Source organism: Sphingobacterium sp. FBM7-1, from assembly GCF_020687765.1.
Taxonomy (GTDB): domain Bacteria; phylum Bacteroidota; class Bacteroidia; order Sphingobacteriales; family Sphingobacteriaceae; genus Sphingobacterium.
This window is the reverse complement of record NZ_JAJEWJ010000001.1, coordinates 865072-980414: the sequence shown is the minus strand read 5'-3', so window position 1 is coordinate 980414 and position 115343 is coordinate 865072. Positions and strand designations below refer to the sequence as shown.

100 protein-coding genes and 2 tRNA genes (1 of these 102 running past the window's edge) are annotated in these 115343 nt (G+C 43.9%); 57 read left to right on the top strand and 45 right to left on the bottom strand.

What is annotated here, in order from left to right:
* A protein-coding gene (locus tag LKO28_RS04525; protein WP_227693501.1) for a hypothetical protein crosses the window boundary here: on the top strand, nt 1-175 show its 3' portion. Its footprint begins 116 nt before the window's first position; the window shows 175 of its 291 coding nt (coding positions 117-291); its start codon lies off the left edge, out of view; it ends in the stop codon at nt 173-175.
* Here LKO28_RS04525 and LKO28_RS15515 read toward each other — a convergent pair.
* Nucleotides 172-4536 carry a translocation/assembly module TamB domain-containing protein gene (locus tag LKO28_RS15515; RefSeq protein ID WP_317206609.1) on the bottom strand — a complete coding sequence of 1455 codons (4365 nt, stop codon included), beginning with the start codon at nt 4534-4536 and terminating at the stop codon, nt 172-174. The genes LKO28_RS04525 and LKO28_RS15515 overlap by 4 nt on opposite strands.
* 38 nt (nt 4537-4574) lie before the next feature.
* Here LKO28_RS15515 and tsaD point away from each other — a divergent pair, with 38 nt between their 5' ends.
* The 3 genes from tsaD to gldM all read left to right on the top strand — a co-directional run bounded on the left by tsaD (nt 4575) and on the right by gldM (nt 8113).
* Entirely contained in the window at nt 4575-5576 is a 1002-nt protein-coding gene (gene tsaD / locus LKO28_RS04515; RefSeq protein WP_227693500.1) for a tRNA (adenosine(37)-N6)-threonylcarbamoyltransferase complex transferase subunit TsaD, read from the top strand.
* A gap of 140 nt (nt 5577-5716) precedes the next feature.
* Nucleotides 5717-6532 (top strand): gliding motility protein GldL, encoded by an 816-nt coding sequence (gene gldL, locus LKO28_RS04510; RefSeq protein ID WP_227693499.1) that lies wholly within the window; start codon nt 5717-5719, stop codon nt 6530-6532.
* A 42-nt stretch (nt 6533-6574) separates the two neighbouring features.
* On the top strand, nt 6575-8113 hold the full coding sequence (gldM, locus tag LKO28_RS04505) for a gliding motility protein GldM (RefSeq protein WP_227693498.1): 1539 nt from the start codon (nt 6575-6577) through the stop codon (nt 8111-8113).
* Nucleotides 8114-8198: 85 nt separating this feature from the next.
* Here gldM and gldN read toward each other — a convergent pair whose 3' ends face one another.
* Genes gldN through LKO28_RS04490 form a run of 3 tightly spaced genes read right to left on the bottom strand, consistent with a single transcriptional unit; the run spans nt 8199 to nt 11356 of the window.
* Nucleotides 8199-9287 carry a gliding motility protein GldN gene (gene gldN / locus LKO28_RS04500; protein ID WP_227693497.1) on the bottom strand — a complete coding sequence of 363 codons (1089 nt, stop codon included), beginning with the start codon at nt 9285-9287 and terminating at the stop codon, nt 8199-8201.
* Nucleotides 9288-9328: 41 nt separating this feature from the next.
* Nucleotides 9329-10627 (bottom strand): SUMF1/EgtB/PvdO family nonheme iron enzyme, encoded by a 1299-nt coding sequence (locus LKO28_RS04495; protein ID WP_227693496.1) that lies wholly within the window; start codon nt 10625-10627, stop codon nt 9329-9331.
* Nucleotides 10628-10663: 36 nt separating this feature from the next.
* Complete coding sequence (locus LKO28_RS04490) at nt 10664-11356, bottom strand: hypothetical protein (RefSeq protein ID WP_227693495.1); 693 nt, start codon at nt 11354-11356, stop codon at nt 10664-10666.
* A 132-nt stretch (nt 11357-11488) separates the two neighbouring features.
* Between LKO28_RS04490 and LKO28_RS04485 the strand changes: the two genes are divergently transcribed.
* Nucleotides 11489-12487, top strand: a complete 999-nt coding sequence (locus LKO28_RS04485) for a 2-hydroxyacid dehydrogenase (protein ID WP_227693494.1) — start codon at nt 11489-11491, stop codon at nt 12485-12487.
* Between the two features lie 51 nt (nt 12488-12538).
* Here the strand turns inward: LKO28_RS04485 and LKO28_RS04480 are convergent, their stop codons facing one another.
* The gene (locus LKO28_RS04480) at nt 12539-13120 is read right to left on the bottom strand and encodes a L,D-transpeptidase (RefSeq protein WP_227693493.1); all 582 of its coding nucleotides are present in this window, start codon (nt 13118-13120) and stop codon (nt 12539-12541) included.
* Nucleotides 13121-13547: 427 nt separating this feature from the next.
* On the opposite strand from LKO28_RS04480, the gene LKO28_RS04475 reads away from it, so the two are divergent.
* Nucleotides 13548-13976, top strand: a complete 429-nt coding sequence (locus tag LKO28_RS04475) for a hypothetical protein (protein WP_227693492.1) — start codon at nt 13548-13550, stop codon at nt 13974-13976.
* A gap of 114 nt (nt 13977-14090) precedes the next feature.
* Complete coding sequence (locus tag LKO28_RS04470; protein WP_227693491.1) at nt 14091-14546, top strand: hypothetical protein; 456 nt, start codon at nt 14091-14093, stop codon at nt 14544-14546.
* A 439-nt stretch (nt 14547-14985) separates the two neighbouring features.
* Here LKO28_RS04470 and LKO28_RS04465 read toward each other — a convergent pair whose 3' ends face one another.
* Both LKO28_RS04465 and LKO28_RS04460 read right to left on the bottom strand, forming a co-directional pair.
* Nucleotides 14986-15132: a hypothetical protein gene (locus tag LKO28_RS04465; protein WP_227693490.1), complete on the bottom strand. Its 147-nt coding sequence runs from the start codon at nt 15130-15132 to the stop codon at nt 14986-14988.
* A 427-nt stretch (nt 15133-15559) separates the two neighbouring features.
* Complete coding sequence (locus LKO28_RS04460; RefSeq protein WP_227693489.1) at nt 15560-18271, bottom strand: DUF5695 domain-containing protein; 2712 nt, start codon at nt 18269-18271, stop codon at nt 15560-15562.
* 235 nt (nt 18272-18506) lie between these two features.
* On the opposite strand from LKO28_RS04460, the gene LKO28_RS04455 reads away from it, so the two are divergent.
* From LKO28_RS04455 to LKO28_RS04400, 12 genes are all read left to right on the top strand, one after another.
* Complete coding sequence (locus LKO28_RS04455) at nt 18507-19373, top strand: AraC family transcriptional regulator (protein ID WP_227693488.1); 867 nt, start codon at nt 18507-18509, stop codon at nt 19371-19373.
* A gap of 90 nt (nt 19374-19463) precedes the next feature.
* Nucleotides 19464-20363: a dihydrodipicolinate synthase family protein gene (locus tag LKO28_RS04450; protein ID WP_227693487.1), complete on the top strand. Its 900-nt coding sequence runs from the start codon at nt 19464-19466 to the stop codon at nt 20361-20363.
* Between the two features lie 6 nt (nt 20364-20369).
* Nucleotides 20370-21842: an aldehyde dehydrogenase (NADP(+)) gene (locus LKO28_RS04445; protein WP_227693486.1), complete on the top strand. Its 1473-nt coding sequence runs from the start codon at nt 20370-20372 to the stop codon at nt 21840-21842.
* Between the two features lie 17 nt (nt 21843-21859).
* Entirely contained in the window at nt 21860-22858 is a 999-nt protein-coding gene (locus LKO28_RS04440; protein ID WP_227693485.1) for a 4-hydroxyproline epimerase, read from the top strand.
* Between the two features lie 27 nt (nt 22859-22885).
* A complete protein-coding gene (locus LKO28_RS04435) occupies nt 22886-24148 on the top strand; it encodes an NAD(P)/FAD-dependent oxidoreductase (RefSeq protein WP_227693484.1) in 1263 nt (420 codons plus the stop codon).
* A gap of 20 nt (nt 24149-24168) precedes the next feature.
* A complete protein-coding gene (locus LKO28_RS04430; protein WP_227693483.1) occupies nt 24169-25914 on the top strand; it encodes a DUF885 family protein in 1746 nt (581 codons plus the stop codon).
* A gap of 8 nt (nt 25915-25922) precedes the next feature.
* Nucleotides 25923-27341: an APC family permease gene (locus LKO28_RS04425; protein ID WP_227693482.1), complete on the top strand. Its 1419-nt coding sequence runs from the start codon at nt 25923-25925 to the stop codon at nt 27339-27341.
* Nucleotides 27334-29574, top strand: a complete 2241-nt coding sequence (locus tag LKO28_RS04420; RefSeq protein ID WP_227693481.1) for a S9 family peptidase — start codon at nt 27334-27336, stop codon at nt 29572-29574. Before LKO28_RS04425 ends, LKO28_RS04420 begins: the two co-directional genes overlap by 8 nt.
* A gap of 45 nt (nt 29575-29619) precedes the next feature.
* Nucleotides 29620-30561 (top strand): ornithine cyclodeaminase family protein, encoded by a 942-nt coding sequence (locus LKO28_RS04415; RefSeq protein WP_227693480.1) that lies wholly within the window; start codon nt 29620-29622, stop codon nt 30559-30561.
* A gap of 39 nt (nt 30562-30600) precedes the next feature.
* Entirely contained in the window at nt 30601-31992 is a 1392-nt protein-coding gene (locus LKO28_RS04410) for an aminopeptidase P family protein (protein ID WP_227693479.1), read from the top strand.
* A 136-nt stretch (nt 31993-32128) separates the two neighbouring features.
* Nucleotides 32129-35074, top strand: a complete 2946-nt coding sequence (locus LKO28_RS04405; RefSeq protein ID WP_227693478.1) for a SusC/RagA family TonB-linked outer membrane protein — start codon at nt 32129-32131, stop codon at nt 35072-35074.
* An 11-nt stretch (nt 35075-35085) separates the two neighbouring features.
* The gene (locus LKO28_RS04400; RefSeq protein ID WP_227693477.1) at nt 35086-36717 is read left to right on the top strand and encodes a RagB/SusD family nutrient uptake outer membrane protein; all 1632 of its coding nucleotides are present in this window, start codon (nt 35086-35088) and stop codon (nt 36715-36717) included.
* A 75-nt stretch (nt 36718-36792) separates the two neighbouring features.
* Here the strand turns inward: LKO28_RS04400 and LKO28_RS04395 are convergent, their stop codons facing one another.
* The gene (locus LKO28_RS04395; protein ID WP_227693476.1) at nt 36793-39861 is read right to left on the bottom strand and encodes a beta-L-arabinofuranosidase domain-containing protein; all 3069 of its coding nucleotides are present in this window, start codon (nt 39859-39861) and stop codon (nt 36793-36795) included.
* A 171-nt stretch (nt 39862-40032) separates the two neighbouring features.
* On the opposite strand from LKO28_RS04395, the gene LKO28_RS04390 reads away from it, so the two are divergent.
* The 6 genes from LKO28_RS04390 to LKO28_RS04365 all read left to right on the top strand — a co-directional run bounded on the left by LKO28_RS04390 (nt 40033) and on the right by LKO28_RS04365 (nt 45250).
* Nucleotides 40033-40212, top strand: a complete 180-nt coding sequence (locus LKO28_RS04390) for a hypothetical protein (protein ID WP_227693475.1) — start codon at nt 40033-40035, stop codon at nt 40210-40212.
* Nucleotides 40213-40341: 129 nt separating this feature from the next.
* Nucleotides 40342-41199: a DUF1080 domain-containing protein gene (locus LKO28_RS04385; RefSeq protein ID WP_227693474.1), complete on the top strand. Its 858-nt coding sequence runs from the start codon at nt 40342-40344 to the stop codon at nt 41197-41199.
* Nucleotides 41200-41345: 146 nt separating this feature from the next.
* Nucleotides 41346-41879 (top strand): DUF1697 domain-containing protein, encoded by a 534-nt coding sequence (locus LKO28_RS04380; protein WP_227693473.1) that lies wholly within the window; start codon nt 41346-41348, stop codon nt 41877-41879.
* A gap of 127 nt (nt 41880-42006) precedes the next feature.
* Nucleotides 42007-43809, top strand: a complete 1803-nt coding sequence (locus LKO28_RS04375; RefSeq protein WP_227693472.1) for a DNA polymerase III subunit gamma/tau — start codon at nt 42007-42009, stop codon at nt 43807-43809.
* 50 nt (nt 43810-43859) lie between these two features.
* Nucleotides 43860-44633, top strand: coding sequence for a 23S rRNA (guanosine(2251)-2'-O)-methyltransferase RlmB (gene rlmB, locus LKO28_RS04370; RefSeq protein ID WP_227693471.1), 774 nt, complete (start codon nt 43860-43862; stop codon nt 44631-44633).
* An 8-nt stretch (nt 44634-44641) separates the two neighbouring features.
* The gene (locus tag LKO28_RS04365) at nt 44642-45250 is read left to right on the top strand and encodes an HPP family protein (protein ID WP_227693470.1); all 609 of its coding nucleotides are present in this window, start codon (nt 44642-44644) and stop codon (nt 45248-45250) included.
* A gap of 72 nt (nt 45251-45322) precedes the next feature.
* Here the strand turns inward: LKO28_RS04365 and LKO28_RS04360 are convergent, their stop codons facing one another.
* The 3 genes from LKO28_RS04360 to LKO28_RS04350 form a co-directional block, all read right to left on the bottom strand.
* Nucleotides 45323-47122, bottom strand: a complete 1800-nt coding sequence (locus LKO28_RS04360) for a DEAD/DEAH box helicase (protein WP_227693469.1) — start codon at nt 47120-47122, stop codon at nt 45323-45325.
* 150 nt (nt 47123-47272) lie between these two features.
* Nucleotides 47273-48130 (bottom strand): universal stress protein, encoded by an 858-nt coding sequence (locus LKO28_RS04355; RefSeq protein WP_227693468.1) that lies wholly within the window; start codon nt 48128-48130, stop codon nt 47273-47275.
* A gap of 13 nt (nt 48131-48143) precedes the next feature.
* Nucleotides 48144-48995, bottom strand: coding sequence for a universal stress protein (locus tag LKO28_RS04350; protein ID WP_227693467.1), 852 nt, complete (start codon nt 48993-48995; stop codon nt 48144-48146).
* 185 nt (nt 48996-49180) lie between these two features.
* On the opposite strand from LKO28_RS04350, the gene alaS reads away from it, so the two are divergent.
* The 3 genes from alaS (at nt 49181) to LKO28_RS04335 (ending at nt 53686) form a co-directional block, all read left to right on the top strand.
* On the top strand, nt 49181-51793 hold the full coding sequence (alaS, locus tag LKO28_RS04345; RefSeq protein ID WP_227693466.1) for an alanine--tRNA ligase: 2613 nt from the start codon (nt 49181-49183) through the stop codon (nt 51791-51793).
* 13 nt (nt 51794-51806) lie between these two features.
* Nucleotides 51807-52901 carry a TlpA family protein disulfide reductase gene (locus LKO28_RS04340; protein ID WP_227693465.1) on the top strand — a complete coding sequence of 365 codons (1095 nt, stop codon included), beginning with the start codon at nt 51807-51809 and terminating at the stop codon, nt 52899-52901.
* A gap of 95 nt (nt 52902-52996) precedes the next feature.
* Nucleotides 52997-53686 carry a response regulator transcription factor gene (locus tag LKO28_RS04335; RefSeq protein WP_262905986.1) on the top strand — a complete coding sequence of 230 codons (690 nt, stop codon included), beginning with the start codon at nt 52997-52999 and terminating at the stop codon, nt 53684-53686.
* 7 nt (nt 53687-53693) lie between these two features.
* Here the strand turns inward: LKO28_RS04335 and LKO28_RS04330 are convergent, their stop codons facing one another.
* The 3 genes from LKO28_RS04330 to LKO28_RS04320 all read right to left on the bottom strand — a co-directional run bounded on the left by LKO28_RS04330 (nt 53694) and on the right by LKO28_RS04320 (nt 58133).
* On the bottom strand, nt 53694-55505 hold the full coding sequence (locus LKO28_RS04330) for a glycoside hydrolase family 15 protein (RefSeq protein WP_227693464.1): 1812 nt from the start codon (nt 55503-55505) through the stop codon (nt 53694-53696).
* A 5-nt stretch (nt 55506-55510) separates the two neighbouring features.
* Complete coding sequence (locus LKO28_RS04325) at nt 55511-57739, bottom strand: bifunctional alpha,alpha-trehalose-phosphate synthase (UDP-forming)/trehalose-phosphatase (protein WP_227693463.1); 2229 nt, start codon at nt 57737-57739, stop codon at nt 55511-55513.
* Between the two features lie 312 nt (nt 57740-58051).
* Nucleotides 58052-58133, bottom strand: a tRNA-Leu gene (locus LKO28_RS04320).
* A 239-nt stretch (nt 58134-58372) separates the two neighbouring features.
* Between LKO28_RS04320 and LKO28_RS04315 the strand changes: the two genes are divergently transcribed.
* Nucleotides 58373-58846 (top strand): hypothetical protein, encoded by a 474-nt coding sequence (locus LKO28_RS04315; RefSeq protein ID WP_227693462.1) that lies wholly within the window; start codon nt 58373-58375, stop codon nt 58844-58846.
* An 84-nt stretch (nt 58847-58930) separates the two neighbouring features.
* Here LKO28_RS04315 and LKO28_RS04310 read toward each other — a convergent pair whose 3' ends face one another.
* Nucleotides 58931-59515: an NUDIX hydrolase gene (locus LKO28_RS04310; protein WP_227693461.1), complete on the bottom strand. Its 585-nt coding sequence runs from the start codon at nt 59513-59515 to the stop codon at nt 58931-58933.
* A 22-nt stretch (nt 59516-59537) separates the two neighbouring features.
* Between LKO28_RS04310 and pyrE the strand changes: the two genes are divergently transcribed.
* The 4 genes from pyrE to trxB all read left to right on the top strand — a co-directional run bounded on the left by pyrE (nt 59538) and on the right by trxB (nt 62643).
* Nucleotides 59538-60185, top strand: coding sequence for an orotate phosphoribosyltransferase (gene pyrE / locus LKO28_RS04305; RefSeq protein ID WP_227693460.1), 648 nt, complete (start codon nt 59538-59540; stop codon nt 60183-60185).
* Nucleotides 60186-60202: 17 nt separating this feature from the next.
* Entirely contained in the window at nt 60203-60601 is a 399-nt protein-coding gene (locus LKO28_RS04300) for an SRPBCC family protein (protein WP_227693459.1), read from the top strand.
* A 92-nt stretch (nt 60602-60693) separates the two neighbouring features.
* Nucleotides 60694-61623 (top strand): 3'-5' exonuclease, encoded by a 930-nt coding sequence (locus LKO28_RS04295; protein WP_227693458.1) that lies wholly within the window; start codon nt 60694-60696, stop codon nt 61621-61623.
* Nucleotides 61624-61677: 54 nt separating this feature from the next.
* Complete coding sequence (gene trxB, locus LKO28_RS04290; protein WP_227693457.1) at nt 61678-62643, top strand: thioredoxin-disulfide reductase; 966 nt, start codon at nt 61678-61680, stop codon at nt 62641-62643.
* 30 nt (nt 62644-62673) lie between these two features.
* Here the strand turns inward: trxB and LKO28_RS04285 are convergent, their stop codons facing one another.
* Entirely contained in the window at nt 62674-63462 is a 789-nt protein-coding gene (locus LKO28_RS04285; RefSeq protein ID WP_227693456.1) for a Cof-type HAD-IIB family hydrolase, read from the bottom strand.
* A 42-nt stretch (nt 63463-63504) separates the two neighbouring features.
* On the opposite strand from LKO28_RS04285, the gene LKO28_RS04280 reads away from it, so the two are divergent.
* Nucleotides 63505-64689, top strand: coding sequence for a class I SAM-dependent methyltransferase (locus LKO28_RS04280; protein ID WP_227693455.1), 1185 nt, complete (start codon nt 63505-63507; stop codon nt 64687-64689).
* An 8-nt stretch (nt 64690-64697) separates the two neighbouring features.
* Here LKO28_RS04280 and LKO28_RS04275 read toward each other — a convergent pair whose 3' ends face one another.
* From LKO28_RS04275 to LKO28_RS04265, 3 genes are read right to left on the bottom strand one after another with little or no spacing between them, the layout of a single operon-like run.
* Nucleotides 64698-66785, bottom strand: a complete 2088-nt coding sequence (locus LKO28_RS04275; RefSeq protein WP_227693454.1) for a TonB-dependent receptor — start codon at nt 66783-66785, stop codon at nt 64698-64700.
* An 11-nt stretch (nt 66786-66796) separates the two neighbouring features.
* Nucleotides 66797-68092 (bottom strand): BamA/TamA family outer membrane protein, encoded by a 1296-nt coding sequence (locus LKO28_RS04270; protein WP_227693453.1) that lies wholly within the window; start codon nt 68090-68092, stop codon nt 66797-66799.
* Between the two features lie 46 nt (nt 68093-68138).
* Entirely contained in the window at nt 68139-69914 is a 1776-nt protein-coding gene (locus tag LKO28_RS04265; RefSeq protein ID WP_227693452.1) for an ABC transporter ATP-binding protein, read from the bottom strand.
* Between the two features lie 232 nt (nt 69915-70146).
* Between LKO28_RS04265 and LKO28_RS04260 the strand changes: the two genes are divergently transcribed.
* The 7 genes from LKO28_RS04260 (at nt 70147) to LKO28_RS04230 (ending at nt 75612) form a co-directional block, all read left to right on the top strand.
* Complete coding sequence (locus LKO28_RS04260) at nt 70147-71217, top strand: Leu/Phe/Val dehydrogenase (protein ID WP_227693451.1); 1071 nt, start codon at nt 70147-70149, stop codon at nt 71215-71217.
* Between the two features lie 63 nt (nt 71218-71280).
* The gene (gene nusB, locus LKO28_RS04255) at nt 71281-72228 is read left to right on the top strand and encodes a transcription antitermination factor NusB (RefSeq protein WP_227693450.1); all 948 of its coding nucleotides are present in this window, start codon (nt 71281-71283) and stop codon (nt 72226-72228) included.
* Nucleotides 72229-72232: 4 nt separating this feature from the next.
* Nucleotides 72233-72667: a DUF1573 domain-containing protein gene (locus LKO28_RS04250; RefSeq protein ID WP_227693449.1), complete on the top strand. Its 435-nt coding sequence runs from the start codon at nt 72233-72235 to the stop codon at nt 72665-72667.
* Nucleotides 72668-72722: 55 nt separating this feature from the next.
* Nucleotides 72723-73043 carry a preprotein translocase subunit YajC gene (gene yajC / locus LKO28_RS04245; RefSeq protein WP_227693448.1) on the top strand — a complete coding sequence of 107 codons (321 nt, stop codon included), beginning with the start codon at nt 72723-72725 and terminating at the stop codon, nt 73041-73043.
* A 121-nt stretch (nt 73044-73164) separates the two neighbouring features.
* Nucleotides 73165-74061 (top strand): YbbR-like domain-containing protein, encoded by an 897-nt coding sequence (locus LKO28_RS04240; protein ID WP_227693447.1) that lies wholly within the window; start codon nt 73165-73167, stop codon nt 74059-74061.
* Nucleotide 74062: 1 nt separating this feature from the next.
* Nucleotides 74063-74659, top strand: a complete 597-nt coding sequence (coaE, locus tag LKO28_RS04235; protein ID WP_227693446.1) for a dephospho-CoA kinase — start codon at nt 74063-74065, stop codon at nt 74657-74659.
* A complete protein-coding gene (locus LKO28_RS04230) occupies nt 74656-75612 on the top strand; it encodes an MBL fold metallo-hydrolase (RefSeq protein ID WP_262905985.1) in 957 nt (318 codons plus the stop codon). The genes coaE and LKO28_RS04230 overlap by 4 nt, the downstream gene beginning before the upstream one ends.
* A 214-nt stretch (nt 75613-75826) precedes the next feature.
* Here the strand turns inward: LKO28_RS04230 and purH are convergent, their stop codons facing one another.
* From purH to LKO28_RS04200, 6 genes are all read right to left on the bottom strand, one after another.
* Nucleotides 75827-77353: a bifunctional phosphoribosylaminoimidazolecarboxamide formyltransferase/IMP cyclohydrolase gene (gene purH, locus LKO28_RS04225; RefSeq protein ID WP_227693445.1), complete on the bottom strand. Its 1527-nt coding sequence runs from the start codon at nt 77351-77353 to the stop codon at nt 75827-75829.
* 73 nt (nt 77354-77426) lie between these two features.
* On the bottom strand, nt 77427-78002 hold the full coding sequence (purN, locus tag LKO28_RS04220) for a phosphoribosylglycinamide formyltransferase (RefSeq protein WP_227693444.1): 576 nt from the start codon (nt 78000-78002) through the stop codon (nt 77427-77429).
* 57 nt (nt 78003-78059) lie between these two features.
* Nucleotides 78060-79385: a serine hydrolase domain-containing protein gene (locus LKO28_RS04215; protein ID WP_227693443.1), complete on the bottom strand. Its 1326-nt coding sequence runs from the start codon at nt 79383-79385 to the stop codon at nt 78060-78062.
* Between the two features lie 24 nt (nt 79386-79409).
* Nucleotides 79410-80147 carry a LytR/AlgR family response regulator transcription factor gene (locus LKO28_RS04210; RefSeq protein ID WP_227693442.1) on the bottom strand — a complete coding sequence of 246 codons (738 nt, stop codon included), beginning with the start codon at nt 80145-80147 and terminating at the stop codon, nt 79410-79412.
* Nucleotides 80140-81177: a sensor histidine kinase gene (locus LKO28_RS04205; protein WP_227693441.1), complete on the bottom strand. Its 1038-nt coding sequence runs from the start codon at nt 81175-81177 to the stop codon at nt 80140-80142. The genes LKO28_RS04210 and LKO28_RS04205 overlap by 8 nt, the downstream gene beginning before the upstream one ends.
* Before the next feature lie 7 nt (nt 81178-81184).
* Nucleotides 81185-82069 (bottom strand): cell wall-active antibiotics response protein, encoded by an 885-nt coding sequence (locus LKO28_RS04200; protein WP_227693440.1) that lies wholly within the window; start codon nt 82067-82069, stop codon nt 81185-81187.
* A 238-nt stretch (nt 82070-82307) separates the two neighbouring features.
* On the opposite strand from LKO28_RS04200, the gene LKO28_RS04195 reads away from it, so the two are divergent.
* From LKO28_RS04195 to LKO28_RS04155, 9 genes are all read left to right on the top strand, one after another.
* Entirely contained in the window at nt 82308-82631 is a 324-nt protein-coding gene (locus LKO28_RS04195) for a DUF3276 family protein (RefSeq protein ID WP_227693439.1), read from the top strand.
* A gap of 90 nt (nt 82632-82721) precedes the next feature.
* Nucleotides 82722-84848, top strand: a complete 2127-nt coding sequence (locus tag LKO28_RS04190) for a S9 family peptidase (protein WP_227693438.1) — start codon at nt 82722-82724, stop codon at nt 84846-84848.
* 125 nt (nt 84849-84973) lie between these two features.
* Nucleotides 84974-85765, top strand: coding sequence for a hypothetical protein (locus LKO28_RS04185; RefSeq protein ID WP_227693437.1), 792 nt, complete (start codon nt 84974-84976; stop codon nt 85763-85765).
* Nucleotides 85766-85773: 8 nt separating this feature from the next.
* On the top strand, nt 85774-86928 hold the full coding sequence (locus LKO28_RS04180; RefSeq protein WP_227693436.1) for a 1-deoxy-D-xylulose-5-phosphate reductoisomerase: 1155 nt from the start codon (nt 85774-85776) through the stop codon (nt 86926-86928).
* 15 nt (nt 86929-86943) lie between these two features.
* Nucleotides 86944-88263: an RIP metalloprotease RseP gene (gene rseP, locus LKO28_RS04175; RefSeq protein ID WP_227693435.1), complete on the top strand. Its 1320-nt coding sequence runs from the start codon at nt 86944-86946 to the stop codon at nt 88261-88263.
* A 70-nt stretch (nt 88264-88333) separates the two neighbouring features.
* Nucleotides 88334-88531 (top strand): YwbE family protein, encoded by a 198-nt coding sequence (locus LKO28_RS04170; protein WP_227693434.1) that lies wholly within the window; start codon nt 88334-88336, stop codon nt 88529-88531.
* A 205-nt stretch (nt 88532-88736) separates the two neighbouring features.
* Nucleotides 88737-89837 (top strand): glutamine-hydrolyzing carbamoyl-phosphate synthase small subunit, encoded by a 1101-nt coding sequence (gene carA, locus LKO28_RS04165; protein WP_227693433.1) that lies wholly within the window; start codon nt 88737-88739, stop codon nt 89835-89837.
* A 129-nt stretch (nt 89838-89966) separates the two neighbouring features.
* Nucleotides 89967-91262 carry a phosphopyruvate hydratase gene (eno, locus tag LKO28_RS04160; RefSeq protein ID WP_227693432.1) on the top strand — a complete coding sequence of 432 codons (1296 nt, stop codon included), beginning with the start codon at nt 89967-89969 and terminating at the stop codon, nt 91260-91262.
* Between the two features lie 196 nt (nt 91263-91458).
* Entirely contained in the window at nt 91459-91758 is a 300-nt protein-coding gene (locus LKO28_RS04155) for an FtsB family cell division protein (RefSeq protein WP_227693431.1), read from the top strand.
* Nucleotides 91759-91767: 9 nt separating this feature from the next.
* Here the strand turns inward: LKO28_RS04155 and LKO28_RS04150 are convergent, their stop codons facing one another.
* The 4 genes from LKO28_RS04150 to LKO28_RS04135 form a co-directional block, all read right to left on the bottom strand.
* Nucleotides 91768-92610, bottom strand: coding sequence for an AMP nucleosidase (locus LKO28_RS04150; protein WP_411028031.1), 843 nt, complete (start codon nt 92608-92610; stop codon nt 91768-91770).
* An 89-nt stretch (nt 92611-92699) separates the two neighbouring features.
* Nucleotides 92700-93950, bottom strand: coding sequence for an ATP-dependent Clp protease ATP-binding subunit ClpX (clpX, locus tag LKO28_RS04145; RefSeq protein WP_227693430.1), 1251 nt, complete (start codon nt 93948-93950; stop codon nt 92700-92702).
* A gap of 10 nt (nt 93951-93960) precedes the next feature.
* Complete coding sequence (gene clpP / locus LKO28_RS04140; RefSeq protein ID WP_227693429.1) at nt 93961-94656, bottom strand: ATP-dependent Clp endopeptidase proteolytic subunit ClpP; 696 nt, start codon at nt 94654-94656, stop codon at nt 93961-93963.
* 57 nt (nt 94657-94713) lie between these two features.
* Nucleotides 94714-95181: a type I restriction enzyme HsdR N-terminal domain-containing protein gene (locus LKO28_RS04135; protein ID WP_227693428.1), complete on the bottom strand. Its 468-nt coding sequence runs from the start codon at nt 95179-95181 to the stop codon at nt 94714-94716.
* 39 nt (nt 95182-95220) lie between these two features.
* On the opposite strand from LKO28_RS04135, the gene holA reads away from it, so the two are divergent.
* The gene (gene holA, locus LKO28_RS04130; protein WP_227693427.1) at nt 95221-96231 is read left to right on the top strand and encodes a DNA polymerase III subunit delta; all 1011 of its coding nucleotides are present in this window, start codon (nt 95221-95223) and stop codon (nt 96229-96231) included.
* On the opposite strand, the gene LKO28_RS04125 is transcribed toward holA, so the two are convergent.
* Genes LKO28_RS04125 through LKO28_RS04115 form a run of 3 tightly spaced genes read right to left on the bottom strand, consistent with a single transcriptional unit; the run spans nt 96215 to nt 99439 of the window.
* Nucleotides 96215-97477, bottom strand: coding sequence for an AI-2E family transporter (locus LKO28_RS04125; protein ID WP_227693426.1), 1263 nt, complete (start codon nt 97475-97477; stop codon nt 96215-96217). The two genes, holA and LKO28_RS04125, sit on opposite strands and share 17 nt — an antisense overlap.
* 29 nt (nt 97478-97506) lie before the next feature.
* Nucleotides 97507-98691 (bottom strand): MFS transporter, encoded by a 1185-nt coding sequence (locus tag LKO28_RS04120; protein WP_227693425.1) that lies wholly within the window; start codon nt 98689-98691, stop codon nt 97507-97509.
* Nucleotides 98684-99439, bottom strand: coding sequence for a TrmH family RNA methyltransferase (locus LKO28_RS04115; protein ID WP_227693424.1), 756 nt, complete (start codon nt 99437-99439; stop codon nt 98684-98686). The genes LKO28_RS04120 and LKO28_RS04115 overlap by 8 nt, the downstream gene beginning before the upstream one ends.
* A 6-nt stretch (nt 99440-99445) precedes the next feature.
* On the opposite strand from LKO28_RS04115, the gene LKO28_RS04110 reads away from it, so the two are divergent.
* On the top strand, nt 99446-101797 hold the full coding sequence (locus LKO28_RS04110) for a BamA/TamA family outer membrane protein (protein ID WP_227693423.1): 2352 nt from the start codon (nt 99446-99448) through the stop codon (nt 101795-101797).
* Here LKO28_RS04110 and LKO28_RS04105 read toward each other — a convergent pair.
* Both LKO28_RS04105 and LKO28_RS04100 read right to left on the bottom strand, forming a co-directional pair.
* Nucleotides 101794-102408: a hypothetical protein gene (locus LKO28_RS04105; RefSeq protein ID WP_227693422.1), complete on the bottom strand. Its 615-nt coding sequence runs from the start codon at nt 102406-102408 to the stop codon at nt 101794-101796. The genes LKO28_RS04110 and LKO28_RS04105 overlap by 4 nt on opposite strands.
* Nucleotides 102341-102535, bottom strand: a complete 195-nt coding sequence (locus LKO28_RS04100; protein ID WP_227693421.1) for a hypothetical protein — start codon at nt 102533-102535, stop codon at nt 102341-102343. Before LKO28_RS04100 ends, LKO28_RS04105 begins: the two co-directional genes overlap by 68 nt.
* A gap of 50 nt (nt 102536-102585) precedes the next feature.
* On the opposite strand from LKO28_RS04100, the gene LKO28_RS04095 reads away from it, so the two are divergent.
* Complete coding sequence (locus tag LKO28_RS04095) at nt 102586-102846, top strand: hypothetical protein (RefSeq protein WP_227693420.1); 261 nt, start codon at nt 102586-102588, stop codon at nt 102844-102846.
* A gap of 66 nt (nt 102847-102912) precedes the next feature.
* Here the strand turns inward: LKO28_RS04095 and LKO28_RS04090 are convergent, their stop codons facing one another.
* The 3 genes from LKO28_RS04090 to LKO28_RS04080 are packed head-to-tail and all read right to left on the bottom strand — an operon-like array spanning nt 102913 to nt 105712.
* Nucleotides 102913-103329: a hypothetical protein gene (locus LKO28_RS04090; RefSeq protein WP_227693419.1), complete on the bottom strand. Its 417-nt coding sequence runs from the start codon at nt 103327-103329 to the stop codon at nt 102913-102915.
* A gap of 47 nt (nt 103330-103376) precedes the next feature.
* Complete coding sequence (locus tag LKO28_RS04085) at nt 103377-105041, bottom strand: M28 family metallopeptidase (protein WP_227693418.1); 1665 nt, start codon at nt 105039-105041, stop codon at nt 103377-103379.
* 38 nt (nt 105042-105079) lie between these two features.
* Nucleotides 105080-105712 (bottom strand): SprT-like domain-containing protein, encoded by a 633-nt coding sequence (locus tag LKO28_RS04080; RefSeq protein ID WP_227693541.1) that lies wholly within the window; start codon nt 105710-105712, stop codon nt 105080-105082.
* Nucleotides 105713-106088: 376 nt separating this feature from the next.
* Between LKO28_RS04080 and recN the strand changes: the two genes are divergently transcribed.
* Complete coding sequence (gene recN / locus LKO28_RS04075) at nt 106089-107750, top strand: DNA repair protein RecN (protein WP_227693417.1); 1662 nt, start codon at nt 106089-106091, stop codon at nt 107748-107750.
* Between the two features lie 6 nt (nt 107751-107756).
* On the opposite strand, the gene LKO28_RS04070 is transcribed toward recN, so the two are convergent.
* Entirely contained in the window at nt 107757-108200 is a 444-nt protein-coding gene (locus tag LKO28_RS04070; protein WP_227693416.1) for a hypothetical protein, read from the bottom strand.
* 359 nt (nt 108201-108559) lie between these two features.
* The gene (locus LKO28_RS04065) at nt 108560-109120 is read right to left on the bottom strand and encodes a type 1 glutamine amidotransferase domain-containing protein (RefSeq protein WP_227693415.1); all 561 of its coding nucleotides are present in this window, start codon (nt 109118-109120) and stop codon (nt 108560-108562) included.
* 238 nt (nt 109121-109358) lie between these two features.
* Between LKO28_RS04065 and LKO28_RS04060 the strand changes: the two genes are divergently transcribed.
* On the top strand, nt 109359-109670 hold the full coding sequence (locus LKO28_RS04060; RefSeq protein WP_227693414.1) for a hypothetical protein: 312 nt from the start codon (nt 109359-109361) through the stop codon (nt 109668-109670).
* A 22-nt stretch (nt 109671-109692) separates the two neighbouring features.
* Here the strand turns inward: LKO28_RS04060 and LKO28_RS04055 are convergent, their stop codons facing one another.
* From LKO28_RS04055 to LKO28_RS04040, 4 genes are all read right to left on the bottom strand, one after another.
* On the bottom strand, nt 109693-110760 hold the full coding sequence (locus LKO28_RS04055; RefSeq protein WP_227693413.1) for an AI-2E family transporter: 1068 nt from the start codon (nt 110758-110760) through the stop codon (nt 109693-109695).
* A gap of 77 nt (nt 110761-110837) precedes the next feature.
* A complete protein-coding gene (locus LKO28_RS04050; RefSeq protein ID WP_227693412.1) occupies nt 110838-111443 on the bottom strand; it encodes a hypothetical protein in 606 nt (201 codons plus the stop codon).
* A gap of 76 nt (nt 111444-111519) precedes the next feature.
* The gene (locus tag LKO28_RS04045; protein WP_227693411.1) at nt 111520-111777 is read right to left on the bottom strand and encodes a SemiSWEET transporter; all 258 of its coding nucleotides are present in this window, start codon (nt 111775-111777) and stop codon (nt 111520-111522) included.
* 252 nt (nt 111778-112029) lie between these two features.
* Nucleotides 112030-112926, bottom strand: a complete 897-nt coding sequence (locus LKO28_RS04040; RefSeq protein ID WP_227693410.1) for a diacylglycerol/lipid kinase family protein — start codon at nt 112924-112926, stop codon at nt 112030-112032.
* A gap of 70 nt (nt 112927-112996) precedes the next feature.
* Between LKO28_RS04040 and surE the strand changes: the two genes are divergently transcribed.
* On the top strand, nt 112997-113722 hold the full coding sequence (gene surE, locus LKO28_RS04035) for a 5'/3'-nucleotidase SurE (protein ID WP_227693409.1): 726 nt from the start codon (nt 112997-112999) through the stop codon (nt 113720-113722).
* A gap of 82 nt (nt 113723-113804) precedes the next feature.
* Nucleotides 113805-114827, top strand: coding sequence for an aldo/keto reductase (locus LKO28_RS04030; RefSeq protein ID WP_227693408.1), 1023 nt, complete (start codon nt 113805-113807; stop codon nt 114825-114827).
* Between the two features lie 82 nt (nt 114828-114909).
* Here LKO28_RS04030 and LKO28_RS04025 read toward each other — a convergent pair whose 3' ends face one another.
* Both LKO28_RS04025 and LKO28_RS04020 read right to left on the bottom strand, forming a co-directional pair.
* Nucleotides 114910-115089, bottom strand: a complete 180-nt coding sequence (locus tag LKO28_RS04025; RefSeq protein WP_227693407.1) for a spore protein — start codon at nt 115087-115089, stop codon at nt 114910-114912.
* Nucleotides 115090-115115: 26 nt separating this feature from the next.
* A tRNA-Cys gene (locus tag LKO28_RS04020) sits at nt 115116-115186 on the bottom strand.
* Nucleotides 115187-115343 lie beyond the last annotated feature (157 nt).

The window sequence follows — 115343 nt, the reverse complement described above, 5'->3', positions numbered from 1 at the left end:
CTTGATTGATCATCTGGAAGATCGTACCTCGGCACATGTGCATGCTTACCTGCACCGTGTCGAAGGAGATTTATGGAATGCCGGGTATTGGTACAATCGTGCAAAACAGCCGGAATACCAAGGTACACTGCAAGCGGAGTGGGAGAGTTTGGTGCAGATGTTGTTGGAAGGTTAATCCTCTTCCCGCTTTTTACGTTCATTCCAGATCCAGAGCTTTCGCCAAAATTCGGACAGGGAGTTGAATTCCTGCCGGTAAACGAGGCCCACGGCGCTGATGTAGTCGCTATACGGTGTAAATAAGAAGTTTCGGGTATTGAGCCGGTTATAGGCTCTCAATACGAGATTGCCGTCTTGGCGTAGTCGAAACGTGACTTCGGCGTCCGTAGCGATCTGGTCGGAGAACAGCATCAGGTCGTTCAGTTGATTTTTACTGCGGTCGGTGACTCCTCCCGTAAAGATCAAACGGTCGTCGAAAAAGCGCAAGGAAGCAGAAGCATCGTTAAACGAACGGATATTGAGGTCTAAGAAGTGCATATTGAGCGATTGCGAGATAATGCTGTTCAGCTGGTTAAATGCGATCTCCGTCCCCGCAGACAGTAGGGTGTTATTCACTTCTCTTCCGAACTCCTGCGTCGATGCTGGCGTGAAGCTACGCCGGACGATTAAACTGATCGCCTGTTGGTTGACGTTGTTCACATCGCTCAAATAGCCTTGTAGTTCATCTTTGACATACGGCGTCTGCGGAAAGTTCAGGTCGAAAGAGACATCCGGCTGGGATAAGGTACCTTTCAATATCATGTCGGCCTGTGCTAAGATGCGGTCGTTATTTTCGGCGCGACCGGCGGCGTTGTAAAGGGGTGCAATGGATGTGCGTTGTTGATAGGTGGCACTCAGGTTCACGATCGCTTCGGCAGGATTCCCCGCCCAACGGATCGTTCCGCCTTCTTTCAGATCAAAGAACTTGTTGAAAAGGTCTTGCGCCGTAAAATGGAGTTTCCCCGAGATAACATGGTAATCACCGAACATCTCAAAGTCGCCTAGACTGGATATCCGCAAGGAAAGATCGCCCGTACCTAAGCCAGTTAACGAGCCGATATTGTTTTCCAGGTTAATTTCTGCATCAGGCGTCACATTGATGTCCATGTTCATGGTTAAGCCCTGAAAGAGCTTTTTCGAAACAGGTGTGGCTTGTTGAGCAGAATCGGGGTTGATAAAATAGAAGAAGTCGTTATCACTTACTTTTAACGAAGTGTTAAAAGGTAAGGTAATAACCGTGTTGGGGTTAGGCCGGACGTCAATATCCATCACCATCGCACTGGTGGGGCCGTTAAAACGGAACATGCCCGTCGCATATGCCGTACCGAAAAAAAGCTCGTTATCTTTCCTACTGGTGTTGAGTATCTGGAAGTTATTAGCGGTCACTTCGATAGCTAGCGAGGGATCACTCAGGGTATTGAGATTGATTTCTCCATGCGCACTGGCGGCAGTACCTCGGATATCATTGATCTGCAAATCCTTTAAGAAAATAGTGTTGTCCTGAATGCGGGCGTATTGATCAGCGATATGATACCGCGTCTGTAAATAATTGACCAAAAATGCGGCTTCCTTAATATGGGCTGTTCCGCTAATTCTGGGCCGAGAAATAGTGCCGCGTATTGTCACATCGCCACTCATTGTACCATATACATTGGAGACAAGTGTTCGGAGAAAAGGTTGGACGACCCCCAGATCCATCTGGCTGACGCTTCCTTTTAAATCGAGGGCATCATCTTCTGCGTGTAAATCATACGAGCCACTTAGCGTAATACCATCCCCGTCGACATCCAGCAATTTAGAGTTTAGTTGTACCAGTCCTGTCTGTGGGTCAAAATCTGCGTTCACTTCCAGGTTTCCGATCGGAAGACTGTTGTAAATGATCGGTGTGGTGGAGATATTTGCCGATAGCATAGGCGACCCGAACGCCGAATGAATTTGAACTTCTCCACTCAGTTGACCGAGTAAATCTATGCCCAGTGGTCGCGTAATGCCCGACAAGGAAGTAAGGCTGAAGTCTTTAAACGCGACATGGAGTTTATCATTTTCGTTGGAAAGGATGCCATTTAAGCTAACTTGTTGCCGATCTCGAGTAATATGGAGGTTGTGAAGGTATAGCTTACCTTTTGAAATCCGTAGGTCTGCTTCCTGATTTACTTCCCAGGCCTCTTTATTTAATACGATCTCCGATTGATCAAACCGAATGTTAGCCGGTTGATTGTGTGCGAAATGAATGTTGCCGTTTAATTTAAGATAGTTCGGTCGATTAGTTTCCGACAACGATATCTGGAAATTCAAGCTGTCGTTGGCCAGTACGTTCTTGATGGCGATTTGGTCTACGTAAGCCGAGTCTGAAAAGCTAAAACGATCCGCTCGGATGTCTAACGAAAATGCCCGATCGTCCGCATTTTCCGTGAGTACAAGGTTCGTGATTTTCATGCCCTTGTACGTCACTATCGGACTAAAAGCGTCGAAATTAGCCGTGTAGTTATCGGAAGAGAACCTTGCTCGTAGCCGTGCGCCATCATCTAAGGCTAAATTGGGGTCGAAAAGTGCTGACAAGGGAGCAAAAGACTTCACATCGATATGTAGATCAAAATTCTGCGGATTGTAGGGACTTTGCTCCAGATTGATTGCAGGGGCGTAGCGCATGGCAAGCGATCGGAAGTAAGCGCCTATGCTCGACAAATCGATCTGGCCCGACATAACACCGTCCAATACATCCGATTTTAAGGTTAATTGTTTGGACTGTTCGTCACCTTCCGACTCGAAATCCAAATAGTTCATCACAAACTCGCCGCGACTCGTTCGAAATTGCAGATGGTCTGACGTAAGCTGACCATTCAGCGAGTTGAGGGAGCTTCCGTGCATTTCTGCCTGCAGGTTCGATTGGCTGACCACCACACTATCCCTGTCGTAAAGGTTAAGTCTTTTTAGATCAAGATGATCCAAGGTCGCGTTCAAGCTGTATTTTGGAATCGTGTCTCGCCAATTTATTTCACCATTAAAGGCCAGTGCTGCATCTTTATCATCAATTTCGCCGCTAGCGAACAAAATATGGTCTACCATCTCGCCTTCAAAATCGACGTGGCGATAAGCATGATTTTTGAAAATTAAATGGGATAATTGGCCCTGCGTACTTAAATGTACGGATTTTGCGTCACCTCCCTGCCCATCGAATTGCAGATCAACGCCCGTTGTGCCTATTTCGTCCACGTGTATAAACGCTCCCAGATCAAAGGACGTGGACTGGACTTTGCCGGCATACTGTAAAGTGGGCTTTATGTGAATTTTACTTTCGGTGGACAGCGATCCCAGTACGGTGTTTATGGTGCCGTCCACATCAAAGAGATGATAGAAGCCATGAAGCTCCCCTTGATAGGATATCGTTTCTAGGCGATGAAGTTGATCGGGAAGTGAAAAGCTCACCTGATTCGATAAGGCGGGTACAAGCGCTTCCACATCTTTCGCGGAGGTTTGTAAATCCGTTAAGGAAAAATCGAACGTTGTTTGTTCAATCCTGGGTAAACCGTCTATGCTAAAATTACCCCGTAAACTGGTTTGTGTTGCGGTTTTCAGGTAGACGTCGCGCGCCTGGAGATGCTCAACGGTGCCCGTTACAGATGCCTGTATAATATCCGTTTTGAAACGTACGCCAGCCATCGCCGGAGCAAAAAACTCAATGTCGCGGGAGTCCACGTAAGCCTGATGAAGGTTACCTTCCAACCGTACTTTTTTTATAAAGTCGGAGAAGTCCGCAAAGCGATCGTAATGGAAAGCGAGATAATTCCCTACGCTTGACCGATTGGTATGCAGGACCAGATCGGTAAATTCCATGGTGGTATTGGATACATAAGATTTGGCGCTGAATTCCTGCAGGTAGAGACCGCTTTTTTCTTTGAACGTGAGGTGTCGTACATCGGCTTGCACCGTGCTGTCGCTGTAACGAATCGCTTTGAAATCGCCGGAAATCGCCGTCAAGTCTAAATCACTGAAATCCACGCCTCGGTTATGGTGTTTAAAGCGGTGATCGGTCAACCGGAAACCGTTGTTATGCAAGGTTACCCGTTGCAAGTCCAGTTGTAGGTTGGTTGTTTCCTCTTTTTTTTCTTCCTTCTTAGGGGAAAAGTAATCAAGCAGAAAACTGAAATTTGTACTGTCTTTGTATATTTCGTAATGAATCGTCGCACTGTCTAAGGTAAGCTGTTGAACAGCAATTTGCTTGTTCCATATTTTTATTAAGGAAATGCGGGCGGTGGCACTTTTAGCCGATAGCATGCGGTTACCCTGCCGATCGTTGATAAAAAAGTTATGTAACTCCAACGAACGGAACGGTTTAAAATATACTTTTTCTAACGAGATATCGGCCTGGAGTTCTTCACTTAGGTAGTTGGCCACTTTTTGACTGAGGTAGGTCTGTACCGTCGGATAACGCAACAAAAAAATACCCGCTACCGTTAGCAAGACGATGCTAAGCAGGGTAATCCACGTTATTTTAAGTATTTTTTTGATATTTTTGTATTCTATTTAAACATTGTGCAATGGCTATTATCCTCGCTATCGAGTCTTCCTGTGATGAAACTTCTGCCGCTATCTGTATAGACGGTGAAATTAAATCAAATATTATTGCTAGTCAAGCGATTCATGCAAAATATGGAGGGGTTGTACCCGAATTAGCATCGCGTGCGCATCAGCTGCATATTATTCCCACAGTGGATGAAGCCATTCAACAGGCAAAAATACATAAAAATGATGTGGAAGCGGTAGCTTTTACGCGCGGTCCAGGACTTTTAGGCGCTCTTTTGGTGGGTACCTCCTTTGCCAAATCTTTTGCCTTAGCCCGGCAGATTCCACTGATCGAAGTTAATCATATGCAAGCCCATATTCTTGCCCATTTTATAGAAGATCCAAAACCCAGTTTTCCATTCTTGTGTCTAACGGTATCGGGCGGACATACACAGATTGTGCTCGTAAAAGATTATTTCGATATGGAGTTGCTCGGCCAGACGCTGGATGACGCTGCTGGCGAAGCTTTTGATAAAACCGCTAAAATTCTTCACTTACCCTATCCTGGCGGGCCGTTAATTGATAAATATGCGCAGGAAGGGGATCCAAAAGCTTATACATTGCCAGAGCCACAGATTCCCGAATTGAACTTCAGTTTTTCTGGACTTAAGACGGCTATTTTATACTTAGTGCAAGCCGAAGAAAAGAAGAACCCAGATTTTTTGAAGGAGCATATGGCCGACATATGTGCTTCGGTGCAACAACGTATTGTTTCTATTCTCTTAAACAAACTCCAGAAAGCAGCTAAGCAAACCGGTGTACGGAATGTAGCAATTGCGGGCGGTGTATCGGCCAACTCGGGCTTACGACAAGGTTTATTAACGATGGGCAGTCAGTATGGTTGGAACGTGTTCATTCCCAAATTTGAATACTGTACCGATAACGCTGCTATGATTGCGATCGCTGGTTACCATAAATACTTGCGAAAAGAATTTGTCGGGCAAGATGTGGCTCCTTTGGCGCGGATGCACATGTAGTCAAAAGGCGCGTTACCTTCTTCCTATTGTTATCATTTTAACAACTACTTTCCCAATTGTGGTATTTTTATTGCTAGTACTTGCATCGTTTCAATAGATCAATATTGAATCAAACAAAGTGCTACTAAAATTAATATCATATGAACGTAAGTAAAAAAGACAATTCAAGATGGTTACACGTTGCTATCTCTTGGGGAGCTAGTATCGTTATTATTGGGGTCCTCTTTAAAATATTGTATATCGGAGGATCATTCGCCAACTATATGATCGGTATCGGTTTAGCCGTTGAAGCCTTTTTGTTTTTCTTAATGGGATTCAATCCCCCGCCTAAAGAGCCGGCTTGGGAGCGCGTATACCCCGAATTAGACGAAAACTATCGCGGCGAATTGCCCCAGCGATCGGTTGCGGTCAGTCCTCAACCTGTTAGTCCGTCGGCCACCGAAAAATTAGATAAGATGTTTGCGGATGCACAGATAGAGCCTGCATTGATTGAAAATCTGGGAAGAGGCCTACGGGATTTCGGCGACAAAGTTTCAGCGATCAACCAAATATCGGATGTCTCGTTTGCTGCTACGGAATTTACAGAAAAATTGAAACAGGCAAGCTCTAAGTTTGACAACCTGAGTCTCGCCTTTGAAAAAGCATCGGCAAATCTGGTCGCCATGTCCAATACCAACGCGGATACAGCGGGTTACCACCAGCAAGTAGAAAACCTAACCACTAACCTGAAATCATTGAATCAGATGTACGAACTCGAATTGCGAGATTCTGCTTCCCACCTACAGTCTATGAATCAATTCTACGAGAGCTTAAGTCATACCATGAAAAACTTCAATGAATCCCTCGATGATTCGAAGGCATTTAAGGAGGAAGTGAATAAGTTGGCGAAAAATCTGTCGGCCCTGAATACGGTATATGGCGGCATGTTGACGGCCATGAACCAGCCACGGGTGTAATTTATTCGGATGAACATCATTTTATAACTAAAAAGGAAAAGAATGGCTTACGGAAGAGAGACGCCAAGGCAACGCATGATCAATATCCTATATTTGGTATTGCTAGCCTTACTCGCATTGAATGTACCAAACTCCATATTAGATGCTTTTAAAAATATCAACGACAGTCTGGAAGCATCTAAAACCAATGTCGACAATTCTGTCGAACAGTTGTTTGCTGCATTTGAGCAGACAAAATTGAAAGAAGAACCAGAACGGGCCAAGCCCATCTACGAACAGGCCAAACAAGCAAGTGCAGTGGTGGAGGAATTGGAGACCTACATTAATGAATTGAAACAGGAGTTCGAGAAACAGGGTGGAGGATATGATGAAGATACTGGTGACTTGGTGCGCCGGGAAAATGCAGACATTGCTCCGCATCTGATGATTAATGGGAAAAGAGGTGCCGCATTAAAAGATAAAATAAACGACACCCGTGAGAAGTTATTGTCGTTGCTAAGTGAAGACGACCGTAAATCGGTTTCATTCTCTTTGGAAGCGAAAGATCCAGAGAAGGCCGCTAACGGCAAACGAAAATGGGAGGATATCAACTTCGGCAGTGGCACCCCCCTGACTGCTGCTATGACCACGCTTACGAAGATCCAAGTCGACGCGCAAAACGCCGAATCGGATGTCGTGAAGCTTATTTTAGGTAAGATGGATCAGGCGGTGGTGAACTTGGATAAATTTGCAGCGGTAGCGGTAGCCCCTACATCTTATCTTGTACAAGGGCAGCCATACACGGCAGAAGTGTTCTTAACAGCTTCAGATTCTAAGTCGGAACCCGTTATTAGTGTCAACGGGACGGCGCTGCAGGTCGTGGATGGAAAGGGAGTTTATACCGTCCCTACCAACCAAGAGGGGATTTTCACTTGGTCGGGAACCATTCAAGTAAAGCAAACGGACGGAACCATCAAGGAATACCGTACGCCGGAGCAGACCTATCAGGTGGCGCGTCCATCGGCGGTGGTTTCGCCGGACAAAATGAATGTGCTTTATATCGGGGTCAATAATCCGATTTCTGTTTCCGCACCGGGTACACCGACGAATAAGATCAACGTCAGTATGAACGGGGGAGGCGGACGCATTGCGGGATCGGGCGGAAAATATAACGTGACGGTAAGTTCTCCGGGAACGGCGCGTATATCCGTATCCGCAGAAGTAGCACCGGGCAAAACCCAGACATTGAGTACAACGGAATTTAGGGTGAAACGGATACCGGATCCGATTGCCAAATTCGCGGGAAAAACAGGTGGTACAATGGCAACCGTGGCGCTTAAAGCGCAGAATGCTTTATTTGCTACATTGGATAACTTTGACTTTGACGCCAAATTCAAGGTCACCAAATTCAGTATGATTATCGCCAAACCACGCGCGGATGCGATCGTGCTTTCTACGAATGGAGGTACGTTGAGTTCCAGTATGAAATCGGCGTTAAATGGTATAGGCCCAGGTACACGGGTGATATTTGATAATATTATAGCGGTCGGTCCGGATGGTTCGCCCAGACAGTTAAATGCGGTTGCACTAACCGCTAACTAATAAGTTGTCCGATCTATAAAAATAAAAATGCCACTCCTTTTTCGAGTGGCATTTTTTATAGGTATGCGTAAATGCATAGCTCCAATTATTCCAATTCTTCTGTTTCCGATGTCGGGTCTTCCTCCATCGTATCCGTTGTCGTGGAGGTGTCCTCTGTAGATGGCTGGTTATTTTGTTTTTGCGCGGACGGCTGATAATTCTCTAGCTCTTCGGGATTAACACCTTTTGGTGCTGACCAGAGGCGTTCTTTGTAGGCTTCCAGTTTATCCTCAATTTGTTGCGCTTCTTGTCTTTGTTCCAAGACATTCTCTGCATATTGGGCTTCTTGACGCATCGCGCTAGGGGAAGACTCGCGGATAATCGTGCTGGCGAACTTCCGTTGAACGAACAAGTCATCCATACTCATATCATACAGTCCTCTATCCGGGTCAGAAACGTCTACCTTAACCAGTGTGTAACGGAGTTGGGGAAAATACAACCAAAATGCCGGTGTTGAACCTACTGCCTCGGCTAATTCGGCCGACGTAGAGATGTCCATCAAGGGGGCTACGCCGATGATGCGTGTTTCCAAACGGCCCCGTTGTTTGTCAAAGAATATATCCTCTTTGATCCGAAACTTCGTCACGCGTTGTGGATTAAACTCATTTAAGGTCATCTGTGCATCAATCTGGTTTCCTTCTTCGTCAAAAATAGGGACCAACACACTGTCGGCAAACTGTGCCACACCTTGGCTAGCGGTCATTTTTGTTTTAAATGTATCATCTTCTGGGCTGTAGGGCGTTAATTTGCCTTCGTTTATCCCCTGCATAATGGCTTCTATGAGCGAAGCCCCCGGAATGGCGTAAATATAATTCTCTTCATTGGACAAATCGATGTCTCGCCATACCCGTTTGTAAAAACGGATATTTTTCATATTTACTTTTGGGTAGGCAAATGGAACGGCATCTTCCAAGTTGTTCGCCTGATAGAAACCGTCCGTTACCGGTATGGTATCGGTCAATATCTCTTGATTGCCCGTGTCGTACAATGCATTCTGCTGTCCGTTGTCCAGCAGAACATCTTGTGTAAGTGTATCAAACACGGTCGTGTCTTGTTGCGGTTGAATATCGACCAGTTGTTGTGCTATCGTATAGTTAAATCCACCGATTAAAGCGATGGTGATCAATGCTTTCATCTCTCCTAATTTTATATTTCTAAATCCTATTCACTCTTTGACTAATATCTCCTTGTTTTACTTTGGTCGGTAGGCATCTCAAAAGCAGACATGACGCAGCGGAAACCGATATAGGAGTGTGGTTCATACTCCACAACATAGTTTCGAGTTTCGCTGTTTAACTGCTCACCGTTGTCTTTCCAAGAACCACCGCGCACTACTTTACGTTTTAGCGCATCGCTATCGCTATCGCGCGCATCGTATAATAGAACGGGATTTAGGTCATTTACGAAAGCAATGGCGGAGGGGCTGTAAGCGTCAAGCGTCCATTCCGAGACGTTTCCCGCCATGTTATAAATACCGAAAGCATTAGGGGTATACGATTTCGCAGGGACCGTAAAGGTAGCGCCATCTTGTGAATAGGTACCTTCTCCTTGTTTGTAATTAACCGCCAGTTTCTTTTTACCTTCTTTGCCATCAATGGTTAGCCGTGTTCCAGAAATCGTATCCCGTGGATCTAGTTTTCCTTCCGCAGCATATTGCCATTGCGCTTCGGTCGGCAGGCTGAAGGTGAGGTGGTAGCCGCTCAAATAAGAATTTTTCATAATGTTGGCCATTAATTCTTTACCTCTCCAATCGGTGTATGCGCGGGCTTGTTTCCAAGTCACCCCCACTACGGGATAATAATCAAATGACTCATGCGTAAAGTAATTGGCATCCATAGAGGCTAGCTGTGCATTCGGGAAATCTTTTGACCAGATATCTGCTATAGGCATCACGGGGACAGTATCCGTAACATACTCCGTTTCCTCTTGTCCGTTCGCCCTCAAATACGAGAAACGATATTTTACAACCTCTTCGTTCAATGCTCGACGTGCTCCTTTCATCAAGACCATCGGTGCCAATCGTTCTTGAATGGATGGATCATTACTCCGCCAGAGGGGCGAGACACGCTTTACGCGTTTCCAATCTATCCGGCGTTGGCCATCTTCACCAACGATATCTAAAAAATATTGCTCATCGTTTAGGTAGTCGGTAACGGCAACGGAGTCTGCTACCCAGTTTACAAACTGCCGATATTGTTTATTCGTCACTTCCGTTTCATCGATAAAGAATGCGCTCAGGCTGATGTTTTTACCCACATTTCCACTGTCCAACGAACTTTTATACAGAATAGTTCCAGAAGGTACATATACCATGCCCGGAGGAGCGGGAAGTTTGCCGCCTTTGAACGCGGATACTTTCGGAGCATTATAAAAATGGTTTGATTTACACGCCGCGACGACTATCAATGAAGTTAGCAATCCGAAGATAATCGTTCTAGGTTTGGATAACTTGTGTCTCAAATTCTTCTTATTCATTATATTGTCATTTATAATCTGTGTGGATGTTTTCTGTTAATTACGGTTGAACAAAGCTAATTTTACGCCTAAAGAAAGGTAGGAATATTGGTCCATTTTGCTGTTAATTACCCCGTCAACGTTGTCTTTCGGAAGCAAGGACTGTTGGTAATTGATGTTGATAGCCCAACGTGGACCATAGAGTGTTCGTCCGATCGGTATGTCTAAGCCGATATGGAGCGGGATCGCCAGTTGGTAGCCGTTTAGGTCGTCGGAAATTTCTCCCCCCGCGCTCTCAATAGAGCCTTGATAAGTAGGGTCTATGCGGTGGTTAATGTTGTTTTTCAGGGCGCCAACACCGGCTCCTACGTAGATGTTTGCGAGTATCTTGCTAAAGGTGCCTGCTCCCAACGTATAATAGCTGTAGTTTTCGGGTAACGATAAGAACTGGCCGAGCCTGACTTTCGCATTAGCATGCAAGGCTAGGTAGCTGTTTTCGAAATCGCTATTCCATCCATAAGCACTAAGCATCCCTTTTTCACCTTTCACACCGACGGATATAAAGGGGGTTATTAATCCTTCGGCTTCTAGGTAACCTGCAAATCGCGTATCGGTATTTCCTAAATCAGCCCATACCATGGTACCACCTGCGCCGGCTCCTAAACTGATCGGACGAGAAAATTGTGCGAAAGTAGTCTGTAAAGAGAAAAAAGAGAATAAAATAAAAGCAAAAAAAATACTTCTTTTCATGTTGTGTATTGATTTATGAATGCATTAAATAAAAATCGATACTAGCGAAGCAATTATCTTGCCTTAATTTTTATATTGCTATTTTTCTCTTAATTTTAAGGCTATACAGAATATAAAACCCACTATATTGAGATGAAGATTGCTTTCTTTTCCACCCAGCCTTATGACCGCGTGTTTTTCAATCGTGAAAACCAAGATGAACGTTTCGAATATCAATTTTATGACACCCCTTTAGGTCCTCATATTGTACAAGCTGTAAACGACGTAGATGCGGTGTGCGTTTTTGTGAATGACCGGGTAAACCGTGAGGTACTGGAGGTCTTGGCCGAGCGGGGTATTAAGATAGTGGCTTTGCGCTGTGCTGGTTTTAATAACGTGGATGTAGATGCTGCACGGGAATTTGGCATTTCCGTTTGTCGGGTCCCGGCTTATTCGCCAGAAGCGGTTGCTGAACACGCTATGGCAATGCTGCTCACGCTGAATCGCAAAACGCATAAAGCCTATAACCGCGTGCGGGAACAAAATTTTTCGTTGAACGGTCTTTTAGGGTTTAACCTTCACGGTAAAACTATTGGGATCGTGGGAACTGGAAAAATCGGGAAGGCCTTTTGTCGTGTTGTGAACGGTTTTGGATGTAGAATAGTTGCTTTTGATCTCTACGAAGATAAAGAACTGATGGAAATGGGCGTGTCGTATGTAAGCATAGATACCTTGTATAAATCGTCTGATATTATATCGCTTCATTGTCCTTTAACGCCCGAAAACAGGCATATGATCAACCATACATCCCTACAGCACATGAAAGATGGAGTGGTGTTGTTAAATACCAGTCGAGGGGCGTTGATCGATACTACTGCTGTGATAGAGGCGCTCAAAACTGGTAAAATAGGGGGGCTTGCCTTAGATGTATACGAGCAGGAGGAACATGTGTTTTTTAGAGATCTTAGCGATACGATTATCCAAGACGATACCTTGCAACGTCTGATGAGCTTTCCTAACGTACTGATTACCGCACACCAAGCCTTCTTTACGCAGGAGGCATTGACGCAGATTGCTTCCACTACGCTAAGCAATATTGTAGAATTGCTCCAAGGACGTAAACCCGCTAATGAGCAAGCGATTGTTGTATAAGGCCCTTACAGCAATTCTACAGTACGATAAATGCGGTGTTTTTGCCCTTATTCATTCCACATTCGTCAGTGGTATACTCCGCGCTAATTCCACCGATTCCATCGACGTAGAGTCGCTTAACACACGATCAAACCATTCTTCGGGCTTGTTTGTGCCGCTTCGTTCCATTAAAAAACGAGCTAGTTCGATTACCTCCGTATTGGCCATGCGTACTGAACCGTGCGACTCTGCCTCACCTAACGATTCGAGATCAGTGGTGCCGTGGATCGTGTAGGGCATCTGGTAAATGATGCGTGCCCGTCCCATAGGATTTCCCGCTTCACCGGGTTTTTTGTATGTTTTATCTTTTGACCATTCGCTGTCCGGCGGTGTCCAGTCTGGATTCCAATCAATCTGATGTATTTTGAAATCACCCTGTGGAGTTGGATGTCCCTGTTTACCGACGGCTATCGCATACCGCTTGACCGTGTCATCGCCTTCTATTACAAAGAGCTGCCGTTGCGATATGCTGATCATCAATTTGATTTCGGCGGAATCGGATTCCGTATCGTTTTGTGTTGCAGGTGTTCTTTCCCTACATGAGAAGAAAGTGGATAGGATAGAAAATAGAAAAATGTAACGTATACTTCGCATAGCTTTTAATTTTATTAGGCTATCCTGCAAAAAATAAACCAAATTTAAACCGATGTAAAATATAAGTTGTACAACTTTACGGGTAGAAACGGATTTTGTGTCAGCTAAACGCCCAGCTCTTCGCCTAATTGAGTGGTGTTTTGTTAAAAAAATGAAACATTTTGTCGGAAAATTAAACGTCCGGCAATGTGTATCTACGTAATTTTGTATAGCTTAGCCTTAGTTAAGCGTACTTTTTTGAACGTTATAGATACGTTGGAATAGACTTAGATTAGTGAATTCTTAAATAACTTATTTCTTATATGAACGATAACATAGTGCTTAAATTTCTTTTTTTATTTCGCCCGTAATGGTATACCTTAACCACGCGGTAACACGGGAGCCATAGCCGAGGTGCGGCTGATGTTCAAGCTATAATGAACTAACTATGAAAAGAAAAATTGTTGTTAATTGCTTCTTGGCATTTGTAATTCTGCCAGTCCTATTCTTTATCCAATATTATAGAGGTGAAATTTCTAGAGGATACCCCAATACTTACACGCTATACGAAAACATAGGGCGTTTTTTTTATGTTTATGGTTATATGTTGCCATCGGCGCTATTTACCTTATTCATCCTATTGCCCTTTCAATCAATCAAGGATAATATGAACGATAATCATAAGCCTTTTTCGTTTGTAGGGAAATGGATGACTATTAGTGCACTAATTATGTTTTATTTGTTATTATGTGGGATGTTTTTAAATATATGGATGATTCCTTGGTGGCATAATTTCGCTTATCCTGTTTTTGCATTAGGTTTAGGAGGGTGCGCTAATATCCTACTTTATTTTATGGTCGATCGTCACGTTGAATAAAGTAATAAACCGGAAGTTATGCATGTTTTAGATCAGTTGAATTGATTGACAACAAAATAAACTTATTAGATGGAAAGCTACCGCTTAGTAAATTGAATTCTGATTGCAATGATTATGATAAGGAAGATTATTGGAAATATTCTAGTTGGTTTACTTTTGCCATTTCTATTTTTAGTTAGATGGTGGCCAAGCACTTACGATGCAATTTTTTACGGCGTTTATAAATATTATGATTTTCATATTACTTCTTTATCTGAATACCTATATGAGGTGTATGGGAGAGATTTTATGATAAGTTTCATATTCCCTTTATTATTTATGTTGCTTCCGTTTCAAATCATAAAGGATGGCTATTACTGGAAGAATAGACAAGCGTTGACATTGTGGAAAAAAATGCTCGTCTTTACAGGGATTGTCCTTTTGGAGGTGATGTTATTTGTTAGGGGGCCGATATACGATTATTACGCGTTATATTTAGGATCCGCGATAGGTATAGGCGTTCCCATTTCGGCACTCTTGTATTTATTGATAGATCGTTACGTCGAAAAAATAGCGAATGAAAAATTATGATTACAAATAAGTGATGGCATTGATGACGAAAATAATTTATTACATTTCCATTTTTATCTGTTCGATCCTTTTCTGCCCATCATCTTTCTGCTATTGATATTGCTTCCTTTTCAATTAATTAAAGATTATTTTAGTGAGAAGCGAAAACCTTTATCTCTGCTTGTAAAGAGTCTCGTTTTTACGGTCTTCTACACCGTTTGCTACGCATTCTTGGCTGGGGGATATATGGGTTATATGTTAAAGTCAAATCCTATGAGCTTCTGGGAGCCTATTATTATTGCGGGAATATTATATCCGATTCTGCTTTATTTTACAATTGACCGTTATGTCGAAAGGAAATGACAGACCAGAAGTTATGTAAATTCTTTTAAAAAATTGGACTTACCATAGACAATTGTCTTATCCGTGGCAATTCCAATATTATTTTTTGATTGATCGATTAAAAAGCAACAAAAAAAATGTTATTTTTCGTCGAACGCTGCTTCGGTAAACTTTTCACGTCGTCCACGTTAGGCCAGCTACTGCCGATTACATTACCAACTTTTTCGGTATAGGCTCCGTAGATGCCTTTTAAAAATTTTGCCATTTTTTCTGATTATTTAATTTGTTAAACCATTGCGGACAGGTACGACGTTTTTCTGATATCGGAAGCTAAACTATAGCTCCGCAGCATGCGAAAAGAATAATGGAACAAATTGAGACAACTTGATAGACGGCAGTATCATCACCGACCAAAAAAGACACGCAGCGTCCCAGCACAGCACGATGGTAAGGATGCTAACGGACCCTGAAAATTCAGCTGAAATGGAGGGTTTTTAGACCAGCGAACGGCTGGTATTTGGGAATTGTAGGGGAAAAATAGCGGATAAGTTCGAAACAGGCAGAGCTTTTCTTCGGCAGCACTTCGGGTGTTCTTCGACTAGCAGCCGAAGAAACCCGAAGCGGAGTCGAAGAACTGTCGAACAGCTGTCGAACAAGTGTCGAAGAACAGTCGAAGAAAACGACGTACGTCCTTATTTTTTTGGTACTAACTTTATCTTACCGGTCGTGTTCGGAATCGGGTATCGACCTTGTTCATCTTGTTGGATAGCCTCCGCGATGTAGTGGTTTTCCCCCTCAATATTCAGTAGTACGTAGGGGTTAATATCAACATCTTGGTTGCGCAAGGTAAGTTCAACTACTTTCGTACTGGGGTTATATAACAAAGACGAAATTTGGCCGGCATCTGTGGTTATCCAAAGTTTCTCTTCCGCTAAAAATACACGAGCTTTGGATGCAGTGGTCAGTTCTACCCGAATCCTATTATCGTTTTCCGTGAGATTTCCACTAAAGGCGAGCCAGCCAAATTCGGGATGACGGTGGATATAGGTGCCCGAATTCACGGCATAACCGTAGAAGCCACAGCCGTAATCGCCTGTTATACCGTCATTTGCTAATGTCGAAGGGTAGGAGTGAAACGCTGCCGGACCGAATCCATCTTCTGTAACATTGGCTAAAGCGCCCATTGTTCCGGCGTGTCCAATACGCAGTAAATAAAAATCATCTGGATCGCTTCGATATGCAGTCAAAACGGGAATAGCATTTAAGGCTGAGCCATAATGGTGGAGCTGTCGTTCGATTCGGGATAATTTACCCCCATAAACAAAGTCCCAATAGCGTCTGGCGCTGCCATTATACCCCCAATGCGGAACGGTAGGCATATAGGCCAAAATGGCGCGAAGGGTGGTTTGGGCTTTTGCATCAAACCCAAAGTATTGCGACCATAAGTACACTTCTTCTTGACCGGTGGAGTCCCAGGGCATTTCACTGCCAAATGGATAGTTTAGGCTTTTCCAGTGCAACGCTCGGTTTTTCATGACGGCTTCGAGTTTGGCAGCCGAGGTGTGCAAGCCTTCTTTTTGGAGTTCGGTTAAGATAATCAAGAATATGCTGCCTTCCATTTGTCCGAATTGGGCATAATGGGGGGCTTTTTCTACCATAGCAAGCGCGGTTTGGTAAGCGCGGTCCAAGTAGGTTTGCCAAGACTCATCCGACACGAGCCCGTTGTAATTTCGTGCCAAACGGTACAACACCCAATGTGCTGCAGCAACGTGCGGGTAGTTGTAGGATCGTCCGAGGTTGTCTGCTTCTTTTTTAGGCCATGCGGACCAAGCGTTCCAATTGATCGTATCGCTGTATGTGCCTGCTGGCATGGAATCCGGCTCATAATAAAACAAACTTTTTACCACGCCATATTTATCTTTTCCTTCGGCGTGTTGTATACGCCCGTAAAGGGTTTCGTTTGCAAATCGTTTTAGTTTATGGATTTCTTCGGCATTAGGCAGTAGTATTTGTTTCATCATTGCGGCGAGCCAACTGGCCGCACCGGCTTCGTCGCTCAGTCCCGCGTACCATGCGCGCTGTTCCTGCGTGACCGGCGATTGTGTTTCGTAGTCGTAGGTGATAATGGACGGCGAACGTTTGAAAGGGTCATTGGGGTTTTCGTACCATTGTTTGGTGGTTAGGAAATGCCCAAGGTCGCGTACCACTTCTTGCTCCGGCTTGATCACTTTGTATTGTATGGTCTGTGTTAATCCATCGGCATAGGTTACGGTGACACGTGCTCTGCCCCAGGTGTGACCGGTGACCATATAGCTCGCCCATTGGTTTGGCGTAGGAGTGAGCTGTTGGAATGACAACGCCTCCCTAGGATGAACTTCTATTTTCTCAACCTTTTTCGGGTATTTTAAAAAGAGCTTTGCCGGGCTATTTTGAGGAAGCACGTAACCGGGTGCTCCTATAGCCACCGGGCGCTGCTGACGAATGAGTTCCTCTTCGATTTGTTTAATACTGGGAGCTAAAACAAAACGCAGCGAAAAGCTTTTGGATGCTCCTGCTTCTAATACCGTAGATGTGGGCTCGTTCCATTGTTCGGCGTCTTTCCATTCCGTTTCCGCGTGTGCTTTGCTATGGATCATCCACTCATGAAAGCCTTCAAAGGTGATGCTACGTGGAGTAGGGTCGCTGTTTAGGGGATTGTAGGCCTCAAACGCTGCGTTTTCTTGCGGCAAGACCAATAAGCTCGGGCCATTTCCATGCAATCTGTTTACCTGTAAATAACCGGCCTCCATACCGATATAAGGGTCAAAAAAAACATTATCAGCGTGGGCGCTATCTAAGCTTTTCCCATCCAGATTATTATTGAATATCATGGGAATGCCCAGACTTCCGATTTCCACAGCTTGATCGGTGTTGTTTTTGATGACGAAACGTAAACTAAGATCGCCATGGACGTTCTCCCAGAAACGATGTACGGTTAATGGTATGTTGCCCAACGTGGCGGTTATGTCTGCGGCGGCCAATGTATTTTGGTTTGTGGGGAGTGAATTCACCGGCCGACGTTGTTCGGCAGAAGAAAAATGCGCCCATTCGGATGTGCCTACCTGCCGGATCGACAAATTGATGTCGCCGAGGTGGAAGAAGCCGTCGCGATCGCGTTTGCTCAAGAGTTCATCCGGCGTGTAATCGAAATGTGGGTCGTCGTTTAATTTTAGGGAGGATAGGGTTTGTGACGTTTGTAATATATCCAACTTGAATGGAGATACCGTGAACGTACTACTGCCTTGATCTATACCCAGTGTCATCGGTTGTTGCTGGATTTTATCCCAAATCGCATGTTGGGCATGAAGTAATCCGCTAGAAGCTTGCAAGAGCACGGATAATACAGACCATCTAAAAAGATACATACGTAGTTGTTTTGTTAGATTTTTTTTTGATTTGCGCATATCTAATAATGATAGGTGGATAATTTAAAGGTAATGCAGTTTTAAATTATAATGTTATTCAATTTTAACCAAAACCGACCTTATTTTCACCAATATGCGAGGCGATATTGTTAATATTAGGTTAATATCGTAACTTTCATTCGTAACTATACGCCGGTGTTATAGTTTAAATAGTGAACGATAAACCTATGTTGTCATGAGAATGATTCAGTTTAATGTGCCATTCCCCAAGGATAAATCTTTGCATGTTCAAGAAGATAAGCTTCAGGAGTTTTACCCCTATTTTCATAAGCATGAAGAGTATCAATTTATGTGGATTGTACGAGGGACAGGAACACTATTTGTCGCGGATAGTTTTCATCCCTTTCAAGAAAACGATATATTTTTATTGGGCTCCAACCAACCGCATGTATTTAAAAGCGATACGGACATGCTGGCGCCACACGGGGTCGAGTGTGTGTCTGTTTTCTTCCATATAAAAGGAATGCTCTCGCATTTGTCTCATATGCCCGAGTTGGAGGGATTAATCGAATTTGTGCAACGGAATTCAAATGGCTTTAAGGTGCCGGAAGGCTATAAAGGGCGGGTGAAACGACGGATTATGTTAATGAAGAAGTCCAGTATGTTAGAACGTTTAATCAGTTTTTTATTCTTGCTCAAGGAACTGAGTGCGGTATCTGATGAGCTTAAGCCGCTTTCTGCATCGGGTTTGCAGGATAAGGACGATGGTATGTTGCGTATCCACGAGATATGTCGTTACGTAAAAAGTAATTTTAAACGAAACATAACCTTAGAAGAGGCGGCTAGCCATGCTAGCCTCACACCACAGGCTTTCTGCCGATATTTTAAAAAACATACGGGGCTGACTTTTGTAAGTTATATCAATGAACTTCGTATTCAAGAAGCTTGCCGACTGATTACTTCGGAGCGGTATGAAAGTATCGGATTGGTGGCGTATAATTCGGGTTTTAATAGCATTACCAATTTCAATCGCGTATTTCGGACAGTTACCGGTTTTTCGCCGAAAGAATATCACGGACGTTATAAAAGTAATGTGCATTGAGGATGGTGTTAAAATCGGATAAGTTTTGATTAAAACTAGAGTAGCATTCCATTTAGATAGGTCATAGTTTTGAGTAAACAAATAATAGTTATGACAAATTTAAATTGGAGTGGGATTTTCCCTGCGATGTTAACACCATTTCACGAGAACGGTGACTTGGATTTGGAAATGCTGGCTATAAATATTGAAGCCCAATTAGCGGCGGGTAGCGAAGGTTTAATTCTAGCTGGAACGCTAGGGGAAGCCAGCGTATTGACCACGGACGAAAAATTTGAACTATTGACCTATACGTTGGGGGTAGTAAACGGGCGGTGTCCGGTGTTGCTTAACGTGGCGGAAAATACAACGCGGGATGCTGTTGCTTTCGCGCAAAAGGCTGAGAAATTGGGGGCTACAGGATTGATGGTGCTTCCACCGATGCGTTATCGCGCAGACGATGTCGAAGTTGTAACGTACTTCCGGACGGTTGCCCAGAGCACGAGTTTACCTATTCTTATCTACAATAATCCCGTAGATTACGGCATCTACATTACCTTAGATATGTTCGAAGAATTGCTTCAAGAACCGAATATACAAGCTGTGAAGGAATCGACTCGCGATTTGACAAATATTACACGATTACGGAATCGCTTTGGTGATCGTTTGAAAATTTTGGGTGGTGTGGACACCATTTTCTTGGAGAGTTTGGTAGTCGGGGCGGATGGTACGGTGGCCGGTTTGGTAGACGCTTTTCCGCGCGAAACATTTGCCATTTTTGATGCGTTTCGGAAAGGAGATATCAAAAAAGCAGTGGATATCTATCGATGGTTTATGCCTTTGTTGGAGCTCGATATACAGCCAAAGTTAGTGCAGTATATTAAATTGGCCGCGACTAAGGAAGGGCTGAGTACCCCATATACGCGTGCGCCAAGGCTTCCGTTGGAAGGAGAAGAAGAAAAACGAATTCATAAAATAATTGACGATGCAGTTGCATTGAGACCTCAAATTTGATTGTGTATGTTTATAGAAATATCCGACGAACAAATCGATGCCATTATTAACGGTTCCTTATCGGGGTACCGATACCTGCAGCATATTTCTTTAAAAGAGCGGTCGGTGTTGATGCATACTATTGCTGATGAAATAGAAGCGCTGGATGATGGGCTGCTAGAAATTGCACACACGGAATCGGCTTTACCCTTGGCTCGGTTAAGAGGAGAAAAGGCGCGTACGGTGAATCAATGGCGATCTTATGCCGATGCTGTGAAAACGGGAATTTACGCGGAAGCACGTATTGATAAAGGGGATGGAGCTGCCAAGGCGGATATTCGGAAATATAACAAAGGGATAGGACCCGTTGCGGTTTTTGGTGCGAGCAATTTTCCGTTTGCGTTTTCTACGGCAGGCGGCGATACCGCCAGTGCGATAGGAGCGGGATGTTCTGTGGTATTTAAAGAGCATCCGGGTCACCCCCAAACTTCGCAACTCATGGCACAAGCGATTGGTCGTGGTTTGGAAAAGTTCGGTGCACCGGCATCGGTTTTTAGCTATCTGCAAGGCGGGAGTCATGCCATTGGTCAATCGCTGGTGAGACATCCTGTCATCAAGGCCGTGGCCTTTACAGGCTCGCTGGGTGCAGGTAGATCCTTATTCGATATTGCTGCGCTTCGTGAAGAACCTATTCCGGTATTTGCCGAAATGGGCAGTGTGAACCCCGTGTTTGTGCTCCCACAATACCTGAAGGCTAATCAAACAGCGCTTGCCGCAGCATATGTGCAGTCACTGACCTTGGGCGTAGGGCAGTTTTGTACGAATCCCGGACTATTGTTTGTGTTGAAAGACGAATCGCTAGCGGGTTTTAAAAAAGAACTGCGAGCGGCGATACAGACGGTAGACGACGCAAAGATGCTGCATTGGGGAATTATGCGGGATTATAATTCGGCCAAATCTAAGTTATCGATGCAGGGTGGTGTCGAACTGCTGGGGGAAGGGCGCGTATCTGCGACAGATACGGGCGTTGCGGCACTCTATTCGACAACAGGAACGGCATTTTTGGAAAATAAAGCGCTTGCTGCGGAAGTTTTTGGCCCTACTGGATTATTGGTAGAATGTGATAGTTCCGCCGAACTGGGTAAGATCGTGGAATCGCTCGAAGGGCAGTTGACCATTACTTTTGCGGCGACGACGGAAGATATCCGAACAAATACTGCTTTACTGGATAAGGCGCAGGAAAAATGTGGTCGTATACTTTTCGGCGGGATGCCGACAGGGGTAGAGGTGGTATATGCCATGCAGCATGGTGGCCCTTATCCCGCAACGACCGATAGTCGTTTTACTTCTGTAGGGCCGGATGCTGTTAAACGTTTCCTTCGCCCGGTCAGCTTTCAGAATTGGCCCGATGAATTTTTGCCGCTAGAGCTGAAAGACGAGAATCCACTGCAGATTGAAAGGATAGTTGATAATCGTCGTGCGCTTGCATCCGATGAATAAGCATAGACGTTAAAAAAATGAAGAAGACATTTTTTTGTATAGACGCACATACTTGCGGTTGTCCTGTCCGTCTAATCGCGGGCGGAGCGCCTTTGCTGAACGGCAATTCGATGATGGAGCGGCGCTTGCATTTTATGCAATCTTATGATTGGATACGTAAAGGCCTCATGTTCGAGCCCCGCGGGCACGATATGATGAGTGGAAGCATTTTGTATCCAGCCATCGACCCGGCTAATGATATTGGTGTATTATATATCGAAACGAGTGGCTGTTTGCCCATGTGTGGACATGGCACGATAGGGACCGTGACGATTGCTATAGAGGAAGGGTTAGTGCAGCCGAAGGTGCCTGGCAAGTTACGGCTCGAAACACCCGCGGGACTGGTGTTGATTGATTACAAGCAAGTTGGGGAGAAGGTGGAATCGGTTAAATTAACGAATGTAAAATCTTTTCTGCATAGCGAGCGCCTAACGGCGGATTGTGCAGATCTAGGGACGTTAGTGGTCGACGTTGCTTACGGTGGGAATTTCTATGGTATTATCGATCCGCAGGAAAATTTCCCGGATATCAGTGCTTTTTCGGCACGGCAACTTATTCACTACGGTAAAATTATCCGGGGTCTATTAAATGAACGATATGAATTTATCCATCCAGAAGATCCCAATATCCGAGGCCTAAGTCATATTCAGTGGACAGGTGCGCCTATGCTCCCGAATTCTTCTGGGCGAAATGCGGTACTTGTGGGAGAAAATGCCTTGGATCGCTCTCCCTGTGGAACCGGCACTTCCGCACGTATGGCACAATGGTATGCAAAAGGTAAGCTCCGAGGAGGAGACGTGTTTGTCCATGAAAGCTACATCGGATCACAATTTATCGGGCGGATCGAAGAAGAAACGGAGGTGGCCGGGAAACCCGCTATCGTACCTTCTATAGAAGGTTGGGCGCGTATCACGGGATACAACACGATTTTTATTGATGATGAAGACCCTTATAAGGAAGGATTTCAAGTCATGTGATTTATAGAAATACGAGATATATTTAAGTTGAGAACAGCAAACAAAGGAACCGTAATTATAATCGGCGCTGGCATAGCGGGGCTGTCTTCTGCATTTTACTTGGTGCGGGACGGTTGGAAAGTCACGGTATTAGAGCAAGGTAGTTTAGCAGATAATTGTTCGTACGGAAATGCGGGGATGATTGTGCCGAGCCATTTCATCCCGTTGGCGGCACCAGGGATGGTGGAAAAAGGCTTGAGATGGATGTTCAATAAGAAGAGTCCTTTTTACATACGGCCTAGCTTGAACTGGAATTTACTGAACTGGGGAATAACTTTTATGAAATCGGCGAATAGGCGACACGTGGACAACCACGTGGAGGCCATACGCGATGCAAATTTATACAGCAGTGGTCTATATGATGCTATTGCCAAAATGCCCGGTTTTAATTTTGAGCTGGAGAAAAATGGTATTATGTTGCTTTATAAAACGCCTGAAGTAGAACGTGAAGAAATTGAAGTTGCCCAACGGGGACGGGATCTTGGACTGGATGTTGAGGTGTTGGATAGTGCGGGTATTCAGGAGCTGGAGCCTCATTTGAAAGTAGATGTACGAGGAGGTATACGCTATAAGTGCGACGGAAAACTCTGCCCACAGAAACTGATGCGACAGCTTATCGCGTATTTGAAAGAAGCGGGGGTAGATTTTCAGGAATACACCCATGTCACAAAATTCGTACAAGCGGCACAGCGGGTTAAACAGGTGCAGACTAACCGAGGAGACTTTACAGCCGACGAAGTGGTGTTGGCGACGGGAGCATCGTTGCCCGAACTGGCTTCGAAATTGGGTCTGAAGATTCCCGTTATGCCTGGTAAGGGTTATTCTTTTATGTATGCGCCTGAAGGTGAGCGCCAGTTGAAGCATGCTGCTCTTCTGGTGGAAGCTAGGGTAGCCGTTACACCCATGGATGGGCAAATTCGATTTAGCGGCACGATGGAGTTAGGTAGCGCGAATAATACCGTTTATCAAAGCCGTGTGAAAGGGATTGTCGAAGCTATTCCGCGCTATTTCCCATCGCTAAATGTCGATTATCCCCGGGATAAGGTGTGGTTGGGCTATCGCCCTTGTTCGCCCGATGGGATCCCCTATTTGGGCAGGGTAAATCGATTCGCTAATGTTACGGTTGCGGGTGGAGCCGGTATGATGGGCTTAAGCTTAGGGCCTGCTTTTGGAAAAACAATCGCCGATATTCTGGGGAACCGTTTTACCGAAATTGATATACAGAAATTTAAACCTGATCGATTTTCGTAATCGGCATGCATAAACCTTTAATGATGATAAAATATATTCTTCTACCTGCGTTATTTTTTTCTTCCATGTCACCAGCACAAGATCTAAACGACTATAGTCATACTACACCGATCGAACCCTTGATTGTCCAGTATGGCCATGACGTACAGGCTATAAATTATTTTTACGGACCCATGCCGAAAGGATGGGGACACCAGCCTGCTTACGAGTCGCCGGAGCAATTAGAGAGGCTATTATTATTGAATCGATCCTATCTGGATAAACTGGCGTCGTATCCTTATGATCAATTGGAAACCAATGGTCAGGTCGACTACATTTTGTTGAATAGGAAAATAAAGCAGTACAGTGAAGAACTCGAAAATAAGAAAGTCCGTTTAGAACAGTTGGATAAATATATTGCTTTCAGCAGCGATATTTATGTATTGGAAAAACTTCGAAGAAGGGGAACGACGATAAACGGCGAAGAGGTTGCGGAGCAGATAAACAGTATCACTAAAAGGGTGATGCAAGCCGAAAGAGACCTAACAGAAGACGCGACGCTGACGTTTAAAGATGTCCAACTCTTACAAGAGGTGTTACATTCGCTGAAATTAAGATTACAGAGCGTTTACGATTTTTATCATGGTTATGATCCGATGTTTACCTGGTGGGTGCCACAGCCCTATCAACAGCTATCGGAATATATGGACCGCTATGCGGCGGCGCTCCACACGCAGGTGGAGCGAGCGATTTTTGATGACGGCAGTGGTATTGGCGGAAATCCGATCGGTCGGGAAGCACTCAACGCGCAATTGAAAAAGGAGATGATCGCATATTCGGCCGATGATTTATTACGATTGGCTGATCAGGAGTTTGCCTGGTGTCAGGCCGAACTGCTGGCCGCTACCGCAGAAATGGGGTTTGGTCAAGATTGGAAAGCTGCTCAGGAGAAAGTTAAAAACGCCTTCGTACCTGCCGGCCAGCAACCCGAACTTATCTTAAGACTGTACAACGCGGCGCAGGATTTTATCCGCGAAAATGATTTGATGGATATACCACCACTTGCCGATGAGACTTGGGGAATGATTATGATGACACCGGAAAGGCAACAGATCAATCCATTCTTCACGGGTGGACGGGAAATTAGTATTTCCTATCCCACGGATGGGATGACCCATGAGCAGAAACGGATGAGTATGCGCGGAAATAATCCTTATTTCTCGTTCCCGACGGTGCAACATGAATTAAATCCGGGGCATCATTTACAATATTTTATGAATCGACGGTATAAGCCTTATCGGGAAAAAGCGTTTAATACACCGTTTTGGACAGAGGGTTGGACACTCTATTGGGAGCTCCTGATGTATGATAAAGGATTTGCGAAAACGCCCGAAGAACGTTTAGGGATGTTGTTCTGGCGGATGCACCGGTGCGCCCGTATTACGTTTAGTATTCAATTTCATTTGGGCGAATGGACGCCGCAACAGTGTATTGATTATTTGGTCGACCAAGTGGGGTTTGAGCAGGCAAACGCGCATGGGGAAGTCAAAAGATCGTTCGAAGCGAATTACGGGGAACTTTACCAGTTAGCTTATTTAGTCGGCGGTCTGCAATTAATGGCGATAAAAAAAGAATTGGTTGACAAGGGGATGATGTCTTATAAAGTATTCCACGACCGGGTTATCAAAGAGAATTATATGCCGATGGAGATGCTGCGAGCGATATTGATCGAGCAGGATCTTTCGCCAGATCATGAGGCTGCATGGAAATTCTATTCTTTTAAATAGATGGGGTGATGGGGCAAAGAAATCAAGGTTTTCATAAATCGATGGGCCTGCTGGATGCGACCATGCTGGTGGCTGGGAGTATGATTGGTTCGGGGATTTTTATTGTCTCGGCCGATATCGCTCGTCATACCGGATCTGCAGGCTGGTTAATACTGGTTTGGGTGATCTGTGGCTTCATGACCTTGACCGCTGCGCTGACTTACGGCGAACTCAGTGCGATGTTTCCCAAAGCGGGCGGGCAGTATATCTACCTTCGGGAGGCTTATAATCCATTGGTGAGTTTTGTTTTCGGCTGGACTTTCTTTGCCGTTATACAAACCGCTACTATTGCAGCCGTGGGGGTGGCTTTTGCTAAATTTACCGCTTATCTATTCCCTATTTTAGACGAAGATGTCATTGTACTTCGTTTAGGTACCTATTCGGTATCTTCCGCCCAGTTACTGGCTATCGTGGTGATTATTTCGCTTACTTTTATCAATTCCCTCGGGATTAATAGCGGGAAGCGCGTACAAACGACGCTGACCTTAATCAAAATTGGTAGTCTTTTATTACTACTCCTGTTTGGCTTTTTAGCATTCAAACATGAAATTTGGATGCTGAATTGGTCTCACTCGGATATATGGAACCTGCGCAAGCTTAACTTGGATGGGAGCTTCGAAGATTATACGACGGTCGGAGCACTCGGGGCGCTGTCGGCGGCATTGGTAGGTGCTTTGTTCAGTAGTGATTCCTGGCATTCTTCATCGGCCGTAGGTGGGGAAATTAAAAATCCTCAGCGTAACATCGGATTGAGTTTGGCCTTGGGAACGATCACGGTAACCGTCGTGTACCTCTTGACCAACCTCATGTATACCGCTGTTCTCGATTTACAAACCATGGTGAACGCGCCAAAGGATCGAGTCGCTATGCGGGCTGCGCAAGAGATTTTTGGACCGGTGGGGATCACCCTCATTGCCGTATTGATTATGATCAGTACGTTTGGCTGTAATAATGGGATTATTCTTTCTGGGGCACGGGTTTATTACTCCATGGCGTTAGATGGGCTGTTTTTTAAAAAAGTAGGGCGATTAAATAAGAATGCGGTGCCTGCATACGCCCTGTGGTTACAAGGCATCATTGCTGCTATTTGGTGCTTAAGTGGGAAATATGGGGATCTATTGGATATGATTACCAGTGTGGTCGTTATATTTTATGTGCTGGGGGTAGCGGGGGTTATCCGTTTGCGGTATACCCGCCCCGGGGCGCAGCGACCCTATAAAGCTTTTGGATATCCCTATTTACCCATTATCTATATCGTGATGGGCGTCAGCTTTGTGCTATTGATGATCGTCTATAAGCCGACTTATACCTTGCCTGGAATTTTTATAGCGCTAACGGGAATTCCAATTTTTTATATGATTAACAACAAAAGCGAGAAAAATGTATAAAAGAAAATTGATTACACTTTGCTATCTTTTAGCTTTTTACGGGAGTTTTGCACAGGGCAACGCAGCAGACTATCAACGTGCTCGGGATATAGCGAATAAAATCAGTAATAAGGTGTGGGACGTTCCTATGGAGGTGCAATGGGATGAAGCGGGTACGTTGTCCTGGTATGAAAAAAACACCGCTGCGGGTAGGGTTTTTGTACTCGTAAACCCAGCTAAGCCCTCCAAGGAAGCACTATTTGACAAGACCTTATTGGAAAGACAACTTGCTGAAGAAGTCGGTAAAACGGTTAGCTTTGAAAGTGTTCCTCGCCGAAGTATCAAGTTGGCTGGCGATAGTGTGTTTGATTTTGAATATGAGCGATGGGTATGGTCTTGGGACAGAAGGAAGAATCAACTGCACAAAAAAGATAGCGTCATCCGACAAGACAGTGGTGGTGGATATTGGGGAAGACGTTTTGATGATAGCAAAGGCAAGCCTGTAGCGTCTCCTAATGGATCGACTATTGCGTATCTTAAAAATAACAATATCTATATCGCTGAGAAAGAAAACCCACAAACGGAACGTCAACTAACGTACGACGGAAGTCCGGGTGAATATTACGCCGCGGATATACAATGGTCGCCGGACGGGAAAAAAGTTGCAGGCATGAAGGTGCGCAAGGCTGAAGTGCGTCAGCTTACTTTGTTGGAATCTTCTCCTTTGGACCAGCTGCAGCCCAAGTTGCAAACTCGAGATTACCCGAAGCCTGGAGACGCTTTGCCTCAATATTATCCGGTTATTTACAATTTGGAGTCTAACAAGTTGTATAAAGTCGATCCCGCTATGGTGGATAACCAATTTTCGTTAAGTCGTTTGGGTTGGCGCCAAGACAGTCGTTCGGTGACTTTTGAATTTAATAAACGTGGGCATCAACAATATGCTATCGTTGCGTTGAGTGCGCTGGATGGGGCTACCCGATATATAGTCAATGAGACAAGTAAAACATTTATCGATTACAGTGGTAAGCGTTATCGCTATGATGTAAACGACGGAAGCCAGTTGATCTGGGCTTCGGAAAGAGATGGTTGGAATCATCTCTATTTGTATGATGGAAATCGTGGTCAAGTCCTCAACCAGATTACGAAAGGCGAATGGGTTGTGCGTAAGGTGGTGCATGTGGACGAAGGAAGGCGGGAGATTATTTTTGAGGGGAGTGGTAAACATCAAGGCCAGGATCCTTACTTTATACATTATTATATCGTTGATTTTGATGGGAAAAATCTTCGGACACTCACGCAGGAAAACGCCAGCCATCGGGCCTACTTTAATAGGGATCATCATTATTTCGTAGACGTTTACTCTCGCGTGGATCAGGCTCCGATATCGGTGCTGAGGGACCGGAAAGGACGCGTGGTGATGGAACTGGAACACGCTAGTGAAGAAGCCTTAAAAAAGGAAGGCTGGCGTGCTCCGGAAGTATTTACGGCAAAAGGTAGAGACGGTGTACACGATATATGGGGCATTATCGTGCGGCCGACGAATTTTGATCCAACTAAAAAATACCCTGTTATAGAGTATATCTATGCAGGCCCCCACAGTTCTTTCGTCCCTAAAACGTTTACGCCAAATCCGAGTGGTATGCAAGAACTTGCTGAACTGGGTTTTATTGTGCTGCAGATCGACGGAATGGGCACCTCTAACCGCTCGAAAGCGTTCCACGATGTTTGTTGGAAGAATCTAAAAGATGCAGGCTTTCCGGATCGTATTATTTGGATGAAAGAAGCGGCGAAAAAATATCCCTATATGGATTTGGATAGGGTAGGGATTTACGGGACATCGGCGGGGGGACAAAGCTCAACAGCCGCCTTATTGTTTCACCCAGAGTTTTATAAGGTAGCGGTCTCTTCCTGCGGGTGCCACGACAATCGGATGGACAAGATCTGGTGGAATGAACAATGGATGGGATGGCCGGTGGGACCGGAATACGCTGCGAGTTCAAATGTAGAACACGCGGCAAAACTGGAAGGAAAATTAATGCTAATTGTGGGCGAACTGGATGATAATGTAGATCCTGCATCGACTTATCAGCTTGTGCATGCATTGATTAAAGCAGAGAAGGATCATGAATTGATTGTGGTGCCGGGAATGGGACATTCCTCAGGGGGAACTTATGGCGAAAAAAAGCGTCGTGATTTTTTTGTAAAGCACTTGATGGGAGTTGATCCGCCGGCTTGGAGTTTGCACAAATAAATGTTATACTCCCTAATTAGGGATAGGAAGTTAAAAAGGAAAAAGATGATTTTTGTAGATAATGAAACCATAGCGACACGGTTGACGCACAAAGCGCTTATAGAAGCGTTGGAAGCGATGTTTAAATCGGCATATACGATGCCTGTACGCCATCACCATTTTTATGAAAACAAAGAAGGACAAGAAAATACGCTTATTCTGATGCCTTGCTGGAATAGCGAGTATATAGGGATTAAACAGGTGGTGGTGGCGCCTGATAACCATACGAAGCATTTGCCGGCGATACACGCCATTTACACACTTCTGGACGCGGTTACGGGTAGGCCGCTAGCCCAGATGGATGCAACCGAACTCACGGCTCGGCGCACGGCTTGTGCTTCCGCGTTAGCGGCCTCTTACTTAGTACGGAAAGATGTAAAGACTTTACTGATCGTGGGTGGAGGAAAGGTCGCGGAACATCTCCTTGATGCACATCGCTGTGTTAGAAATTATGAACGGGTATGGGTGTGGATGCGAAATAAGGAGAAAGGAAAGCAATTTGTGGAAGAACAGAAAAAGAAAGGTGTGCCTATAATGTTGGTAGCAGATTTAGAAGAGGCAGTGCGAAATGCGGACGTTATTTCTACCGCGACCCTGTCTCAGGTACCGTTAATTAAGGGAGAATGGGTGCAGGCTGGAACACATTTGGATTTGATTGGGGCCCATACGCCCAAAAGTCGGGAAGTGGATGACGACGCGATTCGCAAGAGTAGCATTTTTGTAGATTCTAGAGCGGGTGCATTGCACGAAACGGGTGAAATGGCCATACCTATTGCCCAAGGAGTTTTAGATCCACAAGCCGTAAAAGCCGATATTGTCGAATTATGTAAAGGGGAACATCTGGGTAGAGGAAGCGAAAGTGAGATTACACTGTTTAAATCGGCTGGCCTGGCCATCGAAGATTTTGCGGCAGCGCTGCTGGTGTACCGCAGTCTTCCAATTGAATAGGGATACTTTTTAGATTTTCGGACGGATTATACATAAAATATGTTTTCATCAACAACCTATCAGCGAAGACGAGAAATATTGAAAAAAGAGGTTTCCCATGGAGGGATCCTGCTGCTGGGCCATATAGAAAGCCCCATCAATTTTGAACATAATACCTACCCTTTCCGACAGGACAGTTCCTTTCTGTACTATGTCGGTATACAGGTGCCCCGATTGGCTGTCTTATTTGATGTAGACGAAAATCGAGATATCCTTTTTGGGGATGAACATGATTTGGACGATGTGATTTGGATGGGTAGACAAGAAACATTACAGGATAAATGCCTGAAAGCTGGCCTGCAGGAAGTGCGCCCCTTTAATCAGCTGGGCGCCTATATACAAAACATGTTGCGGGGGAATAGAAAGGTTCATTATCTTCCTCCTTATCAATCGTATAGTGAGATTTTGCTTCAGGAGGTGTTGGGAATTCCCCGCGCAGCAATTAGCCCTTCCGCAACCTTGATCAGGGCGGTGGTAAAACAACGGTCTGTCAAGGAAGATCAGGAGATCGAACAGATCGAAAAGGCGGTGCAGGTTTCGGTGGATATGCATCGGTTGGCTATGCAGATCGCCAAACCGGGTATGAAAGAATTTGAGATCGTGAATGCGATTCAGAAATTGGCGGCTGATCAAAGTTGTTCACTCGCTTATCCACCAATCGTAACGGTTCATGGAGAAGTGTTACATAATCATTATCGGCAGCACACGCTCCAAAGCGGTGATATGGTGTTGAATGATTCTGGTGCGGAGACCGCTATGGGCTATGCTGCGGATTTGACACGTACTTTTCCGGTGGATCGAACCTTCACGGTGCAACAACGAGAGGTGTATCAAGTGGTATTAAAAGCTTTTGCTGATGCGCGCTGCATGTTGCAGCCTGGCGCACAGTTCAAAGAGGTCCACCTGCAAGCTGCTAGATCCTTGGTTACCGGGTTGATAGAGTTAGGATTGATGCATGGTGACCCGGAAGAAGCTGTCCAAAACCATGCGCATACCTTGTTTTTTCAATGTGGTTTAGGGCATATGATGGGGTTGGATGTTCACGATATGGAAGATCTAGGAGAACAATACGTGGGTTATACCGAGGATGAACCCAAGGATACGGAAACCTTTGGGTTAAAATCTTTAAGGCTCGGAAAAGCGCTGCAGTCCGGTTATGTAATCACCGTCGAACCCGGTATATATATCATACCCGAATTGATTGACCGATGGCAAGCAGAAAAGAAACATAGCGCTTTTATAAACTATGCAACACTGGCACAATACCGTAACTTCGGCGGTATCCGTATAGAGGATAATTTTTTGATTACACCACGCGGAAATCGTGTTTTGGGTCCCGAATTAATGATCACGGTAGATGAAATAGAAGCCTATAGGTCAAGTTTTTGTTGATCTGATTTGCGTACGTATAGCGATTATTATGGATGTTAAAATTCGGTTAACTTTAGGTAAAATAGAGGTATAATCGAGCGTTATTCGATCGTAACTTTAATGTTATTATACACCCTTAAATTAATAACATATAGTTATGAAAAGAGTCACTATACTGCTTTTATTGCTGTGGAATGTTAGTCTTTTTGCCCAAGCTCAACAGCGGTTGAGTTTAAGTGGGAAGGTTGTCGATTCCGGTGGCAATCCGATAACGGGGGCTACGTTATCCCTAGAAGGCCAAGATCAACAGGTCTCCTCGCAGACCGATGGTACTTTCTCGCTCTCCTATGAAACAGGAAATACCCTTCGGGTTACGTCCGTAGGTTACATGCCATTTCGCATGATGTTAACGGGACAAACTGTATTTACAGTAGTGTTACAACATGCTTCAGAAGCGTTAGATGAAGTGGTCGTTGTAGGTTACGGTACACAACGGAAAGGTGAAATTACCAGCTCTATCGCGAGCGTGAAATCGGAGGACTTTACGAAAGGTGCTGTAAAAGATGCTGGACAGTTGATCCAAGGAAAAGTCGCTGGATTGCGGATTAGCACGCCAAGCGGAGATCCCGGAGAGTCTTCTCAGATTAATCTCAGAGGTTTAAATTCTATTAATGGGTCGCAAAATCCTTTAGTGATCGTTGATGGGGTGCCTGGTGATCTAAATACCGTATCCCCGGAGGATATTGAGTCAATTGATGTGCTTAAAGACGGATCGGCTGCCGCTATTTATGGAACGCGGGCTACGGCGGGGGTTATTCTGGTGACAACCCGGCGTAATACGGCTACGGAAAATCGGACGACCATTGAATACAACGGGTATACGAATATGCAGACGTTGTTTCGCAAGCCGGAAATGATGGAGGCAAGTGATTACCGGCGGCTGATTGCCACGGGCGTTCCTTATGAAGATCTGGGAAGCGAAACCAATTGGATCGATGAAGTAACCCGTAGCCCACTAAGTCATAATCATAATGTAACCCTTTTTGGAGGAAATTCACGTACTAATTTTACGGGGTCTGTTAATTATCGGGATTGGGAGGGCATATTTTTAAATAGTGCACAAGAGCGCCTAAATGTTCGGACAAATTTGAATCACGATATGTTCGAGGGCAAGCTGAAAACGAATGTACAGCTCATCAGTCGAAATGAAAAAAGTAATAACGGTGGCTCGTCTCCCTATATGTGGAGACAGGCAATTATCCGTAATCCGACTGATCGTATATACAATGATAGTGGCAAGTGGCAGGAGCGCGATGCTTACTTTTATGATAATCCATTGGGTATGATCCATGAGTCGATTGCCGACCGGGTGTTCCGGGAAACACGATTGAGTGGGTCTTTGGATTACAGACCTATTGACGGTTTAAGTTTGAAAATGTTAGCCGCTCGTGTACAGAGCAACGATCTATTTGGAAACGCAACGAGTTTTGACCATGTAAATACGACCAAAAATAATATGAACGGGACAGCGTCACGTGATACCCGATCGTCAGTGGATAACCTCATGGAACTTACGGCAAATTATACCAAGACTTTTTCGGATCATAAGCTCGATGCGTTAGTGGGGTATAGTTGGCAGGACAATACCTATGAACAGTTTTACGCTTACAATTATGATTTTCCTACGGACGATTATACCTACAATAAACTCGAGGCTGGGACCGCTATTCAGCGCGGGCTAGCAGAAATGACGAGCTACAAGGAAAATAGAAAGCTAGCCGGTTTTTTTGCCCGGGTAGCTTATAACTATAAGGAGAAGTATATGGCCATGGCGAGTATCCGACGGGAAGGATCATCTACCTTTGGCGAAAATTATAAGTGGGGGAATTTCCCAGCGATTTCTGTCGGATGGGATATCGCAAAGGAAGACTTTATGGCTGGTGTAAAGCCTATCAACCAGTTGAAACTGAGAGCCGGGTTTGGGGTAACAGGTACGATAGCGTCTGCTGCGTATATGTCTCAGACTAGTTACAATTTTGAACGAACACAAGGTGCCTACATCAATGGTAAATGGGTTCCCGGTTTTGTACCGACACGAAACTTTAATCCTGATTTGCGGTGGGAGAGAAAGCATGAATACAATGTCGGACTCGATTTCAGTGTATTCGATAATAGAGTTCATGGATCACTAGATTATTACAACCGTGACGTAAAAGATTTGCTCTATCAATTCAATGTACCCTCTCCGCCCTATCTCTATTCCAGTATGATGTTGAATGCGGGTGAGATGCGTAACCGTGGTTTCGAAGCGCTCGTCCATGTAGACGCTTTCCGGAATGGTGATTTTAAATGGAAGACTGGTTTTACGGTAGCAACGAATAAGAATGAATTAATTAACCTTTCGAATGATCAATTTAATGTGACGGTTCCGTTTTTTGATGCGGGTTATACGGGAGAACCCATACAGACCTCTACACATCGGGTAGAAGTAGGGCGTTCCGTTGGAGATTTTTACGTGTTAAAAACGGTTGGTGTGGACGAAAATGGTAAATGGCTCGTTGAAAATAACGCGGGTGAAGTCATACCTATTGGTGAATCTTCGCAGGATGACCGACAATATTATGGGAATGGGATACCGGATGTTAATCTCGGATGGAATAACAGCTTCAATTATAAGAATATAGACTTTAGTTTTAGTTTTCGCGGCTCTTTTGGTCATCAAGTGCTCAATATGACCAGGTTGTATTATGAAAATCCGATTAACAAAGCTTATAACGTGTTAAAGACGGCGTATGATCCCGTGTATGGAGAAACGTTGACGAACGATTTAGTTTATGTATCCCATTATATTGAAGATGCTGATTTTTTAAAGCTCGATAACGTGACATTAGGCTATACATTTCCTGCAAAAGCAATTAAAGGTATACAAAATCTGCGGGTTTATGCCTCCGGTTTTAATCTGATGACGATAACGGGTTATAAAGGTCTGGATCCGGAGGCCACTAGTTACCAGGGGGACTTTACGTTTGCGCCCGGAATAGAACACCGGGATCGGTATCCGACCACGCGAAGCTTTACCCTGGGATTGAATGTTACATTTTAAAAACGTATATCATGAAAAAGACATATAAATCTATGCCTCGTAAATTTGCTCGGATGCTTGCCGGGATGAGCATGTGCGGTTGCTTACTTTTTACGGGTTGCACCAACCTCGAAGAGGAGGTGTTTTCAGAGGTTCTAGCAAAAAACTTTGAGCCAACAGAACGGGATTTACCTTCTATTGTGGCTCCGGTATATGCTTCCTTTCGATCTTTAATGTTTGGTTGGCAAGGATATTTCGATCTGCAAGAAGAATCAGCTGATCATATTATCACACCCGTACGACCCAACGGATGGGACGATGCGGGAACCTATCGTAGGATGCATCAACATAATTGGACAACTATTCAATGGCAACCCTACAATACCTGGCAACAGGCCTATTCTAGTATTACAAAAGCAAATATGGTCATGATGCAGATTGAGGATGGAACACTTCCTCTTCCGGAAGATGTGGCGGCGACAGCTATCGCCGAATTACGAGCGGCTCGTGCATTGGCTTATTACTTGTTGTTGGATAATCACGGAAATGTGCCGATTGTCACCGATTATCGGGATGTTGAGCTACCGGAACAGAAGACACGTAAACAATTGTATGATTTTGTGGTCAATGAACTGACAGAGGTGATTCCGTCACTGTCTGAAGAGGTAGCGCCCATGTATGCACGAATGAACGTATGGGCGGCAAAGGCCTTGCTAGCAAAAATATATCTCAATGCGCAGGTGTATACGGGGGAAGCACAATGGGCAAATGTTATCGTACAAACAGATGACATCATTCAGTCGGGTGCATTTCGTCTGGATTCCGACTATAAAAATGTTTTTTCGCCTACGAACCATGAGTCTCCGGAAATTATTTTTTCCGTTCCCTACGATGAGGTATATGGGCATGGAAACCAGTTGCATATGAAGACACTCTCGCCTCTTAGCCGCTTGGTATATAATATGGCGGCCGGTCCTTGGGGAGGCAACTGTGCAGTTCCACAATTTATAGATACGTACGACGTAGACGATCAGCGTCTTTATGATAGTTGGTTGCAAGGTCCGCAGTATCATGCTAGCACTGGAGAACTTGTAATTACCTATCAACAGGATGTTCCGGGGATCGGTGGAGACGGTACAATCGCAGCCGATAACGCTGGTTTTAGATTGGGTAAATATGCCATAAAAAATGGGGCTACGAATAATTTAGATAATGATTACCCCATGTTTCGCTATGCGGATGTTTTAATGATGAAAGCGGAAGCACTGTTACGAACCGGAAGGGAGCATGAAGCCGCTGTCTTGGTTTCAGACGTTAGGGAGCGTGCATTTAAAACGACACCGGAGAAGGCAACGGTAAATGGGGTAGATTTGTTAAAAGGTAGTGCATACAATTACGGCTGGCAAGAAAAGGATGGAACGGTCAATGGGACGAATGGCGGGGCGGATATTCCATTTGGTCGTTTTTTAGATGAATTGGGATGGGAGTTTACGGGCGAAGCACATCGTAGACAAGATATTATTCGTTTTGGGGTATTTCAAACTAAATCCTGGTTCAACCATAGGCCACATGCGAAAGCACAGACGCGTACGTTGTTTCCTATTCCAAATGATGAGATTAATAAGAATCCGAATCTGGATCAAAATCCGGGATACGAAGAATAGTGTTCATGAACACTGTTGAGAAACAAAAAGGCCATCGCAAAATGCGATGGCCTTTTTGTTTTTCTTTTTTGAGGACTAGTTTAAAGTAATATCCAAGTAAACAGAATGACGTCCATAAGTATCATAGAAGGGTTTAAACATAACGCCGTCAATGGTAAATTGTAGTTTATGTGGATCTCCGTGTATCGATTTACTGATATCGCTGGCATCCAGTGTCACTTTGCGCCACTCTTTTCTCGCCTCGGTTTCTTGTGCAGCTAACAAAATCGGCCCGTAAAACAAACTGGCTATATTCTGTTGATCCATAACGGGATCCAAATGGAATTGAAAGGGCATTTTTAATTCAACGACATCCCCATCTTTCCAATTGCGGCTTAGTTTGAGGTAGCTGCTCGGTGTATTGTCTACTTGTTGGTCGATTCCGTTGATCCTCACGATAAAACCTTTCGTAGCCCAATGTGGTACCCGGACATGAAGATCAAATTGCCCATTCCCGCTAATGGTAAGTTTGGTGTGATCTTCTTTAGGAAAGCGGGTTGTTTGCTCTACCGTGATTTGACGTTCTTCCCATTTCAAGGTAGAGGGGATATAGAGGTTGACAAAAAGCGCCTTGTTATCTTTACTTTTTAAATAGATATTACTTTGAAGCTTGGTGCTACTTTCTATCGCCGTTCCGTTACAACAGGTAAATCCGGTCATATTCGGGTTCCCGAATTGTTTTATGGAGCCAGGTAGAAGTGGTACGTGATAGGTATTGGCTGGGCTATCTTCTGCGACGGAAGCCAAAATATGATTGTATAGCGCCCGCTCATAGTAATCCATGAGTTCGGCCCGCTGGTCGAAAAGGAACAGGTTGCTGGTTAATTTTAACATATTGTAAGTCGCGCATGTTTCGTTTTGCCCGCCGGTAGAAAATCCATTTTCGTATAGTGTGGCTGGCTGGCTGGTGAAACACTCCGCATTTGCCGGATTTCTGGCTCCCGCAACGCCTCCAATACTGTACATATAGTCTTGAACCGCCTTATACCAAAAGTTATCCGCGACTTTATAGTATTCGGGCATGTCTGACGCGTGGTACATGGCAATGCTCCCCACGACTTGCGGTATGTGTTGATTAGCGTGTAGTCCTCGAAAGGTATCCACATTTTTCGCCAACCCATGTGTCCGGTCGGCATTACCGAAAAACATATCGATATTATCAAATAGTTTTGCGGCGTCAAGATACTTTGGTTGCTTAGTGATACGGTACATATGTGCCATGGTCTCGTTCATTCCGCCAAATTCTCCGGCGATATACGTATTCCATATTTTAATCAGTTTTTCTTCAGGCAATTGATTTAAACGGGCGTGCACCCAATCACTCATACCGATAGCAATGTCTAGGGCCTTTTGGTTCCCACTAACTTCATAGATGTCGATTAAACCTGCTAAGATCTTATGTAGGGTATAATAGGGCGCCCATACCTGGTTGTTCTGCCCACCATAGGTTGCACCGTTTTCTAACATAATAAACTGATCGGGAGGATAAGCGCTGATGAAACCTACTCCCCAATTCCAATAGTCCGTACGGATGCCGTTTTCGCTGAGATCAGAATCATAATGTGCTTTTCCTTCTCCCGGTGGAACGGCGGTAGGGTCGGACACGTATTTGCCTCCCTGTTCGATTGGTTTACCGGATAAATGGGAGAGTGTATACAGTGTGTTGACCATATATTCCATTTTTTGAGCGAAGTTAGCTTGTAAGGTTTTATCGTATCCTGTACTAGCGTAGGCTTGGGCGATAGCTGTGAGGTAGTGTCCTGTTGCGTGTCCTCTTAGTTTTGTATCTTGGCTATCCCAAACGCCTAAAGGTTTTGCTCCCGTAGGTTGGGGTTGGCCGAAGGCATTGCGAAACATATAAAGAAAGGAATTGGGATCGGTCTGGGCCAAGGTATGGATAAATTTATCACGATTCTCGATGAATTTGGTTGCTTCGTTATGCGTATCACGTTGTAGGGACACCTGATTTAGGTCGAAGGGAATCAGGGTGCTGTGGGGAGTTTCTGCGGGATGGTATCCTTTTATTATTACTGTTGCTTGCGGTCGCAAATCTGTCCCGGGCACACGGCCGGTAATGGTATAACGACCGGCTGTTACAACGGCACTGTTATCAATAGGAGATGGCCATAAAACACGTACTTTAGGCCCAGCGATTGCATCTTTGTAAACACCTTCCACAAAAGCGGGTAGTCGCGGAAGATGTCCTACTTCCGTTTCGACTTCGATATCCGAAACTTTGGTTAAATAGGTGTTGTATAGTTGTGCCTGGGTGACGGGGAATTGCGGGAGATCATCCTTCGACTCCCGGGTGTTCACGGAAACTTCGTTGGCGACGCCCCAAGAATTGTTGTAGATTCCGGCCACTTGAACACGGGTTAAAGGGACACGATAAATGCGGAGATCATGGAGCAACGCGTCGAGGTAAACGTCGTTAGACGGCAGGGACTTTCCGATATATAACTGATTGGTGTTGATCGATGGTGTCTTAAATATTTCTGCTAGGGAAGGGATGGCTTTAACCTCTCCAGCGTGTTTACCGTCCATATAAGTGGTCATCGTTTTGGATGGAGCGTCTATGACGATAATCAAGTGTGTCCATTTATTGGTGGGTAAGGCCGGAGAAGTGATGCGGTTGTTTTTGTTGTTTGGTGTGGTCATGTCCGTTTGCAAATTGCTTTGTTCGGCTGTTCCACGGGTTGCTGTAAAAACACGCTGATCGCTGTTTTGGCCGAAATCAAAAAGGTGTTGTCCGGGCTTGTCGGAGCGTAAGTATATCCACCCCGATATACTTAGAGATTCCAAATCGGCTATTACTTCGGCTGGCAGACTAAGATAGTTGTCTTTTTTGCCGGAGAGTGATAATACTTTTCCAAACCGGTCATCGTTAACAAATGTCGCTTCACTGCCGGGAACGGTAGCATGGAGATTGTTTCGGGACCAGTCTCTGATATTTCCGTCGAGTACGTAACGCGCAACCATGTCGGTTTCGCCGATACCGTCTAAAATTTGGTCACCACCTTGTGCCTTTGCCGTGCTTATTCCTCCGATTAATACACTCGTGAAAAGTAGGAGTGGGGTAAGCACGTTGATAACTGATACATTCATAGAAATCATTTTATGGGATGAAAATTCTTTTTTATAAAGCTAGTAAGAGGACTTCGATTTTGCTACGTCTATTTTAGCTAATGATCACAAGATATTAACGTTATATTCCATCGAATTGTTAAAATGTTATTTATACATTTGCGAGAAGAGTGTATTAAACCTAATTAAATAGTGAAAAGGATACTTGTTTGGTGTAAGTCGGTGTTGCTCGTGATAATGATAGTTATCAGCACGATGCTCGTAGCTCAAGAAGATTATATTTTTAGACGGATTGATGCCAACAGCGGACTATCGGATAATATGGTCAAAGGGATAACGATCCAAGCAGAAGTGCCAACAAATGCGGTGTAGAAATACGCCGGCGGCAAATATTATGTGCATGCCGAAATGCCGATTACGATCCAGAAATGAAAAAAGAAGAGTAAGGTAGAAACAAAGTTTTAGTGAAATCCAGTTATAGTATACAAAATGAAACGCCATATGAAAAAGTCAATGTTAGCGGTGATTACAAATGAAATCATGAGATATTCTACCATAATTATACTGATCTGTCTAGGTTTTCTTACCCAGGCTTGTCAGGGTTCTAAGACACAAGAAAATGATGAGGGGTGGATAGAACTGTTTAATGGAAAAGACTTAGAAGACTGGTTTGTAAAAATAAATGGTCATGAAATTGACGTAAATTATGGAGAAACCTTTCGAGTAGATAGTGGTATTCTAAAAGTGAGTTATGATCAATACGACGATTTCAACGAGCAGTTTGGTCATCTCTATTATAAAAAGCCTTTTTCCCATTACCATTTGGTGGTCGAATATCGTTTTGTGGGAGAGTTGCACAAAGGAGCACCAAGTTACACCTTACGGAATAGTGGTGTGATGTTCCATTCTCAAGACCCACGGAAGATGCTCAAGGATCAAGATTGGCCCATATCTATTGAGATGCAGTTTCTGGGAGGGTTGAGTGATGGGAAAGAAAGACCCACAGGAAATATGTGTTCTCCGGGTACACATGTCGTGTACAACGGAAAACTGTCTGAAGAGCATTGTATTAATTCTACGTCCAAAACATACGATGGTGATCAATGGGTTACGGCAGAGCTAATCGTTCTTGGGGATTCTTTAATCAAACATGTGATCAATGGCGACACGGTGTTGCAATATTCGAAACCCCAAATCGGTGGCCCCGTGGTCAATGGTTACGATCCAGCAGAAAAAATCGACGGTAAATTACTAAACAATGGTTTTATTGCACTGCAAAGTGAGGGGCAGCCCGTGCAATTTCGAACAGTAAAATTATTAGATCTTAGTCCGAAGACTCAATCAGGGCAGAAAAATTAGAGCCATAAATTAAAGAGAGATATAAAGAGACGCATTCGACTCATCGCTGGCAAGGCTTTCTTATATTTATCTGTCCCGTATAGAAGGTGATCGGGCGTTTTATGCTGATAAAGACCTGTTTTAATTGATTAAAGAAAAAGCAGAATATGAAGAATGCTAGGTACTGCGCTTTTCTCCGAGGCGTGAATGTAAAAGGAACGAATATGAAGATGGCAGAGGTTTGCGCTGTCTTCGAGAAAGTGGGGATGGAACAGGTTTCCTCGGTTCTAGCATCCGGAAACATCCTGTTCTCGTCGCATAAAAAAGAAGCTGAATTGAAAAATGACTTGGAAAAAGCAATGTCGGAATATTTTAAATATGAGGCTTTTTTGTTTGTTAAGAATCAAAAAGAGATAGAGAAGATTGTTGCCAACAATCCATTTGGAACCCATCCGGATTACCATATCTATGGGTTTGTCGGTATCGACGGTGTTGAAGACACGTTGCTATCGGAATACGAAAAATCGAAACAGGCGGAAGGGGAGGAGGCGACGATCGTCAATGATAATTTTTACTGGAAAGTCCCAAAAGGAAATACACTTGGTTCCGAATTTGGAAACATACTCGGTAGAAAAAAATTAAAAGATACCTTTACCTCTCGAAATCTAAATACCATAGAAAAAATCATCAAGAAAATGTAGGTGTAATCGTTATTCTGCTGATTTTGTTAGTAGATCCGTTGTTCCTATCTGGTAACTAGCCTTATTCTTAGAAAGGAAATGAAGCTATTTTGTGGATTTTACTTCTTAAAATCCTTATCTTCGTGCAATGGATAATTTTATTGTTTCAGCACGAAAATATCGCCCGGCGACCTTCGACTCGGTTGTAGGTCAACAGCATATTACCGGCACACTTAAAAATGCGATCCACAATAATCAACTGGCACAGGCCTTTTTGTTTTGCGGACCGCGGGGAGTCGGTAAGACAACCTGCGCACGTATTTTAGCGAAAACAATAAATTGTGAGCAGATCTTAGATCAAGTAGAAGCTTGTGGTACTTGTGAGAGCTGTAAGTCTTTTCAGCAGGGAATTTCTTTTAGTATTCACGAGCTTGATGCTGCCTCTAATAATTCGGTAGACGATATCCGGAGTTTGATTGAGCAGGTTCGTATCCCACCGCAGGCCGGGAAATATAAGATTTATATCATTGATGAGGTGCACATGCTCTCACAAGCAGCGTTCAATGCTTTTCTGAAAACATTGGAAGAACCGCCATCATATGCTATTTTTATTCTAGCGACTACAGAGAAGCATAAAATTCTTCCAACCATCCTTTCGCGTTGCCAGATATTTGATTTCAACCGGATCAAAGTGGAGGATATGGCGAATCACCTAGCTTCCATCGCACAAAAGGAAGATATTGCTTACGAATCGGACGGATTACACGTGATCGCTCAAAAGGCCGATGGTGGACTTCGGGATGCATTGTCCATGTTTGATCAGATTGTTAGCTTTTCGAATAAGAATATTACCTATCAGACGGTTATCGATAATCTGAATATATTGGATTATGATTACTATTTTCAACTCATGGACTGTGTTGCGAAGGAGGATGCCGCACAAGCATTGTTAATTTTTGATAAGGTGTTGAATAATGGTTTTGAGGGTGGTCATTTTATCAGTGGTTTAGCGACGCATACGCGAAATTTATTGGTAGCAAAAGAACCTGCAACACTGAAGTTGCTGGAAGTCAGTGAAAATATTAAACGAAAATATCTAGAACAATCGCAAGCGTTGAGTTCGGGGATACTGCTTTCTGTGCTCAATATCGCCAATCAATGCGAAATAAATTATAAGAGCAGTAAAAATCAACGTCTCCAGGTGGAGCTTGCTTTGCTCAAAATGTGTCATATTGCAACGGCTATTTCATTGAGTCAGCAAGGAAGCTTGACAGCCACTGCTGCTCCCGCAGAGGTAAAAAAAAAACGCCCTGATGTCGTAATAGACCGTTCTGCCACTATAGAGAGCAGCGCGCCTACACTACAGTCTGTAACTACTGCACCCCGACGACCGGTTGTGGAACCGGTCTCTGTCGCTGCACCGAAACATGTGACAGAAAGCGATCCCGTAAGTTCGGAGCGTGCGCCGTTAAAAAAAGGGTGGGGTAAGATTTCTACCTCCCTGAATGTACCCAACTTAAATACTATCTTTGAAGATAAAGCGGAAGAGGAGGCAGGGGAACATGATCTCGTTCAGGGGAATACCTTTCAAGAAGTTACGTTCAATGCATTTATAGCGAAGTGGAATGCTTTTGCAGATCGTCTGAAAACGACGAATCGGATTACGTTGTATACCATCATGACCGCAAACCCACCCCGTTTAAGCGGGGTAATGATCGAGGTGGATGTAGAGAATGCGGTGCAAATGGACGAGCTTAAGCTAGGTAAAATAGATATCTTAAATTACCTGCGTGTGGAGCTGCAAAACTTTTCGCTCGACATCACAGGTGTACAAGTAGAGGTAACCAAGGTAAGGAAGCCCTATACCTCTATAGAAAAATACCAAGCTATGGTTTCGAAGAACCCTGCGCTCGAGACACTTCGTAAAGCATTTAATCTCGGACTGAGTTAAATGCCCCATTCTTTTGCTATCTTTGCCCGAGTAATTTCTAATTTTAAAACATGCGAAACTTCCAATCTAGGGAAAGAGGAGAAAAGCGCGAATCAAACCAAATGGTGTTTGGTATACGTGCGGTTATTGAAGCGATAGATAGCGGTAAGGAGATCGAATCGTTGTTTGTACAACGCGGGTTGAGTGGTAGTCTCTTTCTGGAATTGAAATCCTTATTGAAGGAACACAATGTTGGCTATCAGCAGGTGCCCATCGAGAAGTTAAATCGCATTACTCGAAAAAATCATCAAGGGGTTATTGCCGTAATTTCGCCGATTACGTATCAGCGTATTGAAGATTTGTTGCCGATGATCTACGAAAAGGGGGAAATACCTCTTTTGCTGATGCTGGATGGTGTTACCGATGTACGTAATATGGGAGCAATAGCCCGTACAGCAGAGTGCGCAGGAATCCATGCAATCATTGTACCGAGAAAAGGTTCTGCGGAAATTAATCCTGATGCCATTAAAACGTCTGCTGGTGCTTTGTATAAAATTCCCGTATGTCGGGAAGATGCTTTAGGCCGCACAGCACGTTTCTTAATCGAATCGGGTGTACAAATGGTGGTGAGTACCGAGAAAACTACGGATTCTGTATACGATGTGGATTACACTGTTCCTACCTGTATTGTTCTGGGAGCGGAAGATGTCGGTGTGTCTGACGATTTGATCCGTGTTTCTGACAAATTGGCGAAAATACCCATGTTTGGCGAAATTAAATCGCTCAACGTTTCGGTTTCCGCAGGTATTGTGATTTATGAAGCTATACGACAACGTCATCAATAATTCCCTAATTGAAAAAACAAATTTCTAGACAACTTCGGGTATATCGATATGTCTTTTATCGAGAAACACTCGTTGATCCTCGTGAACATATTTGGTCTTTTGTCGGCGCTTTCGTCGGCATTTTTATTATAGCCTTTATGCAGTCGCTACATCTACCGGTGTTGGAGAATGTTTTCCTGATCGGTTCGTTTGGCGCATCTTCAGTGCTGGTATATGGTTCGATACAGAGTCCGCTAGCGCAACCCCGGAATCTCGTGGGAGGACATGTGGTATCGGCATTAGTTGGAGTCACGGTTGCTTGCCTATTGCCGGATATAATCTGGTTGACGGCTCCATTGGCCGTGGCTTCATCGATTGTTTTTATGCAGATGACCCGTACGCTACATCCACCGGGTGGTGCGACGGCATTGATCGCTGTTGCAGGTAATACTAAAATTGCCTCTTTGGGATATTGGTACGTTTTAAGTCCTGTTTTATCTGGTACGCTGATTTTGCTCCTCACCGCACTGATATTTAATAATATTACTTCCAAACGTCATTATCCGGTTAAACACTCACGGTTGCGCCGTTCGCGTAGGCAACATTTAAAAGCTCGGCGACGGAGCGGGAGACGGTAGATTCTTAGAAAACGAAGAGGCCGGATTTTCATATTGAAAATCCGGCCTCTTTTATTAGATTAATCGTTGTAATTAATATCTTGAACGAGAAGTCTGACGTCTTCCAGCACGTTCTCCAGAGCGTTCTCCACGGAAACCTCCAGAATCTCTTCGGTCTCCTCTAAAAGAGCCGCCTGAGCCGCCTTTTCTTTCCCGACGTCTGCCGCCGTCGCCGCCTCTAGAACGACCACCGCCGTTTTCGTCGCCAGATACTTCTACGCGAACCGCACGACCATTGTACTCTGTACCCTGGAATCCATCAAATACTTTTTTAACCTCTGCATCCTGTACTTCGAAGAAAGTAAATACGCCTTTCATATCGATTTTACCTACAGATTTTCCGGATATATTTGCAGCATCGCAAATAAGGCCGAGCATGTCGCCGCGTGAAAATTCGTCTACAGAACCTAAGTTGATGAATAAACGTGTGTATCCGTTGGAAGCTGTTCTGCTTCCGCGATCTCTACGCTCACCACGTTCTCCGCGATCACTGTCTCTTTCACGAGCGTCTACATTCAGATCGGGTGCATTCTGGTAATAATCCAAAAAGCGGGTAAATTCTAACGATGCGAAACGCTTGATGATGTCTTCTTTAGACAGATCTTGCATGCTTTCCATAATACTTGGAAGATAAGGTTCGATCCGCTCTTCGTTGATATCTACGTTGCGTATTTTTTCGGTCATAGCAAGAAGTTGTTTTTCAACGACTTCGGAAGCTTGAGGTACTAGTTTCTTCTCAAAGGACTTCCCTATGATTTTTTCGATACGACGTATTTTTCCTAATTCTTTACCGTTGATTAAGGAAAGGGAAACACCAGTCTTACCTGCGCGAGCTGTACGGCCTGAACGGTGCGTGTAATTTTCAACTTCGTCTGGTAGGGAGAAGTTAATTACGTGGGTTACATCGTTTACGTCGATACCACGTGCAGCTACATCTGTTGCGATTAATAACTGCAAACTGCGGTCACGGTAACGTTTCATTACTTTATCCCGTTGTTGTTGAGATAAATCACCATGTAGGGAATCTGCATTATAACCATCGCGTACTAATGCTTCGGCAATTTCTTGCGTTTCAATTTTTGTCCGGCAGAAGACAATACCGAAAATCTCGGGATAAAAGTCTACGATACGCTTGAACGCTGCATATTTGTCTCTAGCCTTAACGACATAATAATGGTGCTCAATGTTTGCATTACCGGTATTTTTCGTACCAACGGTAAGTTCATGAGGGTTTGTCATGTAGTTTTGTGCTATACGACGTACCTCTTTTGGCATAGTTGCAGAAAACAACCATGTTTTTTTAGTGTCTGGAGTTTCTGAAAGGATATTGTTGATGTCCTCTTGAAATCCCATGTTTAACATCTCATCTGCTTCGTCTAAAACAACGTACTTCACGTTAGAGAAGTCGATTGCGTTTCGACCGATGATGTCTAACATACGTCCAGGAGTGGCTACTACAATCTGTACGCCACGACGAATTTGACGTAATTGGTCAGAAATATTTGCGCCACCGTAAACGGCAACAACATGTACATTGTCAATGTACTTAGCATATTTCTCTAAATCTTTTGCGATTTGTAAGCAGAGTTCACGCGTAGGACATAATACTAATGCCTGCGGATGCTTTTGAGTAAAGTCGATTAACTCTAAAAGTGGGAGACCAAATGCCGCTGTCTTCCCGGTGCCGGTTTGGGCTAATCCGACAAAATCGTCGTTGCCAGTCAATAAAACAGGAATGGCTTTTTCCTGAATAGGAGAAGGGGTTTCGAAACCCATCTCAGTGATGGCATTAACAACTTCATGACGGATCCCCAAGTCTAAAAATGGGTTCATGAAATAAATTATACAATAGGCTCTATTGCCTAAGGCGGTGCAAAGTTATGAATAATAATTGAAAGTAGAAAATTATATTCTTTTTATTGGACGGAAAGCCCGAAAAAATGGCAGCCCAACACGGGAGGGACGCCATTTTTATTTCGTGATTTACTTTCGTACTGGAGCAAACAGGGTGGGTATGGTCATGTTATAAGCCATTTTTCGTACGATATTTTCTTCGATGAACCTTCGGAAAATACTTTTACGGCTGCGGGTAATGAGCAAGAAATCGATTTGTTCATCGATCAATACATTCGAAATGGCATGGGATATGTTCTCAGCGGCTCGATTGTAAAGCACTTGTGGTTTTATGGTGTAAGATATGTTTTGGATGCCGGTTCTATTTATGATTTCATCGATCCAGCGTTTAAATTGTGTGTCTACGTCGCTGATACGGCGATCATCCTTGTTTACATAGATCAAGACAAGCTCAAAGGTGTTTCCGACTAATTTGATGGCGTGTTGAAGCACTTCGATTTCCCCTTCTTTAAAATTACAGAGTAGCCCCACCCGATCTTTTTTTACCCGTTGTGTGTTTTGTGGGATGCCCAGGACGGGTGTTTTTGTGTTTAAGATAACATCGTACGTGTTGCTGCCTAGAAAGATTGCTTCTAATCCAGAGGAGCCTTTTGTTCCCATGACGACAGCATCATAAGGAAAGCTTGCGGTGACTTTACTGATTTCCTCGAACAAGTTCCCTTCTTTAAAGAGGCTGTTAAATGTAAGGTCTGGGTATTCTTTGCGGATATCCGTTAAAAGTCGCTCCATGTCCTTTTTCGCTATTTGAACCTGAGGGTCTACCAGAGGTAACACCTGCCTGTTTACATATGAATTAGAATGATGGGTGAAAACATGAATAAGATCGATCTCTTGTTTACGATCGTTTTGTGCAATAAGCTGGCAAGCGTATTGAATAGCAGTAAGAGAGTCCTCTGAAAAATCAACTGGTATTAATATTTTGTTCATGGTATACGAATTTTTAAATTGTTTTTCCAAAAAAAGCCGGCTTTTGTAGCTTTAAGGTCATAGCTTTCGAGACCGACGATTTAAACAACCGTTCAAAAAAGGTTTTTCGCGTCTTCGAAATTAAAATGAGATCAATGTCGTGTGTGTCGACCAATTTGCTGATGACCTCGGGTATGGTATCCTGATCCTTATCTTCTTTTAATGTAGGCGCGATCAACTTGTCGGTGTGGCGTACCGCAGCGAACTCAGTGACATTAAAAGCCCAAGAGTCTAGTTGATTGTCTACGGAGGTTGCGCGTTCGTTTTCTTTGTATACGTGTATAAGCGCAACGTCCACCTCCTGTTTGAAAATATGGACAAACTCCTGAAGCGTTTCTAGTTCTTCCTGTTTGAAATTGGTCAATAGCCCAACTTTTTTAATAGTTGTCGGGATCTGCGCTACATGTGGGATGACAATAACAGGGATAGGTGATTTCGCGACGATAAGCGCTGTATTGCTTCCCCAGAATATGTTTTTGTTCGCTGATGCTCCCTGAGTACCCATAACGATGGCTGCATAATTATCTCGTTTAGCTTCTTTTGGGAGTGCATCATCCAAAAGACCCCGTTCATTATGATAGGATATGAGTACATCGGGATAAGCCGATTGGAGTTCGTCCACCCATTCTTTGATGGTGAGGTCGGCTTTTAATAAATCAGACCGATAGCGGTCTCCCGCTAGCTCTTCATCTTCGAAGCCCGACGAAACCGCCGTATAGAAGTGAATGATATGTAAGCTGTATTGATGTTCTTGGGCAAGTTCTGCAGCATATCGGGCAGCCGAAAATGCATTTGCCGAAAAATCCGTTGGTACTAAAAGTTTCATCCGAATAAATTATCTATGCGTGTTATCGAAATCGTATAGATGCGTTTGTTATACCGTATAAAAATACAAATAATAAGCGGTTTTAAGAATTAAAAAATGGCTCCTTAAGGTATCGGAATACCAAACGTTGTAAGAGCGAGCATTTTTAACTATTTTTGTGCTTCAAATAGAGTATAGAAGATTCCATGACCAGTAAAGAAATACGCGAAGCTTTTTTAAGTTTTTTCGAGAATAGATCCCATCATATCGTGCCATCGGCTCCCGTTGTTGTTAAAGATGATCCTACTTTGATGTTCACTAACGCGGGGATGAACCAGTTTAAAGAGATTTTTTTAGGAGAATCACAGCCCAAGTACACCCGGGTAACAGATACACAGCGGTGTTTGCGCGTATCGGGTAAGCATAATGATTTGGAAGAGGTGGGGATAGATACCTATCACCACACATTATTTGAAATGTTGGGCAATTGGTCGTTTGGTGACTATTTCAAGAAAGAGGCGATAGATTGGGCTTGGGAGTTGCTGACGGAGGTGTATAAACTGGATAAAGAGCGTTTGTATGTGACTATTTTTGAGGGTGATGCAAAGGAGGGATTGGAACGGGATGCAGAAGCATATGATCTTTGGAAAAACCACGTGGCGGAAGACCGTATTTTGTTGGGCAACAAAAAGGATAATTTTTGGGAAATGGGTGACACAGGGCCGTGTGGTCCGTGTTCGGAAATCCATTATGATATGCGTCCTGAGGTAGAACGGGACGTGGTACGAGGACAGGATCTGGTTAATGCGGATGATCCGCAGGTGATTGAGATCTGGAACCTGGTTTTTATGCAATTTAACCGACTGAGGAGCGGAAAATTGGAATCACTGCCGGCGCGACATGTAGATACGGGCATGGGATTTGAGCGGTTGGTCCGGGCGATCCAAGGGAAGACTTCTAATTATGATACGGATGTATTTCAGCCGATCATACAATTTATTGCCGGAAAAGCTGGGGTAGTATATGGTGCCGATGAGAAAACGGATATCGCTATGCGTGTTTTATCTGACCATATAAGGGCGGTAAGTTTTGCAATAGCTGATGGACAGCTTCCTTCCAACAATAAAGCAGGCTATGTTATCCGGCGTATCCTACGTAGGGCAGTGCGTTATGCATACACATTTCTCGGATTCAAAACGCCATTTATTAACGAGCTTGTTCCGTTGTTAGCTGAACAGTTCCAGGGCGTGTTTGACGAACTGATCCAGCAACAGAGTTTTGTGCAGAAAGTGGTGTTAGAAGAAGAGGTTTCTTTTCTACGGACACTTACAACGGGTATACAACGATTTGAACATTATATAGCGGACCATACGACCATCGATGGCGATTTCGCGTTTGAGTTGTTTGATACTTATGGTTTCCCTATCGATCTGACCAGTTTATTAGCTCGTGAAAAAGGTCTGCATGTGGATATGGATGGATTCCAGCGCGCATTGCAACAGCAGAAGGAACGTTCGCGCGCGGCGACGGCAATCGATACAGGTGATTGGGTAACGGTGTCCGCAGGGGATGAAACAGAATTTGTAGGGTATGATTGTCTGGAAGCTACCGCACAGATATTAAAATATAGAAAGGTGACGGCTAAAGGGAAGCAGCAATACCAGCTGATCCTCTCCGCGACGCCATTTTACGCGGAAGGCGGAGGTCAGGTGGGCGACTCGGGGTGGCTTATTTCAGAAGCTAAAGAAAAGGTATATATTACCGATACGAAAAAGGAAAATGGGCTTTTTGTACACTTTGTCAAAGATCTTCCGCCGGTATTGGCAGGTGATTTTACAGCGGTAGTGGATAAAAGCAAAAGGTTGGACACGGAAAGCAATCATACGGCTACGCACCTGTTGCATGCAGCGCTGAGAGAGGTCTTAGGTGATCATGTAGACCAAAAGGGCTCTTTGGTATCTTCAGATATCCTGCGTTTTGATGTTTCGCATTTTGCAAAAATTACTGCTGATGAATTGAAGAAGGTAGAGGACCTCGTAAATGCGAAAATCCGGGAGAATATCCCGTTAAAAGAGGAGCGTCAGGTGCCCTATCAGACCGCCATAGCGGGCGGTGTTCGAGCATTATTCGGTGAAAAATACGGCGATTTTGTACGGGTCATTACTTTTGATGATAGTTTCTCCAAGGAGCTTTGTGGTGGTACGCATGTCCAACGCACTGGACAGATCGGTTTTTTCAAAATTATTTCGGAATCGGCCGTAGCTGCAGGTGTGCGACGCATAGAAGCGATTACGGGATCCAAAGCGGCAGCCGTAATTCGGGAGCAGTTCGAACTGGTAGAGAAGATGGGGGAGCTCATGAATAATCCGAAAGACTTTATCTCCACGATAGAGAAAGTGCTGAGTGAGAACCATGATTTGAAAAAAGCGATCGAGAACCATATTCGGGAGAAATCCTTGGAGATGAAAAAGGAAGTGCAGGAGAAGTTTGAACAACTAAATGGGGTTAATTTCCTAGCGCTGGTCGTTGATTTGCCGAATGCAGATGCGGTAAAGACATTGGCTTATGCTTTAAAAGGTGCTGTTGACAATGCTTTTGTTGTATTAGGAGCGAATATTGATGGGAAACCGAGTTTAACCGTGATGATTTCAGATAACCTTGCTAAAGAACGGGGATGGAATGCAGGGACGATTGTAAAAGATTTAGCAAAGGATATTCAAGGTGGTGGAGGCGGACAGCCTTTCTTCGCCACCGCGGGCGGAAAGCTACTGGAAGGACTTCCTAAAGCAGTGGCTCGGGCAAAGGATTTCGTGGAATAGAAAAATAATAAACATGAAGAGAACGGTTGGTTTACTGCTCGTATGGGTTGCATTATGTGTGGCCTGTGCGAAAGATGACGTAATTCATATATCGGGACACATCGATAACCCGGGAAATGTAAAGGTCGTTTCATTTTATGAAGGAGATAGAAAATTGGATTCTGTTTTCCTTGCAGACGGATATAAATTTAAGTTTGAGCGTCAGGCTTCGCAACCCCGCTTGCTTTCTGTTGTGGTTGGCAATAATAAATTTCCGGTTATTTTGACACCTGGGGAACCACTACAATTCGTCGCTGATATGCATCAGCCGGAGGATTATCAGGTAGAAGGTTCGGCATTGACTACTGCTTTAAAGGATTTTGCTCCTTATCAGCGTCAAAAGGAGTTTGTGCAAGATTCTTTACAGGGTGCGTTTGCGAAAGCGACCTTAAATAAATCTGCGGAGGAGATCGAAAGTTTACGCTTTGATTACCTCACGGAATTCAAATTGAAGTTATCTGTCTATACGAAGCAGGCCGTAGCTTTTGCGGAACAAAATAAAAATTTAGCAGGGTTCTATGCGATCAGTACGTTGGATCCGGAAATTGCTGAAGAGGAAATTATTGCGTATGCTGATGAGATTGAACATGAATTTGTCGATAATCGCTACGTATCGCAATTTAAGGAAGAAGCGAGCAAGTTAAAACGTCTGGCGGTAGGGCAACCTGCTCCGGAGATTGTTTCTTTTACACCGAATAACAAAACCGTAAAACTTTCTGACTTTCGGGGGCAGTATGTGTTGGTCGATTTTTGGGCGTCATGGTGTGCGCCTTGTAGACAGGAAAATCCGAATATTGTGCAACAGTATAACGAGTTTAAAGATAAAGGATTTACCGTGTTGGGGGTTTCGTTGGATAATAATCCAGGGAGCTGGATGCGTGCTATTGAAGCTGACAGATTGGAATGGACACAAGTTTCGGATTTGCAGGCCTGGAGTTCTGACCTCGTTCTGGATTATCGTATAAAAGCTATTCCGGCATCTTACCTGTTAGATCCCGACGGAAATATTTTAGCAAAAAATTTACGTGGTAAGGCTCTTGCCGAATTTTTGCAAAACACTTTAAATTAAGAATATATTGAAGAAATGTTAACTGATTAACAATTTGATAACATATCTTTAACGTTGTTTTACCATTTAGTACATATTTTAGCAAAAAAACAATAATGAATGCCAATCAAAAAATACTAGTGGTAGATGATGAGCGTGATATCGTCGAATTAATATCATATAGTCTTACAAAAGAAGGCTATCAGGTTTATCAGGCATATAATGGTAAAGAAGGGATTGAAGTTGCCAAGCAGGTTAATCCGGATTTAATCATTTTGGATGTGATGATGCCTGAAATGGATGGTATTGAAGCGTGTCGTATTATGCGTGCTATGCCGGAGTTTAAGCAAACGTTTATGGTGTTTCTTACCGCGCGTAGCGAAGAATATTCTGAAATCGCCGGATTCAATGTAGGTGCTGACGATTATATTGCGAAGCCAATTAAGCCGAGGGCCTTGATGAGCCGTATTAATGCAATATTAAGGCGTAATAATACCGAATCAGGTGTAGATCAGGTCGATAAACTGGAAATTCTGGATTTAGTTATTGATCGGGATTCCTTTTTGGTTTATCGGGATGAAGAGAAAATCGTGTTAGCGAAAAAAGAGTTTGAATTACTCTATCTGCTTGCTTCAAAACCTAATAAAGTTTTCACCCGGGAACAAATTCTAAAAGCGATCTGGGAGGATTCCGTGGTGGTGACGAACCGTACTATCGATGTACACATTCGTAAACTCCGAGAAAAAATTGGAGACCATTATGTTTCGACCGTAAAAGGAGTAGGATATAAATTTGAGGTGGCTTAGCCACCTCTTATTCGTATAAGCTGTCAAAGAAAGTGGGCTTATCTAATTTGACCGCGATGCGATAAGCTGCGTTTATCAGCCCGACGTGACTATAGGCCTGTGGAAAATTACCCCATTGTGAGCCGTCATCTTCATGTACATCCTCACTGAAAAGCATGAGGTGATTGCCGAACGACAATAGCTTTTTAAATACTTCCTGGGCTTCTTCTAATCGACCGACGCAGGCTAAGGCCTCTACATACCAGAATGCACAAACGAGAAAGGTTGATTTTGGTTTTCCGAAGTCGTCCTTATGCAAATAACGATAAAATAGTCCGTGTTTGCCTTTTAATTCCCGTTCTAATTGTTCGAGGTGTTTCTTCGCCTTCTCCGATGCTGGGTCCAAGTAGTTCATCATGATGAGCTGGAGGGTAGAGGCGTCCAGGCTCTGGCTTTCACTCGCATTGGTGTATACTTGTTTTTCTGGATCGTAACAGCTTTCTATATGCTTTTCGGCCTGTGCGCGTATGGTTCCGGCTTGTTGCTCTATGTCTTCAAAGCCGTATTGTTTTGCGATTTTTAGCGCGGCCGTGGCACCAGCCCACTGAAAAAGGTTGGAATAGCAATGTCTGTTTTGGAAATTTCTGAACTCCCATATCCCTGCATCTTTTTCATCGATGGTTTGCGACATTTTTTGAAGAATGAGGGCTGTCCAGGCTTTTGCAGCGTGCAGGTTCTGATGTCGGAAGCGGTGATCCGAAAACAGGGGGAGTAAAGCAATCAGCGCCTGGCCGTATACATCGTTTTGGATGTGTTCGGAGGCTTGGTTGCCGACACGGATGGGTTTATTTCCCTGATAGCCTGTCAGGTAAGGAATTGTATATTCTTTTAGATCAGATTCGCCCATAATGCCATACAACGGCTGTAGTCTACCGGTGTCATTTTGTGTAATATTAGCAATATAGGATGCGTATTTTTCCATTTCTTCAAACTGCCCCAAATGGCTAAGTGCTGTTAATACGTAATAGCTATCGCGCAGCCAACAAAATCGGTAATCCCAATTTCGTCCGGCGCCGGGATATTCTGGCAGGCTGGTTGTACTTGCTGCGATGATGGCGCCTGTATCTTCGTACTGGTGCAATTTAAGGGTCAGCGCAGATCGGATAACTTCTTTTTGGTAGAATGCCGGTATGGATGCATTCTTTACCCATTTATACCAGTATTCTTTTGTTCGGATGAGGAAATCTTCTGCTGTGCGGGCGATAGGTGCTTCGAAGGGGCTGCCATAAGTAAATATTAAGTAAATAGGTTGGCTTAGCACATGGGTATTGTCATCGAAAAAATGACTGATCGGCATATTGGTTGCTAATCGGATTTTGATATGCTCCATTTCGAATTGCACATGGTTGCTTCCCCGGTATTTGTGAAAAGCTTTGCTCCCATATTCGTATGTTGGTTCACATATCACACGGATCTTGGGGTTGCCCCGCATAGGTTCGACTTTCCGGATCAGTGTTAGCGGTTTGAAGTAACGTTCGTACTGTTCGAAACGGGGTGCGAAATCGGTAACCTGATAAACACCATCTTTCGTTTCTATTTCAGTCCGCATAATATTAGTGTTCTCTAGATAGTATTGTCGGCTGTTGATCGTTTCTTCGTGGGGGGATATGCGGAATGTTCCGCCAAGCGATTCATCCAATAAGCCTCCAAATACAAAGGAGTCTTGAAAAGAAGGCCAACATAACCAGTTAATGTTTGTATCCTGTTCGATGTGGGCTATATAGGCACAGTTCCCGATAATGCCCGAGTTATATCGATGTCTTTTTGTTTTCTCGTCCATATAAATTATTGTTTAATGTTTAGCGTGCTTTCCTGAGGTTGCGATTCAATCTGTTCTACAAAATAGTGAATGAGTCTCACCGCGTCTTCTTGGTTTTCTACATAAAATTGTGCTTCTGATTTTTTATTCCCGACTTTGACGGTAAATGCGTTGGTAGGAAGTTCGATAAACATGTCTTCATCGGTTACATCATCTCCGATAGCGAATATGAAGTCGGGATTGTAGTCGTTGACGATTTCGAGTGCCGCCATCCCTTTATTGACTTCTCCGTTTTTTACTTCAATAACTTTATCGCCCTGAAGGAGTTGCAATCCGTGATGTGGAATGAGGTAACGCAAGGCATCGACGAGTTCTTGTGAGCGCAGCTGTCCTAGCCCCTGTTGTGCTTTTCTGTAATGCCATGCCAAAGAGTATGTTTTTTCCTCTACCGAAGCGCCGGCGGTGAGGTTGGCAAATTTGGACATGATATGTTTTACTGGTATTTTCCAGCGGGTGGACAGTTGTGACCGTGGAATCCATTGATGGGCCGGATAGTTCGTCCATGCGCCATGTTCAGCTACCAAAAAATAGTCCTTGCCGCCAAACCAACGTTCCAATGTTTCGCGTGGACGTCCGCTGATAATAACGATCTGGTTAGCATCATCCGATTGTAGTTTTTCCAGAATGCTGTACAAACCTGTTGTCGGAGCGGCCGCGTCGGCGTCTTTATGAAAGCCAATTAGGGTGCCATCATAATCAAGGAAGAAAAGTCGTTTTTTGCTGTTTTGGTAAGCACTAAAAATAGTTTCTCGGATTTCGTCCCGTACTTTGCGCGACATTTCATTTTTTTGAATAGTTTTGATTTCGCGTAGCCGGTTAAAAAACACTTTTACCCAGTGGTTGATATTGAATTTTTTAACAATTTCGATATTGGCGTCCATGCGCGTCCGTTGTTCCTCCACAGGCATCTGCAAGGCTTGCGCAATGGCTCTGCTGATTTCATCGATCGCGTTGGGATTGACTTGTATGGCGTCTAAAAGTTCTTTGGAAGCTCCGGCTAGTTCGCTCAGGATGAGTACCCCCAAGCGATTTTCTTTACTCGCAATATACTCTTTACACACGAGATTCATCCCATCTCGAAGGGAAGTGACTAAACATATATCAGCTGTCGTATAGAGTGCAGACAGCTGTTCAACCGGATAGGTGTTGTAATAATATGCAATAGGCGTCCATTCGTTTGTACCGTAGACCGCATTAATATGGCCAGCCATCCGATCGATCTCGTCGCGTAGTAGTTTGTATTGGGGTACGGTATCTCGAGACGGGACGACCAGCATGTAGAGTACGACCTCATTTTCGTATTCCGGCCAGTTGATCAAAAAGTGTTCGAAGGCATGTAGGCGTTCTAGGATGCCTTTACTGTAGTCCAGTCGGTCGATAGAGAGGATGATCTTGCGGTTTTGATATTGCTCTTTTATGGATTTCCCTAGGTCGTGAACTTCGGGGCTTTCTGCCAACACACTGAACTTATGGTAATCTATCCCCATTGGGAAGACTTCTACATATACGCTTCGGTCTCCCACCTGTAGCGAATTGTTCTTTATGGTAAGGCCTATAATGTGGGTGCAGGCACTCAAGAAGTGCTGCGTGTCGTTATAAGTATGAAATGCGATAAGGTCTGCTCCCAGTAAGCCCTCTAATAATTCGTTCCGCCACGGTATGCATCGGAAAATCTCGTCAGGAGGGAAGGGGATATGTTGGAAATAACCGATGGATATTTTCTCGTCGTTTTGACGAATCAGCTTGGGAAGTAGCATCAATTGGTAATCATGTATCCAAATTTCATCTCTCGCATCGGGTTGCTGCGCTCGGATGGTATCGCAGAATGTTTGATTTACTTCTTTGTAATACTGCCAGTTCTCTTGGCGGTAAACGGCATATGATAAACGATAATGGAAGATTGGCCAAAGAACCTCGTTGGAAAATCCTTCGTAGTATCCTTCTATTTGTTCTTCGGTAAGAAAAACGGGAATAAGATTGAGGTCTTTTAGTTTTTCCTTAATGATTTGTTTTTCTTCTTCAGACTCGGGTATGTATCCTGGCCACCCGATCCATATGTTGTTTTCTTTTTTATAAATGGATCCTAAGCCTGTTGCTAACCCTCCTTCGCTCGGAATAAATTTAAGTTCACCTTCTTGTTTTTCAATACGTATCGGCAACCGATTAGAAATAATTATCGTTCTCTTTTTATACATGTATTTATTTTTCATAATGATGCAGGAGAAATGCCTCTCAAGTGTAGAGAAGCCGTAATTATAACCTTTGAGAGCGGAAATTGTTTTGGGAAATATGGAAATGTTCCCAATTGTTGAGTTAGCTTGGCTGAAAATTTGAACATGTGTTCGGATGAGTTAGATTTCACCATAGCCGAAAATTATGTCTGCACAATGTCTGCACAACTTTCAGCGTGAGTTAATAAAACATCCGTGTCAAGGGTGTGTCTATGTCGTTCAAATAGGGTTTTTAAGCAAAAAGAGCGAACCGTGACCAGCTCGCTCTTTTAAAAGTACCCAGCGCCGGAGTCGAACCGGCACATCCGAAGATATTGGTGTTTGAGACCAACGCGTCTACCAATTCCGCCAGCTGGGCGTGCTGTGTCCTTGTTTGACGTTGCAAATATAGGAGATGTTTTAGGTTTTCCAAAAATATTTTTTTCTGTTTTTTCAAAGTGACTGATTTTAAAATCTTTATTTTTTTTCTAGCCATTCTTTTTAGTGTTAACACTATTTAACGGCCCAGTATTAAACGTTTCTTTCTTTTTGGAATCTATCCTTATACAAACAGAGCGATACGGAGTAGGAAATAAAATTTTAATTAAATTGTAAAAGATGAAAAAGGTATTCACATTAGCAGCGTTGTTTACGGGGATTAGTTTGGCAACATTTGCACAGGAAAAAATAGACACGAAACGTCCGATCCATAAAGATCGTAAGCCTAGGATGGAAAAGAAGTTCGATCGTCGTACACCGGAAGAAATTGCTTTGCAGAAAACCGATCAGTTAGATGAAAAATTGACGTTGAGTGAGGGGCAGCGCGCCGAGATGTATGCGCTTCAATTGGACTATGCAAAGCGAACAGCAACTCATCGTGAAGAAATGAAAAAAAGGCAGGCCGAGTGGCACGAAGATATGAAAAATACGCAGAAACGGATAGGAGCTATACTTACACCGGAACAGCAAGAGCAACTTAAAGAACGTTATGCTCAACGGCGTACAGGTAAGTATAGGGGGCAGCGTAGAGAGTTTAGAAAGCAATTGCCGATAGAAAACCAGATACCGAAGGTCGATAATTCGGAAGGTTAATATTGAGGTTTTATGTGTAGTTTAGTTTTATGTTTGTAATGGAGGTATTCCGAACGATACCTCCATTTTTTATGTGGGCGTATATTATATTTTCTGAATAAGCTGCGTTATCATGGGGTAGGTGTTGTCTAGCACCATTTTGAAATCGTCTTTACTGATCCAGCGTGCGTCCGTGATGTCTTCTTCTTTTTGTGGTGTTAACTTAGGGGATTTGTTTACGCCCATTTCGTACCAGTTCGTTTGTTTGAGCACCAACTTTCCACGCATCATATAGGTATGATATGTCGTGTGGAGTTTTGGCCCCAAATAATCTATTCGGATACCACATTCTTCTTCCACCTCGCGGACTGCCGCTGCTTTCATCTTTTCATTATTTTCTACTTTGCCTTTGGGTAAATCCCATTTCCCTAGGCGGTGTATAAATAAATACGCTCCTTCTCCATTTTTTACCAAACCTCCGGCGGCTTTGATGATTTCAACCTGCTGCGAGATGGATTTAAAAATGCTGTTGATATCGGGATGTATATAAAGATAAATGCTACCTTTTGTTGTTTTGTGTTTGGAGGCTAAAGAAAGTTTTTCAAGATCAATCTCTTGTAAACCAATCGTTTGAATGTTAGGTAGTTTCTTGGGGAGAAAATCAGCCAAAATAAGCTGAGATTCGTTCATATAAATTTTATAAATTTGCGCCATGAATAATTTAAATGAGGTTGAACAAAAAATTGCTGAATCCTTATTGCAAATTAAAGCAATAAAATTACAACCTAAAAACCCTTTTACATGGGCATCAGGTTGGAAGTCGCCAATTTATTGTGATAATCGGGTTACCCTGTCGCATCCGGCCATCCGAACCTATATTCGCCAACAGCTATCACAGCTTATTCAGGAAGAGTTCGGTACGGTAGAAATGATTTCAGGTGTTGCGACAGCGGGAATACCTCAGGGGGTGCTGATTGCCCAAGATCTCGGCTTGCCGTTCACGTATGTTCGCAGTAGTGCGAAAGATCATGGCCGTCAAAATCAAATTGAAGGTGAAGTGGTGAGTGGCCAGCGTGTAGTGGTGGTGGAAGACCTTATTTCTACCGGAAAGAGTAGTTTACAAGCTGTAGAAGCTTTGCGCGCCGCGGGATGTAATGTGGTGGGGCTGGTGTCTATTTTTACGTATGGGTTTGATGAAGCGGTAGCGAACTTTGCGGAAGCGAAATGCCCATTTTTTAGCTTATGTAATTACGAAGCGCTTATCCAAGTAGCCGTGAATAATGGATATGTACTAGAGTCGGATGTAGCGCTATTAGAGAAATGGCGTAGAGATCCTGCTGTTTGGACGGGACAGGAATAATATAAAAAGAAAGTGTAATGACGGTTATCCAAAATAGTGTTGATATTCATAAACCGATAGAGGCGGTCTATGCTTTCTTGTCCGATATGAATAATCATAAGCGGCTCATGCCGGACAATATCGATAACTGGTCGTCGACAACAGATGAAGCGCGTTTCGCAATTAAGAATATGGCGACCTTTGCGCTGAAAATCAGTCAGCGGGTGGTGAATAAGGAAATTGTTTGTACGCCTATAGAAAAGCCACCGTTTGCACTTACCTTAAAATGGAAACTGGAAGATAAAGGTGTAAATCAGACAGGTGCAACATTTGTTATCGAAGCGGAGCTTAATATGATGATGAAAATGATGGCGTCGGGGCCGTTACAAAAATTAGCCGATCATCAAGTAACGATGCTCCAAAGTATTTTAGGATAGTCATGTATCTGTATAAGGAAGCTGAATCCCTCGCGTAAACGAGGGATTTTTTGTACATTTGTGTACGACAGTTTATAATCAATCGCTATTAGATGGAATTAAAATTAAAACGCCCCTTGGCTTTTTTTGATCTGGAAACGACGGGGGTAAATATTGCTGTAGACCGCATTGTGGAACTCTCTATATTAAAAATCTCACCAGATGGTAAAGAAGAGGTGTTGACGATGAGAGTTAACCCGGAGATGCCGATCCCTGCAGAATCTTCTGTTTTTCACGGAGTTTATGACGAGGATGTCAAAGATTTAGTTCCTTTTAAAGAGCGGGCGATAGAAATTAAAAATTTTATCGGAGATGCGGATTTAGCGGGTTACAATTCCAATAAATTTGATGTGCCGATGTTGATGGAAGAGTTTTTGCGCGCAGGTGTAGATTTTTCATTGGAGGGAAGAGCTTTCGTTGATGTGCAAAATATTTTCCATCAGATGGAACAGCGCACGCTAAAAGCGGCTTACAAGTTTTATTGTGGAGCGTCATTGGAAAATGCACACACGGCAGAAGCTGATGTACGTGCAACGTATGAGGTGTTAAAAGCACAGCTGTCCAAGTACGAAGACGCAATTTTTGAAGATAAACACGGCAACGTAACAACTCCCGTAATAAATGATGTAGAGGCTTTACATACCTTTACAAACCTAAGTAACCCCGTCGATTTCGCCGGGCGCTTGGTTTACGATGAGGACGGTGATCCCTGTATTAATTTTGGGAAGCATAAGGGCAGAAAGGTCACTGATGTGTTCGATGCTGAGCCGAGTTATTATGCTTGGATGCAACAAGGTGATTTTCCACGTTATACAAAAAAGGTACTGGAGAAATTGTGGAATGCGCACCGGAACAAAAAGAAAGATCAGCAACAAAATAGTCGGATGGATATCAATAAAGCTCGACCGAATAGAGAGCAGACACCGGCGAAACCCATTACCAACGATATGCTTAAACAGCTTCAGGGAAAGTTCGGTAAATAAATAACAATTTAGGGTTTGTCGAGCGGATGACTGATGCGAATAAATAAAATAACAATGGCAAATACAAACATAGAGCACTTAAAGTGCTTAATTATTGGATCAGGACCGGCAGGTTATACAGCGGCTATCTATGCGGCAAGAGCGGACTTGAAGCCTGTTGTGTATACGGGAATTGTACCGGGTGGACAATTGACACAAACTACAGAAGTAGATAACTTCCCCGGGTATCCCCAAGGTATTACCGGACCTGTTTTAATGGAGGATCTAAAGACGCAAGCCGAGCGTTTCGGCACGGAGGTTCGATTTGGCTATGCAACAAAAGTGGAGTTCGCGAAAGATGGTGGCGTGCACAAAGTCGAGATTGATGGCACGACCTGGGTTTCTGCGGAAACGGTCATCATTGCGACCGGTGCTACTGCAAAATGGCTGGGACTGCCTTCTGAAGAAAAATATAACGGGTTCGGAGTATCTGCTTGTGCTGTTTGCGATGGATTTTTCTTTAAAGGTCAAGATGTGGCGATTGTAGGTGCCGGTGACACGGCGGCGGAAGAAGCAACATACCTCGCTAAGTTATGCCGAAAAGTGTATATGCTTGTTCGCCGTGACGAATTCCGCGCTTCCAAAGCAATGGTACATCGCGTGATGAATACATCTAATATTGAAGTGTTGTATAATACGGAAGCCCAAGAGATAGTGGGAGACGAATCCGGCGTTACGGGTGTTCGCGTTGTGAATAATCAAACGCAGGAAACACAACACCTAAATGTCACCGGGTTTTTTGTTGCTATCGGACACAAACCCAATACAGAGTTGTTTGAAGGGGTTTTAGATATGGATGAAACAGGTTACCTGATTACCAAGCCGGATAGTACGGCGACGAATATACCTGGCGTTTTTGCTAGTGGAGACGTGCAAGACCATGTGTATCGTCAAGCGATTACGGCGGCAGGCACTGGTTGTATGGCTGCCTTAGAAGCGGAACGCTATTTGACTGAAAAAGAAAATCCCGTAGAAGGATAAAAAATATAGGCGCGTGTTCCGCGCCTATATTTATATTACCTTAAAATATTGTAGGGCATTAAAGATACCGTCGTCGTCCACATCAGTGGTAATGTAATCTGCGATTTCTTTCACTTCGGGGTTCGCATTTCCCATAGCAACGCCGATGGCTACATGTTTGAGCATCGTTATATCATTTCCCCCGTCTCCAAAGGCCATGGTCTGGGTTATATCGATACCAAAATATTTGCAAAAAATTTCTATTCCCACTTGTTTACTCTGACCTTTCGGATTTACGTCGGCAAAAAGAGGTGTCCACCTCGATGCAACTGAGTTGGGCATAATGCGTTGCATAAATGCTTTCTCCTCTTCTGGGCCTAAAAATATATTCGCCTGCAAAATGCTTGAAGGATCTAGCTTATTCACGTCCACTAATGGTGGTATTGGAAGATTCAGGTGTGCGTACATTCCTGCTATTTCTGGTGTGACATCATAGATCGTTATTTCTTTCTCTGACATTAATGAAAAACTTAAGGAATGTTCTTTCGTATAGTTTAAAAGCGCCTCTATATCGCTCGGGTGTATAGCTTTTCTGAATAAAAGTTCGTTTCCTTGTGTTACGCAATACCCGCCATTGAAGGTGATGAACCCGTCGAAATCTAAAAATTTAATATGGTCAATACTATTGATCGATCGGCCAGTGGATAAGATGACTTTAATCCCCTGCTTTTGTAATTGCTCGATGGCTTTCTGAGCGGAAGCGGGAACTTGGTGGGTCTTAAAACTTAAAAGTGTACCGTCTATGTCAAAAAATACGGCTTTGATTTTAGGATATAGCATATTACAAAGGTACAATTTCTTTATATTCTATATCTTTGCGCTATGGATAATTACGCCAGTTTTTTTGATAAAATACGAGGAGCTATTCAACAAGACGTGTTTGTTAAGATCTCTTTAGGAGATTATAACGGTACAGAACTCTATCTGAAGAATGTATATATCAAGCCCGTTGTCATCAAGCGAGAGAAGAAGCTATCTTTTGTTTTTCGTTATAAAACACAAGACATCACCCAAAATTTTGAGATAGCGACAGGTATCATGGAGATACAGGGACTATTACAAGTAGAGGGGTTTCGAGTGGCTACTTTGTTTACAGAAACGGAAAATATTGTATGTCAACTGTCAAAAAAAGGAACGTGGCTACTGAGAAAAGAGGATCCTACAGCGAAAAGGCCAGTGGCGCTTACGCATGACAAACAAAAGGAACGCAAGTTAGATAGCTTCGGTAAAATATATTTACAAGCGTTAAAACTTACGGATGCAGAAGGGAAGGTGTATAAAAATGCACAAGATAAATGGAAGCAGATCAATCATTATATCGAAATATTAAGTTCCATATTGCAGCGATTACCGCCGAAAGACAGGTTAAATGTGGTTGACATGGGGGCAGGAAAAGGTTATTTGACCTTTGCGTTGTATGATTATTTAGTGCATACATTAAAAAAGCAAACGGATTTAGTAGGAGTAGAATATCGTAATGATTTGGTCGCGTTGTGTAATCAGATTGCTCAGAAATCGGGTTTTAATGAATTGCGATTTATGCAAGGAGCGATAGAAGATTATCAGCCACAGGGGGATTTAGATGTTTTAATTGCTTTGCATGCTTGTGATACGGCGACTGACGACGCTATTGCTAAGGGTATTAAGCATGATGCCGACCTTATTGTGGTCGCACCTTGCTGCCATAAACAAATTCGCCGCGAAATAGAAAAAAATAAAGCGAAAAACGAATTAGACTTTCTGCTTAAGCATGGGATTTTTATGGAGCGTCAGGCCGAAATGGTGACGGATGGCTTACGGGCACTAATCTTGGAATATTTCGGTTATCAAACCAAAGTGTTCCAATTTATATCAGATACACACACGCCGAAAAATGTGTTGATCGTGGGGGAAAGACGGCCTATTGATACCCAAAAGCAGCAGGAAATTTTAATGAAAATAAAGTCTACAAAGACTTATTTTGGGATCAGCTCCCATCATTTGGAAGGGCTGTTGAATATCGCATAGACCCCGTCTTATAATACGATCTTCATTCCCCCATAATAGTTTCGGGTAGGAGCGGGGTTGAAAAAACGGTTACCGAAAGCATTGATATCGTTCCCCAAGCTATACCGTTCATTTAACAGGTTATCTATACCGGCAAAGATTTGAAGCTGCCGTTTGTTTTTCAGCGACCACATCCATGTTCCTTTCGCTTGCAACAGGTGAAACTTTTCGGAAAACACGCTGTTCTCATCATTGAGCGGCATAGCGGAGGTGAAATTATGGGATAGATTCAATCCAAATTGTTTTGGAAAGCTCATTAAAACCGTATTTGTCCACACCCAGTCGGGAACGGCCGTCACTTTATTGCCAGAAAAGTCCTGTTCAGCCACTTCGTAATTCCCGAAACGATAATGATTATAAGATGCACTAGAATGAACGTTTAATGCTTGGATAAACCGTTGGCGATTTGGAACTAATACATACGTCCAAACGGAAGTTTCTATACCTTGCTGTTTAATTTCACCCGCATTACGGTAATAATCTTCCGCACGGTCATTACGTTGCTGGACGATGCCATTATCCATCTGATAATGATACATGCTTAAATCAACGATTAGTCGTCTGTTCGCCGTTTCGATGCGTCCTCCTATTTCGTAATTAGTCCCTGTTTCGGCTTTTAATTCAGAGTTAATGGTTTGATTGGATGGTCGAACTTCTGCAATAGTTGGTGGTGAATAGCCTTTCGAAACGGAGCCGCGAAGCGCTAATCTCTTATGAACGCGGTAAGACGTGGCGATTCTTGGCATCCAGATACCACCAAAGTTAATGCGCCCCGAGGCGTTCGTTATTTCAGGAAAACGATGATTATAAGCTATCTTCGATTGGTTTAGTCCGATTGAGCCTTCTATGGTCCATCGCGTGTATAAATTAATCATAGCACGATAAAAAAAACTATGCTGTATATTGTCTAAATTATCCTTGGCTTGCGGATCGGTAGAAACGCCCTGTTCATTGTCGTAATTGTCAATTTTATACCATCCTTTTTGCCCTTCGAAACCTAGCTGCATTTGCCATTTAACTTGCGGATGGTCTATGTTTTCATATGAAAAATAGGTGCGCAACCCGAGGTTGTTCTCTTTTCGGTATTCGTAATTGGTAATAAAGGGGTTTTCGAAATCGGTATTCGAACCGAATATACTCACGGTGTGCGATAATTTAGGATGGAGTTGTGCCCGATGTGTGATACCACCGTAAAAAGTTTTATTATATATGCCCGCTTGCTGCGCTTTAGCACTCGGATTTGGTCCAGCCGCTGGACGGGACATGCGTGGGTTTTCTTCCATTTGATCCCGGGTCAGCCCGCCAGGCGTACGATAACCTAAATTGCTATAAAGGGCAAAAAAACGAAGGTCATTTTTAGGTGTATATTGCCAGCGATGTGCGGTTTGTAATGTCTTCTTATGAAGTTTGGTGTTGTCTCGATAGCCATCCGAACGTGTAAACGATTGATCGACTGAAAAATTATAATTGTTGTCTACTTTACGTTGTATAGAGAGTTGTTCCTGAAATAGGCCAAATGACCCACCACTTAATAATAAGGAGGTTTGATTTTGGCTGACGTCAAAACCTTCGGGTTGTATATTGATCACACCGCCAGAATTGGCTCCATATAGAGAACCATCAGGTCCCTTAATGATGTGGATCGCATGTATGCCCGCGGGATCAAGAAGATTGAGATAAGTGTTGCCCCCGGCGTCGGTCAAGGGAAGGTCGTCTATATATATCTTGGCATTTCGAATTCCGAAAGGGGATCGGATAAGACTTCCACGCATAGCGAGCCGATAGCTTCCAGGCGACCGTTCTTCCATCCGGACTCCCGCTACGGTATTGACGGCTGGTAGTAGCGTAGTGGTCTGTTGTGCTTCAAGAAACCGCGTATTAATCGTTTGTGCAGACGAGGTCAATCCTAAAATCGGCTGTTGACTAAAATAAGCGTTAATAAGGACAGGAGTAATGTCCTGCTCCGTCGAAATACTATCGGACGGTGTATGGCTCCAAACGGTAAAAGGAAAATATAAGGTAAGGGCAAATAGAAAAAATTTAAATTTAGAATGCATGTACATTTGTATTAAAAAGCTTCGTTTAATCCAAGGAATAAACCCCGCTGACCGAACTTACCAAAGGCATAATCGATGCACAGATTGGTTCTCGTTGCTTTGTTGAATAACATCCGTAAGCCGGTGCCTCCAGCAGGTTGCCATTTTTCGAAAAGCTTCGTGCCTAAACGATCGTTTGCAGTTTGCACATTGGCGAAGATCACGCCACTTAAGAATTGATTGCGTAGTATTGGGAACCGGTATTCGATCTCCGAATAAAAGAAAGAATTGCCTTTGAAATAACCATTGGTGTACCCCCTTCCGGTACGTGCGAAGGCATCTTTTCCTGTGCCGGGTAGATCAAGATAAGCTAAATTGCCACTGATATTATAAGACGCCCAATGCCAAAAGCCCAAGACATGGTTTGGCCGGGAAGCGGAGAGTTGCCAATATTTACGAAAGTCAGTTTGCAGTTGGAAAGCGTTTTGTGCGCTACCCATCCACGTTTGGCTCATTCGCAAAACGATGTCGGTATAAATTCCCTTATAAGCACTGTTCGGATTATCGCGTGTCATATACTGCCAATTGAACATCAATCCGTTGTTGTTATACCGGTTCGGATTATAATTGGTAAAGGAACTGTAGACATCTAAGGGGGTATACGTATGCTCGCCTAGGGTCTTGATATTACGTTTCAATTCGATAAAAACACCCGCTCCTACAAACATGCCAGGGAGCAGATTTTTATATATACGCTCGTTAAAACTATAAACCGTATACTGATTGACAAAACGTGTTCTTGCGGGGTTGTTTAAAGTTTCTTCTTGCGGTAAGTCTGTAGGCACTTCATTTCCCATGCCCATTCCATAATCTAAACCTACAGCCTTGGCGATAAGAACCGCGCCCTTTAAATTCCATTTGTTTTGGGGCGTATAAGTGTCATGCATAAAGTAACCCACTATAATACCACGTGTGGTATAGTTTAAAGCTGTGGCAAAGGTGGACATGGAGGTGTTTTGCGGATCACCAACATAAATGCCGCCCACTACTTTCGCACCGATTTGCGCGCCTATGCTGGGATTATAATTCACATTAGGAAGTATAGAGATGCCAGAACGTTTTTTGGAGACGCGCGTGCTAGTATCTTGGCGGACAAATCGGATGATATCTTTGATGCCATCGTTGATGTCATAGAGTTGGTCTACGTTCGTTGTAAGGGTATCTTTGGCATTTGTTGTAGAAATGGTATCCTTCAGTATGATTTTTTGTGCAAATAATCCGGAGTAACAAATTAGCAGGAAGAATAGGAAGCCCCATTGTTTATACATCTTACAAATGTAGAATATTTCTGCTGCTTTTTTGATACATAGATATTTATTGCGTCTCTAACAGCTGTTTTTCGTGCAAGTCAAAATAAGCGCCTTTCAAATCCAATAACGCATCGTGTGTTCCCTGTTCGATGATTTGACCTTCATCCAACACGAGGATGTGATCCGCATTTTTTATAGTGGAGATGCGGTGAGCGATGAAAATAGTCGTTTTATCGCGCATAATACGAGAGAGGCTAGATAAAATTTCTTCCTCCGTTTTTGTGTCGACTGCGGAAAGACAATCATCAAAAATCAATATTTGTGGGTCTTTAACTAAGGCCCGAGCAATGGAAACTCGCTGCTTCTGGCCTCCGGATAAAGTGAGACCTCGTTCACCGATAGATGTTTGAAAACCATTGTCAAAATGCATGATGTTATCGTAAACAGCAGCATCTTTAGCAGCTTGTTCTACTTTATCCATCTCTAGGGTATCCAAACCAAAAGCGATGTTATTCGCAATTGTATCGGAAAAGAGAAATACTTGTTGAGGTACAAAGCCAATCTGCGTGCGTAAATCACTGGTTTTGATATCTCGTAAGGGCACCCCATCATAATAAATATGACCTGTATCTGCGTCAAACATTCGCAAGAGTAGATTAGCTAATGTCGATTTCCCTGAGCCGGTTTTTCCGATAATGGCGAGGGTTTGTCCGCGTTTTATCGTAAAAGACAAGTCTCGTATAGCTTGAATTCCAGTTTCAGGATACGTAAACGATAGGTTTTTTACGGTAATATCGCCTTGAAGTATAGTATGATGCGCTCCATCTTTTATATCCGATTTGGTTTTTAGGAACTCATTGATTCTTTTTTGTGACGCTGCTGCGCGTTGAAATAATGAAGTAACCCAAGCCAGGGACATAGCCGGAAAAGTGAGCTGGTTGACATATAAGATGAATTCTGCGATATTTCCAGCAGTGATCGTGCCGTTCTTTACCTCGATGCCGCCTACGTACACCGTGATGATGGTGCTGAATCCTACGAGGAAAATGATGAGGGGAAAGAATATGGCTTGCACACGGACAAGGTCTAATGAGACTTTATTGTATAGATTACTTTCGTCTTTAAAAATGTCCATCTTCTGGCTTTCACGTGCATAGGTCTTGATGACACGGATGCCGGAAAAGGTTTCCTGCACAAACGATGAAAGTGTAGATAGCTGCCGTTGTATTCTTTCGCTTCGTTGATTGATAACTTTATTAATAAATAGAATAAGCGCTGATAGGATAGGAATAGGCAACAAGGAATACGTGGCTAACTTAGGATTGACATTATACATCGCATAAATAATCATCAGTGAGAGCACTACCGTATTAATAGCATACATAATCGCAGGCCCTAGATAGTTCCTTACTTGGTTAACGTCCTCCGTTGCCCGGTTCATCATATCGCCGGTATTATTTCTGAGGAAAAAAGAAAAGTCTAGCATCTGATAATGCTGGTAGATCTCGTTTTTGAGGTCGTATTCGATATGCCGCGAGGTCAAAATAATCGTTTGTCGCATAAAGAATAGAAAAAGGCCTCTTAATAAGGAAAGCGCCAGAACTACTATGCCGAAAAAGAGTAAGCTAGTGCCAAATACCTGATACACCAGATCTTGCCTTTCAAAGCCATCATAGAGCCTATAGAGATCGATATTCTCCTTGACGAGATCAAACGCTTCCCGGATAACGACGGCGGGTAAGATGCCAAAGTAGTTGGATATAATGACGAATACAACTCCTGGTATGAGTTTCCACCGATATTTATAAAAGTATTTATTGAGATAAGCCAACTCCTTCATCGGAAACAAACCTAAACAAAATGCTCTGCATTCACGAATACCATAAGATAAAAACCAATCATGAGCAAATCGTTTTATATGCAATATAATTGAATCTGTATATAAAGCGAGTTTCTTTCACTCTTCTCAGCCATTGAAAACATTTGATAGCGGAAATGTAAGGCTAAAATTTGAAAAAATATTCCCTACTTTTGCAGTAGCAAAACGAATATACAGGCATTTAAAAAATGTTATGGAGGTGAAAAGTTCTTCTGTTTTTGATCAAATGGCAGTTTCCGGGCATCAAAACCTATTGTTCTGCCAAGATAATGCAGTAGGTTTGAAAGCGATTGTAGCGATCCACGATACCACGCTAGGTCCTGCTATCGGAGGTGTTCGTATGTTGCCCTACGAATCATTGTCAGATGCGGTTGACGACGCGTTACGCTTGTCAGAAGCAATCACATATAAAGCGTCACTTGCGGGCCTAAATCTAGGTGGAGGAAGTGCGATCATCATCGGTAATCATCGAACGGATAAAACAGAGGTTTTGATACGCCGATTCGGGAAATTCATCGAAGGATTGAACGGGAACTTCATCGCGTCTACCGATGTAGGGACGACACAGCAAGACTTGGAATTTATGCTGGCCGAAACCAATTATGTAGCCGGTTTGCCCGCATCTTTAAATGGAGGAGGCGATCCCACACTTTTTGCTGCTCGGGGCGTGTTCTACGGTATTAAAGCAGCGATTAAAGAATTATATGGTGATGATGGATTGGCAGGACGTAAAGTTGCTGTGCAAGGTGTAGGAGCTGTAGGAGAGCAATTGGTCGCCATGTTGCGTGCAGAGAATGCCCGGGTATACGTCTCCGACATGACTGAAGAACGCAAAATGAAAATTGCAGCCAAATATAAAGCCGAACCGATTACGTACTCGACAAGTTTTGAACTGGATGCAGATGTATATGCTCCCTGTGCATTGGGCGGGACAGTAAATCCTGAAACGGTGCCGCGTATGCGTTGTCGCATTATCGCAGGATCGGCAAATAATCAATTAAAAGAAGAGGAAGAAACAAATAGGCTACTCAAAGAGCGGAATATTTTATACACCCCTGATTTTTTAATTAACGCCGGAGCATTAATTAGCTGCTATTCTGAACTTGAAGGATACGGGAATGACCGCACGGAAGCGTTGATTAAAAATATTTACAGTGCGACCCGTCATGTGATTCAAAAATCCGCCGAAGACAACATTACCACGCATGAAGCTGCTAAACAATTGGCAGAAAAGCGTATATTTGACATCAAGAAAATTAAGTAAGGTAGAGGTGTGGAAAGTATAATACGTTCTTATTTTATATACAATCGTTCTTTAATTTAAATTATGCTTAATAGAAGGCACCTGCGGGTGAAAGTTATGCAGACGCTGTACGCGTTTAGTTTGTCGGAGGATAAACAGTTGAAAAATTTCGAAAAAACACTCTTGACGAGTGTTGACGAAGTTAACCAGATGTATATTTGGACACTGAATCTATTAGACGAAGTGGCCGAATACGTATTGATTGACGCCGAAGGGAGAGCGAACAAGTTTTTGCCGACCGAAGCGGATAAAGTCTATACGACAAAATTGAATAGCAATAGCTTTATTGAGTCGCTACGGCAAAATCGCACGTATTTAGAAAACGTTAAGAAATATAATGTTTCGTGGACGTTTGACCCTGAAATAGTGCGTGCGATCTTTGCGCAATTAAAAGGTTCGCCGGAATATATGACTTATTTGCAACAGGAAGATCGGTCAATTGCTGCCGAGAAAGATATTATTAAATTTATTTTTAAAAAAATAATATTAAAGTCACCCGAGATTGAGCAAGCTTTCGATGCAAAGTTTATCAATTGGCAAGTGGATAAAGAGGTGCTGCAGGCGATGGTCGCGAAGACATTCAAAAACTTTAGTAGTGAGAATCCGGCGCAAAACAAATTGGCTGAGTTAACACCCAATTGGGAGGAAGATGGGGAGTTTATAGTGGACTTGTTGAAACAGACCATCCGTTATAGTGATGAATACCAGCAGTTGATCTCCGTGAAAACTAAAAATTGGGAAGCTGACCGGATAGCATTGGTAGATACGTTGTTAATGCGTATGGCCATTTGTGAATTGCTTAATTTTCCAACAATTCCGGTTAAGGTAACGATTAACGAGTACATCGAGCTTTCAAAAGCATTTAGTACAGCAAAAAGTAATACGTTTATCAATGGTATCTTAGACAAGATCCTGGGAGAACTTTCCCAACAGGGACGTATTCAAAAAACGGGTAGAGGACTTAAAGATTAACAAGATGAATAAATTGAAATCATTTTTAGCTTGCTTTGTATTGGTCACGTTGGTTTCCTGTGGGAATGCTGAAAAGACGACTGAACAAACAACGACGGATACTACGACAAACGAGGCTGCGCAAGGCGGTAAAATCGAGTTTGAGGAGTCGGTGTACGATTTCGGCGAGGTAAAAGAAGGCGAAGTGGTGGAACATGTATATACATATACGAATACAGGCGCTGCTCCGGTCATCCTGTCGCAGGTTTCCGCATCCTGCGGCTGCACAACACCGTCATATACACAAACGCCGGTTCTTCCCGGAAAAACGGGTGAAATAAAAGTAAGTTTTGATAGTAACGGACAAGTTGGTAAACAGCAAAAAATTGTGACCATTGCGTCTAATGCAGAAAATGGCGTGACAACGATACAGTTGAAAGGCGAAGTTCTGCCGAAATAGTTTTTAAAGAGATAATTGAAATAGTGTAAACCTTGTAACTTTTAATTTATATAATATGATGACTACGTTATTACAAGCTGCGCCAGGGGGCGGTGGATTGATGAGTTTCCTACCTATGATTCTGATTGTTGTGGTATTTTATTTCTTCATGATCAGACCACAAATGAGAAAGCAAAAAGAGCATAAAAAATATATAGAGGAATTAGGTGTGAATTCTAAAATTGTAACGACTGCTGGAATTCACGGACGTATTGTAGAAGTCAGCGAAACTACTTTTTTAGTAGACGTTGGTTCGGGAGTAAAAATGCGCTTTGACAAATCAGCTGTTGCGCTAGATGCCTCTAAAGCGGCAAACGGTGAAACCGTAAAGAAGTAATTTTTACATTTAACCGAATAAAAAGCAACCTAAACACAGGTTGCTTTTTTATTTTAGTATTTTTGTATTTATGGCACAACCTCGCATCACGAAGACAAGACGACGAAAAATCGCAATATTTTTGCGGTGTTTAGCTCTTTCGTTTATTGCTTGGTTACTATTTGCCGTCTCTACGGAGCAAATATATCGTATTGATGCTGGTATTTCCTATGTCAACATCCCAGAAAACAGAGCATTTCATCCTTTGCAGTCAGATACAGTCAATATTCGTATGCGGATGAGTGGTTGGAAGATGTTCATGAAACGATTGCGACCGGATACCCCTCGTGTCCAGGTGGATCTCAGCGGCTTGAAAACGAGAAACCATATTGTTTTTACGAATCAATTGGGGTATATCAACCGACAATTTCCTGTGGATAATCAAGTGATCGGGGTGTCTCCGGATACCCTATATTTCGATTTTTCGAAGCAAACACAGCGAAAAGTGCCTGTCCGACCATTGTATGATATACAATTTAAGAAGCAATACGGTATCGTAGGGGACACCCGAGCAAATCCCGAATATGTTACGGTAACGGGACCGTTGGAAGATGTCGCGAATATTGATTATTTAGAGACAGATACCATTCGGGGTGCGAGCGTGGCTACTGATGTACGCACGATCGCGTATTTAAATAAACATCAAAAAAATAATATTACCATTTATCCCACTTTTTCAGAAATTACTATTCCGGTCGGGGAGATTACTGAAAAGGTTGTTGAAGTACCTCTTAAGGCTGAAAATGCTTCCCGCTATACTTCCGTTCGGACCTTACCGAGCAAGGTTAAAGTTACCTTTTTGGTCTCGTTGAAGGACTATAATAAATGGTCTTCGCGGGACTTCGAAGCGGTGATAGACATCGAGAATTGGGAAACTAATAAAGTAAAGAATCTTCCTGTCATCTTAACCAAAGTTCCGGAGCATTGCGATGTTATCCGTATAGAACCGCAAAACGTCGATTTTTTTATAAGAAGATAATATGGGATTGAAAATTGGTATTACGGGAGGGATTGGATCCGGAAAGAGTTATGTTGCAAAGATTTTCAAGGCGTTAGGTGTGCCATTTTATGATGCTGATAAAGAAGCGAAAGCATTGATGGATAGCCATTTGGAAATGAAGTCAGCGTTGCTACAGGAATTTGGACCGGACGTTTACGATAGGCTAGGGCAGCTGAATCGCGGTTATCTAGCGTCCGAGGTGTTTAGAGATAAGAGCAGGTTAGCTAAGCTGAATGCAATTGTACACCCGATCGTTATCCAGCATGGCGAAGATTGGGCTTTTTCACAAACTTTTCCCTATAGCCTGAAGGAAGCGGCTCTGCTTTTTGAAAGCGAATCATATAAAAAATTGGACTATACGATTTTGGTAATAGCACCATTGGAGGTGCGTATTAGTCGCGTGATCCAGCGGGATAACACGACGAGACAAGATGTGTTAGATCGGATCGGTAAACAGTTGCCCGACGAGGAAAAACAGGCGATGGCTGATTTTACGATTGTAAATGACGGAATAACTCCATTACTTCCCCAGTTACTGCCATTGCATGAACGATTTCTAGAAGAAAAATATGTATGAGCATAATTCATGACGATTTTTTAGTGAAAGATGAGCTAGGTTATTATTGTCGGTATGGCGATTTTTATATTGACGCGCTGGCTCCTGTCAAAACAAATATAATCTCCCATGCGCACGGAGATCACGCTACGCAAGGACATCAAAAGATATATGCAACTCCTGCTACGTTTGCCCTGATGCAGAATAAATTTCCAAAAATGGCTGCAAGTAGTATGGAAGCTATCGTTTTTAAACAGGTATTTACGGTGGGAAAGGTAGCTATTACGTTTCTTCCGGCAGGACACATCTTAGGTTCTGCGCAAATATTAATGATTTATCAAGGAGTCAGTTACCTGTACACCGGCGACTATAAATTGCAGCGAGACGATACTTGCGAGCCTATCGTCATTCAGCGAGCGGATGTATTGATAACGGAGTCGACTTTTGCCGATCCATCCGTATCACATCCTGATGTGGACAAAGAGATTTTAAAATTGGAGGATATACCTCACAATATTATGCTGGGTTGTTATACGCTAGGTAAAGCACAGCGGCTAACCGCCTTGATCAATGATTTGCTCCCCGAAAGGGAAGTGTTGGTGCACCACAAAATGTATCCCGTGCATAAATTATATGATCAGTGGGGATACAAGCGGCTACGTTATAGTTTGTACAACCGGAAAGCGATGAAAGAAGGGCGTACAAACAAAATATACCTCGTCCCTCCACTTACATTTAATAGTTATTTTAAAGCGAAGAATGTGTTAAAAGCTTTTGCTTCTGGTTGGGAACGATTGCAAAGACAAAATGATATTGCGCTTTATATTTCTGATCATGTGGATTGGAAAGATATTCTTTGGTATGTAACCCAAGTTAACCCCCAACAGATATGGACTGTGCACGGCGACGGTCGCGCGCTAAAAAAACATTTTGAAGGAAAACTTATCGTGCGAGACATTCTATTGGCTTCATAAAACGGCATTTTTCTTGCAGGACCTCCTGATACAAGAAAAATAAGATTATATGAACAGATTTTTTAAGACGATAATAGCCGGATGGGGAGCTAAAAAGCTAGGGTTCGGTTGTTTTGGGACAATTATAGCGTTTATTATTATTTACTGGCTTTTGGGATATTTGTAAGAAAGGAGTGCAGTACGCGAACCGACGCACTGCACCCTTTATCAATAGCTAGTGTTTAAAATGTCTCACTCCGGTGATGACCATGGCTACGCCTTTTTCGTTGGCCATATCTACAGATAATTGATCTTTAATAGAACCACCTGGTTGTAATACAGCTGCAACACCAGCATCTCCCGCGATTTCCACACAATCCGGAAAAGGGAAGAATGCGTCCGAAGCCATGACGCTACCTTTGATAGCAAAGCCGAATGATTGTGCTTTTTCGATAGCCTGCTTTAGGGCATCTACTCGAGAAGTTTGTCCGACTCCAGAAGCAACCAAGGTTTTATCCTTCGCAAATACAATTGTATTCGATTTGGTATGTTTAACGATTTTATTGGCAAAATAAAGGTCATCAAGTTGTGCGGTGGTAGGCTGAACCGTTGTCACCGTTTTCATTACCTCGGGACCTTCCACTGTATTATCTTTGTCCTGTAGAATAACGCCGTTTAATAATGTTTTGAACTGTTCTTTAGGAAGTTGGACTGCTTTACGTTTCAGAATAATGCGGTTTTTCTTTGCCGTCAATACTGTTAATGCATCCGCTGTATAAGCAGGAGCGATAAGCACTTCAAAGAAAAGGTTGTTGATTTCTTCCGCAGTTTCTTTGTCGATCTCTCCATTCGCGATTAATACACCACCAAATGCCGATATCGGGTCACATGCTAAGGCATCTATCCACGCTTGTTTAATCGTAGGGCGGGATGCCACACCACAGGCGTTTGTATGTTTCAGAATAGCAAATGTTGGATCTTGAAACTCGTCAATAATAGCTACTGCCGCATCTACATCCACCAAATTGTTATACGAAAGCTCTTTTCCATTCAATTTTTCAAACATCGCGTCCAGGTCACCGAAGAACGTCCCTTTCTGATGCGGATTTTCACCGTATCGTAAGGTTTGTGCCTGTTGGACCGATTGTTTAAAAACCGGAAGGGCATTCTCTTGGTTGAAGTAATTAAAAATAGCAGTATCGTAATGCGAGGAGGTATTGAACGCACGTTTTGCAAATTCTTTACGCTGTTCCAATGTAGTTTGTCCCTCCTGCTGTGCCAAGATTTTTTCCAGTTCGTGGTAATCGCTTTTGGAAGAGATAATGACTACATCATTGAAGTTTTTGGCAGCAGCACGAATTAAAGAGATTCCGCCAATGTCAATTTTTTCGATAATGTCTTGCGCTGCGGCACCAGAGGCAACAGTCTCCTCAAACGGGTAGAGATCAACGATCACCAAATCAATTTCCGGAATTTCGTATTGCGCTAATTGCTGTTGATCATCGGCCAACGGACGACGAGCCAATATACCTCCAAATACTTTTGGATGAAGAGTTTTGACACGGCCACCTAAGATCGAAGGATAACTCGTTAAATCTTCGACGGGAATGACGTCGACTCCCTGTTCGCGAATAAACGCTTCTGTTCCGCCTGTAGAGTAAAAAGTAACTCCGTATTTGTTTAATAATTTAATGAGGGGGGCTAAGTTGTCTTTATAATAGACGGACACCAAAGCATTTTTAATCTTAACAGGATGATTCATATGTGTAAAAAAAGTGTTTTTTAAGCAACAGGAAATACCTATTGCCCTATTTTTGGAGCCACAAAGGTAAGCATTAATTGTATTTCTTTAATAAATTCTCGATAATTTTAGGGAAATGCTGATGCTCCAACTGCTGTCCCTTGAACTTAATAATTTCTAAGCTATCTTCCGATTCGATTTTGAATTTTGCTTGGTAAATAACTTCGCCTTCATCAAAGTTTTCATTTACGAAATGGATCGTGATACCGTGTTCCTCGTCGCCAGCTTCTAGTACTGCTTTGTGCACGCGATCGCCATACATGCCTTTGCCACCATACTTCGGTAGGAGAGCTGGATGAATATTGATGATTTTATTGGGAAATGCTTTCAATAAATTTTGAGGCACCAGCCATAAGAAACCAGCTAAAACAACTAGGTCTATTTCTAAGCGTTTTAGAATATCGATAATTTCGTCTGTTTCATAAAACGCTTGTCTATCAAAGACGTGCGTCGGGATTTCGAAATTATCCGCGCGTTGTAGAACGTAAGCATCCGGATTATTGCTTAGGACTAAGGCTACTTCGGCCAGACTGGAATATTTAAAATACTCCATAATTTTTTGTGCGTTGGAACCCGAACCAGAAGCAAAAATAGCAATGCGTTTTTTCACGATTAAGTGTCTTTTTATGTTGTCAAGTTGATTTTTACCCCAAACTTAGGTAATTTTTTATTCCCTTAATAATTTCTCCATAATTTCTATGCTGATCGGCGTTACACTTTTAGCAGCATTAGATAAGGTAATTACGACCGTTTTGGTATCTGGCGATATACCGATAAAGGCACTGCTACTTGGCGTTTCTCCAATTTGATGGCTACTTGGCGTTTCTCCAATTTGATGTAAATAGAGCACGCCGTCTAACATACTCATATGCCAAGCCAATCCGATATCTGTATTATCCGGCAGGAAAAATGTAAATTGTCTGGTCAGCGCCAGTGCTTCCTGTAGCGAATTTTCTTGCATTTTGAAATGCTCGACAGCAAATAGCATTAGGTCGCGGAGGGTAGATTTCTGCGCCGTTGTGTTATCGAGTTGGAGAGGATCAAGCAGTACCTCTTGTAGATATTGCGAATAAGGCTTTTGACTGATAGTAGCAATAAGTTCTTCCAGTAGCGCATAACCCGTTTCACTGTACGCATATTCGGTGCCCGGCTCAAGTGGCGCCTGATAATTTTTTAAAAAGCTAAAAAGCGCCGCCCGATCGGCTGCTACAACTACGTTTTCGGGAAGGCTCGAGGTATGGTTGGCTAAGGTTTTAAAAGTAACATCTTGCAGTGATGGGTTTTTCGCTACGGAATCTGGAAGGAAATTAATAATGGACTCCTCCAACCCAATGGTATCCTTCACGATTAACCCAGCGAGTACCGTGGCAGTGAATAGGTGCTTGAGCGCACCGATTTCATACGGTGTGTTTTCAGTAGGCAAAGTATCGTTTCCTGCTGCTGTTTTGCCATATAGAAAGGTACGGTATTTATTTTGGTGAAAAACGGCAATCGCCAGTGATTGCGTGTTTTGTTTGCTAATGTAACTGTTGGCTACCGAATCTACGTGGAAATCCAGCGGTGTTTCCGTTTCTACTTGACGAATGACCACTTTCTTTTCAGGTAATTCAGTTTCTTTTATCTTCTTCTCCGCAGCCGTAAAGGATAACGTTGTATAACGAAATGTACTGTCTATGGCGAACTTGGTGAGCAACTGATGCTCGTTAGCGAAATATAGCCGATAGGTGGCCGTCTGTCCTTTAAAATCTTCTACTTCCACATCGGTTATACGACCTAAGGGATATATATATTGCAACATAAAGGTGAACTGATCCGGCGTAACCTGTTCTTGAAAGGCCTCGGACGCTAAATGGTAAATAGAGTCCGTCATCTGGGTATTGATAAAAAATTCTATTTTATTGAAAACGGCGCGATTGGCCTCTTCTGTTTTTGTTTGTCCAAATCCCGTCAGTGCCGTGCACATAAACAGTAAGCAAAATAACATCCGAATCATACGGCAAAATTACAGAACTATTGTTTATAAGCCAATTATTTGTTTTAAACGAGCGTAGCCGGACTTACTGATATTAATTTTTTCGCCTGTCAGCAGCGTGGCGATATAACTTTCTTTTTCCATCGGTTCAATTTTGGCAAGTTGATCAACCTTAGCGATATAAGAGCGATGTACCCGCACAAACTGCTTAGGGTCTAACTGTTTTTCAAACGAGGCCATGGTTTTGTTTTTAAGAAACATGCCGTCTTTCGTATGGATTTTAACGTAATCATCGTAGGCTTCTAAAAAGACAACTTGTTGTACGGGGATAATCTTAATCTGTGTCCCGTTTTTTACAACAATCCTTTCCAGCACCTCTTCCTCGCGTATTGCCTCGACTTTGGCCGCTATTTCTTTTGTTGGCGTGCACTGGAAATTGTTTCTGAACTTTGCCAAGGCCTGTTCAAACCGTGTCTTGCTGATTGGTTTAAGAAGGTAATCGATGGCATTTTTTTCAAAAGCTTTAATCGCAAATTCGTCAAAGGCTGTGGTGAAGATAACGTTTGGCATTTCATCCAGGATCTCTAACATCTCAAACCCCGTCAATTTAGGCATTTGAATGTCTAAGAAAATAAGGTCAGGCCGGTGCTGTTGAATCATTTTTGCACCTTCGAATCCATCCCCACATTCAGCCGAAATTTCAATATCCGAATAGGGCTGTAAATATTCAGCGATGACCATACGTGCTAAAGGCTCATCATCTACAATGATCGTCTTAATCATATTGTGGAATTTTTAAGGTAGAAGTAAACGTATTTTTATAAGTCGATGTGTTTAATAAATCCGTACGGCTATATAGTAAGAACAGGCGTCGTTGGATACTGGAAAGCCCGAATCCCGTTCCTTTTCGGCCTTCAAACTGATCGGTATCAAAGGGATTGGTAATCGCAATATACAGTAGATAGTTTTCCAATCGGATATGGACCGTTATTTCTACTTCACCGATGACATTGTACAGGCCAAATTTGATAGCGTTTTCCAATAGCGGTTGGATAATCATCGACGGGACTTTCGCTTTTTTTGCTTGTTCTTCTATATGAAAAGTAGTTGTCAGCCGATGGCCGAACCGCACTTTTTCGATGTCGAGATAGAGGCTCAAATGCGTGATTTCATCACTGAGCGGAATCAACTGCTTATCATCCTTTCGCATCGTACCACGTAAGAAATCAGAAAGTTGGAAAGTCATATTACGCGCCTCGTCTGGTTTGCTGCCGATGAGCGCAATGATCGAGTTGAGGCTGTTAAACAAAAAATGGGGTTGAAGCTGTTGGCGTAGATTATACAATTCAGCATCCCGTAAGATACGTTCCGATTCTTCTTTGCGCTTTTTGTTCTCTTCGTATTCTTCCTGGATGTTCCAGAAAACATTAATAATGATGATGCATAACAGCAATAGGAAATTAATGACAAACCGGTGGGGCAAGACCTCATAGAAATGCGTGAACGAAATGTCGTCAAAAAACTGATTCAAAAAGAATATCGATAACCCTACACTGACTATGGTCAAGGTTAAACAAATCAATATAATTTTTACGTACTGATTTTTTCGGGGTAAATAGAATTGAAGCGTACTGTATATAAGATAGCAGCAGATCGTAATCGATAGCGCGCCGATCAGCGGCTCGTAGGGAGAGATGTTTTTAGGATGCAGATCCCACCACAACAAACAATAAGAAACGGCAAAATATAAGATGCATATTGTCCATGTACTTACATGTATCAAGCGGTTTTTCGTTGTGAGTTTGAAAGTCATCTTATGCTTAGCTGTTTTTTATCGTGATGCTACCAAATAACGAGGTGCCCGTGATGTATAGGCATTTGTTCTGATCCTGTACATTCGAGAGAATCGCCCGGCGGTCGTCATTTTCGCTCAAAATCGAAGAGGCCGTCGTTGTTACAATCCAATGCGGTGGTACAATAATTTTTGTGCTGCCTAATAGCTGAAAAACATCCAGGGCTATAGGTTGCTTAATATCTGCCTGTAATAAGTTGATTTCGATGCTGCCAAAAAGATTGGTCATGTTTCCACCCAGAAAATTCTTAGAAAAAACGATTTTCTTGGCATATCCGAATATCGATTCTACCCGAATGTAATTTTCGCCTTCATAGACGTATTCATTTTTTTCGTACGGATTATTCCCTTTATTCTTTTCACTTTCCGACGGCTCAAAGGGAGAGGCATAATCGGTATCCGCTTGCGTATCCACCCGCTTATCCCAATCAAATTCATCGCTTGATACACTTTGGGGTGGGGGAGGCGTATGTGGTGGGACGGGAGGGAGACTGGCGGGCTTGCGGTTTCGCGCAATAAAATAGATGCCGAAGGTAATCGCGGCGATGGGCACAATCACCCCCCAGAAAGGAAGGTCGATTATTCGCTTCACAATAAAGAGTCCACCGATGGCAATTAAAATCACTGCTGATTTATTTTCGAATTTAGAGTTAATTCCAATCACGACACCGATGATAATCAAAATCATCTCCCAGCCGAAGAATGCTCTCAAGAAGGGTAAGCTGATGCCGAGATTGCGCATTAGGAGCGCAGTCCCTAGGAATACGATTGCAAACCCCACGATAGTCGCGCTTTTATTATTTCCTCTCGGAGGGCTCGGTGGTGGTGTTTTAGAATCTCTTTCTCTTTCCATTATACTTACTGTTTTTATGTTATTCAAAAGTATAGCAATACTTCAATATCCGCTTGCCAAAATAGGTAATCCAAGATACTTTTTCGGTAAACACCCTGATTTTTTCGGTGAAACCGACGCACGTTCAAAAAAATGTTTATCGCATGGATTAACATTTTTTAATTAAATTTGGAAACATGAAATTAATTATTATATATTTATAGCGAAAAAGGATTTAAACTTAAATACTTACAATCTAATGGGAGATTTTGAAAACAAAGAGCGTGAAGAAGTATTTTCAAAAAAGGTGAGAGCGGGAAAGCGTACCTATTTTTTTGATGTAAAGGCAACTCGTTCTAACGATTACTATGTAACCATCACAGAAAGCAAAAAACGCTTTGAAGATGGACAGTTTATTAAGCATAAGATTTTCTTATATAAAGAAGATTTTGAGAAATTTGCTGAAGGATTGACAGAGGTGGTGGACTATATCAAGGCTAACCAAGACGTTGTTGAAAAACGCTATGAACCGAATCAAGAAGACTCAGCCGAATATGCGCAAAAAGACAATTATTCTTTCTAACATATTCAACAATAAAACATATAAAAGCCACTATTAAGTGGCTTTTTTTTATATTATTGCTAATTTCGTGGCTTATCATTTTGTTTGATTATGCATAAAATTAAGGTTCACACACTCTTGCTAGCCGGCCTGTTATTTGTCGGTCCATTATACGCACAACAGAAATCGTTGCGTTTTGCACAAGCATGGGGACAGGAAGCATCGGTCACCAAGCCGATCAACCAATATGTCGGTTGGGCAGACGCTAATCATTATATTGAACAGGATATCACCGATAGCAAGCGTTATCAGGTACACGTCAAAACCGGCGAGCGGACCTTGTATACACCACCGGTGACGTCCGATACAGAAGTTTTTGTCAGGGATAACGATATTTACATCCGCCGTGGACAAGGCCAGGCTGTACAGTTGACACACTCTCCTGAGATCGAGGAGAAAAACCCGACCATTTCGCCGGATGGCCAATATGTAGCGTTCACGCGTGCGAATGACCTATACAGCGTGAACATAGACGACGGCAGTGAGCGACGTTACACCTCGGACGGAACCGATGTCATTTACAACGGTTGGTCATCTTGGGTGTATTACGAAGAAATATTAGGTCGCCGGACAAACTATAAAGCGTTCTGGTGGTCGCCGGATAGCAAGCAATTGGCTTTTATGCGTTTCGATGACACACAGGTCCCCATGTTCCCGATCTATGTTTCCGAAGGGCAGTACGGTTATCTGGAGGAAACCCGTTACCCCAAGGCAGGTGATTCCAATCCACAGGTCAAAGTAGGATTTGTTAAGACAGAAGGATCGCCGATCGTTTGGGCTGATTTTGAGGAGCAAACAGATCAATATTTCGGAGAGCCCTATTGGAGTTTCGATAGCCAAACCATCATGGTGCAGTGGATGAACCGGGACCAGACCAATCTAAAGTTTTATGCCGTGGATCCTGTCAGCGGTCGTAAGAATGCGATATACAATGAAGAACAAGCCACTTGGATTAATCTGGACCATGACGAACGGATTACCTATCTGGCCGACAACAAACATTATATACTGAAATCAGACCGTACGGGCTGGGCGCATTATTACTTGTATACATTAGCGGGCCAGCTGGTAAATCCCCTAACGTCGGGCGACTGGCAGGTAACGTCGCTGGAGCGCATAGACGAAAAAAATAAAGTCGTGTATTTTACGGCACGTAAAGAAAATTCGGCTACGGTAGATTTATATCGGGTCGATTATGATGGAAAGGGATTAAAGCGCCTAACATTCGGGAAATATACACATGAAGTAAAAATCTCTCCTGATGCAGCGTATTTTATCACCACCTATTCGAATGTTTCTACCCCGCCGAGAGTAGCTTTAGTCAATAAGCATGGAAAGATCATAAAAGAGCTGGCGGACAGTAGGTCAGCAGATTTTGATCAGTACGATATCGGGCGGACAGTCTATTTTACCATTCCATCTGAGGATGGGAAATTTGATCTCCCGGTAATCATAACTTATCCAATCGGTTTCGATGAGGCAAAAACATATCCCGTCATTATGAGCATCTATGGCGGCCCGGATGCCGGAACCGTTAAAAATACCTGGAAAGGCATGTCAAACCAATATTGGGCACAAGAAGGCATTATTCAGATCACCTGTGATCACCGCGCATCTGGCCATTTTGGCAAACAAGGCGTTGCATGGATGCATAGAAATTTAGGGAAATGGGAAATGATCGATTATACAACGGTAGCCAAATGGTTAAAGGCCAAACCGTGGGTCGCAGATAATAAGTTGTTGATTACCGGACACAGTTACGGAGGTTACCTAACCTGTATGGCCTTGACCCAAGGGGCTGACTATTTTGATTACGGTATCGCTGGTGCGCCCGTTACAAGTTGGGAGCTGTATGATACCCATTATACAGAAAGGTGGATGGATACCCCGCAAGACAATCCACAAGGCTATCATGCAGGATCCGTGTTGACCTACGTGAACCAGTATAAGGGCGGATTACGGATTATGCATGGCGATATCGACGACAACGTTCACCTGCAGAATACCTTACAATTGGTCGATGCGCTGACCGAGCAAGAGGTGCCCTTTGAACTCATGATTTATCCTGGGAGTCGACACGGCTTCGCGCGGTCAAAAACAGCATATGACTTCAAAGAGCGGGTGCGCTTTTATTACCAATACCTGTTAGAAAGACCTGTGCCCGACGATTTTAAGTAGGAGACAAAGTTTTTTATCCGGGGTATTAGGCGTTTTTTCACTTTCAGAGACATGCAAAAACTCATTTAACATTCGGTTGGTGAATACAGGGCATTTTATTTAGGTTTGCATAATTATTTTTCAGCATGTTACAATATTTAAAACAGAGCACCTTTAAGGCGAATGATGTTTTTATGAACGCCATAAGTCTCCTGAAAAGCCATTATTTTTCGATTGCAGGACTATGTTTTTTACTGTTCATTACGTCCAGTTTATCGTCCTATTTAGCATTTAGGTTGGCCGATGCCAGTGGTGATGTCGTAAAAGGTTTGCTATGTTTTGTCTTCGTGACGCTTTTTTTCGGTACCCAGCTCGTACTTATAAAAAGAGCATTATTGCTGGCACGAGGTGTCGAACACGCCGCTTTTAAAGACTACATTCCATCCGCGAAACAATTTGTGAACTTTCTGATGGGGTTTATACTATACTCTTTTTTGCTAGGCATTGTTTATCTGCTCTCTTCGGTGATTAGTTTTCCCCTACTGTATTTAGGAGCCGATATGGAGACCTTGAGTATGGAGATCAATCCATTTCTTACCGGGTTGATTATGATGTTTGTTTTGCTTCGTATTACTTTTTTTCCTTTTTTTATTGTGGATAAGCGATATAGCCTTTCCCGTGCTTGTCGCTTAAGTGTGGCTTTAACAAAAGGGAACGTCGTTAAACTGTTGGTACTGATGCTCGTGGTCGGAACAGCCTATATCCTTCAGGTCTCGTCAGAGTATTTCGGTTATGCGATTATTGCCAAAATATTTAGCGCGATCAATACATTTATTATCATCCCGTCGGTTAGTTTGGTTATGGCAACAGCCTATCATGGTATGATGAAAGACTACACCGGAGGAGACGATCCCCAATTATTAAAAAATATAATTTAACAGGTATTTTGAAGAAGAGAAATATTGCCATATTAGGCTCGACCGGGAGTATAGGTACGCAAGCCTTAGCGGTAATAGCAGCATTTCCGGAGTTATTAACGGTTTCGGTCTTGACCGCGGCTGAAAATGCAGATCTGTTGATTGCCCAAGCGAAAGCCTTCAAGCCGAAAGCAGTTGTGATTGTCTGCGAAAGCAAATATATCCAAGTGAAAGACGCCTTAGCGCATTTAGATATAACGGTGCTGTCGGGAGAACAAGGCTTAGTCGAGGTCGTTCGATTGGAGGAGATCGACATGGTGCTCAATGCTATTGTGGGGTCAGCAGGATTGCGACCGACTGTCAAAGCCATCACAGAGGGGAAAGACATTGCGTTGGCGAACAAAGAAACACTGGTCGTAGCAGGGGAACTGATCATGGAACTGGTACGTCAATATAAGGTCGCCATGTTGCCGGTAGATTCCGAGCACTCCGCTATTTTTCAATGCTTGGTAGGCGAGCAGGCCAATCCCTTAGAGAAAATCTATTTAACCGCTTCCGGCGGACCCTTTCGGGGAAAAGATCGGGAGTTTTTAGCAAGCGTTACGAAAGAACAAGCGTTGAAGCATCCCAATTGGGTGATGGGTGCCAAGATCACGATTGATTCTGCCTCGCTAATGAACAAAGGTTTGGAAGTTATCGAGGCCAAGTGGCTTTTCGATCTGGACGTTGAGCAGATTGGCGTGATTGTACACCCACAATCGATCATTCATTCTATCGTCCAGTTTCAAGATGGTTCGATGAAAGCGCAGATGGGCTTGCCTGACATGAAGTTGCCGATTCAGAACGCGTTGACCTATCCCCGTCGACTACGTAATACATTTGAACGATTTGATTTTATGAATTACACGTCATTCACCTTTGAGGAGGCCGATCGGGATACTTTTCGTAATTTAGAGCTCGCTTATCAGTCACTTCGAGAGGGAGGAGATCGTCCCTGTGTCTTGAATGCCGCGAACGAAGTTGCTGTAACGGCGTTCTTGGCAGATGAGATTTCTTTTTTAGGAATGAGTACGTTGATTGAAGCGACAATGTGTCAGCAAAAAAAGGTGGAACACCCTACTTTAGAAGATTTGTTGGCGATAGATATGGAAACACGTATTGTGGCACGAAGTTTAGTGAAATAAGGAAAAAACAAATAAATGGGAACATTGGTCATGATTGGGCAGGTGATTTTAGGCCTGTCGATTTTAATAATATTACACGAGCTAGGACACTTTCTAGCCGCTAGAGCCTTTGGTATTAAAGTAGAAAAATTCTATCTTTTTTTTGATGCCTGGGGAGTCAAACTCTTTAAATTTACGTACAAAGGCTGTGAGTACGGAATAGGTTGGTTGCCCTTGGGCGGTTACGTGAAAATAGCCGGCATGATAGACGAGTCTATGGATACCGAGCAGCTGAAACAAGAACCACAGCCTTGGGAATTCCGCTCCAAACCAGCCTGGCAACGTTTGATCGTCATGTTAGGCGGTATCATTGTCAATGTCATTGTCGGAATCGTCGTTTTTTGGATGCTAGCATTCGCTTATGGCGACAGCGACGTAGACAATAGTAAGCTAGCCTATGGTGTAGTGCCGGGCATTATCGGCAAAGAAGTAGGTATACAACCCGGAGATAAGATTGTGCAGGTTAATGGTAAACCTGCCGTGGGCTTCCAGTCCGATTTGTTGAGTGCTGATGTGATGATGGGGGATGCGGTGCTGACCATCGAACGCCAAGGTGAACAAACAGAAATTGCCCTGCCTTCCGATATCTTGAATAAGGTAGCCGATCATAAAGTACTAGAATTTGTTCAGCCACGTCGGAAAATTCTTCATGTAGGTGACGTACAGCCCGGATCAACCGCAGAACGAATGGCATTTCAGGTGGGCGACAGTATTCTTGCAGTAAACGGTACGCCGACTGTGTTTTTTGACGAGTTTTCAGACGCTATTAAGAACAATGTCAACAAACCCTTAGCGATTAGCGTGATACGGGACGGCCAAGAAGTCAACCTCAGCGGGCGGGCAGACTCTTCTGCGACCGTTGGTGTTTCGCTGATTACCGAAGATTTACCCATCATCGCGCATACCTATGGTTTCTTGGAATCGCTGCCGATCGGTGCTACCCGCGCTATCGAAGTGATTACCGTGAATATCAAGGGCTTTGGTAAGATCTTTAAAGGAGATGTACGGGCAGATAAAGCTTTGTCGGGTCCGGTAGGTATAGCTAAAATGTTTGGAACAGAAGTCAACTGGTTGAAATTCTGGAGTCTAGTAGGTATGCTTTCCATGGCGCTGGCATTTATGAATTTGTTGCCCATACCTGCTTTAGACGGCGGACACGTGCTCTTTCTTTTGGTAGAAATGATTCAGGGTAAGCCCCTAAGCGATAATTTCTTAGAGAAAGCCCAAATGGTTGGTTTCTTTATTCTGATAGCATTGATGCTATTCACATTGGGAAATGATATTATAAAATGGTAATCTGCCTAAGTAGGATAGTGGTGGAATCCGTTTCGGAAGAAGTCCGCCAAAAAAAAATAACGTTGTAGTCATGGACGGAAAAACAAGAGCAAATATAAAACCCGGTATGTTGGTGCATATCGTATTGAAAAAAGATCAGCGTACGGGTAACCTTACGGAAGGAATAGTGAAAGATTTGCTTACTTCTGCACCTTTTCATCACCGGGGTATCAAGGTACGCTTAGAGGATGGACAGATCGGTAGAGTACAGGAAATATTGGAGGAATAATAATTTTGAATTTACACATTTTTATCCGTACCTTTGTCTCCCGTGAAAAAACAGATAACATGTCTCGTCGCAATGTCGCAAAGTTTCAATGTTTACGTTGACGCACAGCATATTAAATTTAATTTTTAGCCCGTTTGGGCTTTTTTTATGTCCCAAAGGTTTAGCTACGCAAAAAAACAAACAAATATAATAGAGCAATAAAAGAATGACCAACTACAGCAAACTACCAGCCATTTTGGTGCTTGAAGATGGAACGGTTTATCACGGTAAGGCCGCCGGAAAAATCGGTACAACTACAGGCGAAATCTGTTTTAATACAGGGACAACCGGTTACCAGGAAATCTTCACAGATCCATCCTATTACGGGCAGATTATGGTGACGACCAATGCGCATATTGGTAATTACGGAATTGACGAGGACGATACAGAGTCTGAAAAAATTCAGATTGCTGGTTTGGTCTGTAAAAATTATAATATCAACTACAGTCGCCACATGGCGGAAAAATCCATTCAAACCTATTTTGAAGAGGAGAACTTAGTGGGTATTTCGGATATTGACACCCGTTCACTGGTACGCCACATACGGCATAAAGGAGCAATGAACGCTATTATATCCTCGGAAACCTTGGACGTCGCGGAGCTCAAGGCGCAGCTTGCGCAGGTGCCCTCTATGGAAGGACTAGAATTGTCTTCTATCGTTTCCACCAAAGAGCCATATTATTATGGTGACGAGAGTGCACCTACCCGTATAGCCGTGCTCGATCTCGGGATCAAAAAGAATATTTTACGTAATTTTGATGCACGGCAGGTGTACGCAAAAGTATTTCCAGCGAAGACAACCTTTCAGGAAATGGAAGCCTGGAATCCCGATGGATACTTCATCTCCAATGGTCCAGGTGATCCGGCAGCCATCGACTATGCGCTACAAACGATCAAGGATATAGTGGCAGCCGATAAGCCGATGTTCGGTATATGCTTAGGGCACCAGATGCTGGCCTTGGCGCATGGCATCCGTACGGAAAAAATGCATAACGGACACCGTGGTATTAACCATCCGGTAAAAAATATCATTGCTAACCGCTGCGAGATTACCTCACAAAACCACGGCTTCGGCGTAGTGGCGGAAGATATAGTGAATTCAGATAAAGTGGAAGTTACGCATATCAACCTGAATGATAATTCGGTAGAGGGAATCCGTTTGAAGGGAAAGAAAGCATTCTCGGTGCAGTATCACCCAGAATCCTCTCCTGGACCGCATGACTCCCGTTATCTATTCGATGATTTTATAGCCATGATAAAGGGATAGCAAGAGAAGTTTTACGTTCTTTGTGAATGTGAAGCTTTTTCGCTAAATTTGGTTGTGCTAATTGTAAATAGTATTTCAGTGTGTTTTATACACTAAGATTGGAAGAAACTAATATAAGACGATAAAAAAATGAGTTTAATAATTGATGTTCATGCGCGTCAGATTCTGGATTCGCGCGGAAACCCTACAGTGGAAGTAGATGTAACTACGCAAAATGGTTTTGTTGGTCGTGCAGCGGTACCTTCCGGTGCTTCTACTGGTGTACACGAAGCTGTGGAACTACGTGATGGAGATAAGACGCGGTATCTGGGTAAAGGTGTTTTAAAAGCAGTAGAAAATGTAAACACCAAAATCGCCGAAGCACTTAAAGGTGTAGATGTGTTTGAACAGAATACCATCGATAAAATAATGATCGACTTAGATGGTTTGGAGAATAAAGGTAGTCTGGGTGCCAATGCAATCTTAGGCGTTTCTTTAGCAGTGGCTAAAGCTGCTGCACAAGAGTCACACCAACCTTTGTATCGTTACATCGGCGGTGTAAACGCAAACACATTGCCTATCCCAATGATGAATATTGTTAACGGTGGTTCGCACTCGGATGCTCCGATTGCTTTCCAAGAATTTATGGTGATGCCGGTAGGTGCGCCTTCATTTTCAGAAGCCCTTCGTTGGGGAACCGAAGTTTTCCATAGCCTAAAGAAAATTTTACACGACCGTAACCTATCTACAGCGGTAGGAGATGAGGGTGGTTTTGCACCTACGTTCGATGGTACAGAGGACGCGATTGAAACGATCCTAAAAGCTATCGAGACAGCAGGGTATAAGCCAGGATCGGATATCTGCTTGGCGTTAGACTGTGCTGCTTCCGAATTTTACGTAGATGGTAAATACGACTACAGTAAATTTGAAGGAGCAAACGGCGCCGTGCGCACGTCAGAAGAACAAGCGGCTTATTTAGCAAAATTAACAGAAAAATACCCGATCATCTCTATCGAAGATGGTATGCACGAAGATGATTGGACAGGCTGGAAATTATTGACAGACAAGATCGGCGACCGCGTACAATTGGTAGGTGACGACTTGTTTGTAACCAACACCAAACGTTTGCAGCAAGGTATAGATAGCGATACGGCTAACTCGATTTTGGTGAAAGTAAATCAAATCGGTTCCCTAACCGAAACGATCAATGCAGTTTCATTAGCACAGAACTCGGGTTATACGTCTGTCATGTCACACCGTTCCGGAGAGACAGAAGACTCCACAATTGCAGATTTAGCAGTAGCCTTGAACTGTGGACAGATCAAAACAGGATCCGCTTCACGTTCCGATCGTATGGCAAAATACAATCAGTTATTGCGTATCGAAGAAGAATTGGGCGAAAACGCACGTTTTATCGGCAAAGACTTCAAATACGCGATTAAGTAGCCAGATACGCAATCACGCAATAACATATAAAGAAGAGGAGGCATTTGTTTTTACTGCCTCCTTTTTTATAACGATTGGGGTTGATCCAAAGCTTGTACGATCCCTTCGTAATACCTTATGGCACATCCGGCTGTCCGCGATTGTAGGAAACAAAAAAATAATATTATCTTTATCACAGGATTCTTAATTTTGCCTTATGGAACGGTTTCTTGCATTGATTCAAAACAAATATCTAATAGCAGGTGTGGCATTCGTCATTTGGATGTGTTTTTTTGATCGCTACGATTTTGGGACCCAGTTTGCCTATCAGCAGGAAAAAGAAAAGTTAGAGCAAGAACGTACTTTCTACAAATCGGAGATAACCCGGATTGAAAAAGCTATAAGCGATGTCCAATATAATCCCAGCGAGATTCAACGCATCGCACGGGAGCGCTATAAAATGAAAAAGGATAACGAAGACATTTACGTTATCCAGTACGTTGAGCCAAAAAAATAAGGATCCCCGCTAAAACTTCAGGTGTTTTACTGTCAATCCATTATTGATAAGTTGTTTTAATGCGTCTATACCAATCTTCAAATGGGTTTCGACGTATTTCTCGGTGACTGCCAGATCACTTTCCGCTGTTTTAACACCATCGGGCACCATGGGTTGATCGGAGACCAATAAGAGCGCACCCGTCGGGATTTTATTAGCAAAACCCACACTAAATATGGTTGCGGTTTCCATATCCACCGCCATTGCCCGTATACTTTTGAGGTATTTCTTAAAGACTTTATCGTGTTCCCATACCCGCCGGTTAGTGGTATAAACCGTACCGGTCCAATAATCGAGCGAATAATCGCGGATGGTGGTAGAAATAGCTTTTTGGAGCGCAAAGGCGGGTAGCGACGGCACTTCCGGCGGGAAGTAATCATTAGATGTTCCCTCGCCACGTACCGCAGCAATCGGCAAGATCAGTTCACCTAAAGGAATCTTCTTTTTTAGCCCACCGGTTTTGCCCAAGAACAAAACAGCTTGCGGTGCGATAGCCGACAGCAGATCCATCACGGTAGCGGCCATGGGGCTTCCCATTCCAAAATTGATCATGGTAATACCGCCTGCTGTACAAGCCTGCATCGCTTTATCTTCCCCATAAATCGGGGCATTGTCATGCATGGCAGAAAACATCCGGACATATTTTGAAAAGTTGGTCAACAGCACATAAGGTTCAAATTCCTCTAAGGGGCAGCCCGTATAGCGGGGGAGCCAGTTGGCCACAATATCTGCTTTCGATTTTAATCCCGGTGTCACCGGCGTTTCTACGGTTTTCTTCGCTTTCGTCATAAAGGTATCCTCCTGATTAAACATGCTGACATTTAAAGTGTCCTAGGTAATATACAAAAAATCCCCCAACATCGTTGAGGGATTTGTGTGAAAAATAGTGTATCAACTAAATCTTAAGCGACATGCAATTTCTTCATGTCCGATTTCGCAAACTTCTGTTTCGCGTAATCCAGTGTGATATGCAGGGTTTTTGTATCCACAAACTCCTTACTGGTTGGAATCTCAAACATGGCATCCAGCATGATGGCCTCACAGATACTGCGTAAGCCACGCGCGCCGAGTTTAAACTCCCAAGCTTTATCCACAATGAATCCATAGACATCTTTGTCAAATACCAAGTCAATATCCTCATACTTAAATAGCTTCACGTATTGCTTGATGAGGGAATTCTTAGGCTCGGTTAAGATGCTTAATAGGGTGTCCTTATCCAACGGGTTCAAATACGTTAATACCGGAAGACGGCCGATCAGCTCCGGAATAAGTCCGAAGTTCTTCAAGTCTAATGGCGTAATATATTTATACAAGTTGTTAAGATCCACATCTTGCTCGTCGTCTTTCATTTTATACCCCACCGTTTGCGTGCGCAAACGATTAGCGATTTTCTTCTGGATACCGTCAAAAGCGCCGCCACACAAGAAAAGAATATTGCTGGTGTTCACGGAAATCATTTTCTGGTCAGGGTGTTTACGGCCGCCTTGTGGTGGTACATTCACGTTGGTCCCCTCCAAGATTTTCAAAAGCGCCTGTTGTACGCCCTCACCGGATACATCCCGTGTAATGGATGGATTATCACTCTTACGCGCTATTTTATCAATCTCATCAATATAGATAATTCCTCTTTCTGCTGCTGCCACATCATAATCTGCAGCTTGTAGCAGGCGCGTTAAAATGCTCTCCACATCTTCCCCCACGTAGCCCGCTTCGGTCAAAACCGTGGCATCCACGATACAGAAAGGGACATTTAATATTTTGGCAACTGTTTTTGCCAACAATGTTTTTCCGGTTCCGGTTTCCCCTACAATAATAAGGTTTGATTTTTCGATCTCAATTTCATCCTTATCCACCTTTTGGTTTAACCGTTTGTAATGGTTATAGACGGCGACCGAAATCACTTTTTTGGCATCATCCTGACCAATGACATATTGGTCCAGATGCTGTTTAATCTCTGTCGGGCGAACCAACTTCAACGCAGTTTGCAACGATTTACTTTTTCGTTGTTTCAGTTCTTCCGCCAGAATTTCGCCGGCCTGCGTGACACAGCGATCACAAATATGTGCACCGTCCCCTGCAATAAGCATTTGTGCATCATTTTTACTGATACCGCAGAAGGAACAACGGACGTCTTTGTTATTAATCTTACTCATTGATTAATGGTTATTTAACTTCTTTTTTGGGCAATAGTACCTCATCAATCATACCAAACTCTTTCGCCTCTACCGCTTTCATCCAATAATCCCGATCGGACGACTTCTCTACCCACTCATAGGATTGGCCTGAATGGTCGGCAATGATGGTATACAATTCTTCTTTCAATTTTAACATTTCGCGTAAATTGATTTCCATATCAGCTGCGACGCCTTGCGCACCGCCAGATGGCTGATGGATCATTACACGCGCATGTTTAAGCGCCGCACGCTTGCCTTTCGCTCCGGCTACCAATAAGACGGCACCCATAGAAGCAGCCATTCCAGTGCAGATCGTCGCAACGTCCGGCGCAATGTATTGCATGGTGTCGTAAATACCTAATCCGGCGTATACGCTACCTCCAGGCGAGTTGATATAAATCTGAATATCCCGTTGCGCGTCCGTAGACTGTAAAAACAAAAGCTGCGCTTGGACAATATTCGCCACTTGGTCGTTAATCGGATCCCCTAGAAAAATAATGCGATCCATCATCAGACGGGAAAAAACATCCATCTGCGCCACGTTCAATTGGCGCTCTTCAATGATATAGGGCGTCAAATTCGTAGGCGCATTTTGCACGCGGGAAATAAAACCATCGACATGCTGGCTTCCAATCCGATGATGCTTGATGGCATATTTTCTAAATTCGTTTTTATCTATATTCATGCTGTTCTTTTTTTCTTGTTTTCAACGACTAATATAAAATTATAATTTTAATATGTATTACAAATTTAGAACCGAATTATAATTTGGCAGTTCAGGTAAAAATTCAAATCTATTTTCGTCAAAATGTATGCGGCAATAATAGTGTGTTAAGCCGTTACTGACAAGGAGTAACGGTATTTTGTATACACTGTTGTAGTTGGCGATCTGATGGAACACCTTTTCGGTAATTTTGACAGTAGGCGATTTAAACTCTGCCAAAAGTATTTTTTCTCCCTTATTATTAAAAACCAGCAGATCGCTGCGCTTTTGCAGACTGTTCAACTTTAATCCGCCCTCAATATGCATCAGCGACTTGGGGTAACCCTTCGTTTGGTAGAGGTAATGCACCCAATGCTGTCTTACCCATTCTTCCGGCGTGAGCACCAGCTCTTTTTTCCGTAGCTCATCAAAAATAAAAAGCTTGTCCAGCTTTTGTGTGATTTTAGAAGAACAGGGAGGTAAATTCAACGGAATCGGCTCAAACATACACAAAAGTAAAAATTTAATATCGTATTTTCGCAAGGTATGAATGTAAATGCGATCCTCACCGATATCAAAAAAAAGAAATTCAGTCCGGTATATCTGCTTCACGGCGAAGAATCCTACTATATTGATCTAGTCGCCGAGGCATTGGAAAAACAGGTGTTGACCGAAGCCCAAAAAGGTTTCGACCAAACGATTTTATACGGAAAAGACACCAGTCTTGTGAACATCGTCAATGCAGCCAAGCGATATCCCATGATGAGCGATCATCAATTGATCATCATTAAAGAAGCACAGGACTTGAAGTGGAAAACGGAAGAGGAAGTCTTGCTGAAATACCTGACGCATTTGACACCCACCACGGTATTGGTATTTGCTTACAAGCATGGTAAATTCGACAAGCGCAAAAAAATCTACAAAGCATTTGAAAAGGCCGGCGTGGTGTTGGAGTCGGCCAAGCTGTATGACAATAAAGTAGGGGAGTGGATTACCGAACAATTTCGGGCGGCTCAACGGCAGATTCACCCACAAGCGGCGGCTTTGATGGCTGAATATCTCGGTACGGACCTCTCCAAAATCGCAAATGAGATCAACAAACTCGTGCTCAATGTAGCGCAGGAACAGGAAATTCAACCCCTGCATATCGAGCAGAATATCGGTATCAGTAAAGATTTTAATGTTTTTGAGCTGCAATCTGCGTTGGGTAAACGAAATGTTGTCAAAGCCATGCAGATTGTCGACTATTTTGCGGCCAACCCCAAATCGAATCCCTTGCCGGTTGTGATCGGTAATCTAGGGAATTATTTCACGAAAATCTTAAAATATCATTATCTGCCCGACAAATCCCCCGCTGTTGCCGCAAAGCAGCTAGGCGTGCATACATTTTTTCTAAAAGATTACGAAATAGCCGCGCGCAATTTCAACCGCGCCAAGACATTTGAAATTATCCATCAACTGAGTGCGTACGATTTAAAAACCAAGGGCTTAGACGTGGGGCCTTTTACCGAAAGCGGCGAAATTATCCGGGAACTCGTGTTTAAGATTTTGCACTAGTATCCGTCTCGTCCTGATCTTTCGGCAAGACTTCCGATTCGTGAACTTCCTTGTACGTCATTGTGACCGTCTCGGGGCCGGTTTCATTTTCTACTTTTAAGTCAACTTCCACTTTCTTCGTGCTTTTGGGCTTCCGAACCACGCCCCATTTCATCAGCAATACCTGAGTCGAGTTTCTTTTGAGTAGCTCCTTTTCCGGCTCGCCGATTAAGAAACCAAAGGCTTCCATAGAAGGGATCGCATCAAAGAGTACTTTGATTGTTGCCGTCAGTGGTAAGGCAAGAATCAAGCCTGAAAGCCCGAATAGCATACCGCCCAACAGGATCGCAATCATCGCCATAAGCGGGTTGATACTAACTTTACTGCCCACGATATTTGGCGTGATAATATTCCCTTCTAAAAATTGCACCACCTGGAACCAAGCCACCACTCCCACGGCATACCAGGCATTGTCTTTTACCGCCAGGGCGAACAGTGCTGGTAAAATGGAACCGATCGCAATCCCGATATAGGGTAGGAGCATCAGCAACGAAGCCAAGGTCCCGAAAAACCAGGCGTATTCGATGCCCATCAACATCAAACCCGCCGTATTGAGTATAGCAACAATACCCATTACGGTGATTAAGCCCAGTAGGTAGCTCTGCACGACATCATAAATCTTGTTCAAGGTCGTGTCGACCTTCGTGTGCGGTACACTTTTAAAAGCACGGAAAAAGAACTCCCGGAAGAAATCCCGGTAGTATAACAAGAAAAAGCTAAATAACGGCACCAAGATCACCCCGGCCACCATGTTGCCGATAGAACCAAATGTAGCGGTGACAACGCTACCCGCATTTGCCGCCAATTTGTTGCCCTGTTCCCGTAATTGATCCATCATTTCCGTACGCTCGATACCGAAACTTTCTTCCACCCAGGTCTGCGCCCGTTCCAACACCGAGACCACTTTCGCCGTTATGGCCGAGGCATCCTTCCCGATGATGATGGTCTGGTGGACGATAAACCAGCCGATGGCCCAGATAATCGCGATGGCGATCAATACCGATAACACGGCCGCAAAGGCTTTGCCCAGACGCAGACGCTCCAAGAACCGCGCTAGCGGAAATAATGAAATGGAGATGAGGATAGAAAACAATAACGGTACGAGGACGCTCTGCGTGATGTACATGAAAGCGAGTAAAAAAGCAGCGGCGATCAGGCTCGATGCTAAATCCAGCGAGTAGGGGTACTTTTTTGAGTTGTTATCCATTTCAGGGCTTTTCATATGTAGTCAAACGATCAACGATTTCTTTTGTTTTTTATGTCCCAACGCAGCACATAAAAAAATGCCAAGAAAATAACGAGGCTATTGAGTATAAATATAGCGGGAATTTTGCTAATCTCATCACGATAAATATAACCGGCCAAAAGCGCCCCCCCGCCAATACCAATTTCTAGCGCAATATACATCGTGGCCATGGCTTTTCCCCGGTGCTGGGGCAAGCTCAGATCTATCGTCCATGCGTTGACCGCCGGCGAAAGAATACCGCTCCCTATCCCGTAAACAACCGCTCCCAGGATCAAGCCCTCCACGGAGTCACCCAGTCCCAGGAGGAGCAACGAAATGGAAATGATCACGATGCCGACATACATCACGCGTATCCGTCCATAACGGTCCGATACCTTACCGGATACAAAGCGAATACCCAGTGACGCCAGCGTGTAAGCCGTAAAAAACAACCCTTTGTTACCAATCCCCAAATGATCGCTCCAATCCGGGATCAAGGTCAAGATCACCCCGTAGCCCGAATAAGAAAGCAAGGTCACGACACCTGCCGGAACAGCGCGCCACTCGATGATTTCTCTGCGGTTGATCCGGAGCATGCTCCAGGAAAACTTTTGCTTTTCGGGCAGCGTTTCGCTCATACGGATGACAATAAGAATGGAAAGCAGCGCAAAGGCCGAGGAGCAGTAAAACATGTTATGTATGCCATAATCCGCAGCGATGTAGCTCCCGATTGCCGGACCAATGGCACTTCCAACGGCGAAGGCAAGACCATGCATGCCTAGAGCTTCGCCCCAGCGGTTTTGCGGAACGATATCGGCAATATAGGCCGCGGTGGCCGTCGGTTTGAAACCCGTGGAAAATCCATGAACCAGCCGCAAAAAGAAAAAGCCCGCTACCGAGCTGAGGATGGGGTAAAGAAAGCCACAGACGAAACATACGATAGAGCCGATCGCCATCACCGGCACGCGGCCCCAACGATCGGTTAATTTTCCGCTAAACGGACGTGAAATGCCCGCCGTCAACGTAAAAAGCGCAATAATTAATCCTTTGTGTTCCGCACCACCCATCTGGCTGAGGTAGTTGGGCAATTCGGGGATAATCATGTTGAAACTCGCGCAGAAGAGCAGCGAACTCAAACATAATAAATTAAAAGGCAGTGTATAGATCGAGCGGTTATCGTCTTCCCGGTTAACCATGTTTCAACTTTTGTCTGGCGATTTCCGAACAGAAAACCGTGCTGGCCACGGCGACGTTCAGCGATTCCGCCCCGCCGAAGCCCGGGATTGTCACCGGGTAATCCACCTGTTCGGTGATGGCCGCGCGGATACCGTTCCCTTCATTGCCCATAATAATCAGTCCGGCATCGCCGAAGTCAGTCTCGTAGATCGAGGTGCCTTCAAGCAGCGCGCCGAAGGTGGGCAGCTTAGCCTGCCGTATAAATTCCCCCAGCTCGGTATAGTACACCTGCATGCGTGCCAGCGAACCCATCGTGGCTTGTACCACCTTCGGGTTAAATGCGTCTACCGTGCCGACCGAACAAATGATATGCTGTATACCAAACCACTCCGCCGTGCGGATAATGGTGCCGAGATTGCCCGGGTCTTGTATATCATCCAGTAGCAAGTGATGTTGTTTCCGCAATTGCGTCCAGTCAAATTTTTCCAATGCGGGTAGGTAAACCAGCGCCAATACACCCTGAGGGTGGGTCAGTGCAGAAATTTTTTGGAATTCTGGCACCGTCACCTCGATACATTTTAAATTTTGCGGTAAATTGCCCATTTTTGTCCGAGCTTCCGCCGTGGTATATAAGCTGTGAATTTGGTAATCCGAAGCGATAAACTCGCGTACTGACTTCACACCCTCGACAATAAAAAGACCATGCTGTTTGCGAAACTTTTTATGTTGCAATGACGTAATTAAACTAATTTGCGCTTTTGATAACATTGCTTGATGATTAAGAAGTACCGTTTTTTTGTTAGTGCAAGTATAACGCTTTTGTTGCTATTTTTTGCATCCTGTCGTTCGGCGCGGTTCTTGGAAGAGGGGCAGGCTTTGGTGACAGATGTGGACATCACCGGTGTTACGCCGCAGCTAAGAGAAAATGCCAACGCGTACGTCTCCAATGAAATTAAACCCAATTCGCGGCTTAACCTGACGATCTACAACCTGTTCAACACGCGCAATGGGCAATACAAAGTTACGAATCGGCGAAACGTGGGCGAACCGCCACATGTGTTGGACAGCAGCCTCGTCGAACTATCGGCCCAACAGATCGGTCGTTTTCTGCAAACGAAAGGCTATTTCAATGCCCGCGTGACCCCGCAGATCAGCGTTAAAAAAAAGAAAGCCCATATTGATTTCGATGTGGCTTTAGGGCAGCCCTTCCAGCTCGGCCATATCAGCTACCAAGCGGACGATCCCGCGATTGCGCAGCTCTATGCGCAAGAGGTGCGGACAAAATCCACCGCTACACCGGGCAAGCAATTTGATAGTTCCGATCTGCTACAAGAACGAGAGCAGCTTTATGAAGCCATGCGGACACGCGGGTATTACGATTACCTCCGGCAATATATGCGTATCGGTATCGATACCAACCGTGTGGCCAAGCAGGCCGATCTCCAGGTGGAGATACAGGATCCAAGCGACAGCACCCGCCATGCCATCTACCATATTGACAGTGTATTTGTGCGAATTATTTTACCCTACGGGCAGAGCCGCACCCGGAATCCGCGTTCGATTGTAGACTCCAACCTGCAGATCAGCTATCATGACGAAACCGGACGCTTTCGCTTAAAACCTTTGTCGCGCTACATGTATCTCCGGCCCGGCATGCCCTACAACCTTAAAAAGGAGAACCAATCCTACGACCGGTTGTACGAGATGAACGGTTTTCGGAACGTGAAGATCAATCACGAAAAAACCGGCCCGGGGCGTTTAAATACCTGGTACGAGCTTACCCCTCGTCCCGTGATGGCTAATCAAGTTGAGGGCGAGTTTACCTTTAGCTCCGGCATGAGCGGATTTAACGTCGGGAATACGTTTTCGCATCGTAACGTATTTGGCGGGGCAGAGCAACTCGAAGTCAAGCTGCGATATGGGGTGTTGTTTGATCCCCGTTTAGAAGGAAGCTTGGGTGATAAAATATTTAATAACGACTTTCAGGTAGGGGTCAATTTGATCATCCCACGCTTGATGACGCCTTTCGAGAATTCCAGCACCGGCACTTATGGACTGCCCCGAACGACTTTCTCCAGTACCCTGCAGTTCTTTCAGCAGGATCAAACCTATTCCAATCGGTATTTTACAAACGCGCTAAACTACCTGTGGCATACCAGCCCGCGTTCGCAGCATAGTTTAACACCCGTCTCCGTCGAATACCGTGTCGGAAAATTAGACGATGCTTTTCAGCAACAATTGGAAGATGAAGGGTATCTGCTATACGTGCGCAGCAATAACCGCGAATACTTTGGTCTAGGCGCGCAGTATAACTATACCTTCAATGCCGGGAAACTGCTCACCAAAGAGAATTTTAATTATTTTCGTGTGGGGTTGGAAAGCAGCGGAAACCTCTTGGGCGTATTAAGCGAAACATTAAAACTAAAGATGTCGCCCGAAGGGGAGCGCCTATTGTTTGGCGTGCCGTATCTTCAATTTGCGAAAACCGAAATTGATTACCGCTGGTACCGGCATTTGGGTGGGAATCGGCAGCTTGTATTCCGGTTCAACGGCGGAATAGCCGTACCCTATGGCAACAATTCCCAGCTGTTGATCTTTGAGAAAAGCTTCTTTGGCGGGGGTATGAATGGTATACGCGCCTGGCAGGCACGTACTTTAGGCCCGGGAAATTATAACCGAGCGGATTTACCGGAACGCTTACGGCTAAACCTCCGGAATCTGGATCAGCTGGGCGAACTGAAATTGGAAGCGAATGCCGAATACCGCTTTCGGATGCTCAATAATTTTTTGGGAGCAAAATTGAATGGGGCTACTTTTCTGGATGCCGGAAACATCTGGTTGCTGCGCGATAATGAGATGACGACGAACGGTACTTTCAAAGCAGACGCCTTTCTCTCGCAGATTGCACTAGGCACCGGATTCGGGCTGCGGTTAGATATGGACTTTTTTACGATCCGTTTAGACGCTGGTCTAAAACTCAAAGATCCGCAATTTGCCAAAGGCGATCAGTGGGTCATCAAAGAGTTTTTCAATAGTCGCGAATTCAAGCGCAATTACTACGAAACCCATCGTCCCGACCGATATAATTTTATCCAATATAATTTCAGTGTGGGCTTGCCGTTTTAGATCAAACCGCTAAAGGCATCGAATATGCTTTCCATGATCGTGGAAAAATGTAAGCCTTTTGCAAAGTTGAAATAGGCGTAAATAATGGCGATGATGATCAGGGTTACGAAAAACCGCCTAAACAGGTAAGCGATCAATAAGATCGCCAACGGAATCAGTAATAATAGTAAACCGTTGATCTTATAAGGTTTCAGTTCGCTCTCTTTTTTGTGGATGTAATACAATTTACTGACGGTATTTTCCTGATTTTTGTGCTTGAACAAGACAAAAATGGAGGATTCCACCGGTTGCTGTACCACCGCTACACCATCATGAAAACGTAAGTCTTGTTGAAAGCCGTTAAGGTTAAAAACAAAGGTTCCGTCGATCCGTTCCAAGGGCTGATCGGCACTATCTAAGGCGATAATAGCCAGTTTGCCGTTTTGGGTCAGGTTTTCCTTAACTATAAAATTATCAATGCGTATCGGTTGCGCCTGCGCAGATAGCAGTGAAAAAATACTGATAATAAGTATGCTAGTGATATACTTCACGTTAGAATAAAAGCTATGCTGCAATAATAAGAAACCAGCCTGATTTATCCAAACGGCGTAGGCGGTATTCTCCGTAGTCATTCTCTGCTTTTTGTGATGCGGGGCAACCCAACTCAACCGGGTAGGGGGTACGAAACAATAGCTTGTAGGCCTGCTGGAATTTTAGCGTAACTTTCATCCAACTAAAATCAAAGCCATTATATTGCATATCCTAATAAATTTATTTAGGTTTGTAAACAAAAAAAGATAAAGACGGATATGGAAAATACAGTATCGCAAAGACCTGCAAAAAAGACGGACAATAACGCAAATCGGACGGAATATTACGTACAGTTAACGGTTGCTATTGTTGTTGGTATGGTAGGCGTGTTCATCCGGTTTGTTCCTGATGTGATGCCTTCGTTGGATCAGATGACCTTTTTATTCTCGGCAATCGCCAACATCTTGATCATTGTGGCGTCCATTATCGCATTCAAAGTTGTATTTGATATTTTAGGATTTGGAAAAAACAAAAACTAAGTTTTCTTTTTCCATCAATGCATAAAAAAGCCCGGATAAATTTTATCCGGGCTTTTGTTTTTCGTGTTATGCAAAGAGTGACCAAGTACTCCAGGGGATACGCGAAAGAATAAAAATGAGGCCGATAATATAAAAAGTCAGCACCAATTTATTCGCCTTTTGGCTATCGGTTTGTCTTTTTGCTTTAGAATAACCAATGGTGATCAACACCACACCAAGTAACATCATGAGCGGGTGTTCTAAGAAATAGAGACGCGATAAGCTGTTCCCCATATTTTCGCCAGAAAAAGATTGTATACCCAGGGGAGATACGAAATAAATGATCAGTCCCACAAGGAATTGAAGGTGTGTCGCAATAAGACCCAATAAAGCAATTTTGCGGTTATACGGTTTTTTTCCTGAATAATTTGCCAAGGTGATCACGATGGCAACGACCAATGCCAGCAAAAGTACAATGGCTAGCGTCGAATGTAAATGTTTCATTCCTGTTAACATGTTTGTTTTTATTTAATTGTTCTCTCTAATTGCACTTACAACCCCAGACGTTTGTCGCCCAGGCTCTTAAATTCTGATTTCGTTTTGAAGTTCGGAAAGGTGTCTTCCAGACTCAGGGTGTAGCCGATGTCGAAAAATAAACGTATATCTTCGATAATGCCACCAAAATCCCAATTTTCGTCTACTTCATCTGTTACAGTATGATAGCGGCCATCCAGCGCAGCTTTGCGACGGGCCACATCTGCCGTATCGGTGGACAGCGCCTCCGTGCCGGCACCCATAAATAGCCCCGGAATGCCTGCTTTTACAAAGTTGAAATGATCCGAACGGTAGAACCCCCCGGAAGTAGGGTCACTTTCGCCCTTCACCACCCGGCCAAATTTGGCTGCCGAACGTTCTACATAGTCTTCAATTTCCGTTTGCCCGATACCGACTATAGACACATCCTTTGTAGCGCCGATTGGGCTAAAAGCGTCCATGTTGAGGTTCGCGACCGTTTTGTTTAAAGGGTATAGGGGGTGTTGCGCGTAATAGGCTGAACCGAGCAAACCTTCCTCTTCGGCCGTGAGGGCTACAAATAGGATGGAGCGCTCGGGCTGTACCTTCGCGGCCTGAAAAGCCTTCGCGATTTCGAATAAGGCCGCAACACCGGCTGCATTATCGATGGCGCCGTTGTAAATGCTGTCGCCATCCACCGGCTCCCCCACGCCTAAGTGATCCCAGTGGGCGGTGTAGATAATAGTCTCATCGGGGCGTGTCGTGCCTTCAAGCTTGGCGATCACGTTATTGGAAGTAGATTTCCGAAAGGTATTGCGGATGCCTACCGAGGTGGTTACCTGCAAAGGCTTAGCTTTGAAGCCTGGTTTCTTCGCCTCTTCCATGACCTCGGGCGATACGCCTGCCAGTTGGAAAAGTTTATGTGCGGTTTTGTTCGAAATCCAACCTTCAAAAGCCGTGAACGATGCGCCGTCATCTTCAGCAATTAAATCCAGCTGCGGTCCCGACCATCCGGAGCGTACCACGTTCCAGCCATAGCTCGCCGCTTCCGTTTCGTGAATCAACAGGACACCCGTGGCGCCTTGCCGCGCAGCCTCCTCGTATTTATATTTCCAACGACCATAGTAGGTCATGGTATCTGCCTTAAACAAATTTTTATCGTAGCGGCCTGGGTCGCTCACCATGGCTACCACGGTTTTTCCCTGCACGTCCAGACCGGCATAATCATCCCAGCCGAACTCCGGTGCCACGATGCCGAAGCCCACGAACACCAGCTCCGACTCCGCGACATCAATTTGGTCTTGTAGGCGTCGGCTTCCGATCACATAATCATCCAGATGCTGTGCCGATAGGGAACCCGTTGCGCTTTTAAAGGTTAATACCTTGTTTTTTGGCTCGGAGGCGATCTCTACCAGCGGGACCTCTTGAAAATAAGAATCCCCATTACCCGGTTGTAAGCCTAATGCTTTAAACTGCTGTTCGATGTATGCTACCGTGAGCGTATCGCCCTTGGTGAATGGTTTGCGGCCCAGAAACTCGTCCGACGAGAGCTTCACGACGTGCGCCTTATAGGTGTCTTCATCAATCGCGGCCAACGCAGCAGAATCCAATCCGTCCGTTTGGTGTTGGTTGGAGTTGCCTTGCTGACAAGATAGAAAAACGCCTGCGAGCGCCGGAATAAGAACTAAATTTTTTATCGTCATATTGTGTAGAAAGATTATGCGTGGTTAAAATTACGAGATTATTTTTTAATACCGGCCGCTTCCGCAATCAAAATCACCTCTGCGATTGGATGGATAAGATAAGTGCGCTGGGTGTGCAGCTCCACGCAGGTATACCGTTTTCGGCGCTTTTCTCCTTTTTGGAACTGGCGTCCGTTGGGTAAAGCAAAAATACTATTGGCCGGAATGGACTCTATCGTGTGGGTTTCGGCGGCATTTTTGTCGTGTTTTCGCAAGGTACGGTAGAGGTGCAAGTCGGTACAGCTAGAGGCTGCCGGATTGGCCATATACTGTTCAATCGCCTGCCGGACATCCGCCGGGAAAATAGCCAGTTTTAGAAAAGGATCCATCAGCTGTTTATAATGCCGTTTCCATTCGATGCCATGGGGCTTTACCTGGTGTTTGTGCTGTTGCCAGGTTTTTAGATGCGCAAATTCGTGTATCGTTGTGATTAAAAAGGCGTAAGGATTAAGATCGTGATTGACCGATATCTTATGCGGCTGGCCGCGAAAAGGAGCCCGATAGTCGCCGAGTTTGGTGGTGCGGCTGCGTGAAATCCGAAATTGACACCCCGTATCGTTGATCCATGTAGAGATGATCGGAGCCGCGGCCTCCGGCATATATCGACGCAGTTGTTTCGAAAAATCGGACATGTGTTGCAAACATATTGATTTTATATTTCTTCTTGTGCAACTTTTTGATGTTCTTTTTCTTTGCGAAAAAACACCAAAGCCGACCGAATGGATCTCATGGCGCCAAAACAGACACTTGTCCATAACGCTCGCCGCTGAAAAAATTGAGGCGGTCTTCACATTAAAAACGAAGTGAAGGAGTGTTAGAATTGCACGATCCCATCCTTACCCTTCCTGGTCGCCTCCGGATGTTTTACAACTGTACACATTCGTCCTTTGTACTATCCCTCCTGTAAAACATCCGAAGCGACGCTTTTTTGCGCAACTTTTTTCTAAAAAAAGTTGCTTATAGAAACAAATAACAAATTATTATCTTTGATAGCACGAACGAGAAGCCATGCTAAATAGACTTTTTATTAAGAATTATGCCCTGATGGAGCATCTGGATATTCAATTCGATGCCGGGTTAAACATGATTACGGGCGAAACAGGAGCAGGTAAATCCATTATGATGGGCGCACTGGGGCTTATTCTGGGCAATCGTGCAGAAGGAAAACATTTCTTTCGGGATGATCAAAAGTGTGTGATCGAAGGCTTTTTTAGCATAGCTGCTTATGGCCTACAGCCATTTTTTGATGCCTACGAGTTGGAGTACGATGCCGAAACCATTATCCGGCGGGAGATAGCCGTCGATGGGAAATCACGTGCTTTTGTGAACGATTCGCCCGTCACGCTGAACACCCTAAAGCTGTTGGGTGAACAATTGATCGATATCCATTCGCAGCACGCTACTTTGCAGCTGAATACCGAGCGTTTTCAGCTCATGATACTGGATAGCATTGCGAAAAACCAACCTATCCGGCAGGCATATCAAGAGGCCTTGCAGCATTACAAACAACAAGTAGCGTCGTTGAACCACATAAAAGAGGAGATTGCCAATGCCCGTGCGACGCAGGATTTTAACCAGTTTCAGTTTGATGAACTGGCGCAGGCCCAGTTGCAGGATAACGAGCAGGAAGCGCTGGAAGCTGAGCTTGCTCAGCTGGAAAACGCCGAAGAAATAAAGAAAGGGCTGCTCGCGGCGGGCTATTTACTGCGCGAAAATGAGCCGTCGGCCACTGGTGCGTTAAAAGAAGCCTTGCAACAGTTGCAGGCCGTACAGCGTTACCTGCCCGCGGTAGAAGAAATAGCGATGCGTTTACAAAGTGCCTGGATTGAAGTAAAAGATATTGCGGACGAAGTAGAAGCCCACGAACAAGCGGTTTTTATGGATGAAGGCCGGTTAATGCAGGTCAACGAGCGTTTGAGCCTGCTGTATAATTTGCAGCAGAAGCACCGTGCCGATTCGGTGAGCGACCTTATTCAGTTACGGGATGAACTGGAGCAAAAGCTGTCGATGTTGGCCAATCAGGACGAGGAACTCGGAGCGCTAACCCAAGCGGTAGCCCGAAGTTTGGACTTGCTGGCCGATAACGCCAAACAGCTCCATGATACCCGGCAGCAAGCTATCGGGCAGGTGGAAGCTTATGTGCAAGAGGTGCTTGCCGATGTGGGGATGCCCAACGCCCAGTTGAAAATAGAATTGTCTTTGTTGGAGGTGGATCAGTATAAAACTACGGGGGCGGATGCTGTGCAATTTTTGTTCTCGGCGAATAAAGGACAGCCGCTGCAACCCATACACCGGGTAGCTTCGGGAGGAGAGTTATCGCGTGTGATGCTAGCGGTTAAATCGCTCGTGGCCCAGACTTCAGCGTTGCCGACCATTATTTTTGATGAGATCGATACGGGTATCTCGGGCGAGGTGGCGCTGAAAGTAGGCGAGATCATGGAACGCCTAGCCAGCAACATGCAGGTGCTTGCTATTACGCATTTGCCCCAGATTGCGTCCAAAGGGCAGACCCACTTCAAAGTGTTTAAGCAAGACGAAGGGGATAAAACCAAGACCGACATTCGTCCGTTGGAGAAAGAAGCGCGGGTGCTGGAAGTTGCCCAGATGCTCAGCGGTGCTCATCCGGGCGCATCCGCTTTGCAACATGCAAAAGAGCTGCTTGCAAGGTAAACGCCACTAGACGATAGATTTCTTATCGTCTAGTGGAATTTTTCTGATGTCTATGATAGCCGGGCAGATGCGAATAGGTAGGAGAACAAAATGTCTGTATACCAGCTTGCTTAAGTGGAATAGGTATACGTTGGAAAGGCAGGGGAGGACGCACAAACCCAAGACGTTCTGCCTGTGACGGTATACGCAGATCGCCAATCCGTATAACCTTCGTCCCTTTCGGTATTCTTTTTCCACCATCGGATAGCGGTGGCGCGCTATCCCGTATTCGATATGACGCGTCACGTCGACGGAACGTCTCTTATTATATACGGTATTCCTCATCGCGTATATCTTACGACGCATTCGGTATAGCTTCCCCGACATGACGCATAACTTATATGCAATACCGTAGCGTTGATCGGTCATCTCGCCTAACTTTTGCAAGATCGGGTATAACTTTCCTGTCATTACGTATAAGAAATGCCTGATTACGTATACGTTTTTTCTCATCACGTATACGTAACGGTAAGTGTTCGCTCACCTTGAAAACTGCTTTGTCGTTATTTAAACGCATTTTTTCTACGTTTTTTGCGTCAAGGTGACTAAAAATGCAAGAAGAAAATGCCTTTGTGCGAAAAAGTTTGCACGTATAGACCCCATGTTTCCTTATTTTTTTCCTATAGAGCCCATTTTTGTAGCAGAAAATCTACTGTTCTTGAGATATAATAATCAGTTTATCATCCATCATAAACCGCAAAAAAGAAGGAGAACATTTGTTGTTCTCCTTTTTGTTGTGTTTTCGTTAAAAAATAGTTGCTTCCGCAGCATTAAACACGTTGTCCAGTATGTTTTCCTTCCGCGTATTCTTCTACAATTTTCCGATTAAAAGCAGGCAGGTCGTCTGGTGTGCGGCTTGTCACGAGCCCCTGATCGGTGACTACTTCGGTATCTTCCCAAAGAGCTTTTGCATTGATCAGATCCTTTTTTATTGCAGCCACGGAGGTGAGTTTCCGACCTTCTACGACTTCCGCATCAATCAATACCTGCGGTCCGTGACAAATGGCCGCCACCGGTTTACCCGCTGCGAAGAATTCGCGTACGAAAGAAAGTGCTCTTTCATTGGTGCGCAGTTTGTCCGGATTAATCACCCCGCCTGGAATCAAGAGACCGTCGTAGTCGTCCACCCGTGCTTGGCTTAATGGTGTATCTACCGGATAATCTTCCGCCCAATCGTCGCCTTTTTTTGAACGCACGGCTTTTTCTTGCGGCGAAACGATGTCGACCTGTGCACCTTCATTTTTTAAGGCATCTTTTGGACTGGTCAATTCCACTTGTTCGAAACCATCTTCTGTAAGTATGGCGATTCTTTTTCCATTTAGTTTTCCCATAGTATATGTTTTTTTATTTTTTTCGCCTCTTATGCTTTCGATCATAGAACAATTGAGATCGGATCTGGTTCTAAAAAATCCGAAATACATGTAGCCGGCCTCCTTCCGAAAATTACTGGTGTAGCGTAATTTTACCTGTTTATCTCCTTTTCCAAACAACTCCGGTTCGTCGGACATTCCATCTTTAGCGGCGGTTTTCGTACTTTACGACGCGCATACCCCTGCAGGTGTGCAACTGATGAGTTTCCGTTTAACGCCGTATAGAAGTTATATACAGGTATGGGAACTCGAGGATCAGGTGACTTTGCTAGATGGGTTGGTTTACGATATGAGCGATCCGTTTCATTACTTCCGGCGGGTAGAACAGGGCGGGAAATCCTATATGATGATTGGCGGGCAGGATCATAAAACGGCGCATCAGGCGAATGAGCAGGAAAGTTTTCGCCGCCTGGAAGCCCAGGTGAGAAACCTCTATGCCGTTCATCAAAAGGTATACGAGTGGTCATCGCAATACTATGAAAGTCAAGATAGCCTGCCTTTTATCGGTTAGGCTCGAAAAGTAGCATCGGCGCCTAGCGTTTACGTTTCCACCAGACTTTCTTAGGTTTTTTCTCGGTGCCGATCAAATAACCGTAGGGCTCTAGGCGTGGGATGCGGTCGCAGATAATTTTGATCATCCCGGTAACGGGAATCGCAAGTACCATTCCCGGGATACCCCATACGGCTTCGGCTGCTACGAGGCTAAATATAGTGAACAGGGGATTAATATTGACTTCGTTCCCGACGATCAAGGGCTCTAGCAAGTACGTCTGGACCAATTGTACACAACCGTATATCAATGCCACGCCGATAATCATGTCGGTTCCGCCGCCTTGAGCCGTCACGCCTAATATCGTAATGGCTGTTCCCGTCAGGTTCCCGATAAAGGGTACCAGTTCTAGCAAGCCGCAGATGACCGCAAAAAATAAAGCGTTTTCTACACCGATCGTCGTAAATCCTATGCCATAGAGTATCCAGAGTACCACAATCATTTTTGCGAGTCCGGTGACATAGCCTGCAGCCACCTTCGTGGCGGAAGCGGCCATTTCTAGTGTTTTCCCCTGCTCGTCGGAAGGCGTAATGGTGAGCAAAAAGTTTTTTAACCGCGAGCGGTAGAAGAGTAAAAGATAGGTGTATACCAATACCAGAATGAAGTCTACGGCTAATCCCAGCGTGCCCGATGCAACTTGTTTGACGGTTGAATCGCTTCCCGGTTCGCCTTTCATCTGCTCCTCGGCAATGGCCTGCTGTTCCGCTTGGTTAATGTTTAGCCGATCTTGTATCCAATGCTGTATAGTTGTTAGCATCTGCGATAGATTTTGTTTCAGCGCGCTGGTTTGCTCGGCAAAGTTTTGCAGTTGCCAGCTCAAAAGAAAGCCGATGCCTACGATGCAGAACATCAGGAAGAGAATCGCGAGTAAGGCACTTGCCCAGCGCGGCAGGCCTTTTTTTTCTATCCAGCTAGAGGGCGCGACAAACAACATGGCTAAAATGCAAGCAATGGCCAAGGGAGCCAGTATGCCTTTGCCATAGTATAAAATAATAACCATGAGCACGATGGTCAAGGTAATCTGTACGACCTTAGAAACGGATTTATTCATGTTGTTTTACAATAAATTTCGGTTTAACCTGCTAATACAACAATTAATGGGGCAAATAGTTGTGCTATCGCGTATCATTAATGGTTGTCTGCGTTGGCAAGCCCTTCTACCAGTGCTTTCCATTGGGGAAACGAGGCGCCCATTTTAGCGCCCACACCCACGAGAAAATTACGCAAATTATCGAGGGTAGACGCGTTTTTGGTGTTGATGATTTCGTTTCGGCCTGCATAATGCACAGAAATTACCCTGCCTTTTTGTTCGATTAAAAAAGAAGAGGTCGCCAGTTGGGTGAAAAAGTGTGCGGTATCGGTGTTAGCCTGGGTAGGATCGGGACAGGGTCTAAGGGTTAAAAGTATTCGTGTAGCTTCCTTATCCACAGCTTCGGTAATATCTTCTACGGATACCCAATCGTATCCGCCTGCAGAAGGGAGGCCGGGTCCGGGTATATCAATCCGTATCGTGTCGCCTTTTTGAACTGTGCGGTCGAGCGGACTGCCTGAAGCATCTACGATGGTAAATGTAGCCGATGGGGCGTTCGTGATTTCGTTCCAACGATTCACCGTTAATAATTTACTTCTAACACGCTCAAAAAAACGTTTAGCCTCCTCCTGGGAGGAGAGGGTTAAGGATTTGGAGCAGTCCAAGGATTTGCCGGTTACTTGCTCTGGGATGTGGTTTTTCATATGTGCTATCTTTTAGGTAAAGGAATAAAGTCTATTTTATCTTTCTATACGATTGAATGTAGATCAGCTCCAGGAATTAGGTGCGTTCTCTAAATAGAAAATAGCAGACTAATAGGGTAGCGTTTACAAAAACAGAAAACGCATTGGATAATATAATGGGCCACTCTTTTAACATAAGGCCGTAAACAACCCACAGCGCTACACCGGTTAATAGAATACTGATCATGTAAGGCGAGATGTTTGCTACATCTTTTTCCTTTAGGATCTTTATCAATTGTGGGAGCATGGAGACGGAAGTTAATATACCCGCCGCAATGCCGATGACTGTTTCCATGTGCTGTTTATTAAAATACGCCGAGCATCCTGAAATTGTTTTGTCGGGAGAAGTTTATTCATAAAAAAATCCTGAGACGGGGAATCTCAGGATTTTTAAACTAACTAACCAATTATAAACCTAAATTATGAAGTACTAGTATAACACCAATTTATATGCCTTTAGTATAACCAAGATGTATATTTAACACCTCTTAACATTTCTTGATTGGATTTCGCGTCGAATTGACATTTTTTTGATATAAATCCGTTTCTAGACCAGAAAATCTAGGACATGCTGCTGTAAAGTGATCGTCAGGCTGTCCGTAGGTAAGGTGAGATATTGATCATCGAGGTGTATATTTTTATTTGCGGATTGTATGGTGAAGCTTTTGCCTCGTAAGGTTTGAAAATCAAAGGTAGTTTTTTCCTGCCGAATGATTTTGTGTAGGTGTGTGATGAATGCGTCTCGTTCGGACTCGTGGATCGTGACCAGATCGAGGTAACCATCGTCTATTTGAGCACCGGGTGCTAATTGGAGATTCGGACCGATGAAGGGGATATTCAGGATTTCTAACAGTAGGTACCGGCCTTGGTGTGTTTTACCGTCTACCTCCATATGATATTCCTCGGCGGTTGCGGTTTGCATAAGCTGGGCGAGTTTTTCTAAGGCCAATTGCAACTGTTCTTCGGCTCCGAGGTGATCCACCGCTACGTTTTCCATGGTTTGGATGAGCGCCGGAAATACGCCGTAGCCCGTACCTTCTAAAAAAATATCGGTATGGCCAAGGTAGGAAAGGGCACCTAGGTCAAACCGCTGTCGTTTTTCTCGTTTCCAGTGTAGTACCTGTTCCTCTAGGCTGCTGTCTTTGTCAATGGACAAGGTTTTCGATAGATTATTGGCCGTACCCCTTGGTAGTAAGGCCATCGTCGTTTGCTTATTAGCCATTCCCTGATCGAAAAGTACGTTGACAACTTTTCGTACGGTGCCGTCGCCGCCGGCTACGACTAAAAGATCGGCTTCACCTAGCTTTTCTTTCCACTGCTCATCTTTTTTTATGGAATAGTAGGTGCAGTCATAGCCTTCGTTTTCGATGGCTGTAATCAGATCCGTCGAATAATGATCGGCGTCTCCGGCGTTAGGATTATGCAGTAAAAGGGTTCGTTTCATGTGTGCTGTTTAAAGGGAGAACATTTTGATCGGGTCAATTGTTGTTTATTTAAAGAAAAAATAAAGTGTTATGAGGATTTTAGTTACGAATGATGATGGCATATACAGTCCGGGAATCGCTGCCCTGGCAAAAGTAGCCAAGAATTTTGGGGAGGTGCGTGTGGTGGCGCCCGATGTGGAACAGTCTTCTATGGGGCACGCGGTAACGCATTCAAGGCCCTTAAGTTATAAGCGGTCGCCTATTGAATTCCCGGATATACAGGCCCACCGTGTTAACGGAACACCAGCGGATTGTGTAGCGATGGGGATGCACCTGTGGAAAAATGTGGATGTGGTATTGTCGGGTATCAATATGGGACCAAATTTAGGGAATTCGATGTGGCATTCGGGTACGTTGGCCGCTGCGAAGCAGGCCGTATTGTTTGGTGTGAAGGGAATCGCTTTGAGTACCCCAGTGGGGAAGGAGGAACCTGATTTTGATCATCTGGAGGGATATGTCAGCCGAACGCTGGAGGGATTATTAGAAAATGATGAACTGGCGCTTTATAACGTCAACTTGCCGCCAGGGCCTACCGATATTGTATGGACGAGACAATCTGTGCGTTTATATGATGGTACGATCGTGCCCGGCACGGATCCTTTGGGCCGGAAACATTATTGGTTTACCGTGTCGCCACTGGAGCCGGCCGAGGAGGGGACAGACCGCTGGGCGGTAGAGAATAACATGGTTTCGGTCACGCCCCTGCGGTTGGATTTAACGGATGAAGCGATGCTGCGCGAGAAATTACCTTTTTAGCAGGGTATAATGCGAAAAAGTAATGGTGTTTCCCACAATTATCTATATTATTGTACCCATTCGTTCGATTTAAGAAATGTACATGGAAAATAATACTAGAAATACTCTGCTGAGCCAAATCTTACCTCCCGTGGTATTTGGTACGAGCGGACTCGGAAACTTATATGTGGAGCTCCCATTTGAAGAAAAACGGGCTATTGTGGCAGCATGTATAGCACATGCGCCGGGCAAGCCGGTTTTTGATACGGCGGGCAAATATGGAGCGGGACTCTCCCTTGAGGCGATCGGGAAAAGTCTACAGGAATTGGGCGTTCCGCCATCAGAAGTGTTGATCAGTAATAAATTGGGCTGGTATCAGGTGCCGTTGACGACGGATGAACCGACTTTCGAGCCGGGTGTTTGGAAAGGCTTGAAAAACGATGCAGAACAACGCATAAGCTATGACGGTATCCTTGCTTGCTTTCATCAGGGAAATGCGCTCCTAGGCGATTATACCGCGCAATTGGTCTCTGTGCACGATCCTGATGAATATTTGGCCGCGGCTACTAACCCAGAGGAGGAGGAACAGCGCTATCAAGACGTGCTGGACGCTTATCGTGCTCTCGCAGAGCTCAAGGCGGAAGGGAAAGTGTTGGGTATAGGGGTCGGTTCGAAAGATTGGAAGGTTATCCGCCGCATTACAAACGATGTTGCGCTCGACTGGGTGATGATCGCTAATAGTTTGACGGTACACCAGCATCCTGAGGAGTTGTTGCGTTTCATCGCCAACCTAGCGGAAAATGGGATTGCGGTAATTAACTCGGCTGTATTTAATGGCGGGTTTCTGGTGGGGAGCGACTATTATAATTATCAACTTGTCGATAAAAACGCTGAAGAAGGGAAGCAGTTGTATGCTTGGCGTGATAAATTCTGGGCGCTATGTGCGCAATTCGGCATCTTACCGGCGGAGGCTTGTTTCAATTTTAGCTTTAACGTTGCGGGGATCCGAAGCGTCGCTTTAAATACCACGAAATCAGAAAAGGTACCGGTTAACGCGGCGATAGCGACTAAAGCGGTTCCGGCGGACTTTTGGAAAGCAATGCGGGAAGAAGGGTTGATTGGGTAACAAATACTTGCGCATTAAAATACAAAAAGGAGAATACACGATCGTATTCTCCTTTTTGTATGTGATAGACTGAAAAGCGTTATTATTTTGCTTCTGCAGCTAGTTGATCTAAAATCGCATTGTTTTTTGTGATTTGGCTATCTTTTGGCATTCTGCTTTTTGATCCCAATTCCACATTGCGTCCTAAACTCAAAAACTGTACTTCCATACGTGAAGTAGTTTTATTTCTTCTATCTTTTCTTTTTAAACGTGTAACTCCCATGGTTCAATTTTTTTATTTTTAAAGCGAGGTCGGAAGCGGATTCGAACCGCTGTAGGAGGTTTTGCAGACCTCAGCCTAGCCACTCGGCCATCCGACCCTTTCCCGTTCAAGGGAATGCAAAAATAAAACTTACTTTTGATATATCCAATAAAATAAAAAGTAAAAATGGAAAAACCGAGGATAATAACAATAGTTTATTGACATTGAGCTAAATAGACGTTCGCGGGGGGATGATGTTATTTTTGGTCTGAATA

Bases quoted from the DNA above. Each gene is read 5' to 3' on its own strand.
- tsaD (WP_227693500.1), top strand. From the start codon at position 4,575: ATGGCTATTATCCTCGCTATCGAGTCTTCCTGTGATGAAACTTCTGCC.
- gldL (WP_227693499.1), top strand. From the start codon at position 5,717: ATGAACGTAAGTAAAAAAGACAATTCAAGATGGTTACACGTTGCTATC.
- gldM (WP_227693498.1), top strand. From the start codon at position 6,575: ATGGCTTACGGAAGAGAGACGCCAAGGCAACGCATGATCAATATCCTA.
- gldN (WP_227693497.1), bottom strand. From the start codon at position 9,287: ATGAAAGCATTGATCACCATCGCTTTAATCGGTGGATTTAACTATACG.
- LKO28_RS04495 (WP_227693496.1), bottom strand. From the start codon at position 10,627: ATGAATAAGAAGAATTTGAGACACAAGTTATCCAAACCTAGAACGATT.
- LKO28_RS04490 (WP_227693495.1), bottom strand. From the start codon at position 11,356: ATGAAAAGAAGTATTTTTTTTGCTTTTATTTTATTCTCTTTTTTCTCT.
- LKO28_RS04485 (WP_227693494.1), top strand. From the start codon at position 11,489: ATGAAGATTGCTTTCTTTTCCACCCAGCCTTATGACCGCGTGTTTTTC.
- LKO28_RS04480 (WP_227693493.1), bottom strand. From the start codon at position 13,120: ATGCGAAGTATACGTTACATTTTTCTATTTTCTATCCTATCCACTTTC.
- LKO28_RS04475 (WP_227693492.1), top strand. From the start codon at position 13,548: ATGAAAAGAAAAATTGTTGTTAATTGCTTCTTGGCATTTGTAATTCTG.
- LKO28_RS04470 (WP_227693491.1), top strand. From the start codon at position 14,091: ATGATAAGGAAGATTATTGGAAATATTCTAGTTGGTTTACTTTTGCCA.
- LKO28_RS04465 (WP_227693490.1), bottom strand. From the start codon at position 15,132: ATGGCAAAATTTTTAAAAGGCATCTACGGAGCCTATACCGAAAAAGTT.
- LKO28_RS04460 (WP_227693489.1), bottom strand. From the start codon at position 18,271: ATGTATCTTTTTAGATGGTCTGTATTATCCGTGCTCTTGCAAGCTTCT.
- LKO28_RS04455 (WP_227693488.1), top strand. From the start codon at position 18,507: ATGAGAATGATTCAGTTTAATGTGCCATTCCCCAAGGATAAATCTTTG.
- LKO28_RS04450 (WP_227693487.1), top strand. From the start codon at position 19,464: ATGACAAATTTAAATTGGAGTGGGATTTTCCCTGCGATGTTAACACCA.
- LKO28_RS04445 (WP_227693486.1), top strand. From the start codon at position 20,370: ATGTTTATAGAAATATCCGACGAACAAATCGATGCCATTATTAACGGT.
- LKO28_RS04440 (WP_227693485.1), top strand. From the start codon at position 21,860: ATGAAGAAGACATTTTTTTGTATAGACGCACATACTTGCGGTTGTCCT.
- LKO28_RS04430 (WP_227693483.1), top strand. From the start codon at position 24,169: ATGATGATAAAATATATTCTTCTACCTGCGTTATTTTTTTCTTCCATG.
- LKO28_RS04425 (WP_227693482.1), top strand. From the start codon at position 25,923: ATGGGGCAAAGAAATCAAGGTTTTCATAAATCGATGGGCCTGCTGGAT.
- LKO28_RS04420 (WP_227693481.1), top strand. From the start codon at position 27,334: ATGTATAAAAGAAAATTGATTACACTTTGCTATCTTTTAGCTTTTTAC.
- LKO28_RS04415 (WP_227693480.1), top strand. From the start codon at position 29,620: ATGATTTTTGTAGATAATGAAACCATAGCGACACGGTTGACGCACAAA.
- LKO28_RS04410 (WP_227693479.1), top strand. From the start codon at position 30,601: ATGTTTTCATCAACAACCTATCAGCGAAGACGAGAAATATTGAAAAAA.
- LKO28_RS04405 (WP_227693478.1), top strand. From the start codon at position 32,129: ATGAAAAGAGTCACTATACTGCTTTTATTGCTGTGGAATGTTAGTCTT.
- LKO28_RS04400 (WP_227693477.1), top strand. From the start codon at position 35,086: ATGAAAAAGACATATAAATCTATGCCTCGTAAATTTGCTCGGATGCTT.
- LKO28_RS04395 (WP_227693476.1), bottom strand. From the start codon at position 39,861: ATGAATGTATCAGTTATCAACGTGCTTACCCCACTCCTACTTTTCACG.
- LKO28_RS04385 (WP_227693474.1), top strand. From the start codon at position 40,342: ATGAAAAAGTCAATGTTAGCGGTGATTACAAATGAAATCATGAGATAT.
- LKO28_RS04380 (WP_227693473.1), top strand. From the start codon at position 41,346: ATGAAGAATGCTAGGTACTGCGCTTTTCTCCGAGGCGTGAATGTAAAA.
- LKO28_RS04375 (WP_227693472.1), top strand. From the start codon at position 42,007: ATGGATAATTTTATTGTTTCAGCACGAAAATATCGCCCGGCGACCTTC.
- rlmB (WP_227693471.1), top strand. From the start codon at position 43,860: ATGCGAAACTTCCAATCTAGGGAAAGAGGAGAAAAGCGCGAATCAAAC.
- LKO28_RS04360 (WP_227693469.1), bottom strand. From the start codon at position 47,122: ATGAACCCATTTTTAGACTTGGGGATCCGTCATGAAGTTGTTAATGCC.
- LKO28_RS04355 (WP_227693468.1), bottom strand. From the start codon at position 48,130: ATGAACAAAATATTAATACCAGTTGATTTTTCAGAGGACTCTCTTACT.
- LKO28_RS04350 (WP_227693467.1), bottom strand. From the start codon at position 48,995: ATGAAACTTTTAGTACCAACGGATTTTTCGGCAAATGCATTTTCGGCT.
- alaS (WP_227693466.1), top strand. From the start codon at position 49,181: ATGACCAGTAAAGAAATACGCGAAGCTTTTTTAAGTTTTTTCGAGAAT.
- LKO28_RS04340 (WP_227693465.1), top strand. From the start codon at position 51,807: ATGAAGAGAACGGTTGGTTTACTGCTCGTATGGGTTGCATTATGTGTG.
- LKO28_RS04335 (WP_262905986.1), top strand. From the start codon at position 52,997: ATGAATGCCAATCAAAAAATACTAGTGGTAGATGATGAGCGTGATATC.
- LKO28_RS04330 (WP_227693464.1), bottom strand. From the start codon at position 55,505: ATGGACGAGAAAACAAAAAGACATCGATATAACTCGGGCATTATCGGG.
- LKO28_RS04325 (WP_227693463.1), bottom strand. From the start codon at position 57,739: ATGTATAAAAAGAGAACGATAATTATTTCTAATCGGTTGCCGATACGT.
- LKO28_RS04315 (WP_227693462.1), top strand. From the start codon at position 58,373: ATGAAAAAGGTATTCACATTAGCAGCGTTGTTTACGGGGATTAGTTTG.
- LKO28_RS04310 (WP_227693461.1), bottom strand. From the start codon at position 59,515: ATGAACGAATCTCAGCTTATTTTGGCTGATTTTCTCCCCAAGAAACTA.
- pyrE (WP_227693460.1), top strand. From the start codon at position 59,538: ATGAATAATTTAAATGAGGTTGAACAAAAAATTGCTGAATCCTTATTG.
- LKO28_RS04300 (WP_227693459.1), top strand. From the start codon at position 60,203: ATGACGGTTATCCAAAATAGTGTTGATATTCATAAACCGATAGAGGCG.
- LKO28_RS04295 (WP_227693458.1), top strand. From the start codon at position 60,694: ATGGAATTAAAATTAAAACGCCCCTTGGCTTTTTTTGATCTGGAAACG.
- trxB (WP_227693457.1), top strand. From the start codon at position 61,678: ATGGCAAATACAAACATAGAGCACTTAAAGTGCTTAATTATTGGATCA.
- LKO28_RS04285 (WP_227693456.1), bottom strand. From the start codon at position 63,462: ATGCTATATCCTAAAATCAAAGCCGTATTTTTTGACATAGACGGTACA.
- LKO28_RS04280 (WP_227693455.1), top strand. From the start codon at position 63,505: ATGGATAATTACGCCAGTTTTTTTGATAAAATACGAGGAGCTATTCAA.
- LKO28_RS04275 (WP_227693454.1), bottom strand. From the start codon at position 66,785: ATGCATTCTAAATTTAAATTTTTTCTATTTGCCCTTACCTTATATTTT.
- LKO28_RS04270 (WP_227693453.1), bottom strand. From the start codon at position 68,092: ATGTATAAACAATGGGGCTTCCTATTCTTCCTGCTAATTTGTTACTCC.
- LKO28_RS04265 (WP_227693452.1), bottom strand. From the start codon at position 69,914: ATGAAGGAGTTGGCTTATCTCAATAAATACTTTTATAAATATCGGTGG.
- LKO28_RS04260 (WP_227693451.1), top strand. From the start codon at position 70,147: ATGGAGGTGAAAAGTTCTTCTGTTTTTGATCAAATGGCAGTTTCCGGG.
- nusB (WP_227693450.1), top strand. From the start codon at position 71,281: ATGCTTAATAGAAGGCACCTGCGGGTGAAAGTTATGCAGACGCTGTAC.
- LKO28_RS04250 (WP_227693449.1), top strand. From the start codon at position 72,233: ATGAATAAATTGAAATCATTTTTAGCTTGCTTTGTATTGGTCACGTTG.
- yajC (WP_227693448.1), top strand. From the start codon at position 72,723: ATGATGACTACGTTATTACAAGCTGCGCCAGGGGGCGGTGGATTGATG.
- coaE (WP_227693446.1), top strand. From the start codon at position 74,063: ATGGGATTGAAAATTGGTATTACGGGAGGGATTGGATCCGGAAAGAGT.
- LKO28_RS04230 (WP_262905985.1), top strand. From the start codon at position 74,656: ATGAGCATAATTCATGACGATTTTTTAGTGAAAGATGAGCTAGGTTAT.
- purH (WP_227693445.1), bottom strand. From the start codon at position 77,353: ATGAATCATCCTGTTAAGATTAAAAATGCTTTGGTGTCCGTCTATTAT.
- LKO28_RS04215 (WP_227693443.1), bottom strand. From the start codon at position 79,385: ATGATTCGGATGTTATTTTGCTTACTGTTTATGTGCACGGCACTGACG.
- LKO28_RS04210 (WP_227693442.1), bottom strand. From the start codon at position 80,147: ATGATTAAGACGATCATTGTAGATGATGAGCCTTTAGCACGTATGGTC.
- LKO28_RS04205 (WP_227693441.1), bottom strand. From the start codon at position 81,177: ATGACTTTCAAACTCACAACGAAAAACCGCTTGATACATGTAAGTACA.
- LKO28_RS04200 (WP_227693440.1), bottom strand. From the start codon at position 82,069: ATGGAAAGAGAAAGAGATTCTAAAACACCACCACCGAGCCCTCCGAGA.
- LKO28_RS04195 (WP_227693439.1), top strand. From the start codon at position 82,308: ATGGGAGATTTTGAAAACAAAGAGCGTGAAGAAGTATTTTCAAAAAAG.
- LKO28_RS04190 (WP_227693438.1), top strand. From the start codon at position 82,722: ATGCATAAAATTAAGGTTCACACACTCTTGCTAGCCGGCCTGTTATTT.
- LKO28_RS04185 (WP_227693437.1), top strand. From the start codon at position 84,974: ATGTTACAATATTTAAAACAGAGCACCTTTAAGGCGAATGATGTTTTT.
- rseP (WP_227693435.1), top strand. From the start codon at position 86,944: ATGGGAACATTGGTCATGATTGGGCAGGTGATTTTAGGCCTGTCGATT.
- LKO28_RS04170 (WP_227693434.1), top strand. From the start codon at position 88,334: ATGGACGGAAAAACAAGAGCAAATATAAAACCCGGTATGTTGGTGCAT.
- carA (WP_227693433.1), top strand. From the start codon at position 88,737: ATGACCAACTACAGCAAACTACCAGCCATTTTGGTGCTTGAAGATGGA.
- eno (WP_227693432.1), top strand. From the start codon at position 89,967: ATGAGTTTAATAATTGATGTTCATGCGCGTCAGATTCTGGATTCGCGC.
- LKO28_RS04155 (WP_227693431.1), top strand. From the start codon at position 91,459: ATGGAACGGTTTCTTGCATTGATTCAAAACAAATATCTAATAGCAGGT.
- LKO28_RS04150 (WP_411028031.1), bottom strand. From the start codon at position 92,610: ATGTTTAATCAGGAGGATACCTTTATGACGAAAGCGAAGAAAACCGTA.
- clpX (WP_227693430.1), bottom strand. From the start codon at position 93,950: ATGAGTAAGATTAATAACAAAGACGTCCGTTGTTCCTTCTGCGGTATC.
- clpP (WP_227693429.1), bottom strand. From the start codon at position 94,656: ATGAATATAGATAAAAACGAATTTAGAAAATATGCCATCAAGCATCAT.
- LKO28_RS04135 (WP_227693428.1), bottom strand. From the start codon at position 95,181: ATGTTTGAGCCGATTCCGTTGAATTTACCTCCCTGTTCTTCTAAAATC.
- holA (WP_227693427.1), top strand. From the start codon at position 95,221: ATGAATGTAAATGCGATCCTCACCGATATCAAAAAAAAGAAATTCAGT.
- LKO28_RS04125 (WP_227693426.1), bottom strand. From the start codon at position 97,477: ATGGATAACAACTCAAAAAAGTACCCCTACTCGCTGGATTTAGCATCG.
- LKO28_RS04120 (WP_227693425.1), bottom strand. From the start codon at position 98,691: ATGGTTAACCGGGAAGACGATAACCGCTCGATCTATACACTGCCTTTT.
- LKO28_RS04115 (WP_227693424.1), bottom strand. From the start codon at position 99,439: ATGTTATCAAAAGCGCAAATTAGTTTAATTACGTCATTGCAACATAAA.
- LKO28_RS04110 (WP_227693423.1), top strand. From the start codon at position 99,446: ATGATTAAGAAGTACCGTTTTTTTGTTAGTGCAAGTATAACGCTTTTG.
- LKO28_RS04105 (WP_227693422.1), bottom strand. From the start codon at position 102,408: ATGACTACGGAGAATACCGCCTACGCCGTTTGGATAAATCAGGCTGGT.
- LKO28_RS04100 (WP_227693421.1), bottom strand. From the start codon at position 102,535: ATGCAATATAATGGCTTTGATTTTAGTTGGATGAAAGTTACGCTAAAA.
- LKO28_RS04095 (WP_227693420.1), top strand. From the start codon at position 102,586: ATGGAAAATACAGTATCGCAAAGACCTGCAAAAAAGACGGACAATAAC.
- LKO28_RS04090 (WP_227693419.1), bottom strand. From the start codon at position 103,329: ATGAAACATTTACATTCGACGCTAGCCATTGTACTTTTGCTGGCATTG.
- LKO28_RS04085 (WP_227693418.1), bottom strand. From the start codon at position 105,041: ATGACGATAAAAAATTTAGTTCTTATTCCGGCGCTCGCAGGCGTTTTT.
- LKO28_RS04080 (WP_227693541.1), bottom strand. From the start codon at position 105,712: ATGTCCGATTTTTCGAAACAACTGCGTCGATATATGCCGGAGGCCGCG.
- recN (WP_227693417.1), top strand. From the start codon at position 106,089: ATGCTAAATAGACTTTTTATTAAGAATTATGCCCTGATGGAGCATCTG.
- LKO28_RS04070 (WP_227693416.1), bottom strand. From the start codon at position 108,200: ATGACAGGAAAGTTATACCCGATCTTGCAAAAGTTAGGCGAGATGACC.
- LKO28_RS04065 (WP_227693415.1), bottom strand. From the start codon at position 109,120: ATGGGAAAACTAAATGGAAAAAGAATCGCCATACTTACAGAAGATGGT.
- LKO28_RS04060 (WP_227693414.1), top strand. From the start codon at position 109,359: ATGAGTTTCCGTTTAACGCCGTATAGAAGTTATATACAGGTATGGGAA.
- LKO28_RS04055 (WP_227693413.1), bottom strand. From the start codon at position 110,760: ATGAATAAATCCGTTTCTAAGGTCGTACAGATTACCTTGACCATCGTG.
- LKO28_RS04050 (WP_227693412.1), bottom strand. From the start codon at position 111,443: ATGAAAAACCACATCCCAGAGCAAGTAACCGGCAAATCCTTGGACTGC.
- LKO28_RS04045 (WP_227693411.1), bottom strand. From the start codon at position 111,777: ATGGAAACAGTCATCGGCATTGCGGCGGGTATATTAACTTCCGTCTCC.
- LKO28_RS04040 (WP_227693410.1), bottom strand. From the start codon at position 112,926: ATGAAACGAACCCTTTTACTGCATAATCCTAACGCCGGAGACGCCGAT.
- surE (WP_227693409.1), top strand. From the start codon at position 112,997: ATGAGGATTTTAGTTACGAATGATGATGGCATATACAGTCCGGGAATC.
- LKO28_RS04030 (WP_227693408.1), top strand. From the start codon at position 113,805: ATGGAAAATAATACTAGAAATACTCTGCTGAGCCAAATCTTACCTCCC.
- LKO28_RS04025 (WP_227693407.1), bottom strand. From the start codon at position 115,089: ATGGGAGTTACACGTTTAAAAAGAAAAGATAGAAGAAATAAAACTACT.